This window comes from Pseudomonas sp. TWRC1-2, from assembly GCF_049896685.1.
Taxonomy (GTDB): Bacteria; Pseudomonadota; Gammaproteobacteria; order Pseudomonadales; family Pseudomonadaceae; genus Aquipseudomonas.
This window is the reverse complement of the sequence record NZ_JAFCUU010000004.1, coordinates 451,434-561,225: the sequence shown is the minus strand read 5'-3', so window position 1 is coordinate 561,225 and position 109,792 is coordinate 451,434. Positions and strand designations below refer to the sequence as shown.

At 61.1% G+C, this 109,792-nt stretch carries 109 protein-coding genes, 2 tRNA genes and 2 pseudogenes (2 of these 113 only partly in view); 57 read left to right on the top strand and 56 right to left on the bottom strand.

The genetic code is table 11. The features are described from left to right. Both ACP7B3_RS15220 and bglX read right to left on the bottom strand, forming a co-directional pair. Positions 1 to 1,710 carry the 5' portion of a S8 family serine peptidase gene (locus ACP7B3_RS15220; protein ID WP_426179471.1) on the bottom strand. It extends 1,332 nt beyond the left edge of the window, so only the first 1,710 of its 3,042 coding nucleotides appear in the window; the start codon lies at positions 1,708 to 1,710; its stop codon lies off the left edge, out of view. A gap of 163 nt (positions 1,711 to 1,873) precedes the next feature. Further along, the gene (gene bglX / locus ACP7B3_RS15215) at positions 1,874 to 4,165 is read right to left on the bottom strand and encodes a beta-glucosidase BglX (RefSeq protein ID WP_426179469.1); all 2,292 of its coding nucleotides are present in this window, start codon (positions 4,163 to 4,165) and stop codon (positions 1,874 to 1,876) included. A gap of 243 nt (positions 4,166 to 4,408) precedes the next feature. On the opposite strand from bglX, the gene ACP7B3_RS15210 reads away from it, so the two are divergent. The 4 genes from ACP7B3_RS15210 (at position 4,409) to ACP7B3_RS15195 (ending at position 7,856) form a co-directional block, all read left to right on the top strand. Continuing rightward, complete coding sequence (locus ACP7B3_RS15210) at positions 4,409 to 5,020, top strand: LemA family protein (RefSeq protein WP_106577060.1); 612 nt, start codon at positions 4,409 to 4,411, stop codon at positions 5,018 to 5,020. A gap of 18 nt (positions 5,021 to 5,038) precedes the next feature. Further along, positions 5,039 to 5,767: a TPM domain-containing protein gene (locus tag ACP7B3_RS15205; RefSeq protein ID WP_426179467.1), complete on the top strand. Its 729-nt coding sequence runs from the start codon at positions 5,039 to 5,041 to the stop codon at positions 5,765 to 5,767. A 31-nt stretch (positions 5,768 to 5,798) separates the two neighbouring features. Next, a complete protein-coding gene (locus tag ACP7B3_RS15200; RefSeq protein ID WP_426179465.1) occupies positions 5,799 to 6,416 on the top strand; it encodes a TPM domain-containing protein in 618 nt (205 codons plus the stop codon). A gap of 222 nt (positions 6,417 to 6,638) precedes the next feature. Then, positions 6,639 to 7,856 (top strand): class I SAM-dependent methyltransferase, encoded by a 1,218-nt coding sequence (locus ACP7B3_RS15195; protein ID WP_426179463.1) that lies wholly within the window; start codon positions 6,639 to 6,641, stop codon positions 7,854 to 7,856. 113 nt (positions 7,857 to 7,969) lie between these two features. On the opposite strand, the gene ACP7B3_RS15190 is transcribed toward ACP7B3_RS15195, so the two are convergent. The 6 genes from ACP7B3_RS15190 to ACP7B3_RS15165 all read right to left on the bottom strand — a co-directional run bounded on the left by ACP7B3_RS15190 (position 7,970) and on the right by ACP7B3_RS15165 (position 15,188). Beyond that, entirely contained in the window at positions 7,970 to 8,869 is a 900-nt protein-coding gene (locus ACP7B3_RS15190) for a DMT family transporter (protein WP_145162815.1), read from the bottom strand. A 263-nt stretch (positions 8,870 to 9,132) separates the two neighbouring features. Beyond that, complete coding sequence (locus ACP7B3_RS15185) at positions 9,133 to 11,691, bottom strand: TonB-dependent hemoglobin/transferrin/lactoferrin family receptor (RefSeq protein ID WP_426179461.1); 2,559 nt, start codon at positions 11,689 to 11,691, stop codon at positions 9,133 to 9,135. Between the two features lie 128 nt (positions 11,692 to 11,819). Next, positions 11,820 to 12,788 carry a FecR family protein gene (locus ACP7B3_RS15180; protein ID WP_426179459.1) on the bottom strand — a complete coding sequence of 323 codons (969 nt, stop codon included), beginning with the start codon at positions 12,786 to 12,788 and terminating at the stop codon, positions 11,820 to 11,822. Next, positions 12,785 to 13,324, bottom strand: a complete 540-nt coding sequence (locus tag ACP7B3_RS15175) for an RNA polymerase sigma factor (protein ID WP_242194145.1) — start codon at positions 13,322 to 13,324, stop codon at positions 12,785 to 12,787. The genes ACP7B3_RS15180 and ACP7B3_RS15175 overlap by 4 nt, the downstream gene beginning before the upstream one ends. A 181-nt stretch (positions 13,325 to 13,505) precedes the next feature. Next, positions 13,506 to 14,378 carry a dihydrodipicolinate synthase family protein gene (locus ACP7B3_RS15170; protein WP_426179457.1) on the bottom strand — a complete coding sequence of 291 codons (873 nt, stop codon included), beginning with the start codon at positions 14,376 to 14,378 and terminating at the stop codon, positions 13,506 to 13,508. Between the two features lie 27 nt (positions 14,379 to 14,405). Then, positions 14,406 to 15,188: an aldolase gene (locus ACP7B3_RS15165; protein WP_426179455.1), complete on the bottom strand. Its 783-nt coding sequence runs from the start codon at positions 15,186 to 15,188 to the stop codon at positions 14,406 to 14,408. Between the two features lie 160 nt (positions 15,189 to 15,348). On the opposite strand from ACP7B3_RS15165, the gene ACP7B3_RS15160 reads away from it, so the two are divergent. Further along, positions 15,349 to 15,876: a helix-turn-helix domain-containing protein gene (locus ACP7B3_RS15160; protein ID WP_242194137.1), complete on the top strand. Its 528-nt coding sequence runs from the start codon at positions 15,349 to 15,351 to the stop codon at positions 15,874 to 15,876. A gap of 140 nt (positions 15,877 to 16,016) precedes the next feature. On the opposite strand, the gene ACP7B3_RS15155 is transcribed toward ACP7B3_RS15160, so the two are convergent. Next, positions 16,017 to 17,033: a DUF4917 family protein gene (locus tag ACP7B3_RS15155; protein ID WP_426179452.1), complete on the bottom strand. Its 1,017-nt coding sequence runs from the start codon at positions 17,031 to 17,033 to the stop codon at positions 16,017 to 16,019. 123 nt (positions 17,034 to 17,156) lie between these two features. Here ACP7B3_RS15155 and yiaY point away from each other — a divergent pair, with 123 nt between their 5' ends. The 6 genes from yiaY to ACP7B3_RS15125 all read left to right on the top strand — a co-directional run bounded on the left by yiaY (position 17,157) and on the right by ACP7B3_RS15125 (position 23,724). Next, entirely contained in the window at positions 17,157 to 18,305 is a 1,149-nt protein-coding gene (yiaY, locus tag ACP7B3_RS15150; RefSeq protein WP_426179450.1) for an L-threonine dehydrogenase, read from the top strand. 92 nt (positions 18,306 to 18,397) lie between these two features. Further along, on the top strand, positions 18,398 to 19,072 hold the full coding sequence (locus ACP7B3_RS15145; RefSeq protein ID WP_145162831.1) for an NAD(P)H-binding protein: 675 nt from the start codon (positions 18,398 to 18,400) through the stop codon (positions 19,070 to 19,072). Further along, on the top strand, positions 19,072 to 19,983 hold the full coding sequence (locus ACP7B3_RS15140) for a LysR family transcriptional regulator (RefSeq protein WP_426179448.1): 912 nt from the start codon (positions 19,072 to 19,074) through the stop codon (positions 19,981 to 19,983). The genes ACP7B3_RS15145 and ACP7B3_RS15140 overlap by 1 nt, the downstream gene beginning before the upstream one ends. Before the next feature lie 218 nt (positions 19,984 to 20,201). Continuing rightward, positions 20,202 to 21,395: a CaiB/BaiF CoA transferase family protein gene (locus ACP7B3_RS15135; RefSeq protein ID WP_426179446.1), complete on the top strand. Its 1,194-nt coding sequence runs from the start codon at positions 20,202 to 20,204 to the stop codon at positions 21,393 to 21,395. Then, the gene (locus tag ACP7B3_RS15130) at positions 21,392 to 22,333 is read left to right on the top strand and encodes a hydroxymethylglutaryl-CoA lyase (protein ID WP_426179444.1); all 942 of its coding nucleotides are present in this window, start codon (positions 21,392 to 21,394) and stop codon (positions 22,331 to 22,333) included. The genes ACP7B3_RS15135 and ACP7B3_RS15130 overlap by 4 nt, the downstream gene beginning before the upstream one ends. A gap of 59 nt (positions 22,334 to 22,392) precedes the next feature. After that, positions 22,393 to 23,724, top strand: a complete 1,332-nt coding sequence (locus ACP7B3_RS15125) for an MFS transporter (protein ID WP_426179442.1) — start codon at positions 22,393 to 22,395, stop codon at positions 23,722 to 23,724. Here the strand turns inward: ACP7B3_RS15125 and ACP7B3_RS15120 are convergent, their stop codons facing one another. After that, entirely contained in the window at positions 23,725 to 24,213 is a 489-nt protein-coding gene (locus tag ACP7B3_RS15120) for a DMT family transporter (protein WP_242194130.1), read from the bottom strand. It lies immediately after the preceding gene. Between the two features lie 77 nt (positions 24,214 to 24,290). On the opposite strand from ACP7B3_RS15120, the gene ACP7B3_RS15115 reads away from it, so the two are divergent. The 4 genes from ACP7B3_RS15115 (at position 24,291) to ACP7B3_RS15100 (ending at position 26,976) form a co-directional block, all read left to right on the top strand. Further along, positions 24,291 to 25,196 (top strand): LysR family transcriptional regulator, encoded by a 906-nt coding sequence (locus ACP7B3_RS15115; protein ID WP_426179440.1) that lies wholly within the window; start codon positions 24,291 to 24,293, stop codon positions 25,194 to 25,196. Between the two features lie 27 nt (positions 25,197 to 25,223). Continuing rightward, complete coding sequence (gene fos / locus ACP7B3_RS15110) at positions 25,224 to 25,634, top strand: fosfomycin resistance glutathione transferase (protein WP_426179438.1); 411 nt, start codon at positions 25,224 to 25,226, stop codon at positions 25,632 to 25,634. A 53-nt stretch (positions 25,635 to 25,687) separates the two neighbouring features. Continuing rightward, positions 25,688 to 26,329, top strand: a complete 642-nt coding sequence (locus ACP7B3_RS15105) for a LysE family translocator (RefSeq protein ID WP_145162847.1) — start codon at positions 25,688 to 25,690, stop codon at positions 26,327 to 26,329. Between the two features lie 119 nt (positions 26,330 to 26,448). Then, positions 26,449 to 26,976: a DUF4142 domain-containing protein gene (locus ACP7B3_RS15100; protein ID WP_106577041.1), complete on the top strand. Its 528-nt coding sequence runs from the start codon at positions 26,449 to 26,451 to the stop codon at positions 26,974 to 26,976. A 54-nt stretch (positions 26,977 to 27,030) separates the two neighbouring features. On the opposite strand, the gene ACP7B3_RS15095 is transcribed toward ACP7B3_RS15100, so the two are convergent. From ACP7B3_RS15095 to ACP7B3_RS15085, 3 genes are all read right to left on the bottom strand, one after another. Beyond that, the gene (locus tag ACP7B3_RS15095; RefSeq protein ID WP_145162849.1) at positions 27,031 to 27,456 is read right to left on the bottom strand and encodes a low affinity iron permease family protein; all 426 of its coding nucleotides are present in this window, start codon (positions 27,454 to 27,456) and stop codon (positions 27,031 to 27,033) included. Between the two features lie 114 nt (positions 27,457 to 27,570). After that, entirely contained in the window at positions 27,571 to 28,071 is a 501-nt protein-coding gene (locus ACP7B3_RS15090; protein WP_145162851.1) for a methylated-DNA--[protein]-cysteine S-methyltransferase, read from the bottom strand. A 248-nt stretch (positions 28,072 to 28,319) separates the two neighbouring features. Continuing rightward, positions 28,320 to 29,213 carry a LysR family transcriptional regulator gene (locus ACP7B3_RS15085; protein ID WP_416364212.1) on the bottom strand — a complete coding sequence of 298 codons (894 nt, stop codon included), beginning with the start codon at positions 29,211 to 29,213 and terminating at the stop codon, positions 28,320 to 28,322. Positions 29,214 to 29,308: 95 nt separating this feature from the next. On the opposite strand from ACP7B3_RS15085, the gene ACP7B3_RS15080 reads away from it, so the two are divergent. Together ACP7B3_RS15080 and ACP7B3_RS15075 are read left to right on the top strand one after the other, a co-directional pair. Next, positions 29,309 to 30,472: an MFS transporter gene (locus tag ACP7B3_RS15080; protein ID WP_426179434.1), complete on the top strand. Its 1,164-nt coding sequence runs from the start codon at positions 29,309 to 29,311 to the stop codon at positions 30,470 to 30,472. Then, positions 30,469 to 31,662 carry an MFS transporter gene (locus tag ACP7B3_RS15075; protein ID WP_426179432.1) on the top strand — a complete coding sequence of 398 codons (1,194 nt, stop codon included), beginning with the start codon at positions 30,469 to 30,471 and terminating at the stop codon, positions 31,660 to 31,662. The genes ACP7B3_RS15080 and ACP7B3_RS15075 overlap by 4 nt, the downstream gene beginning before the upstream one ends. 15 nt (positions 31,663 to 31,677) lie before the next feature. Here ACP7B3_RS15075 and ACP7B3_RS15070 read toward each other — a convergent pair whose 3' ends face one another. The 7 genes from ACP7B3_RS15070 to ACP7B3_RS15040 all read right to left on the bottom strand — a co-directional run bounded on the left by ACP7B3_RS15070 (position 31,678) and on the right by ACP7B3_RS15040 (position 36,795). Next, positions 31,678 to 31,983, bottom strand: a complete 306-nt coding sequence (locus ACP7B3_RS15070) for a DUF6482 family protein (protein WP_200623599.1) — start codon at positions 31,981 to 31,983, stop codon at positions 31,678 to 31,680. Between the two features lie 24 nt (positions 31,984 to 32,007). Next, positions 32,008 to 32,532, bottom strand: coding sequence for a DUF3833 domain-containing protein (locus tag ACP7B3_RS15065; protein WP_426179430.1), 525 nt, complete (start codon positions 32,530 to 32,532; stop codon positions 32,008 to 32,010). Between the two features lie 189 nt (positions 32,533 to 32,721). After that, positions 32,722 to 32,795: transfer RNA gene (locus ACP7B3_RS15060), tRNA-Gly, on the bottom strand. Between the two features lie 199 nt (positions 32,796 to 32,994). Further along, positions 32,995 to 33,879 carry an alpha/beta fold hydrolase gene (locus ACP7B3_RS15055; RefSeq protein WP_145162862.1) on the bottom strand — a complete coding sequence of 295 codons (885 nt, stop codon included), beginning with the start codon at positions 33,877 to 33,879 and terminating at the stop codon, positions 32,995 to 32,997. Positions 33,880 to 34,183: 304 nt separating this feature from the next. Beyond that, the gene (locus ACP7B3_RS15050) at positions 34,184 to 34,876 is read right to left on the bottom strand and encodes a pseudouridine synthase (protein WP_426179427.1); all 693 of its coding nucleotides are present in this window, start codon (positions 34,874 to 34,876) and stop codon (positions 34,184 to 34,186) included. Beyond that, entirely contained in the window at positions 34,876 to 35,088 is a 213-nt protein-coding gene (locus tag ACP7B3_RS15045) for a cysteine-rich CWC family protein (RefSeq protein ID WP_145162866.1), read from the bottom strand. The genes ACP7B3_RS15050 and ACP7B3_RS15045 overlap by 1 nt, the downstream gene beginning before the upstream one ends. Before the next feature lie 84 nt (positions 35,089 to 35,172). Then, a complete protein-coding gene (locus ACP7B3_RS15040) occupies positions 35,173 to 36,795 on the bottom strand; it encodes a methyl-accepting chemotaxis protein (RefSeq protein ID WP_145162868.1) in 1,623 nt (540 codons plus the stop codon). Between the two features lie 262 nt (positions 36,796 to 37,057). Here ACP7B3_RS15040 and ACP7B3_RS15035 point away from each other — a divergent pair, with 262 nt between their 5' ends. Both ACP7B3_RS15035 and ACP7B3_RS15030 read left to right on the top strand, forming a co-directional pair. Continuing rightward, a complete protein-coding gene (locus tag ACP7B3_RS15035; protein WP_242194112.1) occupies positions 37,058 to 37,393 on the top strand; it encodes a hypothetical protein in 336 nt (111 codons plus the stop codon). Between the two features lie 149 nt (positions 37,394 to 37,542). Continuing rightward, complete coding sequence (locus tag ACP7B3_RS15030; RefSeq protein WP_426179424.1) at positions 37,543 to 37,983, top strand: DUF3757 domain-containing protein; 441 nt, start codon at positions 37,543 to 37,545, stop codon at positions 37,981 to 37,983. 7 nt (positions 37,984 to 37,990) lie between these two features. Here the strand turns inward: ACP7B3_RS15030 and ACP7B3_RS15025 are convergent, their stop codons facing one another. Next, positions 37,991 to 39,103: an enoyl-CoA hydratase/isomerase family protein gene (locus ACP7B3_RS15025; RefSeq protein WP_426179422.1), complete on the bottom strand. Its 1,113-nt coding sequence runs from the start codon at positions 39,101 to 39,103 to the stop codon at positions 37,991 to 37,993. Positions 39,104 to 39,239: 136 nt separating this feature from the next. Between ACP7B3_RS15025 and ung the strand changes: the two genes are divergently transcribed. After that, complete coding sequence (gene ung, locus ACP7B3_RS15020; protein ID WP_145162874.1) at positions 39,240 to 39,932, top strand: uracil-DNA glycosylase; 693 nt, start codon at positions 39,240 to 39,242, stop codon at positions 39,930 to 39,932. A gap of 126 nt (positions 39,933 to 40,058) precedes the next feature. Here ung and ACP7B3_RS15015 read toward each other — a convergent pair whose 3' ends face one another. The 5 genes from ACP7B3_RS15015 to ACP7B3_RS14995 are packed head-to-tail and all read right to left on the bottom strand — an operon-like array spanning position 40,059 to position 45,433. After that, a complete protein-coding gene (locus ACP7B3_RS15015) occupies positions 40,059 to 41,096 on the bottom strand; it encodes an AbrB family transcriptional regulator (protein ID WP_426179419.1) in 1,038 nt (345 codons plus the stop codon). Then, positions 41,089 to 42,603: a tripartite tricarboxylate transporter permease gene (locus tag ACP7B3_RS15010; protein WP_106577026.1), complete on the bottom strand. Its 1,515-nt coding sequence runs from the start codon at positions 42,601 to 42,603 to the stop codon at positions 41,089 to 41,091. Before ACP7B3_RS15010 ends, ACP7B3_RS15015 begins: the two co-directional genes overlap by 8 nt. Before the next feature lies 1 nt (position 42,604). Next, on the bottom strand, positions 42,605 to 43,063 hold the full coding sequence (locus ACP7B3_RS15005; protein WP_242194097.1) for a tripartite tricarboxylate transporter TctB family protein: 459 nt from the start codon (positions 43,061 to 43,063) through the stop codon (positions 42,605 to 42,607). Positions 43,064 to 43,123: 60 nt separating this feature from the next. Next, positions 43,124 to 44,107 carry a Bug family tripartite tricarboxylate transporter substrate binding protein gene (locus ACP7B3_RS15000; RefSeq protein ID WP_145162879.1) on the bottom strand — a complete coding sequence of 328 codons (984 nt, stop codon included), beginning with the start codon at positions 44,105 to 44,107 and terminating at the stop codon, positions 43,124 to 43,126. A 33-nt stretch (positions 44,108 to 44,140) separates the two neighbouring features. After that, complete coding sequence (locus tag ACP7B3_RS14995) at positions 44,141 to 45,433, bottom strand: OprD family porin (protein WP_426179416.1); 1,293 nt, start codon at positions 45,431 to 45,433, stop codon at positions 44,141 to 44,143. A gap of 235 nt (positions 45,434 to 45,668) precedes the next feature. On the opposite strand from ACP7B3_RS14995, the gene ACP7B3_RS14990 reads away from it, so the two are divergent. Beyond that, positions 45,669 to 46,340: a response regulator gene (locus ACP7B3_RS14990; RefSeq protein WP_083359659.1), complete on the top strand. Its 672-nt coding sequence runs from the start codon at positions 45,669 to 45,671 to the stop codon at positions 46,338 to 46,340. Further along, on the top strand, positions 46,333 to 47,718 hold the full coding sequence (locus tag ACP7B3_RS14985; protein ID WP_242194093.1) for a sensor histidine kinase: 1,386 nt from the start codon (positions 46,333 to 46,335) through the stop codon (positions 47,716 to 47,718). Before ACP7B3_RS14990 ends, ACP7B3_RS14985 begins: the two co-directional genes overlap by 8 nt. Here the strand turns inward: ACP7B3_RS14985 and ACP7B3_RS14980 are convergent, their stop codons facing one another. Continuing rightward, positions 47,719 to 48,540 carry an HDOD domain-containing protein gene (locus ACP7B3_RS14980; RefSeq protein WP_426179413.1) on the bottom strand — a complete coding sequence of 274 codons (822 nt, stop codon included), beginning with the start codon at positions 48,538 to 48,540 and terminating at the stop codon, positions 47,719 to 47,721. It lies immediately after the preceding gene. Between the two features lie 36 nt (positions 48,541 to 48,576). Further along, entirely contained in the window at positions 48,577 to 49,518 is a 942-nt protein-coding gene (locus ACP7B3_RS14975; RefSeq protein ID WP_242194089.1) for a YgfZ/GcvT domain-containing protein, read from the bottom strand. A 140-nt stretch (positions 49,519 to 49,658) separates the two neighbouring features. Here ACP7B3_RS14975 and ACP7B3_RS14970 point away from each other — a divergent pair, with 140 nt between their 5' ends. Beyond that, positions 49,659 to 49,913 carry a succinate dehydrogenase assembly factor 2 gene (locus ACP7B3_RS14970; protein ID WP_014717362.1) on the top strand — a complete coding sequence of 85 codons (255 nt, stop codon included), beginning with the start codon at positions 49,659 to 49,661 and terminating at the stop codon, positions 49,911 to 49,913. After that, a pseudogene (locus ACP7B3_RS14965) lies at positions 49,897 to 50,343 on the top strand (protein YgfX). Before ACP7B3_RS14970 ends, ACP7B3_RS14965 begins: the two are co-directional and overlap by 17 nt. Here the strand turns inward: ACP7B3_RS14965 and nadB are convergent. Then, on the bottom strand, positions 50,312 to 51,928 hold the full coding sequence (gene nadB, locus ACP7B3_RS14960; protein ID WP_426179411.1) for an L-aspartate oxidase: 1,617 nt from the start codon (positions 51,926 to 51,928) through the stop codon (positions 50,312 to 50,314). The pseudogene ACP7B3_RS14965 and the gene nadB overlap by 32 nt on opposite strands. Before the next feature lie 463 nt (positions 51,929 to 52,391). On the opposite strand from nadB, the gene rpoE reads away from it, so the two are divergent. From rpoE to ACP7B3_RS14940, 4 genes are all read left to right on the top strand, one after another. Next, positions 52,392 to 52,973: an RNA polymerase sigma factor RpoE gene (gene rpoE, locus ACP7B3_RS14955; protein WP_003172477.1), complete on the top strand. Its 582-nt coding sequence runs from the start codon at positions 52,392 to 52,394 to the stop codon at positions 52,971 to 52,973. Between the two features lie 32 nt (positions 52,974 to 53,005). Next, a complete protein-coding gene (locus ACP7B3_RS14950) occupies positions 53,006 to 53,593 on the top strand; it encodes a sigma-E factor negative regulatory protein (protein ID WP_003172479.1) in 588 nt (195 codons plus the stop codon). A gap of 16 nt (positions 53,594 to 53,609) precedes the next feature. Continuing rightward, the gene (locus tag ACP7B3_RS14945; protein WP_426179409.1) at positions 53,610 to 54,572 is read left to right on the top strand and encodes a MucB/RseB C-terminal domain-containing protein; all 963 of its coding nucleotides are present in this window, start codon (positions 53,610 to 53,612) and stop codon (positions 54,570 to 54,572) included. A gap of 234 nt (positions 54,573 to 54,806) precedes the next feature. Further along, on the top strand, positions 54,807 to 56,246 hold the full coding sequence (locus ACP7B3_RS14940; RefSeq protein WP_145162895.1) for a DegQ family serine endoprotease: 1,440 nt from the start codon (positions 54,807 to 54,809) through the stop codon (positions 56,244 to 56,246). A gap of 55 nt (positions 56,247 to 56,301) precedes the next feature. Here ACP7B3_RS14940 and ACP7B3_RS14935 read toward each other — a convergent pair whose 3' ends face one another. Beyond that, positions 56,302 to 57,735, bottom strand: coding sequence for a M48 family metalloprotease (locus ACP7B3_RS14935; protein ID WP_200623290.1), 1,434 nt, complete (start codon positions 57,733 to 57,735; stop codon positions 56,302 to 56,304). A 95-nt stretch (positions 57,736 to 57,830) separates the two neighbouring features. Between ACP7B3_RS14935 and ACP7B3_RS14930 the strand changes: the two genes are divergently transcribed. Beyond that, on the top strand, positions 57,831 to 58,070 hold the full coding sequence (locus tag ACP7B3_RS14930; RefSeq protein ID WP_010212198.1) for a sulfurtransferase TusA family protein: 240 nt from the start codon (positions 57,831 to 57,833) through the stop codon (positions 58,068 to 58,070). A gap of 31 nt (positions 58,071 to 58,101) precedes the next feature. Further along, positions 58,102 to 59,172 carry an AI-2E family transporter gene (locus ACP7B3_RS14925; RefSeq protein WP_145162899.1) on the top strand — a complete coding sequence of 357 codons (1,071 nt, stop codon included), beginning with the start codon at positions 58,102 to 58,104 and terminating at the stop codon, positions 59,170 to 59,172. A 36-nt stretch (positions 59,173 to 59,208) separates the two neighbouring features. Here the strand turns inward: ACP7B3_RS14925 and ACP7B3_RS14920 are convergent, their stop codons facing one another. Together ACP7B3_RS14920 and ACP7B3_RS14915 are read right to left on the bottom strand one after the other, a co-directional pair. Continuing rightward, positions 59,209 to 59,682 (bottom strand): peroxiredoxin, encoded by a 474-nt coding sequence (locus ACP7B3_RS14920; protein ID WP_145162901.1) that lies wholly within the window; start codon positions 59,680 to 59,682, stop codon positions 59,209 to 59,211. 14 nt (positions 59,683 to 59,696) lie between these two features. Next, on the bottom strand, positions 59,697 to 60,257 hold the full coding sequence (locus ACP7B3_RS14915) for a glycine cleavage system protein R (RefSeq protein WP_003172487.1): 561 nt from the start codon (positions 60,255 to 60,257) through the stop codon (positions 59,697 to 59,699). A 273-nt stretch (positions 60,258 to 60,530) separates the two neighbouring features. On the opposite strand from ACP7B3_RS14915, the gene dapA reads away from it, so the two are divergent. From dapA to ACP7B3_RS14875, 8 genes are all read left to right on the top strand, one after another. Next, on the top strand, positions 60,531 to 61,409 hold the full coding sequence (gene dapA / locus ACP7B3_RS14910; RefSeq protein ID WP_106577012.1) for a 4-hydroxy-tetrahydrodipicolinate synthase: 879 nt from the start codon (positions 60,531 to 60,533) through the stop codon (positions 61,407 to 61,409). Positions 61,410 to 61,426: 17 nt separating this feature from the next. Continuing rightward, complete coding sequence (gene bamC, locus ACP7B3_RS14905; protein WP_106577011.1) at positions 61,427 to 62,542, top strand: outer membrane protein assembly factor BamC; 1,116 nt, start codon at positions 61,427 to 61,429, stop codon at positions 62,540 to 62,542. Positions 62,543 to 62,546: 4 nt separating this feature from the next. Then, positions 62,547 to 63,305 (top strand): MBL fold metallo-hydrolase, encoded by a 759-nt coding sequence (locus ACP7B3_RS14900; protein ID WP_119738968.1) that lies wholly within the window; start codon positions 62,547 to 62,549, stop codon positions 63,303 to 63,305. A gap of 27 nt (positions 63,306 to 63,332) precedes the next feature. Continuing rightward, positions 63,333 to 64,046: a phosphoribosylaminoimidazolesuccinocarboxamide synthase gene (purC, locus tag ACP7B3_RS14895; RefSeq protein WP_016971341.1), complete on the top strand. Its 714-nt coding sequence runs from the start codon at positions 63,333 to 63,335 to the stop codon at positions 64,044 to 64,046. Positions 64,047 to 64,129: 83 nt separating this feature from the next. Further along, positions 64,130 to 64,219 (top strand) — tRNA-Ser (locus ACP7B3_RS14890). Positions 64,220 to 64,800: 581 nt separating this feature from the next. Beyond that, positions 64,801 to 65,286 (top strand): Hcp family type VI secretion system effector, encoded by a 486-nt coding sequence (locus ACP7B3_RS14885; RefSeq protein WP_124416683.1) that lies wholly within the window; start codon positions 64,801 to 64,803, stop codon positions 65,284 to 65,286. Positions 65,287 to 65,577: 291 nt separating this feature from the next. Continuing rightward, a complete protein-coding gene (locus ACP7B3_RS14880) occupies positions 65,578 to 66,015 on the top strand; it encodes a DUF4225 domain-containing protein (protein ID WP_426179404.1) in 438 nt (145 codons plus the stop codon). Then, the gene (locus ACP7B3_RS14875; protein WP_369300688.1) at positions 66,005 to 66,313 is read left to right on the top strand and encodes a hypothetical protein; all 309 of its coding nucleotides are present in this window, start codon (positions 66,005 to 66,007) and stop codon (positions 66,311 to 66,313) included. The genes ACP7B3_RS14880 and ACP7B3_RS14875 overlap by 11 nt, the downstream gene beginning before the upstream one ends. Before the next feature lie 287 nt (positions 66,314 to 66,600). Here the strand turns inward: ACP7B3_RS14875 and ACP7B3_RS14870 are convergent, their stop codons facing one another. Beyond that, positions 66,601 to 67,827, bottom strand: a complete 1,227-nt coding sequence (locus ACP7B3_RS14870) for an MFS transporter (RefSeq protein ID WP_416364194.1) — start codon at positions 67,825 to 67,827, stop codon at positions 66,601 to 66,603. 274 nt (positions 67,828 to 68,101) lie between these two features. Between ACP7B3_RS14870 and ACP7B3_RS14865 the strand changes: the two genes are divergently transcribed. Further along, the gene (locus tag ACP7B3_RS14865; protein WP_242194070.1) at positions 68,102 to 68,356 is read left to right on the top strand and encodes a hypothetical protein; all 255 of its coding nucleotides are present in this window, start codon (positions 68,102 to 68,104) and stop codon (positions 68,354 to 68,356) included. Between the two features lie 93 nt (positions 68,357 to 68,449). Here ACP7B3_RS14865 and ACP7B3_RS14860 read toward each other — a convergent pair whose 3' ends face one another. From ACP7B3_RS14860 to ACP7B3_RS14845, 4 genes and pseudogenes are all read right to left on the bottom strand, one after another. Next, positions 68,450 to 69,313: a methyl-accepting chemotaxis protein gene (locus ACP7B3_RS14860; RefSeq protein ID WP_410017206.1), complete on the bottom strand. Its 864-nt coding sequence runs from the start codon at positions 69,311 to 69,313 to the stop codon at positions 68,450 to 68,452. Beyond that, positions 69,305 to 70,060, bottom strand: a pseudogene (locus ACP7B3_RS14855) (MCP four helix bundle domain-containing protein); the annotation flags it as partial. The gene ACP7B3_RS14860 and the pseudogene ACP7B3_RS14855, both read right to left, overlap by 9 nt. 159 nt (positions 70,061 to 70,219) lie before the next feature. After that, positions 70,220 to 71,425, bottom strand: a complete 1,206-nt coding sequence (locus ACP7B3_RS14850; RefSeq protein ID WP_426179401.1) for an EAL domain-containing response regulator — start codon at positions 71,423 to 71,425, stop codon at positions 70,220 to 70,222. A 108-nt stretch (positions 71,426 to 71,533) separates the two neighbouring features. Further along, positions 71,534 to 75,145: a transporter substrate-binding domain-containing protein gene (locus tag ACP7B3_RS14845; RefSeq protein ID WP_426179399.1), complete on the bottom strand. Its 3,612-nt coding sequence runs from the start codon at positions 75,143 to 75,145 to the stop codon at positions 71,534 to 71,536. Between the two features lie 176 nt (positions 75,146 to 75,321). On the opposite strand from ACP7B3_RS14845, the gene ACP7B3_RS14840 reads away from it, so the two are divergent. The 5 genes from ACP7B3_RS14840 to ACP7B3_RS14820 all read left to right on the top strand — a co-directional run bounded on the left by ACP7B3_RS14840 (position 75,322) and on the right by ACP7B3_RS14820 (position 78,587). Continuing rightward, positions 75,322 to 75,948: a response regulator gene (locus ACP7B3_RS14840; RefSeq protein WP_426179397.1), complete on the top strand. Its 627-nt coding sequence runs from the start codon at positions 75,322 to 75,324 to the stop codon at positions 75,946 to 75,948. A 173-nt stretch (positions 75,949 to 76,121) separates the two neighbouring features. Further along, positions 76,122 to 76,679, top strand: coding sequence for a cytochrome b (locus ACP7B3_RS14835; protein ID WP_145162915.1), 558 nt, complete (start codon positions 76,122 to 76,124; stop codon positions 76,677 to 76,679). A gap of 34 nt (positions 76,680 to 76,713) precedes the next feature. Beyond that, entirely contained in the window at positions 76,714 to 77,265 is a 552-nt protein-coding gene (locus ACP7B3_RS14830; RefSeq protein ID WP_177410078.1) for a tetratricopeptide repeat protein, read from the top strand. A gap of 72 nt (positions 77,266 to 77,337) precedes the next feature. Next, on the top strand, positions 77,338 to 77,823 hold the full coding sequence (locus ACP7B3_RS14825; protein ID WP_242195037.1) for an RNA polymerase sigma factor: 486 nt from the start codon (positions 77,338 to 77,340) through the stop codon (positions 77,821 to 77,823). After that, positions 77,820 to 78,587 (top strand): anti-sigma factor family protein, encoded by a 768-nt coding sequence (locus ACP7B3_RS14820; protein ID WP_426179394.1) that lies wholly within the window; start codon positions 77,820 to 77,822, stop codon positions 78,585 to 78,587. The genes ACP7B3_RS14825 and ACP7B3_RS14820 overlap by 4 nt, the downstream gene beginning before the upstream one ends. Before the next feature lie 2 nt (positions 78,588 to 78,589). Here the strand turns inward: ACP7B3_RS14820 and ACP7B3_RS14815 are convergent, their stop codons facing one another. Further along, positions 78,590 to 79,549 (bottom strand): LysR family transcriptional regulator, encoded by a 960-nt coding sequence (locus ACP7B3_RS14815; protein WP_426179392.1) that lies wholly within the window; start codon positions 79,547 to 79,549, stop codon positions 78,590 to 78,592. A 157-nt stretch (positions 79,550 to 79,706) separates the two neighbouring features. Between ACP7B3_RS14815 and ACP7B3_RS14810 the strand changes: the two genes are divergently transcribed. The 4 genes from ACP7B3_RS14810 (at position 79,707) to ACP7B3_RS14795 (ending at position 83,585) form a co-directional block, all read left to right on the top strand. Continuing rightward, positions 79,707 to 81,026: an MFS transporter gene (locus ACP7B3_RS14810; RefSeq protein ID WP_426179390.1), complete on the top strand. Its 1,320-nt coding sequence runs from the start codon at positions 79,707 to 79,709 to the stop codon at positions 81,024 to 81,026. 13 nt (positions 81,027 to 81,039) lie between these two features. Next, positions 81,040 to 82,269, top strand: coding sequence for a Zn-dependent hydrolase (locus ACP7B3_RS14805; protein ID WP_426179388.1), 1,230 nt, complete (start codon positions 81,040 to 81,042; stop codon positions 82,267 to 82,269). Positions 82,270 to 82,356: 87 nt separating this feature from the next. After that, positions 82,357 to 83,379 (top strand): histone deacetylase family protein, encoded by a 1,023-nt coding sequence (locus ACP7B3_RS14800; RefSeq protein WP_426179386.1) that lies wholly within the window; start codon positions 82,357 to 82,359, stop codon positions 83,377 to 83,379. A 74-nt stretch (positions 83,380 to 83,453) separates the two neighbouring features. Further along, entirely contained in the window at positions 83,454 to 83,585 is a 132-nt protein-coding gene (locus ACP7B3_RS14795) for a hypothetical protein (RefSeq protein ID WP_256586935.1), read from the top strand. 34 nt (positions 83,586 to 83,619) lie between these two features. Here the strand turns inward: ACP7B3_RS14795 and ACP7B3_RS14790 are convergent, their stop codons facing one another. The 7 genes from ACP7B3_RS14790 to ACP7B3_RS14760 form a co-directional block, all read right to left on the bottom strand. Beyond that, entirely contained in the window at positions 83,620 to 84,507 is an 888-nt protein-coding gene (locus tag ACP7B3_RS14790; protein ID WP_426179384.1) for a hypothetical protein, read from the bottom strand. Between the two features lie 98 nt (positions 84,508 to 84,605). Beyond that, on the bottom strand, positions 84,606 to 86,540 hold the full coding sequence (locus ACP7B3_RS14785; protein WP_426179382.1) for a response regulator: 1,935 nt from the start codon (positions 86,538 to 86,540) through the stop codon (positions 84,606 to 84,608). Continuing rightward, entirely contained in the window at positions 86,530 to 87,393 is an 864-nt protein-coding gene (locus ACP7B3_RS14780) for a sensor histidine kinase (RefSeq protein WP_145162929.1), read from the bottom strand. Before ACP7B3_RS14780 ends, ACP7B3_RS14785 begins: the two co-directional genes overlap by 11 nt. Beyond that, entirely contained in the window at positions 87,386 to 88,393 is a 1,008-nt protein-coding gene (locus ACP7B3_RS14775) for an ATP-binding protein (RefSeq protein WP_242194042.1), read from the bottom strand. The genes ACP7B3_RS14780 and ACP7B3_RS14775 overlap by 8 nt, the downstream gene beginning before the upstream one ends. Continuing rightward, positions 88,384 to 88,788 (bottom strand): ATP-binding protein, encoded by a 405-nt coding sequence (locus ACP7B3_RS14770; protein ID WP_145162933.1) that lies wholly within the window; start codon positions 88,786 to 88,788, stop codon positions 88,384 to 88,386. Before ACP7B3_RS14770 ends, ACP7B3_RS14775 begins: the two co-directional genes overlap by 10 nt. Continuing rightward, positions 88,785 to 89,147: an STAS domain-containing protein gene (locus ACP7B3_RS14765; RefSeq protein WP_106576990.1), complete on the bottom strand. Its 363-nt coding sequence runs from the start codon at positions 89,145 to 89,147 to the stop codon at positions 88,785 to 88,787. Before ACP7B3_RS14765 ends, ACP7B3_RS14770 begins: the two co-directional genes overlap by 4 nt. A 2-nt stretch (positions 89,148 to 89,149) precedes the next feature. After that, positions 89,150 to 90,001: an STAS domain-containing protein gene (locus tag ACP7B3_RS14760; RefSeq protein WP_369300670.1), complete on the bottom strand. Its 852-nt coding sequence runs from the start codon at positions 89,999 to 90,001 to the stop codon at positions 89,150 to 89,152. Between the two features lie 425 nt (positions 90,002 to 90,426). On the opposite strand from ACP7B3_RS14760, the gene ACP7B3_RS14755 reads away from it, so the two are divergent. Continuing rightward, positions 90,427 to 91,329: a LysR family transcriptional regulator gene (locus ACP7B3_RS14755; protein ID WP_106577295.1), complete on the top strand. Its 903-nt coding sequence runs from the start codon at positions 90,427 to 90,429 to the stop codon at positions 91,327 to 91,329. Here ACP7B3_RS14755 and ACP7B3_RS14750 read toward each other — a convergent pair. The 4 genes from ACP7B3_RS14750 to ACP7B3_RS14735 form a co-directional block, all read right to left on the bottom strand. Beyond that, positions 91,321 to 92,079, bottom strand: a complete 759-nt coding sequence (locus tag ACP7B3_RS14750) for a substrate-binding domain-containing protein (protein WP_426179516.1) — start codon at positions 92,077 to 92,079, stop codon at positions 91,321 to 91,323. The two genes, ACP7B3_RS14755 and ACP7B3_RS14750, sit on opposite strands and share 9 nt — an antisense overlap. Further along, positions 92,079 to 93,383, bottom strand: a complete 1,305-nt coding sequence (locus ACP7B3_RS14745) for an MFS transporter (RefSeq protein ID WP_426179378.1) — start codon at positions 93,381 to 93,383, stop codon at positions 92,079 to 92,081. The genes ACP7B3_RS14750 and ACP7B3_RS14745 overlap by 1 nt, the downstream gene beginning before the upstream one ends. A gap of 470 nt (positions 93,384 to 93,853) precedes the next feature. Next, positions 93,854 to 94,246: a VOC family protein gene (locus tag ACP7B3_RS14740; protein WP_426179376.1), complete on the bottom strand. Its 393-nt coding sequence runs from the start codon at positions 94,244 to 94,246 to the stop codon at positions 93,854 to 93,856. 40 nt (positions 94,247 to 94,286) lie between these two features. After that, positions 94,287 to 94,466 (bottom strand): hypothetical protein, encoded by a 180-nt coding sequence (locus ACP7B3_RS14735; RefSeq protein WP_106576985.1) that lies wholly within the window; start codon positions 94,464 to 94,466, stop codon positions 94,287 to 94,289. Positions 94,467 to 94,595: 129 nt separating this feature from the next. Here ACP7B3_RS14735 and ACP7B3_RS14730 point away from each other — a divergent pair, with 129 nt between their 5' ends. The 3 genes from ACP7B3_RS14730 to ACP7B3_RS14720 all read left to right on the top strand — a co-directional run bounded on the left by ACP7B3_RS14730 (position 94,596) and on the right by ACP7B3_RS14720 (position 97,179). Continuing rightward, complete coding sequence (locus ACP7B3_RS14730; RefSeq protein WP_106576984.1) at positions 94,596 to 95,531, top strand: LysR substrate-binding domain-containing protein; 936 nt, start codon at positions 94,596 to 94,598, stop codon at positions 95,529 to 95,531. A 26-nt stretch (positions 95,532 to 95,557) separates the two neighbouring features. After that, positions 95,558 to 96,745 carry a low temperature requirement protein A gene (locus ACP7B3_RS14725; RefSeq protein ID WP_426179373.1) on the top strand — a complete coding sequence of 396 codons (1,188 nt, stop codon included), beginning with the start codon at positions 95,558 to 95,560 and terminating at the stop codon, positions 96,743 to 96,745. Between the two features lie 71 nt (positions 96,746 to 96,816). Next, positions 96,817 to 97,179 carry a 5-carboxymethyl-2-hydroxymuconate Delta-isomerase gene (locus ACP7B3_RS14720; RefSeq protein WP_145162947.1) on the top strand — a complete coding sequence of 121 codons (363 nt, stop codon included), beginning with the start codon at positions 96,817 to 96,819 and terminating at the stop codon, positions 97,177 to 97,179. A gap of 3 nt (positions 97,180 to 97,182) precedes the next feature. Here ACP7B3_RS14720 and ACP7B3_RS14715 read toward each other — a convergent pair whose 3' ends face one another. The 4 genes from ACP7B3_RS14715 to ACP7B3_RS14700 form a co-directional block, all read right to left on the bottom strand. Next, positions 97,183 to 98,118 (bottom strand): LysR family transcriptional regulator, encoded by a 936-nt coding sequence (locus ACP7B3_RS14715; protein WP_426179371.1) that lies wholly within the window; start codon positions 98,116 to 98,118, stop codon positions 97,183 to 97,185. A gap of 137 nt (positions 98,119 to 98,255) precedes the next feature. Further along, positions 98,256 to 99,443 carry a cyanate transporter gene (locus tag ACP7B3_RS14710; protein ID WP_426179369.1) on the bottom strand — a complete coding sequence of 396 codons (1,188 nt, stop codon included), beginning with the start codon at positions 99,441 to 99,443 and terminating at the stop codon, positions 98,256 to 98,258. A gap of 219 nt (positions 99,444 to 99,662) precedes the next feature. Further along, entirely contained in the window at positions 99,663 to 101,105 is a 1,443-nt protein-coding gene (locus ACP7B3_RS14705; protein ID WP_426179367.1) for an aldehyde dehydrogenase family protein, read from the bottom strand. Positions 101,106 to 101,116: 11 nt separating this feature from the next. After that, positions 101,117 to 102,727: a 5-guanidino-2-oxopentanoate decarboxylase gene (locus tag ACP7B3_RS14700; RefSeq protein WP_426179365.1), complete on the bottom strand. Its 1,611-nt coding sequence runs from the start codon at positions 102,725 to 102,727 to the stop codon at positions 101,117 to 101,119. A gap of 110 nt (positions 102,728 to 102,837) precedes the next feature. On the opposite strand from ACP7B3_RS14700, the gene ACP7B3_RS14695 reads away from it, so the two are divergent. After that, positions 102,838 to 103,710: a LysR substrate-binding domain-containing protein gene (locus tag ACP7B3_RS14695; RefSeq protein WP_426179363.1), complete on the top strand. Its 873-nt coding sequence runs from the start codon at positions 102,838 to 102,840 to the stop codon at positions 103,708 to 103,710. Between the two features lie 125 nt (positions 103,711 to 103,835). Here the strand turns inward: ACP7B3_RS14695 and ACP7B3_RS14690 are convergent, their stop codons facing one another. Then, the gene (locus ACP7B3_RS14690; RefSeq protein ID WP_145162959.1) at positions 103,836 to 104,450 is read right to left on the bottom strand and encodes an NAD(P)-dependent oxidoreductase; all 615 of its coding nucleotides are present in this window, start codon (positions 104,448 to 104,450) and stop codon (positions 103,836 to 103,838) included. 33 nt (positions 104,451 to 104,483) lie between these two features. Further along, positions 104,484 to 105,350 carry an MBL fold metallo-hydrolase gene (locus ACP7B3_RS14685; protein WP_426179360.1) on the bottom strand — a complete coding sequence of 289 codons (867 nt, stop codon included), beginning with the start codon at positions 105,348 to 105,350 and terminating at the stop codon, positions 104,484 to 104,486. A 104-nt stretch (positions 105,351 to 105,454) separates the two neighbouring features. Between ACP7B3_RS14685 and ACP7B3_RS14680 the strand changes: the two genes are divergently transcribed. Continuing rightward, positions 105,455 to 106,360: a LysR family transcriptional regulator gene (locus tag ACP7B3_RS14680; RefSeq protein WP_145162963.1), complete on the top strand. Its 906-nt coding sequence runs from the start codon at positions 105,455 to 105,457 to the stop codon at positions 106,358 to 106,360. Between the two features lie 99 nt (positions 106,361 to 106,459). After that, the gene (locus ACP7B3_RS14675; protein WP_164487913.1) at positions 106,460 to 106,636 is read left to right on the top strand and encodes a hypothetical protein; all 177 of its coding nucleotides are present in this window, start codon (positions 106,460 to 106,462) and stop codon (positions 106,634 to 106,636) included. On the opposite strand, the gene ACP7B3_RS14670 is transcribed toward ACP7B3_RS14675, so the two are convergent. Then, positions 106,629 to 107,513 (bottom strand): helix-turn-helix domain-containing protein, encoded by an 885-nt coding sequence (locus ACP7B3_RS14670; RefSeq protein ID WP_145162965.1) that lies wholly within the window; start codon positions 107,511 to 107,513, stop codon positions 106,629 to 106,631. The genes ACP7B3_RS14675 and ACP7B3_RS14670 overlap by 8 nt on opposite strands. A 180-nt stretch (positions 107,514 to 107,693) precedes the next feature. On the opposite strand from ACP7B3_RS14670, the gene pobA reads away from it, so the two are divergent. Together pobA and ACP7B3_RS14660 are read left to right on the top strand one after the other, a co-directional pair. After that, the gene (gene pobA, locus ACP7B3_RS14665; RefSeq protein WP_426179356.1) at positions 107,694 to 108,887 is read left to right on the top strand and encodes a 4-hydroxybenzoate 3-monooxygenase; all 1,194 of its coding nucleotides are present in this window, start codon (positions 107,694 to 107,696) and stop codon (positions 108,885 to 108,887) included. 66 nt (positions 108,888 to 108,953) lie between these two features. Next, positions 108,954 to 109,792: the 5' portion of an MDR family MFS transporter gene (locus tag ACP7B3_RS14660; protein WP_416364176.1), read on the top strand. 679 nt of this gene lie beyond the right edge of the window; 839 of the gene's 1,518 nt are visible here — the first part of the coding sequence; the start codon lies at positions 108,954 to 108,956; its stop codon lies beyond the right edge, outside the window.

The following is a 109,792-nucleotide window of genomic DNA, read 5'->3' as shown; positions in this document are numbered from 1 at the left end:
CAGCCCGGTCATCAGGGTTGAACCGGCGGCCTGTTGGTAGTTGCCCTCGACGGCCAGCAAACCATTCAGGCGCAGCAGACCGCCTTCGAGGTTAACGTCACCCTTGAGGTTATTGGTGGCGTCCAGCTCCAGAACACCCGCTTTGAGCGTGACGCCGGCAAAGCTGTTGTTGCCGCTCAGGCGCAGCCAGCCGATGCCGGTTTTTTCCAGGTGCCCCGGGCCGCTGATGTCGTTACGCCAGTCGTCCCAGGCGCCGCCTTGCCAGACCCTGGCGCCGCCGGCGGGGCGGTCCATGTTGACCACGGTGTCGACCCGCAGTTGGCCGGGGCCATCGATGGCTTTTTTCAGGTTCATCAGGCCCCAGCCATAGACGTCGTCTACGCCAGGCTCGCCCAGGTCGGTGGCGGTGGTCAGCAACACGTCGCGGATTTGCGGGTTGTCGAGGTAGGGGAAGCGTTCCATCAGCAGGGCCAGCCCGCCGGTCACGTGCGGTGCGGCGATGGAGGTGCCGGAGGCGGTGAGGTAGTTGAACGCGGGATTGTCGCCGGTCACCTTGAAACCATCGACTTCGCCGTCGGCGTCATGGTGGTTTTCGGTGGTGATCGAACCCGCCACCCAGGCTGAGGTGATATTCGTTCCGGGTGCTGCCAGGCACCAGTCTTTGCTGAAGCCGCAACGGTAGGAGCGATCGCTCAATGTCAGGCTTTGATCGAGGTTGACCACGGTCAGCCAATAGGGCTCCAGCGCCTTGATTGCGCGGGGCAGGCTCGAATGGACGCCGGTAAACGGTGCTGTTTGGGGCGAGGCGTTGGCCGTGTCGGTATTGCCCGCTGCCCATACCTGCAACATGCCGTATTTGATTGCACCCTCGGCTGTGGCCTTGAGCTCTTGATATTGATTTATCTCGGCCAGGAAGGCGTCGAGTTCTGCCTCACCCGCCAGGGGCATAGGTGTGCCCCAACTGTGATTGACCACGCGTACCTGCTGTTCGTGCAGTTGCGCGTAGGCCATGCTCACGGCCGCAGGCGTCACGTTGGTGACGCTGAAAGGGCTTAAACCCGGCCCGCCAAGGTAACTGTTACTGAATTTGCGCACGGCACTCATGTGGGCGCCGTAGGCCACGCCCTGGATGCCAGAGCCATCACGGTTGGCGACTATCCTGCCGGCAACGTGAGTGCCGTGAGCGTTGTACTGAGTGCTCACATTTTTCAGATAGTTATCAAGCTCTTCGCGGGTGATGTCGCCATTGGCAATGGCCTCCTCCAGGCCAAGCAAGGCTTCGGGAGGCAGTGAGTCGATGACGTTCACCGCTGAACGCTCACCCTCGCTGAAAAAGCAGCCATCGGCCAGCACCGTCTCACTCATGCAGCCAGGGTCGGCCAGGCGCACGCCGGAATGGGGCTTGCCGGCAAATTCAGGGTGGCGCACATCGGTTCCAGAATCGTAAACCCCCACCCGCACCCCTGTGCCGCTCAACCCCCTGGCGTAGGCGTCGTCGGCACCGATTGCACCCAGCCCCCAGTCTTTGTTGAACTCTGGACTGTGCCAGCTGGCTGCATCGTGCAAGCGACCTTGTTCGACGTAGCTGGTTGCTTGAACCGACAGGCTCGACAGGCATCCGAGCACACAGAGGGCGACAGCCGCTGGCTTGAATGGTGATTGAGCGGGCGCCTGTGTTGCGGGCGCTCGAACGGTTTTCGGGGGCGACATGGTCCACACACCTGCACAGTTATTTCGGGTCAATAGCGTGCGTGAGTAGGCCGGGAGCGTGATGTAGGACTTGGCTTGAAGCGGGGAGGGAACGCTGACTTTTTACTGACTGAGACGGGGAAGGGCGCAAGCCCCCTCTCACACGAAGAGGGGGCTGCACGTATTACAGCAACTCGAACGTCTGCTGCTGCACATCCTGGGAATCCAGCCCGATCTGCACATTGAACTGACCCGGTTCCGCGGCGAATTTGAGTTGGGTGTTGTAGAACTTCAGGTCTTCTTCGGTGATGGTGAAGTGCAGCGTGCGCTCTTCACCGGCCTTGAGCATGACCTTCTGGAAGTTTTTCAGCTCCTTCACCGGGCGGATCATCGAGCCGGCCACGTCCTGGATATACAGCTGCACCACGGTTTCGCCGTCAACCTTGCCGGTGTTTTTCAGCGTGACGCTGGCGTCGAGCTTGCCGGTCTTGTTCAGGGTCGTGGACGACAGCGCCATGTCGGACAGGCTGAACTTGGTGTAGCTCAGGCCATAGCCAAATGGGAACAGCGGCCCGGTGACGTCATCGAAGTATTGCGAGGTGTAGTTGCCCGGCTTGCCCGGCGTGAAGGGCCGGCCAATGCTCAGGTGGTTGTAGTAGGTCGGAATCTGCCCCACCGAACGTGGGAAGGTGATCGGCAGCTTGCCCGACGGGTTGTAGTCACCGAACAGTACGTCGGCAATCGCGTTGCCGCCTTCGGTGCCGGCGAACCAGGTTTCGAGGATCGCGTCGGCTTGTTGGTTCTCGTCGAGAATCGACAGTGGGCGGCCGTTCATCAGCACCAGCACCAACGGTTTGCCGGTGGCTTTGAGGGCCTTGATCAGGTCGCGCTGGCTTTGCGGGATGTTCAAATCGGTGCGGCTCGAGGATTCGTGGGACATGCCACGCGATTCACCTACGGCCGCCACCACCACGTCAGCGTCCTTCGCCGCTTTCACCGCTTCGTCGATCAGCACTTGGGCTGGGCGGGTGTCATCCACCACTTCCGGCGCATCGAAGTTGAGGAAGTTGAGGTAGTCGACCACGGCCTTGTCGTTGGTGATGTTGGCGCCACGCGCGTAGATCACTTTGCCTTTTTCGCCGATCACGGCATTGATGCCGTCGAGCAGGGTCACCGATTGTTCAGGCTTACCGGCGGCAGCCCAGCTGCCCATCATGTCGATAGGGGCCTTGGCCAGCGGGCCGACCAGCGCGATGGTCGCGGACTTTTTCAGCGGCAGGGTGTCGTTCTGGTTTTTCAGCAGCACCAGGCTGCGCCGCGCGATATCACGGGCGTCGGCGCGGTGCAGGCGGCTCTCGGCATAGGTGTCGGCCGGGTCGTCTTCGGCCTTGCCGATGCGCAGGTAAGGGTCTTTGAACAGGCCCATGTCGTACTTGGCACCGAGCACTTCGCGCACGGCGTTGTCGATGTCGCTCTGTTCGATTTCGCCGGACTTGAGCAGCCCGGGCAATTCCTTGCCATACAGCGAGTCGTTCATGCTCATGTCGATGCCGGCCTTGATCGCCAGCTTGGCCGCTTCACGCCCGTCCTTGGCCACGCCGTGCTTGATCAGCTCGAAGATCGCGCCGTGGTCACTGACGGCCAGGCCTTTGAAGCCCCAGTCTTTGCGCAGCAAGTCGTTCATCAGCCAGGTGTTGGCGGTGGCGGGCACGCCGTTGATCGAGTTCAACGCCACCATCACGCTGCCGGAACCGGCCTTGATTGCCGCGTGGTACGGCGGCAGGTAGTCCTGGTACATCTTGACCGGGCTCATGTCGACCACGTTGTAGTCGCGACCGCCTTCCACCGCGCCGTACAGGGCGAAGTGCTTGACGCTGGCCATGATGCTGTCGGCATTGGCGGGGCTGGTGCCCTGGAAGGCCTTGACCATGACCTCGGCAATGCGCGAGACCAGGTAGGTGTCTTCACCGAAGCCTTCGGAGGTACGGCCCCAGCGTGGGTCGCGGGAGATGTCGACCATCGGCGCAAAGGTGATGTCGAGGCTGTCGGCGGCGGCTTCCTGGGCGGCGATGCGCCCGGAGCGGCCGATGGCGTCCATGTCCCAGCTGGAGGCCAGGGCCAGGCTGATCGGGAAGATCGTGCGGTGGCCGTGGATCACGTCATAGGCGAAGAACATCGGGATCTTCAAGCGGCTGCGCATGGCCGCGTCCTGCATCGGACGGTTTTCCGGGCGGGTGATCGAGTTGAAGGTGCCGCCGATGCGGCCGGCGGCGATTTCCTTGCGGATCAGCTCGCGGGGCATTTCGGGGCCGATGCTGATCAGGCGCAATTGGCCGATCTTTTCATCCAGGGTCATCTGCTTGAGCAGGTCGCTGACAAAGGCGTCCTTGTCTTTAAGCGCAGCAGGCTTTGTTTCTGCCCAGACGGGGTGAGTGGCCAGAGTGGCAACAAGGCCGAGCAAACACAGCTTCTTCATGAATATCCTTTTTCGGCTACTGCACAGCGAAAATGCGCCGCTCTGCCAAAATGTGGGGAACATATGTTGTTGTTCGAGTGTTATTGCACTAAATGCACGACACTTGTGAACTCTTATTCGCGCTGGGCATCTTTTTAGCTGATTGGCTCAATGCAATCCAGTGGTGGCGGCGGATTATGCCCCAAGCGCGTGGTTTAAAGGGTTAGTCGTCATCTTCCATCAAGTTTGGGCAGGAGAAACACTATGCAAGCAGCACAAGGTTACCGCTGGGGCTTGAAAGCCGCCGCTTTGCTATTGATCAGCACAGTGCTGAGCGGTTGCGGCATCAACACTATTCCGACCCTGGATGAACAGGCCAAGGCGGCCTGGGGCCAGGTGCAGAACCAGTACCAGCGCCGCGCCGACCTGATCCCCAACCTGGTGGAAGTGGTCAAGGGCTACGCAGCCCATGAGCAAGATACCCTCACCGCCGTGATCGAAGCGCGGGCCAAGGCCACCTCGATTCAGGTGGATGCCAGCACCCTCGACAACCCGGAAAAACTCAAGCAGTTCCAGCAAGCCCAGGATGGTTTGAGCGGCGCCCTCAGCCGTTTGATGGTGGTGTCCGAGCGCTACCCGGACCTGAAAGCCAACCAGAACTTCCTGGCCCTGCAATCGCAACTTGAAGGCACAGAGAACCGCATTGCCGTGGCTCGCCGTGACTTTATCCAGGCCGTGCAGGCCTACAACACCGAAATCCGTACCTTCCCTGGCCGCCTGTGGCACAGCGTGATGTACAGCGACTTGCCGATCCGCGCCACGTTTGAAGCCACCAGCGCCGATGCCGATAAAGCGCCGCAAGTGAAGTTCAAATAAGGCTTCTCTGAGGTGTCGATGCGTTTATTACGGATAGGCTTGGCGCTGTGGTTGCTGGCCTGCGTGGGTGCCGCCCAGGCGGCATTGACGTTCCCGGCCTTGACCGGGCGGGTGGTGGACAGCGCCCAGATGATCGACCCGGCAGCCCGCGCGCAGATCACCCAGCAGTTGCAGACGCTGGAGCAAACCTCGGGCGACCAGATCGTGGTGGTCACCGTGCCCGACCTGCAAGGCGTGCCCATTGAAGACTACGGTTACCAATTGGGTCGCCAGTGGGGCATCGGGCAGAAGGGCAAGGACAATGGCGCGCTGTTGATCGTCGCCCGTGATGAGCACAAATTGCGCATCGAAGTCGGCTATGGCCTCGAAGGTGTGCTGACCGACGCGCAGTCGTGGGTGATCATCAACCAGGTGATCGCGCCCAAGTTCAAGGCCGGCAATTACAGCCAGGGCATCAGCGACGGTGTGGCGGCGATGGTGCAGGTGGTGGGTGGCGAGCCTCTGGCCGTGCCGGCGCATGTGGCGGATGCGAATTTCGCCAAGGATAATCCAGGGTTTTCCATCGGCCTGTTCATCCTGTTGATCGGTGTGTTGTGGCTGTGCAATCGGCTGGGGCTGCCCGTTGGCGCTATCCTGCTGGCGATTCTCAGCAGCAGTGGACGCGGCGGCGGTGGCGGGGGCGGCGGTGGTGGCTTCAGAGGCGGCGGCGGTGGTTTTGGCGGTGGCGGGGCCTCGGGTGGCTGGTAATGACAATAACTAGAAAGGGGCATCTACAACCATGGCACTACTGAGTGAACACGAGCAACGCCAGGTCGCTGAGGCGATCGCTCGGGTCGAAAAAACCACCGACGCCGAATTGGTCACCGTGCTGGCCGCGCGTGCCGATGATTACGCGTACATCCCGCTGCTCTGGGCCAGTCTGATCGCCCTGGTGGTGCCTGGCATCGTGCACTACCTGTCGGGCTACCTGACCATGTACACCTTGCTGCTGGCACAGTGGGCGACGTTTATCGTGTTGTGCCTGGTGTTTCGCTTGCCGAAAGTCACCACGCGTCTGATCCCGCGTTCAGTGCGGCATTGGCGCGCGTCCAACCTGGCGCGCCGCCAGTTTCTGGAGCAGAACCTGCACCACACGCTGGGCGGCACTGGGGTGCTGATTTTTGTCAGCGAGGCGGAGCGCTATGTGGAAATCCTGGTGGACGAGGGCATTTCCAAGCGCCTGGATGACGGCAGTTGGGACGCCATCGTCAAGGCGTTCACCCAGCAGGTGAAGCAGGGGCAGACGTTGGCCGGGTTTATTGCGTGCATCGAGGCCTGCGGCGAGTTGCTCAAGGTGCATGTGCCGGTGACGCAAACCCGTAATGAACTGCCCAACCGCCTGGTCGTACTCGAATAACCCAAACTCCACTGAAGCAAAAATGTGGGAGGGGGGTTGCCCCCGATTGTGGTGTATCAGCTCCAAATGAGTTGCTTGACACACTGTCATCGGGGGCAAGCCCCCTCCCACATTTGGAGCTGTGCAGGTTGGACGAGTCGACCGTTGATCAAATAACCCCGTGCCCTAAACCTTCATCCCCCCTAAAATGCCCGGCATTCCCAGCCCGAGGCGTTTTTGTTCATGTCCGTCACCGCTCAACCTGCCCGCCCTGCGCCGGATCATCACGCCCAGTTCATCGAACTGCTGAGCGCAAGCCTGGCGCAGAAAGCGTTTATCAAGCTGGTGCTGGCCAAGTACGTGGGTGAAGAAGCCGAGTTGCAACGGCTGATCATCAAGCCGGTCGAGGTCAAGGAGCAGGCCTGCCTGTCCTTCGTCTACCGCTACAAGACCCGCGATATCACCAAGAACTTGCCGCTGGCCGAGGGCGTGGCAGCGATTGCCGCGCTGCTGCCTACCTCGTTCAAGAATGCGCATTTGCTGGCGCTGACCGACGAAGCGCAGTTGGAATACAGCAAGAAGAACAAAAGCTCGCTGTTCAAAAGCAAGCCCCAGCAACTGCGTGAGGCGCCGTCCGCTGAGCACAACCGCGAGAAAAATCGCTTTCTTGACCTGAGCCGGCCATTCCTCGCTGACCTGGGCGTGACCGACGCCAAGCAGGCGCTGATCCCGTCGATGTCGCGCAAGTGGAAGCAGATCAACAAGTTCATCGAAGTGTTCAGCCATGCGCTGACCTCGTCGCCGCTGAAACTGGACCAGCCGGTGCGCGTCGCCGATTTCGGTTCGGGCAAGGGTTACCTGACCTTCGCCATCCACGATTACCTGCGCAACACCCTCAAGGCCGAGGGCGAAGTGACTGGCGTGGAACTGCGCGAAGACATGGTGACGTTGTGCAACAGCGCGGCCGCACGCCTGGAACACCCGGGGCTGGTGTTCAAGTGCGGTGACGTGCGCAGCGTGGCGCCGAGCGACCTGGACGTAATGATTGCGCTGCATGCCTGTGACATTGCCACCGATTACGCGATCCACACCGGTATTCGTTCGGGCGCGTCGATCATCATGTGCTCGCCGTGCTGCCACAAACAGATTCGCCTGCAGATCCAGAGCCCGGTGCTGCTCAAGCCGATGCTGCAATACGGCCTGCACCTGGGCCAACAAGCGGAAATGGTCACCGACAGCCTGCGTGCGCTGTACCTTGAGGCCTGCGGTTATGAGACCAAGGTGTTCGAGTTCATCTCGTTGGAACACACCAACAAGAACAAGATGATCCTGGCGATCAAGCGCAGCGAGCCGGTGGACAACGCGCAGTTGCTGGAGAAAATCCAGGCGCTGAAGGCGTTCTACCAGATCAGCGAACACTGCCTGGAAACCCTGCTGCGCGCGGATGGGTTCTTGAACTAAACACGGTCCCTGTGGGAGCCGGGCTTGCCCGCGATGGCGTCACCTCGGTTTTCTGATAGACCGAGTTGTCTGCATCGCAGGCAAGCCAGCTTCCACACAAGCCTGCTTTCTCATTAGATTGCGTTCACCTTGGCGGCAGGCGCTGGCTGCACCGCCGTCTTGCGCCCCAGCATCACCGTCACGATCACCCCGCAGGCAAACAGCCAGGTGATCGGCTCGATATGCTCACCAAAGAACAACGCCGAAAACGCGATGGTGAAGAAGATCTGCAGCAACTGGATCTGGCTGACCCGCGCAATGCCGCCCATGGCCAACCCGGCGTACCAAGCGAAGAACCCCAGGAACTGCGAGAACAGCGACACGTAACCAAACGCCCACCAGGCACGCGTGGAAATCGCCCCTTGATGCTGCGCCGCCAGGTACCACACCGGGCCGATCAACACCGGCGTCGACAGCACCAGCGCCCAGCAGATCACCTGCCAGCCGCCCATTTCCTTGGCCAGGCGGCCACCTTCGGCATACCCCAGGCCGCCCACGGCAATCGCGCCGAGCATCAGCAAATCACCGGCCTGGACACTGCCGGCACCGGTGATCAACGCGTAACTCAACACCAATGCACTGCCCAGCGCCGCACAGGCCCAGAAGGCTTTTGACGGCCGCTCATGGGACAGCCACGCCGCATACAGCGCCACGCACAGCGGCTGCAGGCCGTTGACCAGCGCGCCATGGGAGGCTGGCAAGGTTTGCATGGCCCAGGCTGATAGCACCGGGAAACCGAGGATCACGCCAGCTATCACCAGGCACAGCCCGCGCACCTGGCGCCAGGTGGGCCAGCGCTCGCGGCGCCACAGCAACAGCGCCGCCGCCGGAATCGCCGCGAACAAGGCGCGGCCCAGGCCGTTGAGCAACGGATGGACTTCCTGCACGACGATGCGGGTGAACGGCAAGGTGAGGCTGAAGATGATGACGCCCAGCAGGCCGAGGGCCATGCCGGTGTTTTCGCGCGAGCTCATGATGGGGACCCGAATCGAGAGGGCTTCAAGGGAAGCCCATCTAGCCACAACCCTCGCCGATTGCTGGCCTACAGCTGGGTGCGGATTTATCCGTACAGTTGCAAACGCTCGGGTTGGCAGTGCCGCCGCCTTCGCCGCCTCGACAGCGCCCACCGAAGATCGCGAGCAAATGGAGATCCATGTGGGAGCTGTCGAGCTTTAGCGAGGCTGCGAAGGGCTCGCCTCGGTCGTGCAGACTAACCCAGACACCCGCAGCGCCTACCTTAGAAGAACCGCGTAATGCTGATCTTCGCATCGCGCCCTTTGGTGTAGGCACGGTCGCCACTCAGGGCCGGGCGGAAGTCGTTGTTGAGCAGGTTGTCCACGGTGACATTCACCTCGGTGCCTTTCAGGTAAGCCTGTTGCGGTTTCCATTTGGCGAACAGTCCCTGGGTGTTGTAGGCCTTGTTACCGTACTGGTCGTAGAACAAGTCGCCCACGCTGCTGCCCGGCCCGCCGGAATATGTGTCGCTGGGCAAGCGGTCGGTGACGCCGATGAACTGGCCTATCCAGCCCACCTGGGCATCCCAGGCGGGAATATTGGTGCCCAGCACCAGCACCCATTTGGTCGGTGGAATGTCACGTGCCGCCACATCCGGCCCCCATGGGTTGGTGTAGGCGCCTTGGTGATCACCTTTGGCGTAGGCGAACGACACCGAGCCAAACAGGTAGGTGGAGTTATAGAACGATTCGAGTTCAAAGCCCTTGATGGTCAGGCCGCCGATGTTGCGGTAATTGGGCATCGCCCCGGCCGGGCAGGCGCTGGAAATCGTGCCGCCGTTGACGGCCTGGTTCTGGCAGCCGACGCCGGTGGACTTGAAGATTTCGTCTTCGACTTTGTTGTGGAACAGCGTGGTGCGCACTTGCAGGTTGTCGTCGTGGGCGATCAGGTTATCGAAGCTGACGACGCTGCCCACGGTGATCGATGTGATGCGCTCCGGGTCAAGGTCGACGCTGGTGGCAGTGCGGCTGCCCAGGCCTTGCACTTCATACTGCTCGTCGATGACCGGCGCGCGCCAGGTTTTGCTCCAGTTGGCGAACAACCCCAGGTTCGGCGTGACGTTCCAGAACAACGCCAGGCGTGGCGACCAGCCGGTGTAGGTGCGGTCGCTGTAATCGTGGCCGAACGACGGGTCCGGGTTGTTGTAGTACGGCGCATCGTTGGCTTCGCCGCGGTTGCGCACGTGGTCGTAGCGCAGGGACGGGGTGATGGTCACATCGCCCACGGTCACCGCATCCTGGACAAAGAAGCTCTGGGTATCGACCTTGCCGTGGGGCATGAAACCCGGCTGGAAATGCCCGTAGTTGTAGCGCGCCGTGTTGTAGGTGGTGCCCGGCATCCACATCTCGGTTTCGCGGATGTGCTTGCGGATCTGCCCACCCACGGTGACGGCATGCTGCAAGGGCCCGGTGTCAAACAGGCTGACGTTGCGGATGTCGAGGTTTTTGTCGGTGTAGGACGTGTCCATCTTGCGCCCGCCGGTGGCCAGCTGGAAAAACGCCGTGGCGTCGCGCTCGTCGGTCTGGTCGGTGTTGGACTGGGAATATTTGACGGTCAGGTCCACCAGCGGGTTGTCCACGGGCTGGTATTCATACTTGCCCGACCAGGTGGTGTCGACGGTGTCACGTTGGGCTAAAAAACGCTTCAACGCCCCTTCATAGCCGTAGCGATCGATGTTGGCCTGGGTCGGCGGCGTCGGGTAGCTGGCAGCAGAAAACGGTGTCCAGCGATTGCTGTGGGAACGCGAGTAGGAAAACCCGACGCTGTGTTCTTCGGTCAAGTGGGCGTTGACCTTGAACAACTTGCCGTCCACATCCTGGGCGCTGTTGGGCAGGCGCTGCGGGTTGACCGGGTATTCGTTGTTGTCGTTGGGCAGCTTGGCGGCGACTTTCATGTCGCCGCCGTCGCGCTGGGTCAGGTAGGCCAGCGCGTCGAAACGGCCGTCGTCGGTGCGGCCATACACGGCACCGCTGTAAACCTGTTCGTGGTCGTTGCTGGAGTAGCCGTACTTGAGCATCGCGCCGCTGTTGCGACCGTCCTGGAGCAGGTCCGGGGCATCTTTGGTGGTCATGTTGACCGTGCCGCCAAAGCCGCCGTTGCCGGTGAACGGTGAGTTGGGGCCTTTCTCCACCTCGATGCTCTTGATCAGCTCGGGCTCGATAAACACCGTGCCTTGCTGGTAGCGCTCAAAGCCGCTTTTGGTGGCGCCGTCGACGGTCATCGGCACATCTTCGGCATCGCCGAAACCACGGATGTTGATGGTCTGGCCACCGGGTTTGAGCGAACCGCCCTGGCTCACGCCGGGCAAGGTCTGCAACAGGCTGGGAATGTTATTGGACTGGTAGCGGTCGATGTCGGCCTGGCTGAGGGTGGAGCGGTTGACGGTGCTTGAGTCGACTTCGTTACCGGTGCCGATGACGCTGAGTGCGTCCAGCTGAATCGCGCTGCTCTGGGTGGTCTTGCCCTCGTCGGGGCGGACCACGTAGGTGGTGCCGACCTTGATCAGGGTGAACTCGCCGTTTTTGAGCAGGCTGCGAATCGCCACGTCGGGAGTGAAGTCGCCATTGAGCGCCGGCGCCTGCACGTTCTTGAGCAGTGTTTCATCGAACAGCAGCTGGATTTTCGCCTGCTGCGCCACTTGGCTCAGGGACGTGGCCAGCGACTGGGCGGGCAGTTGCAGCTTGAAAGACTCGGCCTGGGCATTGAGGCTGAACGCCAGGCAGGTGGCAATCAGCGTCGGTCGAACAAACAGGTGCGAAGCGTGGCAAGGCGCGCGAAACATGAAATCCCCCGGGGTGGCTAAATAGCCAAAAAGGTGTGCGTATCAAACACAGTCGGGAGGAAGACGGGGCAGGCCAAAAAAACCACACATGCGAATGCAAAATATTCTCAAGTGTGGCTGTGCCGGTCTTACTTGATGGGTTCGATTCTCACCACACCATCGGCCGAGGCCACGGTTTTCACCGGCAGCAGGGCAGGCAGTGCGTTGAGCAGGGCGTCCGGGTCATTCACATCCAGATTGCCCGAGACCTTCAGGTGTGCCACTGATTTGCTGACCTGCAGCGGTGCCTGCGGCCGATAGAGGCTCAGCTCGTCGATCAGGCTGGCGAGGTCGCGGTTGCGAAACGACAGGTGCCCGCTGCGCCAGTCCGCCACTTCTTCAGCACTCAGGGTTTGTTGTTGCACTGTGCCCTTGGCGTAGCTGTAGATAGCGCGTTGTTGAGCGCCGAGCACGCTCACCGGGCTTTTGCTGTCGGGCTCGAACGCCACCTGGCCATGGGCGACGCTGACCACCAGCTGCTGCTGGCTGCGCCGCACATCGAAACCGGTGCCGACCACCCGCACATTCGCCTCGCCGGCTTGCACGTACAGCGGCCGTTCCTCGTCGGCGGCGACGTCGATGTAGAGCTGACCCTTGTCCAGGTGAAGGATGCGTTGGTGGGCGCTGAAATCCACGCGCAGGCGTGTGTTGGCATTCACGTACAGGGTGCTGCCATCGGGCAGGTTCAGGGTGCGCATGCCTTTGGCATGCGCGGCAATCTGGCTGTGATAAAGCTCGCGCGGTGCGCCGATAGGTGTGGCCAGCACGGCGCACACCAGCGCGGCCGCCACTGCCAGGGCAGGGCGCCAGAGCGACGGCTTGCGCTTGGGCAACGGCACCGGTTTGTTCAATTGCTGCAACTGGGCGAGGTCGGCCCACAGTTGCTCGAACTCAGCATAGGCACGCGCATGGGCGGGTTCGGCCTGCCAGGCAGCAAAGGCCCTGCGGTCGGCGCGCCCCATGTGACTGCGGTTGCGGGCAAACCAGCTGGCGGCTTGGGCATCGATGGAGTCGCTCGCTTCGATGTCCAGCGCGTCAAGGTCGCTCAGGCGGTTCATTCTGGCTGCTCCGTGCCGGGTTCGTGTTGAAGGCGTCGCTTGCAATGCAGCAGGGCCAAGGCGATGTGCTTTTCCACCATGCTGGTCGAAATGCCCATGCGCTCGGCGATCTGCGCCTGGCTCAGGCCTTCGAAGCGGTGCAGCATAAGGGCTTCTCGCCTGCGGGGCGAGAGCTCGGCGAGGACTTCTTTCAACTGTTCCAGGCGTTGCAAGCGTTGCGCGGCGGCCATGGGGTCGTTTTGCTCGTCGGTGACCGGCTCGGCGTCCCTTGCGGCCGGGTCTGAGTGGACGCTCTGCCGTACCTTCTGTTTACGCCAGTGATCGCGCAGCAAATTGCGCGCCATCTGGAACAGAAACGCCCGTGGCTGCTCGACCTTGGCGCGGTCGCGGTAGTCCAGCCATTGGGTGAAGACATCCTGGGTCATGTCCGCCGCGTCGCTGGCGTTGTCCGTGCGTTTGCGCAGGAAATACAGAATGTCTGCATAAAACCCGCGAAAGGCATCGGCCGACAACGGGTCGGGCTTGGGACGAGACATGGATATCCTTCTTGACGAAGCACGACGTAGAAAAGCCGCGAATGATATCGAGAACTATTGTCATTTGTCTCTAGGTAACCGATGCACTCAGTCAAAATGTGGGAGCTGGCTTGCCTGCGATAGCGGTGGTGAAGTCACCCTCGCTATCGCAGGCAAGCCAGCTCCCACAGGGACCACGGTTCTAGCGCAACAGTGTCTTCAACTGCTCGATCCCCGCTTCACTCAGCGGGAACACCGGCAAGCGTGGATCACCCGCCTCCAAACCGGTCAACCGCAACCCGGCCTTGATCGTCGCCGGCAAACCGCCTTTGAGGATGAATTCCAGCAGCGGCAACTGGCGATAGAACAATTCCCGCGCCAGTGTCAGGTCATTGGCCAGCACCGCGTTATACAACTCCAGGTTGAGCTTCGGGATCAGGTTTGGCGCCGCCGTGCACCAACCCTTGGCGCCTGCCGCAAACGCTTCCAGGGCCAGCGGGTTGCAGCCGTTGTAAAACGGCACGTCACTGTGACGATGCAACTGGTGCATGCGCTGAATATCGCCGGTGCTTTCCTTGACCATGGTCACGTTCGCCACCTGCTCGACGATGCGCAGGATCAAGTCCACCGACATGTCCGTGCCGCTGGTGGCCGGGTTGTTGTAGAGCATGATCGGCACGCCGATGCTCTCGCCAATCGCGGCGTAGTGGGCAAGGATTTCCGCTTCGCTGAGCTTCCAGTACGAGGCCGGCAGCACCATCACCACATCGGCGCCATTGGCTTCGGCGTAACGCGCGCGACGCACGGCTTTGGCGGTGGTCAGGTCGGACACGCTGACGACCGTCGGTACGCGTCTGGCGATTTTTGCCAGGCTGTAGGCGCTGACCTCATCCCACTCCGCATCGCTCAAATACGCGCCTTCGCCGGTGCTGCCCAACGGCGCGATGGCGTGCACGCCGCTGTCGATCAACCGGTCGATGGAGCGGCCGAGGGCGTCGAGGTCAATGCGCTGGCCGTCGGCGCTGAACGGGGTGATGGTGTAACCGATGATGCCGTGAAGAGTGGGGTTGGACATAAAGAGTCTCCGCTTGAAAAAGGGCAATCAGTTCAGGCAATCGGCGTGTTGCCGCAGGTTCTGCCGGGCGTAGTAGTTGAACGCGGCGCCATGGCGCTTGGGCTTGGAGATCCAGTCATGCGCTTCGCGGCCAAGTTCCGGCAGGATCGGCTTGATCGTGCCTGCCGCCATCGCCAGCAGCTGCAACTTGGCCGCACGCTCGATCAACTGCGCGATCACGCAGGCTTCCTCGATACTCGCCCCGGTGGACAGCTGGCCGTGGTGCGAGAGCAAAATCGCACGCTTGTCGCCCAACGCAGCGGTGATGATCTCGCCTTCCTCATTGCCCACCGGCACACCCGGCCAGGCCTCCAAAAATGCGCAGTCTTCGTACAGCGGGCAGAGGTCCATGTGCGACACCTGCAGGGGCACTTCGAGCATCGACAGCGCGGCGATATGCGTAGGGTGCGTATGGATGATGCAGTTCACATCCGGCCGCCCACGGTACACCCAGGTGTGAAAACGGTTGGCCGGGTTGGGAATGCCGTGGCCTTCCAAAACCTCCAGGTCCTCATTGACCAGCAGCAAATTGCCGGCGGTTATCTCATCAAAACCCAGGCCCAATTGCTGCGTGTAATAGGTGCCAGGCGTTGGCCCGCGGGCGGTGATCTGCCCAGCCAGACCAGAGTCGTGACCGTGCTCGAACAGGATGCGGCACGTGAGCGCCAGCTTTTGCCGGTCGGTCCACGTATTATCCGCCAGGGTGTTTTGCATCTGCATCAGTGCTTGCTTGACCAGTTGGTCTTTGGGGAGTGCTAATGTCTTGGCCATATCGGTGTCCCTTGGGTGGTTCAATGGACGTCGGGTTTGCTGCTCTCCCGCTGCTCGCAAGGTCGTTGGGTGAACGCAAATGACACTAAAGATGCTATATGACACTTTGTGTCATTAGCAGGCGCAGCCTTGGCTTTTCTGCATGGATTAAACGCAGCACATGTCTATCCGTTTGAAATTATTGAGAAAAAAACTTGGCGTGACCCTTGAAGCCCTGGCCGAAAAATCCGGGATGACCAAGAGTTACCTGTCCAAGGTTGAGCGCGGACTCAACACGCCGTCGATCGCGGCCGCGTTGAAGCTGGCCAAGGCGCTGAACGTGAAGGTCGAAGAGCTGTTCAGCGAAGACAGCGTCAGCCTCGACAGCTACAGCCTGGTGCGCAGTCACGAGCGGCCCGACACCGCGCCAGGTTATGCGGTGCTGGCCCATCAGGTGAGTGAGCGCAGCTTGCTGCCGTTCATCATCTACCCGCCGGCGCAGTTCACTGACAAGACCTTCAAGGAGCATGTTGGGGAGGAGTTTTTGTTCGTGCATGAAGGCCAGGTCGAAGTGGATTTCATGAGCGAACGGGTGATTCTGGCGCGCGGCGATGCGCTGCATTTCAATGCGCAGAAACCCCACCGGATTCGCTCGGTGGGAGAGGTGCAGGCGCAGTTGTTGGTGGTGGTGCACAGCTCAGAAGAATGACCGTGTTTCCAGGTTGGATACAGTCAGTGTGGGAGCGGGCTTGCTCGCGAATGCGGTGTGTCAGCTCCACATAAGTTGACTGACACACCGCATTCGCGAGCAAGCCCGCTCCCACATTTTGATCTTCTTTGTTCGGGGGATCAGCGCTCGACCGGCACCGAGAGCGCCGAATTACCCAACGGATGCGTGCGCGCCGCAAAAAACTTCAACGTCACGCCGCTGCCCTCGAACAGCTCCGAATACCGGCGCTTCTGCTGGCGAATAAACCCATCGCTGCGCCCCGACACCGAGATCGCCAGCGTCGTCAGACTGGCCTGGCGCAACGCATCCACCAGGTGCTTATCCTGCGGCCCAAGGTCATGGCCGAAGATGCACAGCGCCCCTTCATGGGCGAGCAACTGCTCATAACAGAACGACAAGTAGTCCGAACTGCGGATGGTCTTGAGCTTCTCTTCCACCTTGCCTTCGCTGACAAACAGCGGCACGTCGTCCAGGGTCTTGATCGTGTTGTTGATGGCAAAACTGCTCAGCAACGTGCTGTCGGTGGACGGCAATTTACGCGCGGTGCCGTCGAGGTTGCGCACCAGGTGCAGGCCGCCGTGCAGGTACAGAATGCGCGTGGCATCGGTGCGGGTGTTACGCAGGTCGAAGCTTGAGTCGGCGCTGCGAAACAGGTCATCGATGCCCGGCGTGTGCAGGATGGCCCAGTAGTTGAGCAGGTCGTAATTGCTGGTGAAAACGGTGGCGTAGTTGGCCAGTTCCGCGTTGATCGTCGCCAGCGTGGACGGTTGCACCAGGCGCCACGGAATATGCACGGCGTGGATGGTATTGATCAGCGCTTCCTTGATCGCGTAGTAGCGATTACGCGGCGCCGCCGAGCTGACCGCCAGCGCCTTGTTGACCCGGCTGGTGGTTTTCAGTGCGCCCAGCGCTTGCTCGAAGCTGCGGGTTTGCAGGGCGTCGAACACACTCAGCTCGGATTGGCTGAGGGGTTTTTCTTCGACGGTGCGGGCGTTTTCAAACAGCGAGTCGTAGGCAAAGTCTTCCCAAATCACCCGGCTCGCGCCGTTGCCGATCAGAATCCCACTGAAGTCGACAGCGCTGCGCAGCGCGTTCCAGTCTTCAAGGTGGGCGTCAATATCCTGGAAATCCTTCATTGCGGCGGGTCTACTCGAAATCGGCTGGGTGGTGACTTTATCACGAGCTGGCGTTGATCCTGATCAAGATGCCGCGGCCAACTCAGGTGGATCCTGTAGGCATAACGCCTCTGAGGATTTGCCATGAGCAGCACCTTCTTCATTCCCGCCGTCAACATCATGGGCACCGACTGCCTCCACGAAGCCATGACTGCCATCCGCAATTACGGCTTTCGCAAAGCGCTGATCGTCACCGACACGGGCCTGGCCAAAGCGGGCGTGGCCAGCATGATCGCCGAGAAGCTGGCGATGCAGGACATCGAATCGGTGATCTACGATGGCGCCAAGCCCAACCCCAATGTGGAAAACGTCGAGAAAGGCCAGGCGCTGTTGCAGCACGGCCACTGCGATTTCGTGGTCTCCCTGGGCGGCGGTTCGCCCCATGACTGCGCCAAGGGCATTGCCTTGTGCGCCACCAATGGCGGGCATATCGGCGACTACGAAGGCGTTGATCAATCCAGCAAGCCGCAACTGCCGCTGGTGGCCATCAACACCACCGCCGGTACAGCCAGTGAGATGACGCGCTTTTGCATCATCACCGACGAAACCCGCCACGTGAAAATGGCCATCGTCGATCGCAACGTCACGCCGCTGCTGTCGGTCAACGACCCGACGCTGATGGTCGGCATGCCCAAGGGCCTGACCGCCGCCACCGGCATGGACGCGTTGACCCACGCCATCGAGGCCTACGTGTCGACCGCCGCCACACCGATCACCGACGCCTGCGCGATCAAGGCAATCGAACTGATCAGCGCCAACCTGCGCCTGGCGGTACGCGACGGCAGCGACAAGGTCGCGCGGGAAAACATGGCCTACGCGCAATTCCTCGCCGGGATGGCGTTCAACAATGCGTCCCTGGGGTTTGTGCACGCCATGGCCCACCAACTTGGCGGCCTTTACGACCTGCCCCATGGCGTGTGCAACGCGGTGTTGCTGCCCCACGTACAAAGCTTCAACGCCAGCGTCTGCGCCAAGCGCTTGAGCGACGTGGCGCGCGCCTTGGGCGCCGACATCAAGGGGATCACGCAGGAAGAGGGCGCCCAGGCCGCCATCGCCGCCATCCGTGCGTTGGCCCAGGAGGTTGAGATCCCGGCCGGCTTGCGCGAGCTGGGGGCCAAGCTGCAAGACATTCCGCTGCTGGCCACCAATGCGTTGAAGGACGCCTGTGGGCTGACCAACCCGCGGCGCGCCGATCAGCGCCAGATCGAGGAGATTTTCCGCAGCGCGTTCTAAAGAGGGCGGTCGCACGCGGCAAGCGATAAGCTACAGGCTCAACTGCATTCAACTTGAGCACGAAGCTTGCGGCTTGCCGCTGAGGTCCCCCCATGAGAGTTCTGTTATTCGGCGCCACCGGCATGGTCGGCCAGGGCGTGCTGCGCGAGTGCCTGCTGGCCGCAGATGTGCAGGAAGTCGTCGCCGTTGGCCGCACCCCCTTGACCCAGGAACACGGCAAGCTGCATCAGGTGCTGCACAGCGACATGCTGGATTTCCAGCCACTGGAAAACTTGCTGCAGGGGTTCGATGCGTGCTTCTTCTGCCTCGGCGTTTCGTCAGCGGGCATGAATGAAACCAGGTACACCCACCTCACCTATGACCTGACCCTGGTCGCCGCCAGTACCCTGGCGCGGCTCAACCCACAGATGACCTTTATCTACGTGTCCGGCGCCGGCACCGACAGCTCCGAAGCGGGCAAGTCGATGTGGGCGCGGGTCAAGGGCAAAACCGAAAACGCCTTGCTGCGCTTGCCGTTCAAGGCGGTGTACCTGTTTCGGCCGGGGGTGATCCAGCCGCTGCATGGCGTGCGCTCGAAAACGCCGTTGTACCAATCCTTTTATTCCGTGCTCGGGCCGCTGCTCACGTTTGTGCGCCGGCTCAAACCCGCCTGGGTAGTGAGCACCGAGACCGTCGGCCAGGCCATGTTGGCGGCCGTGCGCCATGGCGCGCCAAACGCGGTGGTGGAGCAGGCCGAGATCAATCGCCTGGCCGCCGAGCGCAGTTGATGTTGCACAAGAGCCTGGTGCGTCGCCTGGATCTGATCACCTTGCAGCTGTTCGTTGCGGTGTTTGAAGAGGGCACGTTGACTCGCGCGGCAGCCCGTGAAGCCATCGCGGTGTCGGCCGCGAGCAAGCGGCTGATGGAGCTGGAACAGGTGCTGGGCGTCAGCCTGTTTGTGCGCCGGGCCAAGGGCATGGACCTGACGGCGGCGGGCGAAACCCTGTTGCACCATGCGCGGCAGATGCTGTTCAACGTCGAAAAAATGGGCCTGGAACTGGGCGAGCACAGCCACGGCGTGCGCGGTTATGTGCGCATGCTGGCCAATCTGTCGGCGATCATTCAGTTTCTGCCGGAAGACTTGCGGGGCTTTTGCGCGCTGCACCCCGAGGTGAAAACCGACCTGGAAGAACGCCCCAGCAATGGCGTGGTACAGGGCGTGCTGGACGGCGTGGCCGACCTTGGGATCTGTTCCAGTGACGCTGACACCAAAGGCCTGCCCAGCGTGACCTATCGCCACGACAAACTGGTGGTACTGATGCCGGCGGCGCATCCGTTGGCCGCACGCGAAACCCTGGCGTTCGCCGAAACACTCGACAGCGATTACGTTGGCCTGCATGCCGCCAGCTCGATCAATATGCGCACCCACGCGGCCGCGCGCGAGGCCGGCAAGATGCTGCGCCTGCGCATCCACGTGCCAGGGTTTGATGCGATGTGCCGGATGGTTCAGGCGAACATGGGCATCGGCATCCTGCCGCAAAAAGCTTACGAGCTGTTCGGCCGCGCGTTGGGGTTGCACGCGGTGCCGCTCACGGATGCCTGGTCGGATCGCAGTTTGATTGTGGTGATACGGGACCAGGCGCAGCTGTCGCCGGTGAGTCGCCTGCTGTTTGAATACCTGCGCGGGACGCAAGCGTAATTCAGACACGCACGGCCTCACCGCGAGCGAGCCCGGCTCCCAAATGGAAACCCGCTCATCTGTGGGAGCCGGGCTTGCCCGCGAGAGCGATCTGATGGGCGCCGACAGGGCGTAGCCGTTCGCAATCCACGAACGCTGCTTGCCAACTGACGGTTGGATTTCTCCCACGGCTGTCCTCTAGCCTTGGCCTCACATTCCAAGAATAAGAGGCACACCCCATGACGGCTCCATTGAGCGGTATCAAGGTGATTGAGATCGGCACCCTGATTGCCGCGCCGTTCGCCGCCCGGCTGATGGCCGAGTTTGGCGCCGAGGTGATCAAGATCGAAGCCCTGGGTCAGGGCGACCCGCTTCGTAAATGGCGAAAGCTGCACGAAGGCACTTCGCTGTGGTGGTACCTGCAATCGCGCAACAAGAAGTCCCTGGCGTTGGACCTCAAGTCCCCGGAAGGCCTGGGTTTGATCAAGCAATTGCTCGGCGACGCCGACGTGCTGATCGAAAACCTGCGCCCCGGTGGCCTGGAAAAACTCGGCCTGGGCTGGGACGTGTTGCACGCCCTCAACCCCAAGCTGACCCTGGTGCGCATCTCTGGCTACGGCCAGACCGGCCCCTACCGCGACCGCCCGGGCTTCGGGGCCATCGGCGAGGCCATGGGCGGCATCCGCTACACCACCGGCAACCCGGATTCGCCACCGGCGCGGGTGGGCGTGAGCCTGGGCGACTCCCTCGCGTCACTGCACGGTGTGATCGGCGCGCTGATGTCGCTGCTGCGGGTCAAGACCGGGCAGGGCGACGGGCAGATTGTCGATGTGTCGTTGGCCGAAAGCGTGTTCAACCTCATGGAAAGCCTGGTGCCTGAATACGACATGCTCGGCCATGTGCGCGAGCGCAGCGGCGGCGCCTTGCCCGGCATCGCGCCGTCCAATACCTACCTGACCGCCGACGGTGCCTATGTGGTGATCGCCGGTAACAGTGACCCGATCTACAAGCGTTTGATGACCACCATCGGCCGCGCCGACCTCGCCGACGCGCCGGAGTTTGCCCATAACGATGGCCGCGCGGCGAAAAGTGCTTTGCTCGACGCGGCGATCACCCACTGGACCAGCAGCTTGCCCATCGACCAGGTGCTCAGCGCCCTGGAGGCTGCCGAGGTGCCGGCCGGGCGCATCTATTCGGTGGCCGATATCGTCAGCGACCCGCATTACCGGGCGCGCGACATGCTGCTCAATGCCGAACTGCCTGGCGGCGTGTCGGTAAAAATGCCCGGCATCGTGCCCAAGCTGTCCGAAACTCCCGGCGCGGTGAACTGGCAAGGCCCGACCCTGGGCCAGCACACCGACGACATCCTCGGCAGCCTCGGCCTGACCGATACCGATATCCAACGCCTGAAAACCTCTGGAGTGGTGCAATGATCACCGAGTATTGCGACCCGCTGATCGTGCAGGAAGTGTCCCCGCGCGATGGCCTGCAGATCGAGCCGACCTGGGTCGAGACAGCCGACAAAATCGCGTTGATCGACCAGCTGTCGCTGGCCGGGTTTTCGCGGATCGAAGCCGGTTCATTCGTCTCGCCCAAAGCCATTCCCGCATTGCGTGATGGCGAGCAAGTGTTCCAGGGCATCGCGCGCAAACCCGGGGTGATCTATGTGGCGCTGATCCCCAACCTCAAGGGCGCCCTGCGCGCCATCGAGTCCCGCGCCGATGAGTTGAACCTGGTGATGTCCGCCAGCCAGACCCACAACCTGGCAAATATGCGCATGCGTTGCGAGGCCTCGTTGGCGGCCTTTGAAGACATCGTCAGCGTTGCCGCCGACTACCCGGTACGCCTCAACGGCAGCATCGCCACCACCTTCGGTTGCCCGTTCGAAGGCACGATTGATGAAGACCGCGTGCTGCAAATCGTCGATGCCTATCGCGCGTTGGGCATCCAGGGCATCACCCTGGCCGACACCACCGGCATGGCCAACCCGCGCCAAGTTGAGCGCCTGGTCAAACGGGTATTGCAGCATGTGCCAGCCTGCGATCTGACCCTGCATTTTCACAACACCCGCGGCCTGGGCTTGTGCAATGTGCTGGCGGCTTACGAGGCCGGCGCGCGCCGATTTGATGCGGCCTTGGGCGGCCTTGGCGGCTGCCCGTTCGCGCCGGGGGCGTCGGGCAATATCTGTACCGAAGACCTGGTCAACCTGTGCGAGGAGGTTGGGATTACTACCGGGATCGACCTGCCGCACCTGCTGCAAATGTCCCGCCGACTGCCGGCGCTGCTTGGCCATGAGCTGCCCGGCCAGGTGGCCAAGGCCGGGCGCAATTGCGACCTGCATCCGCCGCCCGCTTACATCGCCACGCTGTAACACCGCACCAGACAACAAAAACAATCGGGCGCCGTTGAGCAGCCCGCTGGAGAGAAAGCATGAGCACTAATACGTTAGAGGCCGGCGCGCGCCCGGCCGCCGAGATCGATGCTGAAAAAGCCCTGGTCAGCAAGGTCGCCTGGCGCCTGATGCCGCTGATCATGGTGTGCTACCTGTTCGCGTTTTTTGACCGCATCAACATCAGCTTCGCCAAGTTCCAACTGCAAACCGACCTGAGCCTGAGCGACACCGCTTACGGCCTGGGTGCCGGGCTGTTTGTGGTCGGCTATGTGATCTTCGAAGTGCCGAGCAACATGATGCTGTACAAGGTCGGCGCGCGGCGCTGGATCGCGCGGATCATGATGTCGTGGGGCCTGGCCACGGCGGCCATGGTGTTTGTCACCGCCGAGTGGCAGTTCTACGGCCTGCGTTTCATCATCGGCGCCATGGAAGCTGGCTTCGCGCCGGGCGTGCTGTATTACCTGACCTTGTGGTTCCCGCAGCACTTTCGTGGGCGCATCACCTCGCTGCTGTTCCTGGCTTCGGCCTTCGCGGGGTTGGTCGGCGCGCCGTTCTCGGGGCTGGTGTTGGAACATCTGGACGGCGTGTTGCAAATGCGCGGCTGGCACTGGTTGTTTCTGCTCGGCGGCTTGCCCTGCATCTGCCTGGGATTTCTGGTGCTGACGTTGCTCAAAGACCGTATCGAAGACGCGCAGTGGCTGACGCCTGCAGAGAAGACCTTGCTGTCGAGCAAAATCGCCAGGCATGAGCCGAATCAGCACGGGGGTTCGCTGCTGTCGGCGATCCGCATTCCAGGCTTTTTGATGCTCGGCTTTATCTACTTCCTGATCCAGGTCGCGTCCTACGGGCTCAACTTCTGGGCACCGCAGTTGATCCGCAGCGCCGGCACCCAGAGCCCGGTGATGATCGGCCTGCTCACCGCGATTCCCTATGTGTGCGGCGCGATCAGCATGGTGGTGATCGGGCGGCTGTCGGACGCCACTGGCGAGCGGCGCAAGTTTGTCTGTGGCCTGGTGGTGTTGGGGGCGATTGGTTTTTTCAGCGCCGGTATTTTTGCCGATCACACCACGTTCCTGATCATCGCCCTGGGCATGCTGGGCGCGGGCATCATCGCCTCGATCCCGACCTTCTGGACCTTGCCGCCCAAACTGCTGGCGGGCGCGGGAGCCGGTGCGGCCGGCGGCATCGCGGTGATCAACACCCTCGGTCAGTTCGGCGGCATCGTCAGCCCGGTGATGGTGGGGCGGATCAAGGACCTCACCGGCAGCACCACCCCGGCGCTGTATGTGATCGGCATGTGCGCCCTGTTGGCCGCGGCATTGTTGTTGTGGGGCTTGCCACACAAGCTGCGTACGCTCGACAAGGCCTGATCAGCCTGTCGCTGCCAACGCTCGGGCAGGCGTGCTGCTGAACTGAATCAACACCACGCCGCCAATCAACAACAGCGCCCCCAACACGCGGGGCGTTGTCAGTTGGCGCTCCACCAGGCCGAACAGCCCGAAGTGATCGAGCAACAGTGAGGCAAGAATCTGCCCGGCCATGGCCAAGGCAATGAACCCCGACGCGCCGAGCTTGGGCAACAGCATCAGCGCCAGGGAAATAAAGCACACGCCAAATGCCCCACCGGCCCACATCCACAACGGCGCTTGAGTGATGAACGCCAGGCTCGGCAGCGGTAAACGCAGCGCCAGAATGACCGGCAGCAGCACGATAATACTCACCAACAGTGACGCCAGCGTGGCCCACAACGGGTGACCGAGCCCGCGCCCGAGGTTGGCGTTGATTGCGCTTTGAAACGGCACCACCGCCCCGGCGATCACCGCCAGCGCCAGCAAACCCAGCCAATGCAACGTCGTCATTTCGAATCTCCCAGAGGTTTTGCTGGACTCTAGGCTATTCGTCGCGCAAATTTAAATTCCAAATTCTTATGCTGAGCATGCAGCCGATGAATGATCTGCGTCGCGTCGACCTCAACTTGCTGGTGATTCTGGAAGCCTTGCTCAGCGAGCAACACGTCACCCGCGCCGCCGAGCGTCTGCACCTGAGCCAGCCGGCAGTCAGCCATGCATTGGCGCGTTTGCGGGATCTGCTGGGTGACCCCTTGCTGGTGCGCCAGGGCGGAACATTGGTGCCGACCGCGCGAGCCCTGGAGTTGGCGACGCCTTTGGCTGAAGCCCTGGCCCAGGTGCAAGCATTGCTGGCGCCGAACCGGTTTGACCCGGCGTCGGCCAAGCGCAGGTTTCGCGTGGCGATGTCGGACTACAGCGCGGCGATTTTCCTGCCGGCGCTGGTCCGCTTTCTGCGCCGTGAAGCCCCTGGCATCGACCTGCAAATCGTCCAGGCCAGCCGTGAAGGCATGGTAGACGCCGTGCTCAACGGCGACATCGACCTGGCCGCCGGGGTATTCCCCGATATGCCCGCCGAACTGCGCACCACGCCTTTGTTTGAGGAGCATTACAGCTGCCTGGTCGACCGCAACAGCCTGCCGCCCAGTGGCGTGCTTGACCTGCCCACCTATTTGTCGCGCCCGCACGTGCTGTTGGAAATGCGCGGCAGCGGCACGCCGGAAATCGAGCGGGCGTTGACGGCCATTCGTGAACGACGCCATGTGGCAATCAGCCTGCCGCATTGGGGCGTGGCGCCGCAGCTGATCCAGGGCACCGACCTGATTCTGACGGTGTCATCCAGGGGCTTGCTCAACATCGATCAACAGCATCTGCTGGCCGTGCCGCCACCGTTTCAAATCCCCTCGTTTGCCGTTGAACTGGCGTGGCATGCACGGCGGGGCGGCGATTCGGGGTTGCAGTGGCTGATTGGGCAGGTGCAAGGTGTGCTGTCCTAAGGCTATCGATCACAGGAAAAAACACTCATGCTCTCAGGCTTCAACCACCTGACCCTTGCCGTTACCGACCTGAACCGCAGCGTCAGCTTCTACCATGAGCTGCTGCAGCTTAAGCTCGACGCCACCTGGGACCAGGGCGCCTACCTCTCACTGCCCGGTTTGTGGCTGTGCCTGTCGCTCGATCCTTCACGTTCAACCACACCTGCGGCGGATTACACCCATTACGCGTTCACCGCCGCCGCCCACGAGTTCGCCGCGCTGGTGGCGCGCTTGCGAGACGCCAAGTTGCAGGAGTGGCGCGACAACCGCAGTGAAGGTGCCTCGTTCTACTTTCTCGACCCCGATGGGTACAAGCTCGAGGCGCATGTCGGCGACTTGGCTTCGCGCCTTCACGCCTGCCGCGCCAAGCCTTATGCAGGCATGCAGTTTTACCCGTAGCGCCAGAACGTGCAGAATCGCTGCACCTTCAATCGCCTGTCAGAGTCGCGTCCATGACCCCCTCCTTGCTGCTCGCCGTTCTTGCTTCGGGTTTTATCTATGGGATTACGCCTGGGCCGGGCGTCCTCGCGGTATTTGGTATCGGCGCGTCTCGTGGCCGTCGCGCCGGGGCGGGTTTTCTGTGCGGGCACTTGCTGGGTGATGTGGTGTGGTGCAGTACGGCGCTGGTCGCCATTGTGGGCGCGCGGGAAGTCGGCAGCAGTGCCTTTGATGTGCTGGGCGTGCTCAGCGGTGGGTACTTGTTCTGGCTTGGCTGGCGGGCGATTCGCACCCAGCGCCGCAGCAGCGATGCGCCTCAGGGCGCGGCGCGCCATCCGTTCTGGCACGGCATTCTGTTCGGCTTGACCAACCCCAAGGCCTACCCGGTGGCGGTTGCAACCTTTACGGCGCTGCTGTCCAGCCGTGCCGAGTTGCTGACATGGGCAATGCTGCCGTCGTTGATCTTGCTGAGTTTCATCGGCGGCCTGCTGGCTTACGCGATTCTGATCGGCGTGGTGGGCGCCCAGCGTGTGCGCACGGTGTACCAGCGGCATGAAATCCTGATCACCAGGCTGTGTGGCGTGATGTTTATCGGTTTCGCCATTAACGCCCTGGCGCACGCGTTGCCGGGCCTGTTCGCCAGCAAACCGGCCTGAGGCGACGACGACCGTTCGTCGCGCTGGCGAGTTTTTTCTAAACCTTTGCCGCCCTGAAAATTCGAATTCAGGGCGGGGCGTATTTCCCCGCCCCTATTTTTGCCCTGGAGGAACCTATCATGAGCCGCATGGCTATCCGGTTACGCACCGCCAGTTTCGCGATGCTGCTGGGCCTCGGCGCCAGCAATGCTTTCGCCCAGTCGCCTGCTGAGTTCATCGAGCAGGCTTCGGCCAAAGGGATGGCCGATATCGAAACCAGTCGCATGGCCCACGCCAGGACGTCGTCCCAGGAAATCAAGGACTACACCATCGAGGTCATCAACGAACGCACCCTGGCCAACCAGCATTTGGCGGCCATCGCCAAGAAGCTCGACTTGCCTGTGGCCCCGCGCGAGAAGATCGTCGACAAGGCCGAAACCCTGATGCCTGAACTCAAGGACGGCGACTCCTTCGACGCCGCCTACACCGCGCAGCAGGTCAAGGAAAACGAAGACGCCATCGCCCTGTTCAAGAAAGAAGGCGCGGCGTCGGATGTGCCTGAGATAAAAGCGCTGGTGGACGAGACGCTGCCCAAGCTCGAAGAGCGTCTGCAAAAAGCCCGTGCCCTGGCCTCGACTTACGGTAAAGGTCATCAAGGCGACGGTTGATTGCGTCACCTGAAATCAAAAACGGCGGTTGGATTATTTCCAACCGCCTTTTTTTCAGGCTTGATTCAAGTCGGTTTTGTTGGGGTGCGCATCGTCGACCCTTTCACCACAACTGGAGCTCAAGCTGACCGTGCCGGTGTCACCGATGCTGCGGTATTGCTTGCGCAGTTGTTCCAGTTCTTTGCGGTCCAGGCCATCCAGGCTCAACACGGCGTTCTGGGCATCCTTGGACACGCGCAGCAGTTCGTCGATCTTGATATGCAGGATGTCGTTGTCGCGGTTTTGTGTGTTCTGGATCAGGAAGACCATCAGGAAGGTGATGATGGTGGTCGAGGTGTTGATGATCAGCTGCCAGGTGTCGTTGTAGTGGAAATAGGGTCCGCTCAGGCTCCACAGGAAAATCAACGCGACGGCCGCATAGAACGTCCGGGCGCTGCCTGCCCAGCGGGACAAGGATTGAGAGACTGCGGAGAATTTCATGACCGTTTTTCCTTAAGGGGTGGGTGATGAAATTATGGACCGCAGCGGTTCTTTGAAATTTCTTTTTACAAAAGCGCCGGTGAACAAAGTTGTACGTTTTTGTCGCGGTTCGCCTCACAAGCCCAGTTCTGCCTGGCGTCCACCTTCCAGCGCGAGCAAATATTGTTTGGCGCCAAGCCCTCCGGCGAACCCGGTCAGCCCACCGGAGGCGCCTATTACCCGATGGCAGGGCGCAACGATCGAGATGGGGTTACGCCCGTTGGCGGCGCCCACCGCGCGCACGGCCTTGGGGTTGCCGATTTGCTCGGCGATCTGGCTGTAGCTGCGGGTTTCGCCGAACGGGATGGTCAGCAGCGCCTGCCAGACCTGCTGTTGAAAAGGCGTGCCGTTGAAGTCCAGTTCCAGCTCGAACTGGCTGCGTGCGCCGGCGAAATACTCGCGTAGCTGGCGAGCGGTTTCCATTAGCACCGGGCTGTCGTTGGCCTCGCGCAACTCGCCCAGGCGTACGCGGTTGGCGCGTTCTTGTTCCCAGAGGATCGCGTTGAGCTTGCCGTCGCGGGCCACCAGGGTGAGCTGGCCGACGGGGGAGGGCATGAGCGTGTATTCGTAGGGCATGAGCGGGCTCCTCGAAGGGCGGGTGTTAAAAGCCAGGACGCTACTGTAATGCCATCTGCCTGTTTGGAAACCGCGTTTCTTGCGATCAAATTCCTCTAGGGGCTGGCCGCTCCATTGGCGCCCGTTGGGCCAATGGAAATACCCGTTACCGAGAGATGAACATGCCGTCTGACGACGGTCGATGGTCGGTGTTGAATGAGCGCCTCGGCGTGTTGTTGCATCGAGGTCTTACGGTTTTTTCCAAGGCATTACCGGCTGTGTAACACCTGCGCAAGGATGGCGAGAAATGCATCAGCCAATACATTTTTCCTTTGCGCGGGCGTCAATACCAACAATTGCGCGCACGCATCCGCCTCCACCAGCGGCCGATACGTCACGCCCTTGTTCATCAGGCTTTGGGTGCAGGCGGGCACCAACGCGACGCCTTGTGCGGCGGCCACCAAGGCAATGATCGAGGTGATCTGCCGCCCGGTTGGCCCCGCGCGCAAAGGCTGGGCGTGGCGGCGGTAAAGGTGCTCGATGGATTGGTTCAGACCCGACCCGTAGTCGGCCGGGAACAGAATCAGCGGATACGCACTGAGTTGCGTCAAGCTGACCTGCGCCAGCTTGGCCAGCGGACTGTCGCTGGACACCGCGGCCACCAGCCGCTCTTCGCCCAACGACAACGCGTGAACGTCTGCTGTCTGCGGCAACAGCCGACTCAATCCGATATCCAGCCGGCCGTCTGCCACCTGCGCGCCGAGGCTGCCAGAGGCGCACTCCACCAAGGTCAACTGCACATCGGGCAAGCGCTGGGCGAAGGCCTGGATCGCTTGGCTGAACAGGTCCGACAACGCGATCGAGCTGACATACCCGAGTGCCAATTGGCCTGCAGTGCCCGCTGCCAGTTTGCCGGCGATGACCTGTGCCAATTCAACCTGCTCCAACACGCCGCGCGCGTAGGGCAAGAACGAACGACCCTGGGCGGTGAGAGAAACCGTGCGGCTGGTGCGATCAAACAGCTTGAACCCCAGCTCTGTCTCCAGCGCTGAAATCTGTCGGGTCAGCGGCGGTTGGGCGAGGTGCAGGCGCAGTGCCGCGCGGCCGAAGTGCAATTCTTCGGCGACCGTCAGAAAGTAACGCAGCTTGCGTAGGTCGAGCATCCTGATCCTTGGGTATTGATCGGTTCGAAATCGGTATTGGTTTAAGGCCCGACGGCCATTCTATAAAGGCGTTACAAAATAAAACGAGAGGTTTCATGAAACCGCGCCTGCATTGTGCCCGTCTAGCCCTGTTCCTGTGTGGCTGCGCGGCGTTTCTGAACCTCTACGCCACCCAGAGCATCCTCGCGACCTTTGCGGCGCAGTTTCATATCAGCGCCAAGGACGCGGGCTGGAGCATCACGGTCACCACCCTGGCGGTGGCGATCACCGCGCCCTTTGTCAGCCGCCTGACCGGGCGCTTCGAACAGCGCACGGTCATCGCTGTGGCCGCGCTGCTGCTGGCCGTTCCTGCGCTGATGACCGCCTACGCCAGCAGTTTTGCCGACGTGCTGGTGTGGCGGTTTGTGCAGGGCATGTTGATCCCGGTGGTGTTTGCCACCAGCGTGGCTTACATCGGCGACCGTTGGCGTGGCGCGACGGTGACCGAGGTCACCAGCCTGTATGTGGCGGGCACCGTACTGGGCGGGTTCGCCGGGCGTTTCGTCACCGGTGTGATGACGCAATACGTCGGCTGGCGCGAAGCGTTCGAACTGCTGGCGGTGTTGAGCCTGATGGTCGGTGGGTTTATTCAGTTCCTGTTGCCCGCCAATCGACTGCGCAGCGAACGGCCTGGAGCGGTTTCTTCAGGTGTTTTTCGCCGACCTTTGCTGTCGGCATACGGCGTAGGTTTTTGCGTGTTGTTCTCCCAGGTTGCGGCATTTACTTACGCAGGTTTGCACCTTGGCCTGCCACCGTTCAACTTGGGGCCTGCGGCGCTGGGCACGCTTTACATGGTGTTTTTGCTGGCGTTGATCGTGATTCCCATCGCCGGGCGCCTCAGCAAAGCCAGGCCTCACGCCGAACTGCTGGCGGTCGCCGCCGCGCTCGGTGTCGGTGGTTCGGCGCTGACCCTGGCGCCTTCGCTGTGGTGCATTGTGGTGGGCCTGGCGCTCAGTTCCACCGGCGTGTTCCTGGCCCAGGCCGCCGCCAATGCTTTCATCAGTGCCACCGCCGGTGAGAGCAAGTCTGGCGCCGTGGGGGTTTACCTGACGTGCTATTACCTGGGCGGCAGTTGCGGTGCCATCGTCCCGGCATTGATCTGGGAACGCTGGGGCTGGGCCGGCTGTGTGGCGCTGATAATCGGTTTTCAACTGCTGACCCTGCTGATCGCCCTGACGGGCTGGAAGCCCCTCAAACCTGAGCCGGTCCCTACACCATGAATGACACTGTTGCTGTGCCTGTGCGCGAAACCTCCAGCCGGCGCCGCGCGCTGATCGCCGGTTGCAGCGCTCACGCCGTACACGATGGCCTCACCGACGTTATCTACGTGTTGCTGCCGATCTGGCAGGCGCAGTTCGCCTTGTCCTACGCCCAGATCGGCCTGTTGCGTGGCGCCTACTCCGCAATGATGGCCGTGTTCCAACTGATGGCCAGCCGCGCCGCCCGACGCTGGGGCCGTTTGCCGTTGCTGGTGGGTGGCACTGCGCTTGCGGGTGTCGCTTATTTATTGGTGGGGCAAGCCACATCGCTGAGCCTGTTGCTGTTGGCGTTGCTGCTGGGCGGTTTGGGCGCCAGCACCCAACACCCCTTGGCCTCCTCGATGATCACCGACGCTTATGAGGACGGTGGTGGCGTCAAGCAGGCGCTGTCCCAGTACAACTTCAGCGGCGATATCGGCAAAACCCTGATTCCTGGGGTGGTGGGCCTGCTGCTTACCGTCGTCAGCTGGCGCGCCAGCGCCACCCTGCTGGGGCTGCTCGGTCTGGCGGCAGCGGGATTGCTGTGGTGGCTGGTGCCGGCTCAAGTTCGCGAGTCCGGTGCCACCGAAAAAGCCCGGCCGCCCGGTGGCACGGGCTCGGTCGCAGGCCTGCGTGCGCTGATCCTCACCGGTACGCTCGACAGCGCCGTGCGCATGGGCTTTCTCACGTTTCTGCCGTTTCTGCTGCAAGCCAAGGGCGCTGGCACGGCGGGCATTGGGCTGGCGCTGACGATGCTGTTCATTGGCGGCGCGTTCGGCAAATTGCTTTGCGGCTATCTGGGGGCGCGCATTGGCATGATGAAAACCGTCTGGTTGACCGAAACCAGCACCGCGCTGTTGATCGTCACAGCCGTGTACCTGCCGCTGAGTGGCTTGATGGTGATGTTGCCGCTGCTAGGCTTGGCGCTGAACGGCACGTCTTCTGTGCTCTACGGCGCCGTCCCGGACCTGGCGAGCGCGGGCAAACGCGAACAGGCCTTTGCGGTGTTCTACACCGGCACCATTGGCGGCGGAGCGCTGGCGCCGGTGGTGTTCGGCGGGGTCGGCGATGCGCTCGGTGTGCCGATGGCGGTGATGGTGCTGGCGGTGATGTTGCTGGTGACCTTGCCGTTGGCGTGGGTGGTGCAGCGTGGGATACGTGATGGGGTTTAACCGCACATTCCCTAACTAAAGGGGCGAGGCCAGCGTAAACGGTATACGCAACGCGCCGATCGGACCTTCGCGGACACCGCACATCTCATCGTGCACGCTGTGTTGCACCAGCACACACGGAAACGGCGGAACCCGCTGCAACAGGTCGCGCAAGTGCGTGGTGGAGCCGATGCGCATGGGCTTGGCGTCATCGTCCACCAGCGTCATTTCGACATGATCCAACCTGACCCGCGCGATGTAGAAGCCACCCTCCAGCGACAGCAGCTCCAACTCGCGTATCTCGCCTTTCTCGGCCAATTCAGTGAGCATTTTCAGGTTCATGGTTCACACTCGCGGTGGGTTGTTTCATTGGCGACGAAAGAACAGCGTGACCTGGCCCCATTCGACGCCGAGCTTGGTCATGCTGGAGCGGTTGATCAGCGTGTCTTCGTCCATCAAGTACATCCAGTCATCAAAACTGACCTCGTAGACCGAACCGTCCACCGGCAGGTTGAGCCGGTAGCGCCAACGCAGTGCGTTACCCGCCACTTCGCCGATCGCTTCGCCGACCACGTCACCCGCTCGACCGCGCCAGCGCCCCGGGCCATCCGGGGTCAGCGTCCATACGCGCTGCTGACGCGTGCCATCGCTGTACAGAAAGCGCTCGTCGAGAATCAGCGCGTTGCCCTCGCGCCGGCTGGCGATATTGACCTCAAAGCGCTTGGCCACTTCGCCCGAACGCTTCTGGAAAATCCCCCAGGCCTTGACGGGCTTGCTGAAGAAACGCTCCAAGTCCAATTGCGGTTTCTGGTCGGCGTAGTGGGCGACCTCGACGTTGCCGCAACTGCTCAAACTTAACGCCAGCAACAATGAAATCAGCAGACGTGTCATTGCCGGGCTCCGTGATCGTGCGCGGCGAAGCGCCAGCGCTTGGTATTTATACTTGTACAAAAATATTGATTTGTACAGGTTTGCGCGCGGCAGGTGACGAATGCACAGATCGCGCCCATAAAAAAACCGGCCACAAGGACCGGTTTTTTATGCACCTGCGTCGTAACTGACGTAGGCGCGAAATGTGAGTGGAGCGGGTAGAGGGAATCGAACCCTCGTCGGAAGCTTGGGAAGCTACTGTTCTACCATTAAACTATACCCGCTCAGAGCGGCTGACTTTGTACCAGATGTTCATCGGGATTTGAAGTTTTTCTTCGAAAAATGTGTGGGTTGCGTCGCTCAAGCTCATGCGGAAGCTGGCTTGCCCGCGATACATCACCTAGGTGTGACTGACACACAGGTGCCTGCATCGCGGGCAAGCCCGGCTCCCGCCCAAGCGGGCGTTTATGCAGTGCTTTCATTTCAAATCGCAAAGGCATGCTGTGTCTGGCCCTGGTGGTAGCGCAAACGACTGACCTGTCGCTGTGGTTTCAAAAAGCCCACCACCGCGTCCCGGCTGTCCCGACACGCCGCCTTGTGCTCCATATCCAGAAAATGCCCGGTCGCCTGAACAGTGCTGAAGCTGCTCTTGGCCACATGCTGGCCAAACAGCTTGGCATCCTCGGCACTGGTGTACTCGTCCCATTCGCCATTCAAAAACAGCACTGGAATGTCGATTTGCCGCGCTGCCTTGAGGTAGCACAGGCGGTCGCTGTTGAGCACGTGGCTGATGTGAAAATGCATCTGCCCGTATTCGTGCTCGGCCAGGCTGCTCACGTGTTTGTAGTTGAAGCGCTTGAACAGCGACGGCAGGTGTTTGCCGATAGTGCTGTTGACCAGGTGGCCGACGCGGTCGCGGTCGAGATTGCCGAGGTAGTCCACACCGCGTTCAAGGTAATCGCGCATCGGCGCGTTGATCACCGGGGAAAACGAACTGATCACAGCCTTTTCCACGCGACGCGGGCGCGCAGCGAGGGCGACCAGGGTGGCAGCGCCGCCCCAGGAAAATGACAGCACGTGTTCGGCGGCGAAGTGGTCGATGAGTTCCAGCAGAATCTGGCCTTCGACTTCTTTGGTCAGCATCTGCTCGTGGCGGTTGTGGATTTTGGAGCGGCCAGCGTAGGGCTGGTCGTACAAAACCACGTTGAACTGTGGGTACAGGCTTTTCACGGTTTGGGCGAAGGACGCCGTGGTGGCCATGGAGCCGTTGACCAGGATGATGGTCTTTTCAGCAGCATCCGCGCGATAGAACTCCGTGTAAACCCGATACTGACCCTGTATATCCAACACAGCGATTTCTGGCCTCATGTCGTAAGACTCCTGGCAAGCGGGTAGGGCGCGCAGATCACTCTGCACGAGCTTTATGACAGGTAGGCATACGCCTGGAAGAGGAGCACCCATGTCGGTCCGATGACGGCTGGCCGACGGCTGTTGTTAGGGCGGGCTGTTTGCCTGAAGGGCCCGTAGATCATGCGCGGGCGGGGCAAGGTGTTTCTTGGAGGTTATAGGCGACTCGCCAGTCATAATTTGGCTGACGTCTTGATTCAAGCACCACAGACGCCAGGTCGCAAGCCAACAAGCTGGTTTATTGCCAGCATCGGCCGAACGGTCGTCAGACCGCGAGGATTTCGTTTTCAGTCAGTGCCCGATATTCGCCCGGCGCCAGCGAGTCATCCAGCACCAATGGCCCCATCCGCTCACGGTGCAGGCTGATGACCTTGTTATCAAAGTGCCCGAACATGCGCTTGACCTGGTGATAGCGGCCTTCAATGATGCTCAGCCGCGCAGTCGTTGGCCCCAGCAGTGCCAGCTCGGCGGGCTGCGTGGTGAGGTCTTCAAACGCGAAATACACACCGGCTGCGAAGGTTGCCGCGTACGCCGGGGTGATGGCCTGTTCGGTTTCCACGCGATAAACCTTGGGCAGCTTGGTCTGCGGTTGGGTCAGGCGCCGTGACCATTGGCCGTCGTTGGTGATCAGCATCAGCCCGGTGGTGTTGAAATCCAGACGACCGGCAATGTGCAATTCATCTTTGTCCGGCTCATCGAGTAAGTCCAACACGGTCGGGTGCTGCGGGTCCGCCGTGGCGCTGACACACCCCTTGGGCTTGTGCAGCATGAAGTAGCGCGCCGGCTTGCCGGCTTGCAGCACGTCATTGTCGACACACACGCGGCTGAACTCACGCACCTCATGGTGCGGATCGCTGACCGCCACGCCATCGACAGTCACCCGTCGCTCAACCAGCAGCAAGCGCACTTGCTGGCGATTGAAGCGCGGCAGGTTACTGAGGAAACGATCAACCCGCATTACGTCGGCTCGACTCCGCGCAACTGCGCATCGACGTGGGCACATCGGGGGCACAGGCAGGCCTTGTTGCGCAACGCGTCGGGCAGGGCTTGCAGTACTGCCGGGTCGATGGTGACGCTGTAACACCAGCAGGCCTGGTCGACCGTACGTGGGTCAGCCAGGGCGCAGCCGTTGCGGGCGCCGCAGGCGGGGCAGAGTGATGGCGTGGTCATGGGCAGGTTCGGGCTGGATCGGACAAGTTTGCGTAGAGTCTCGGTGTGCGTTGTACGATACAGGGCCGACCCTGCCCAGGCTACTCAGAGCTGGAACTTGCTGACCAATACTTTAAACGAAGTGGCCAGGCGCGACAGGTCCTGGCTGGAGGCGTTGGTCTGATGGGCGCCGGCGGCCGTCTGGGTGGACAGGTCCTGGATGTTCAGCAGATTGCGGTCGACTTCGCGCGCCACCTGGGCCTGCTCCTCGGAGGCGGAGGCAATCACCAGGTTGCGTTCATTGATCTTCGCCACACTGGCGGTGATCCGTTGCAGCGCCTCGCCGGCATTCTGCGCCAGGGCCTGGGTGTCGGTGGCCCAGCTCAGGCTCTTGTTCATGGCTGCGACCGCATCGTCGGCACCGGTCTGCACTTCACCAATCATCTTCTCGATATCCACCGTGGACGTCTGCGTACGGTGGGCCAGCGCCCGCACTTCATCGGCGACCACTGCAAAACCACGCCCTTGCTCGCCCGCACGGGCGGCTTCAATGGCCGCGTTGAGGGCCAGCAGGTTGGTCTGGTCGGCGATGCCACGGATCACATCGATGACCTTGCCGATCTCTCGCACTTGGCTGGCGAGGTCTGCAACCGATTGGGTGGAGTCGTTGATCTCGACCACCATCGAACTCATACCGGACACTGCCTGTTCCACTTGCTGGCGGCCATCTTCGGCCTCGGAGGTGGCCTGGCGTGAGGCTTCAGAGGTCGAGACCGCGTTGCTGGCCACCTCGTCCACGGCTGCGGTCATCTGGTTGACGGCGGTGGCCGCTTGTTGGATCTCATCATTCTGGCGGGTCAGGCCACGGCTGCTTTCATCGGTGACCGCGCTCAGTTCTTCGGCTGCCGACGCGAGCTGATCGGAGGCGTTGGCGATTTCCAACAGGGTGCTTTTCAGGCCGCCCTGCATATCCGACAGCGCCATCAGCAATTGCCCGGCTTCGTCGGTGCGTTCGGTGACGATGGCCTGGGTCAGGTCACCCTTGGCAATGCGCTGTGCGCTTTCGACCGCCTGAGCGATGGGCCGGGTGATCAGGCGGGTGATCAACATGCCAACGATGATGGCAATGAGGAAGGCCAGCACTATGCCGCTGATCATCCACGTCAACGCGCTGTTGCGCAGCTCCTCGGCAGCGATCGCGCCTTCTTTGATCTGGCGGTTATTGGATTCGATCATCACGCGGATCAGCTCGCGCGCCTGGCGGAAGAGTTCATTGTTGGTGGTGTTGAGCAGGGTGCGGGCCTGATCGCCCTGGCCACTGTCGATCAGCGCCATGATGCGTTCGGAACTGCTGATGTAGGAGGGCCACATCTGGTCGAGTTTATCTCCGGCCGCCCGTTCGTCATCTTCCAGTGGGGTTGCGCGATAGGTGGCGTAGGACGCCTGGCTGCGCTTGAGTTCCTGGGCGATGTCCTGGCGCACACGGTCACGATCCTGGGGGGAAACGTCGCCTTTGCTGGCATCCATCAAGCGGTACAGGCCGCGGTTATGGGCGACCAGGCCGTTGAGGGTGGCGGCCGTGTTGCTCACGGACACCAGGTTATTGGAGAAGGTGAGCTCCAGTGCCGAAGAGAGGCGAACCACCCCTTTGATTCCCAGCAGGCCGACCCCTAGGGTGACCAGCGCACACAAGAGAAAGGAGAGCAGCAGTTTGGTTGAGATTTTCATGAGTCGAGTCCGGACGGGGTGGCGATGAGTGCATGCTAGGGCCTCCCTGGCGCCATGCGATGTCATAGTGATATTATGGTAATCAACAAAGTTGCGATCCAGATTAATTTACTGAATCGATACAGCCTGAGTAGATGTATCAAACCGTTACGAAAACGCACCAGATTCCGTTTTTGATGTCAGATGTTTCGTCATTCAGTGAAAGCTGAATGCCGCCCTCCCGCGTCGCTGGAGGTGCTCTTCCGCGGTCCAGGAGGCCGCCATGTATCGACGACTGCTGCTCAGCGCTTTACTCGGTCTGACCCTTTGCGCCTGTGTGCCTTATTACGATGGAGGTGCTACTTACTATCGTTCCGAGGTCTACACCGCGCCGGCACCGGCCTATTACTACGGTGGCCCTGCCTACTATCAATATGGGCGCAGCTACTATGCGCCGCCGCCACGTTACTATTCGGCGCCGCGCTATTACCAACCGGCCCCGCGTTATTATCCACGGCCCGCTTACCGGCCTTATCCAGGCCAGGGCTGGAATAATCGGTGGGGCAATGGCGGGCCGGGCCATGGTGGTGGACGCGGCGGCGGTGGCGGCCATCGTTGACAGGTAATGCCCCCAAGCGGCGCCCCAGGCGCCGCTTTTTTATGCCTGCCGTTCGTCGGCACTGTCATTTCTAACAGCTATCGCAAGCGTTTGATCTGCATTCCACTGCTGGGGACGCCGTTGTGCGTCTCTGAGGAGGCGGTGGGTTTATGGAATGCTCTTTGATCAAACGTGTGTGCTGGTTCTTATTGTTAGCGGGTGGCATCGCGCAAGCGAATGCGGAACAGGGCTGTCCCTACCCTTCATCGGTCAAGTACGTGAGCGGCTATTTTCAAGCGTCGGATAAACACTCTCATTGGCGAAGCCCGAAGGTCGACGCCGATGACTTCGCTGATCGGTTTATCGGTGCGCTCTTCACCCCCGGCCAGGGCAAGGATCGCGAGAACGGCTACCTGGACCGCTGCGTTTATCGGATGGGCAGCGGGCGAAGCCTGGCGTTGCGGTATGACATGCCGGGGGCCCTCAGCACGATGTCGCTGACAAAGTCCCTGCATTGGGAACTCGCCACCGATCCACTCGAACAAGATGTCTACATTTGTCAGGACAGCCAGCCGGACAATTGTGCCTTTACGGTCGGGCGCCAGAATTGATTGCCTGTCAGTAGTCGGACAAGTCCGCCAGCGGGTGCCTGCCTTCCCACACCTTGGTGAAGTGCGCCTGCACCACAGCCTCCGGCACCGTGTTGATCTCGGGCCAATGCCAATGGGGTTGTTGATCCTTGTTGATCAACCGTGCGCGTACGCCTTCGGCAAATTCCGGGTGACGGCAGCAATTGAGGCTCATGGTGTATTCCATCTGGAAGACCTCGGCCAATGACAAGTGCCGGGCGCGCTCGACCTGTTCCCACACCAGATGCGCAGTCAGCGGGCAGCCTTCGGCCAGCGTCTTGCCGGCACGGCTGAACAGCGGGTCGGCGTGGTCGCGCAACAGGTTCAAGGCGCGCCAGGCACAGCGCACATCGCCCACATCCAACCATTCATCGATCTGTGCGCGGCGGGGCAGCCACTGCGCCTCCGGTTGCTGGCTGACGGCTTCCTGGGCCAGTGCCTTGAGCAGGCTGTTGAGCTGCATCGGGGTCTGTTCCTGCCAGTTCAGTTGCAGCAGGCCTTCGATCAGTTCGTCTTGCTGGTCATCGCGCAGGAAACGGTCGGCCAGGCCCAGGTCCAGGGCATCGCGGCCGTTCATATGCGCGCCGGTGAGGCCCAGGAATAATCCCAGCTTGCCGGGCAAGCGTGACAGGAACCAGCTTGCGCCCACATCCGGGTACAGGCCGATGCTGATTTCGGGCATCGCCAAACGGCTGCTGGGGGTGACGATGCGTATTGCAGCGCTTTGCAGCAGGCCCATGCCGCCGCCCAGCACATAGCCGTGGCCCCAGCAGATCAGCGGTTTCGGGTACGTGTGCAGGCGATAGTCGAGGCGATATTCCGCCGCAAAAAAATCGGCGGCCAGTGCCGGCACAACGCCGGGCCGTTCACGGCAAGCCTGGGCCAGGCTGCGTACTTCACCGCCGGCGCAGAAGGCCTTTGGCCCGTTGCCGCGCAGCAGTACGCAGACGATATTCGGGTCTTTGGCCCAGGCATCCAGACGTTCGGTCAGGGCCAGGATCATCGGCAAGGAAAGCGCGTTGAGCGACTTTTCAGCGTCCAGGCTGGCGATGCCAAGGCGGGCGCCGTCGCTGCCGGTCAGCTCTTCGAAGTGCAGGTTCATCGTGACCTCAATCGAGAAAGTGAAGGATCAGTATGATCGGTCCAACGGAAAGTGCCGGTGGTGTGTCAGATCAATTGACAAGCGGGGCCTGCTTTCCTAGGGTTCGCCCATTCTTTCTCTACGCGACGAACACACCATGACCGAAGGCGACCGTATCAAACTCGAACCCAGCTGGAAACACGCCCTGCGGGATGAGTTCGAGCAGCCCTACATGGCCCAACTGCGCGAGTTCCTGCGCCAGGAACACGCTGCTGGCAAAGAGATTTACCCGCCAGGCCCGCTGATTTTCAATGCGCTCAATTCAACGCCTTTGGACAAGGTCAAAGTGGTGATTCTGGGCCAGGACCCGTACCACGGGCCCGGTCAGGCCCACGGGTTGTGCTTCTCGGTGCAACCGGGCGTGCCGACGCCGCCCTCGCTGGTCAATATTTACAAAGAACTCAAGCGCGACTTGAACATCGATATTCCCAACCACGGTTGCCTGCAAAGCTGGGCGGATCAAGGCGTGCTGATGCTCAACACCACCATGACCGTTGAGCGCGCCAATGCCAACGCCCATGCCGGCAAGGGTTGGCAGTTCTTCACGGATCGGATCATCGAAGTGGTCAGCGAACATCAGCCGCACCTGGTGTTCTTGCTGTGGGGCGCCCATGCGCAAAGCAAGCAGAAGCTGGTGGACGCGACCAAGCACCTGGTACTGACGTCGGTGCACCCGTCACCGTTGTCGGCGTATCGCGGGTTCTTGGGCTGCGGGCATTTCAGCCGTGCCAATAAATTTCTTGAGCAGAATGGCGAGACGCCGATTGAGTGGCGGTTGCCGCCGGCTTAAAGCCTGCCGCAATCCAATGTGGGAGCGAGCTTGCTCGCGAAGGCGGAGTGTCAGTCGCCAGATTTATTGACTGATCCACCGCATTCGCGAGCAAGCCCGCTCCCACATTTTGATTTGCGTCAGGGTTTAGGATTTTTCTGGCTGGCGGTTCCAGTACCGGAACAACGGCTCTGCCAGAAACAGCACGAACAACAAACGCATCACCTGCATCGCCGTTACCAATGGCACCGACAGCTGCAGGGTTTCGGCGGTGAGGCTCATTTCGGCGATGCCGCCGGGCATCATGCCCAGGGTGAGTGAGCGCAAATCCAGCTGTGTCAGCGCGCTCAAGCCCACGGCCGCCAGTGTTGCAAGCGCCATGGTCAAGGCCGTGCCGATCAAGGTGCGGCCCATGAACGACGGCGCCCGGCGAAAGAACTGACGGTTGAAATGGCAACCCAAGCCGCTGCCGATCAACCATTGGCCGATCTGGCTGCCGCCGTCGGGCAGGCCGTAGTGCAAATCCCACACAACGCTGGCAGTTGCGCTGACCAACAAGGGCCCAAACAGCCACGGGTTCGGCTGACGTAAACGCTGCCAGCCCCAGGCGACCAGGGCTCCTATCGCAAACAGCAGCGCCAGCCAGCTCCAACTCACCGGCGCCGGATGAAACTGCGGCGCGCCGCCTTCCAGCCAATACTTGAAGATCGCCGGCACGCACAGCACCACCACCAGCACCCGCAGACTCTGGCCCGCCGCGACACGGCTGAGCACCGCGCCATTGCGTGCGCCGAGGTTGACCATCTCACCGGAACCGCCCGGCATGCTGGAGAAGAACGCGGTGGCGCGGTCTTCACCGCTGCGGCGCATCAACCACACGCCGACAATGCTCGACAGGCTGGTGATCAGCGCGCCGAAGAAGATCAGGCCGAAGTGGCTCATGACTTGCTCGATCACCACCGGGGTGAAGTGCAGCCCGATGCCGATGCCCACCACCCATTGGCCGCATTTGCGCCCGCCGGGAATCTCCGCCAGCTGCCACGGCGTGAGGCAGCGCACCAGGATAATCGCCAGCAACGAGCCGACCATATAAGGCAAAGGCCAGCCGACGAGGCTGGCCAGGTAACCGCCGGCCAGGCCGACCAGCGGTGTTGCCCACCATTGCTTAAAGGTGACCTCAGACATCGGCCAGGGCGCGACGCTGCAGGGCACGTTTGCGGTAGATGCGCACCAGCGGGAAGGCCAGCATCAGCGCGGTCAGCACCCACACACCAAAGGTGATCGGGCTGGACCAGAGGATGTCCAGCGCGCCGTTGGAAATCGACAGCGCGCGGCGCAGGTTCTGCTCCATCAGGCCGCCGAGGATGAAGCCCAGCAGCACGGGCGACAACGGGAAGTCCAGCTTGCGCAGGATGTAGCCGAAGATGCCGATGCCGACCATCAGAAACAGGTCGAAGGTGGTGGCGTGAACCGCATACACACCAATCGCGGTGATGATGGCAATCACCGGCACCAGCGCCCAGTTCGGCACAGCAAGGATGCGCGTGAAGATGCGGATCATCGGGATGTTGAGGATCACCAGCATGATGTTGGCGATAAACAACGACGCGATCAGGCCCCAGACGATGTCAGGTTGCTGTTGGAACAGCAGCGGGCCCGGGGTGATGTTGTACAGCGACAACGCGCCGATCATCACAGCGGTGGTGCCCGAACCGGGTACGCCCAAGGTCAGCATCGGCACCAGCGCGCCGCAGGCGGAGGCGCCGATTGCGGTTTCCGGAGCGGCGAGGCCGCGCATGTCGCCCTGGCCGAATTTACCGCTGGCACCGGCCAGGCGTTTTTCGGTCATGTAGGCAACGGCCGAGGCGAGTGTCGCGCCGGCACCCGGCAAGACGCCCATGATGAACCCCAGCAAGCCGCAACGGATGTTAACCACGAAGACTGCAGACGCTTCCTTCAGGTTGAACATCATGCGTCCGGTGGCTTTTACCGCTTCCTGGCCGCGGTGGGTTTTTTCCAGCAGCAACAGGATCTCGCTGATGGAGAACAAACCCAGGACCAATACGACAAACTGAATGCCGTCGGTGAGGTGGATGTTGTCGCCGGTAAAACGGTACACGCCGCTGTTGGCGTCGATGCCGACCGCTGAGAGGAACAGGCCGATCAGCGCCGCCACGAACGTCTTCAGCGGTTTGTCTCCGGCCATGCCGCCGAGGCAGACAATTGCGAACACCATCAGTACGAAATATTCCGCCGGGCCGAAGGCAATCGCCCATTTGGCCAGCAGCGGCGCAAACAGCACCATGCCGCAGGTGGCAATGAACGCACCGATGAACGAACTCCACGCCGACAACGACAGTGCCACACCGGCCAGGCCTTTGCGGGCCATCGGGTAGCCGTCGAGGGTGGTCATTACGGTGGACGCTTCGCCGGGAATGTTCAGCAGGATCGAGCTGATACGGCCGCCGTATTCGCAACCCAGGTAGACGGCAGCGAGCAGGATCAGCGCCGACTCCGGCGGCAGACCCAGGGCAAACGCAATGGGGATCAACAGCGCCACGCCGTTGATCGGGCCCAGGCCCGGCAACAGGCCGACCACGGTGCCGATCAAGGTGCCGCACAGGGCAGTCACCAGGTTGTAAGGGGTCAGTGCAACGCCGAAGCCCTGGCCCAAGTAGCTGAACGTGTCCATATCAGTTCTCCAGAACTTCAAGCAGGCCGAGGGGCAGCGGTACATCCATGGCTTTGTCGAACAGCAGGTAAAGACCGATTGCCATCAAGGTGACGATCACCACGCTGGGTAACCAGCGGCCGCCATACAGGCGCGCCATCGGGATGCCGATCAGCATGCTGCTGAGGATGAAGCCCAGAGGCTCGAACGTGCCGGCAAACACGATCAACAGCGCCACGCAGATGCCGATCTTGATCAGCGTGTCGCGGTCCAGGGCCGGTTCTTCTTCGGTGTGCTTGGTGGGCTGTGGGCGAAACAGCATGTAGATCAGGCCCAGGCTCATCAGCCCGAGCATCAGCAGCGGGTAGGCGCGAGGCCCGACCGGCTCGTAGGAAAACGCCGCCTGATACGGCCACGCCATCAGCGCGAGGCCGGCGCAGACCAGCAGCATGACTGAGGCGAAAATGCGTTGTAAGAGCATGTGAAACTCCTGGGCCGCGCCGCCCGTCGAGGAGGGCGCGGCCGTGCAAAAGAGGGGCGATTACTGGATCAGGCCGAACTCTTTGGCCAGCACTTTGTAGTCAGCCACCTGTTTCTTCACGTAGGTGTCCAGCTCCGGGCCGGTCATGGCGAACGGGAACAGCTCGCGCTGGTCACGCAGTTTGGCGAATTCTTCGGAGGCCAGCAGTTTGTCGAACGCGTCTTTCCACCACGCGTAGTCGGCATCGCTGACTTTTGGCCCGAGGTAGAAGCCGCGTACCACCGGCCAGACGATGTCGTAGCCTTGCTCTTTGGCGGTCGGAATATTCTTCATTTCCGGCTCGTCCAGGCGCTTTTCGGCAAACACGGCGAGCAGGCGCATGTCGCCGCTGAGGATGTGCGGCATGGAGTCGGAGATGTCGGTACTGCCCACCTGGATATGACCGCCGAGCAGTGCGGTGGCGATTTCACCGCCGCCTTCGAGTGCCACATAACGCAGGTCGCGCGGGTTGATACCGGCAGCCTTGGCGATCAGTGCGGTTTGCATCCAGTCCTGGCTGCCGACGGTGCCGCCAGAGCCGATGACGACGCTGCCCGGATCTTTCTTCAGGGCTTTGACCAAATCGTCGAGGTTTTTGTAGGGCGAATCGGCTTTCACCGCGATGGCGCCGTAGCTGGTGCCGACGGCGGCGAGCCAGCGCACGGCGTTTTCATCAAAGCGACCGAACTTGCCTTGGGCCAGGTTCAGCAGCGAACCGCTGGACCACGCTACCAGCGTGCCAGCGTCCGCCGGGCGTTGAGCGACCACCGCGTTATAGGCCACCGCGCCCACGCCACCTGGCATGTAGGTGACGCGCATCGGCTTGCTCAGCAACTTTTCGTTGACCAGCGCGCTTTGCGCCAGTTTGCAGGTCAGGTCAAAGCCACCGCCGGGCGAGGCCGGGGCGATGCACTCCGGGCGCTTGGGTTCGTCGGCGGCCAGCAGTTGGCCGGCGAACAGCATGCAGCCGGCGGCGAGGGCCAATTTACGCAGTGAATAGGTCATGTTTATCTCCGTCGTTGTTGTTATGAGTTGCGACTACCAAAGCGCAATGCTGTAGCTCACCAGCACACGCACTTCGTCGGCATCACGTGCCGAATAGTTGGAGCGGTAGGTGGCGTTACGCAGGCGCAGGGCGACATCCTTGAGCGTGCCGCTTTGCACCACGTAGCGGATCTCGCTGTTGCGCTCCCACTCCTTGCCGGTCTCGCCGTTGCGAAGCCTGATGTTGTCACCCGACAGGTAACGGCTCATGAAACTCAGGCCGGGAATGCCCAGCTTGGCGAAGTCATAGTCGTAGCGCGCCTGCCAGGAGCGCTCTTGTGCGCCGGCAAAGTCGTTGATCTGCACGAAGTTGACCAGGTACGGGTCGCTGCCATCCACGTAGGGAAAGGCGCTGTCGCCGGACATGTGCTGGTAGCCGGCGCTGAGCTTATGGCCATTGAGGGCATAGCTGAACAGGCCGTTGAGGGATGTGTTGTCGATGTTGCCGCCGCGGGCGCTGCCGGTGTCATCACTGATGGCCAGACGCAGGTCGGCGCCGAAAGTGCCGGGGCCCACTGGGCGTGAGGCCACAAGGCCCAGGAAGTGCTGGCGGTACACGTCGTCGAGCTGGGCGAAGTGGTAGCTGCCGGTGATCTTGTCGGCAAACGTGTAGTCCACGCCGCCGAAGTTGAAGTGCTTGCCAGTGGCGCCGCTGACGAAGCGGCTGTTTTTGTTGTTGAGGGCGATGTCTTCGTAGCTGGTGTCGTCACGGTCCTTGGCCTTGTCCAGACGGCCGCCGGTGAACACCAGGTTCTTGAATTCTTTGGAGGTCAGCAGGCTGCCGTTGAAGGTCTGCGGCAGGATGCGCCCGTCGTTGGGCTTGAGGATCGGCAGTTCGGGGATCAGCGCGCCGATTTTCAGTTCGGTGGCGGAGATCTTCACTTTGCCGGTCAGGCCCAGCTTGGAGTATTCGTTGGCGGCGCGGCCGTCGTCGTGGGTCGGCAACAGGCCGGTGCCGGTGCGGTCGGGGCTGGAGTCGAGCTTGACTCCAAGCATGCCCAACGCATCCACGCCAAACCCGACAGTGCCATCGGTGTAGCCCGATTGCAGGTTGAGCATGAACCCCTGGGCCCATTCGTCACGCTTGGATTGCTGGGCACTGGTACCGTCGCGAAAGTCGCGGTTGAAGTACATATTGCGGGTTTCAAGGGTGGCGCTGCTGTCTTCGAAGAAGGCAGCCTGGCTCAATGGCGAAAAGCCGGCAAGGGCGGTGGCACTGGCAAGGGCGGTCTGGGCAAGGCGAGAAAAACGAACAGGCGGGCAAGCCTGTGGCTGTGTCGACAGCATCGTTGTGTACTCCGTTATTGTTCTTATTTTTGCGAAAACGCTTCGAGGCGTTTTTCTGGCACTACGGATCAGGTAGCTCGGCGGGCATAACCCACCGTGGCTGGATGCTAAAGGGCGAAGCTTTCACTAACCTTTCAGTTGCCTTTCAATGTTTTCGGGCTTCACAGGGCAGGCGGCGCCTGTAAACTGCCCCGCAAAGCGTGGCGTCGACCATGCCCGAATGAGGTGAAAATCCATGCGTGTCCTCCTGGTTGAAGACCATTTGCAACTCGCCGAAAGTGTCGCCCAGGCGCTCAAGAGCACGGGTTTGACTGTCGACGTGTTGCACGATGGCGTGGCCGCGGACCTGGCCTTGAACAGCGAGGAATATGCGGTGGTGATCCTCGACGTGGGGCTGCCGCGCATGGACGGTTTTGAAGTGTTGGCGCGTCTGCGCGCGCGTGGGAAAAATCTGCCTGTGTTGATGTTGACGGCGCGCAGTGATGTGAAAGACCGCGTGCACGGCCTGAACCTGGGCGCCGATGACTACCTCGCCAAGCCATTTGAGTTGACCGAGCTGGAAGCGCGGGTCAAAGCGCTGTTGCGCCGCAGCGTCTTGGGGGGTGAGCGCCAGCAAGCGTGCGGCGTGCTGGTCTACGACCTCGATACCCGGCGTTTCACCGTGGGTGGCGAACTGCTGACGTTGACTTCCCGCGAGCAAGCGGTGCTGGAAGCGCTGATCGCACGCCCTGGTCGGGTAATGAGCAAGGAGCAATTGGCGTCGCAGGTGTTCGGCCTGGATGAAGAGGCCAGCCCCGACGCCATCGAAATCTACGTGCACCGCCTGCGCAAGAAGCTCGACGGCCAGCCTATCGCCATCGTGACTTTCCGGGGCCTTGGCTACCTGCTGGAAGCCCGCGATGCATAAGCCCAGCAGCCTGCGCTGGCGCCTGCTGTGGAACCTGGCGCTGTTGCTGGTGGTGTTGATGCTTGCCAGCGGCATGAGCGCCTACTGGAATGGGCGCGAAGCCGCCGACACCGCTTACGACCGCACCTTGCTGGCGTCAGCGCGCACCATCGCCGCCGGCTTGACCCAGGTGGATGGCACCCTGAGCGCGAATGTGCCTTATGTGGCGCTGGACACCTTTGCTTACGACAGCGCCGGGCGTATTTACTATCAGGTCAATGACATTGATCGCAAGCTGATCTCCGGTTACGAAAACCTCCCCGGCCCGCCGCCGGGCACGCCGCGCACGGACGACTACCCGGCGCTGGCGCGGTTTTACAACGCCACCTACCAGGGCCAGCACGTACGCGTGGTGAGTTTGCTCAAGGCTGTCTCCGAACCGAACATGAATGGCATGGCCGAAATTCGCGTTGCAGAAACCGATGAAGCGCGCGAAAGCATGGCCCGTAGCCTGCTGGCCGACACCTTGCTGCGCCTTGGGATGTTGGCCGTCGGCGCATTGCTGCTGGTGTGGTTTGCCGTCAGCGCGGCGCTGCGTCCGCTGGAGCGCTTGCGCACTGCCGTGGAGGAGCGTCAGCCCGACGACTTGCGGCCATTGCCGTTGGTCGAAGTGCAGCATGAGTTCGGTCCCCTGGTGCGCTCCCTCAATCACTTCACCGAGCGCCTGCGCGGCCAGTTCGAGCGCCAGGCGCAGTTTATCGCCGACGCCGCCCACGAATTGCGCACCCCGCTGGCGGCACTGAAGGCGCGTTTGGAACTCGGCCTGCGCAGCGACGCCCCGGCGACGTGGCGCAGCACCCTGGAAACCGCCGCCCAAGGCACCGACCGCCTCACCCATTTGGCCAACCAACTGCTGTCGCTGGCACGCATTGAAAACGGCGCGCGGGCGATTGCCGAAGGCGGGGCGCAATTGCTCGACCTCAGCCAACTGGCGCGGGAATTGGGCATGGCCATGGCGCCGCTGGCGCATGCGCGCGGCGTTGCGCTGGCGTTGGAGGCGGATGAGCCGGTGTGGCTGCGGGGCGAGCCGACCTTGTTGAACGAGTTGCTGAGCAACCTGGTCGATAACGCCCTGGCCCACACACCGCCAGGAGGCAATGTGATTTTGCGGGTTACGGCGCCGGCGATCCTGGAGGTGGAAGATGATGGCCCGGGCATCCCGCTGGATGAGCGGGACCGGGTATTCGAGCGTTTCTACCGCCGCAGCCAACAGGGCATGGGCTCAGGTTTGGGGCTGGCAATTGTCGGTGAGATCTGCCGCGCACATTTAGCGCAGATCAGTCTGCATGACGGCGAGTTGGCGGGGTTGAAGGTGCGCGTGAGTTTTATCGCGGGTTGATCAGTAAAACATCGAGCGCGCTTCATCCAGTTCGGCACACAGGGCATTGCTGTAGGGGTCGACGCGTAGCTTCTGGATCGCCGGCAGGCTGGCAATCGATACATTCGCCAGCGGATGATCGGTGCCCCGGTGGCAGTACAGCACGGCGACTTGCACCAGGTCGATGTAGTCCAGGCTCGCGGAGTCGCGTTCCAGGTCCAGGTATTGCCCTGGCAGCTTCGCGAGCATCTCCGGAAAATCCCAGTCACCCAGCAGTTTGTCGCCCAACAGCGGGTGAATGCTCTCTATTACATGGTTGAGGCTGACCGGGTCGGAGAGCAGTTCGTAACGGTCTTCGGCATAGGCGAGGATCGGCAGCACGCCAATCTGATGCACCAGACCGCCGAGCGCTGCCTGGTCAGGTTTCAGCTGGCTGTGGCTGCGGCACAAGGCATAGCTCACACCTGCTACTTCCAGACTGCGGCGCCACACTTCGCGCATTTTCAAATCGACGACTTCGGAGCGGGCGTGGAAGATCTGCTCCATCACCAGGCCAATGGCCAGGTTGCTGCTGTAGTTGGTGCCCAGCCGGGTGATGGCGGTATGCAGGTCGGTGACTTCCTGGGTCGCGCGCATCAGCGGGCTGTTGACCACTTTGATCAGGCGTGCCGACAGGGCGGTGTCGCGAGCGATCACTTTGCTCAAGTGGCTGATGCTGATTTCCGGGTCTTCGGCGGCCTGACGTATGTTCAGGGCCACTTCCGGTAATGTCGGCAGAACCAGGTCATCGTTGTCGATGGCCGTCACTAAAGCCTGTTGGACTTTTTCCGCCAGCTTGTTCATTCATGTTCTCTAGGGTGCTGCAAAAAAGTGCGGCGATTAACGCTGGATCTCTTTATCGCGATCCAGTTGGTAAGGCAGATCGAGCAACTGCAAGCCCGGGCCTTCCAGGGTGCCTAAGTGCACATCGCCACTGTCGGCAGCTTCGGCCTGCAGCACGGCCAGAAGTTCCACGCATTGGTCAGCTTTTGCTGCAATCACCACCTCACCGATAGCACTGTTGTGGCTGGGCGCGAACAGCGGGGTGCCTGGCTCGGGCAATTCGGTTGCATCAAGACTCAGGCGATACAGGCGACGCTTGAGTTTGCCCAGGTATTGCATGCGCGCGACGATTTCCTGGCCGGTGTAGCAGCCTTTCTTGAAGCTGACGCCGCCGACGGCCTGCAGGTTGAGCATTTGCGGGATAAACAGTTCACGGGTCTGGGGCATGACCTGGCCGATGCCGGCGCGGATCTGGCCCAACAGCCATTGATTCAAGTCAGCAGGTTGCAGCTGTGTGGCCAGCTGAGCGCGCACGGCTTCGGCGTGTTCGACGGGCACCCAGAGTTCGCTGCGGCCAGGGGAAACGCGAATGGCGATCAATGTGTCGCTGCGCGTTACGCTGTCGGTTTCGGCAGGCAGCTCAAGGCCAAGGGAGGCGAGGGCCTGATCCGCGTTCGACAGGCCGAAACGCACCCAGGCGGCGCTTTCGTCGGTGAGTTTGGATTTGGAGAACACCGCGTATTTTTTCAAATCTGCCAGTTGCGGTTCGAGCAGTTCGCTGGCCATGGCCAGGAGCACGCCGTCGCCTTGCAGCAGGATGCGAAAGCTCGACTGCATACGGCCTTTTTGCGTGCAGCGAGCGCCGAGGCTCGCCTGGGTGTCACTCAGGTAATTGAGGTTGCAGGTCAGTTGCCCTTGCAGGAACTTGGCAGCGTCGGCGCCGCGGACGGCAAGCACGCCTTCGTGTGACAAGGGGCAGAAAAAAGCGGAGTCAGCCATGGGTCATCGCAGGTCAAAAAGTCATGGGTGCATCATAGAGGGGCGTCCGGCAAATGGATAGTTTCCGTATGGTGCGACCAAAGCCGACTGGTCCGGTGCTGTCGGGCCTGTATACTTGCGCTCTATTTGAGGAGCGCTCCATGGTCGAAGATGTAGAAATCAATCGCCTCTACTGGCACAGCCGTCGCGGCATGCTGGAGTTGGATGTGTTGCTGGTGCCTTTCACCAAAGAGGTGTATGCGACGCTCAATCAGGTGGACCGCGACCTCTACGTCAGGCTGCTGACTTGCGAAGATCAGGACATGTTCGGCTGGTTCATGGAGCGCGCCGAATCTGAAGATCCGGAGCTGCAGCGCATGGTTCGGATGATTCTGGATCGTGTCCAGCCCAAGTAATCACTTTGAATGCCGCTGGCAGGCCTCACGGCTATTGCTGGCGGCCTATCTGCTTGCCCAGCTGTTCGCGTTGGGCGCCTTGCTGCTTGGGGATCTACCGTTCTACGGCCTCGGCATTCTGTTGTGTCTGGCCCACGCCGTGTGGGTTTTGCCGCGTCATATCCTGTTAAACCACCGTTCGTCGATTCGTGGCCTGCGCCGCGATGAAGACGGCTGACAGCTATTTTGTGATGAGCGCGGCTGGCACCCTGTGCAACTGCGTCCCGACAGCCTGGCATTACCGTTGATCGTGGTGCTGCGCTATCGGGTGCAGGGAGAATGGCGGGTGCGTTCGATCTGCGTGCCCAGGGACGCGCAGGCTGCCGACGTGCATCGGCGCCTGCGGGTTCGCTTGAAGTTCAGCCGCCGTAGGTGGCTGGCACCAGAATAGTGTCGCGGGCATCGGGCAGCATCTGCGGGTAGTCGAGGGTGTAGTGCAGGCCGCGGCTCTCCTTGCGCTCCATGGCAGAGCGGATCATCAGTTCCGCCACCTGCGCCAGGTTGCGCAATTCGATCAGGTCACGGCTGACTTTATAGTTGCTGTAGAACTCGTCGATCTCGTCCAACAGCAACCGCACGCGGTGTTGAGCGCGTTGCAGGCGCTTGTTGGTGCGCACGATCCCCACGTAGTCCCACATGAAGCGGCGCAGCTCATCCCAGTTGTGGGCGATGATGACGTCTTCGTCCGAATCGGTAACCTGACTGGCGTCCCAGCGGGGCAGGGCGGCGGGTACCGGGATGCGGGGCAGTTGTTCGAGGATGTCGGCGGCAGCGGAGCGGGCGTAGACGAAGCATTCGAGCAGCGAGTTGCTGGCCATGCGGTTGGCGCCGTGCAGGCCGGTGAAGCTGGTTTCGCCGATCGCATACAGGCCAGGCACGTCGGTGCGGCCGTGTTGGTCGACCATGACACCGCCGCAGGTGTAATGCGCGGCCGGCACTACCGGGATCGGGCCTTTGGTGATGTCGATGTTGAACGCCAGGCAGCGCTCGTAGACGGTGGGGAAATGGGTCTTGATGAAGGCTTCGGGCTTGTGGCTGATGTCCAGGTAGACGCAGTCGATGCCCAGGCGCTTCATCTCGTGGTCGATGGCGCGGGCGACAATATCCCGCGGCGCGAGCTCAGCGCGAGGGTCGAAGCGTTGCATGAAGCGCTCGCCATTTGGCAGTTTCAGGTGCGCACCTTCACCGCGCAGGGCTTCGGTGATCAGGAAGCTCTTGGCCTGCGGGTGATACAGGCAGGTGGGGTGGAACTGGTTGAATTCCAGATTCGCGACGCGGCAGCCCGAACGCCACGCCATGGCAATGCCATCGCCGCAGGCACCGTCGGGGTTGCTGGTATAGAGATAAACCTTGGCCGCGCCGCCCGAGGCGAGAATGGTGAAGCGCGCGCCGTAGGTGTCGACTTCGCCGCTGGCGCGGTTGAGCACGTAGGCGCCGAGGCAGCGTTCGCCTGCCAGGCCCAGGCGCTTTTCGGTGATCAGGTCGACGGCTACCCGTTGTTCCAACAGCTCGATGTTGGGGCGTTGGCGGGCCTGGTCGAGGAGGGTTTTGAAAATGGCGGCGCCGGTGGCGTCCGCCGCATGGATGATGCGGCGGTGGCTGTGACCGCCTTCGCGGGTCAGGTGGAATTCAAATCCGCCGTCGTCGCTGCCGGCATGCTCGTCGCGGGTGAACGGCACGCCTTGGTCGATCAGCCATTGGATGGCTTCGCGGCTGTGCTCGACGGTGAAGCGTACGGCGTCTTCGTTGCACAGGCCGCCGCCGGCGTTAAGGGTGTCTTCGACGTGGGATTGCACGGTGTCAGTGTCGTCCAGAACTGCCGCGACGCCGCCCTGGGCCCAGAATGTCGAGCCGTTGGCCAGATCGCCTTTACTCAGGACCGCAATGCGCAAGTGGCTGGGGAGCGTCAGCGCCAGGCTCAAGCCGGCCGCGCCACTACCGATCACCAGGACATCGTGTTGAAACTGTTGGCTCATTAGCAGGATTCCGCAAAAAGCGATCCAAAGGGGTGGCGCGAACAGGACGCCTGGATCGGCGAATCAAAGGGTCACACGGGCCACTAGTATATAGAGGGGGGGAGCGGCACAATAGCCGGGCATTCGTGGCAATGTGAGATTACGGTGCGCAGCTTGGGTAAAATCGGCTGGTTATTGAGACGGGAACTTTTTGCATAAGCCCTGACTCAATAGCAGGTTGCCCGAAAGCTGGGAAAACGTTGAGTTTATTGGCCCGTCGGGAGCATTGGACGCGTCAGAAAACCGGCGACAAGATTATTCGCGCAGCCGGCAATGCCCGTGCTGCGTTTTTCGTGTGTGCCAAATCAGTGCGCGCCGGAAACTTGCTTGGAGGGGGAGAACTTTTGCGAAAAGTCCGAGTCTATGTTTGCAAGCCTGATCGTTTAGTTATGCAAGCCTCCTCCAAGTACAACGAGGAGTGTTCATGCTAACCCAGGAAGAGGATCAGCAGCTGGTCGAGCGCGTTCAACGCGGCGACAAGCGAGCATTTGATCTGCTAGTGCTGAAATACCAGCACAAAATTCTCGGGTTGATCGTGCGTTTTGTGCACGACACCCATGAAGCGCAGGACGTTGCACAGGAAGCCTTTATCAAGGCATACCGTGCACTTGGCAACTTCCGCGGTGATAGTGCGTTTTATACGTGGCTATACCGCATCGCCATTAACACGGCGAAGAACTATCTGGTGTCTCGCGGCCGCCGCCCACCAGACAGTGATGTAAGTTCAGAAGATGCAGAATTTTATGATGGTGATCACGGCCTCAAAGATCTCGAGTCGCCGGAGCGTGCATTGCTGCGCGACGAGATCGAAGGCACCGTTCATCGCACAATTCAGCAACTTCCAGAAGATTTACGTACGGCGTTAACTTTACGTGAATTCGATGGTCTGAGTTACGAAGACATTGCGAGCGTCATGCAGTGTCCGGTGGGGACTGTGAGGTCACGGATTTTCCGGGCCCGGGAAGCCATCGATAAAGCCTTGCAACCTTTGTTGCAGGAAAACTAAAGACAGCGGCGACAGCCAAGAGAGGAACCGCCATGAGTCGTGATGCCCTGCAGGAATCGCTGTCCGCAGTGATGGATAACGAAGCGGATGAACTGGAACTTCGTCGAGTGCTCAATGCATTTGATGATGCCGAAACCCGTGATACCTGGTCTCGTTACCAAGTCGCTCGGGCGGTGATGCACAAGGATCTTCTAATCCCTCGTCTGGATATTGCTGCGGCCGTTTCTGCTGCGCTGGCTGATGAAGCCGTTCCGGCAAAAGCTGCTCGTGGTCCATGGCGTAGCCTGGGTCGTTTGGCAGTAGCTGCTTCGGTAACTGTTGCCGTGCTGGCCGGTGTTCGCCTGTACAACCAGGACGAAATAGCCGGTGCCGAACTGGCCCAACAGACTCAGCAACCGGTCATGGCCGGTCCGCAAGTCAAAGGTCCAGCAGTGCTGGCCGGCTATAAGGAAAGCTCCGATACCACCGGCCCTATGGCTAACGGTGTACTTCAAGGGCAATCCGGCTGGCAGGATCAGCGTCTTCCAGGCTACCTGCGCCAACACGCACAGGAATCGGCTTTGAAAGGCACTGAAAGCGCTCTGCCATACGCTCGTGCAGCAAGTCTGGAAAACCGCTAAACCGTTAAGGAGCCCTATGCGCGCCATACCGCTCCTTACGCTTTTGCTCAGTGGTTGTTTTGCACTATCCGCCCATGCCGACGAAGCCCAAGACTGGCTGACTCGACTTGGGCGTGCAGAGCAGCAGCAAAGCTTCGAAGGTACGTTCGTCTACGAGCGTAACGGCAGTTTCTCTACCCACGATATCTGGCACCGTATTCAAGACGGGCATGTCCGTGAGCGGCTCTTGCAACTCGACGGATCAGCTCAGGAATTGGTGCGGGTAGACGGTCGAACCCAATGCGTCAGTGGCGCTCTGGTTGCCGGCCTGGGTAATTCGCCCGAAGTGCCATCGCGCGCCCTTGATCCGCAAAAACTCACTCAACTCTACGAATTGGCCGTCATTGGCAAATCTCGCGTAGCCGGTCGAAATGCGGTGATTATCTCGATCACGCCGCGAGATCAGTATCGGTATGGTTTCGAGTTGCACCTTGATCGTCAAACTGCGTTGCCGCTCAAATCCTTGTTACTTAATGAACAGGGACAATTGTTGGAGCGTTTCCAGTTCACTCGACTGAACACGTCGGTCGCGCTCTCTGACCGAGACTTGCAGCCCAGCGGTGATTGCGCACCTATCGCACTTGCCAATAGCAAGGCGCCTGAAATCCCCGCCACCCATGCGTGGCATTTGGATTGGCTGCCTCCGGGGTTTCAGCTCACCAGCAGTACTGCACGCAAAGATACCCAGACCAAGTCCACTGTCGATAGCCTGATGTATGACGATGGGCTGGCACGTTTTTCGGTGTTTCTTGAGTCGACCGATGGCGCCAGCGTGAGCGAAACCCGTACTCAGCTGGGCCCGACCGTTGCCGTATCGCGCCGCTTGAACACGGTAGAGGGTGAAGTGATGGTGACTGTTGTGGGCGAAATCCCCATCGGCACTGCCGAACGCATCGCGCTGTCGGTGCGCGGTGAAAAAACCACTGCTGCAAAGCCGTGAGTCGTTAATCCTATGTTCATCCTGACCTTTCAATGTGAGCCTGTGCTTGGTTGGAGGCTGGAAGCATGAAACTTCAGGATCAGTATTTTCACTTGCAAAAAATCCCCATGTTTTTTATAGGTCAGGGCTTGTCGGCCCTGGCCTTGTTTTGTTCGCGGAACAAAGATGTCGGTCGCACTTTTCGGCGTTTCTTGAACCCTGTCGCTCAACCCTGCTCGTCGTAACGGGAGCTGTATGTCGATACCACGTTTGAAGTCTTACCTATCCATAGTCGCCACGGTGCTGGTGCTGGGTCAGGCCGTGTCCGCGCAAGCGGCCGAATTGCCTGACTTCACCCAACTGGTGGAGCAGGCCTCGCCTGCCGTGGTGAACATCAGTACCACGCAAAAACTGCCGGATCGCAAAGTCTCGAACCAGCAGATGCCCGATCTGGAAGGCCTGCCGCCAATGCTGCGCGAGTTCTTCGAGCGTGGCATGCCGCAACAGCGTTCCCCGCGTGGCGGCGGCGGTGGCCAGCGTGAGGCACAGTCCTTGGGCTCGGGCTTCATCATCTCGCCTGACGGCTACATCCTCACCAACAACCACGTGATTGCCGACGCCGACGAGATTCTTGTGCGCCTGGCTGATCGCAGTGAGTTGAAAGCCAAGCTGATCGGCACCGACCCACGTTCCGACGTGGCCTTGCTGAAAATCGACGGCAAAGATTTGCCGGTACTGAAACTGGGTAAATCCCAGGACCTGAAAGCCGGCCAGTGGGTAGTAGCGATCGGTTCACCGTTCGGCTTTGACCATACCGTCACCCAGGGCATCGTCAGTGCCATTGGCCGCAGCTTGCCAAATGAAAACTACGTGCCATTCATCCAGACCGACGTGCCGATCAACCCGGGTAACTCCGGCGGTCCGCTGTTCAACCTGGCGGGCGAAGTGGTCGGGATCAACTCGCAGATTTATACCCGCTCCGGTGGCTTCATGGGGGTGTCCTTTGCTATTCCGATTGACGTGGCCATGGACGTTTCCAACCAGCTCAAGAGCGGTGGCAAGGTCAGCCGTGGCTGGTTGGGCGTAGTGATCCAGGAAGTGAACAAGGACCTGGCTGAGTCGTTCGGTCTCGATAAGCCGGCCGGTGCCTTGGTCGCCCAGATCCAGGACGACGGCCCGGCTGCCAAAGGTGGCCTGCAAGTCGGTGACGTGATCCTGAGCATGAATGGCCAACCGATCATTATGTCGGCAGACCTGCCGCACTTGGTCGGTGCACTCAAGGCCGGCAGCAAAGCCAAGCTGGAAGTGATTCGTGATGGCAAGCGCCAGACCGTTGAGCTGACCGTTGGTGCGATCCCGGAAGAGGGCGCCACCCTGGACGCTCTGGGCAACGCCAAACCGGGTGCCGAGCGCAGCAGCAATCGCCTGGGCATTGCCGTGGCTGAGCTGACTGATGAGCAGAAGAAAAGCTTCGACCTTAAAAGCGGCGTAGTGATCAAGGAAGTGCAGGACGGCCCTGCCTCTCTGATTGGCCTGCAGCCAGGTGACGTGATCACTCACCTGAACAATCAGGCCATCGACTCCACCAAGCAGTTCACCGACATCGCCAAGGCGCTGCCGAAGAACCGTTCGGTGTCGATGCGTGTCTTGCGTCAAGGGCGTGCGAGTTTCATTACCTTCAAGCTGGCCGAGTAACTTCCAGGCCAATAAAAAGCCCCGCGAAAGCGGGGCTTTTTTGTGGGCGATGTATTTAGCTCATCATCCCTTTTACCAAGCGTTCCTGCTCGATCAGCTCACGCTGGCGCGCGTCGATACGAGACGACAGCGGGAAGTTGTTGCCGGCCCGGCGCTTGGCAAAATCCAGTTGCTGAATGGCCTGCTGGAAGTCGCCTACCAATGCAAAGTACTCGGCGCGGGCTTGATGCAAGCCAATGATGTTGCCGGACAGGCCGCGTGTCTCGGCGACCTGGTACCAGACGTCGGGGTCATCGGGGCGGGATTTGAGCAACGCATCCAACGCTTTCTCCGCATCGGCGGTACGGTTCTGCTTAAGCAGCAAGTCCACGCGCACCTGGTTGAGCGGGTAGTTGCCGGGGTACTGGGTGAGCATCCGGTCAGTGCGTTGCTGGGCGTCCGGCAAGCGGTTGTTGGTGATGTCCAGCTCGATTTGCGCCAGGTTGTACGTGATGTCGTTGGGCGCCTTGGCCAGCAGCGGTGCCAGGGTTTCCCGCGCTTCCTTGAGTTGAGTGCCCTTGATCTGGGCGATGGCCAGGCCATAGCGCGCCACATCGTTTTTAGGGTTCTCGTCCAACTGCGCCTGAAAGCGTTTGGCCGCAAGGCCGGGCGTGTCCTCGTATTGCAACTGCACGCGCGCGCGAATCAGTTGATAGCGCAGACTGTCTTCCTTGCCGCCGGGTTTGGCTTGCTCGGCACGGTTACGGGTGTCGGCGATCCGTGATTCGGTAACCGGGTGAGTCAGCAGGAACTCCGGTGGCTTGGCGTCGAAGCGATATTGACGCATCAGTCGTTCGAACATGGTCGGCATGGAGCGCGGGTCGTAACCGGCTTTTTCCAGGTTAAGAATGCCGATACGGTCAGCCTCTTGTTCGTTCTGACGGGAGAACCGACGTTGCTCCTGGATGGCTGCCGCCTGGCTGCCGGCAATCGCGGCAATGCCGGCATCACCCGCGCCCGCTGCTGCAGCGATGATGCCGCCGAGCAAAGCGGCCATCATCGGGATCTGCATGCGCGACTGCGCTTCCACACCGCGGGCGAAGTGGCGCTGGGACAAGTGAGCCAATTCGTGGGCGAGTACCGAAGCATATTCGCCTTCGGTTTGCGCGTTGAGGAACAAACCGCCGTTGACCCCGACAATCCCACCGGGGGCGGCAAAGGCGTTGAGTTGTGGGCTGTTGATCAGGATGAACTCCAGGCGCCGGTCATTGACCTGACTGGTCTCCACCAGCTTGTACACACTGGTTTCCACGTAATCCTTGAGTTGTGGGTCATTGAGTTGCGAGACCTGGCCGCGCAGGTAGGCAAGCCAAGCACGGCCCAACTGGTATTCCTGTTGTGGCGAGACAATGGCAGAACTGGCGTCGCCAAGTGACGGCAGGTCGTCAGCGAAGCCCGGAGAGGCCAGCAGGCAGGCCAGCGTCAGCAGGGTAGGGCGCAAAAAAGTCATGCACAGAGCCTTTCGACAAAGAGCTTACTGTAGCCGGACACTGAGCTTCGGACCAGATATTCTAAGCACCCCAAACGCGTGCCCGGAGTAAAACCATGACCGACGCTGTAGCCTTTGATGCCGAACTCGATGCCAGCGGCCTCAATTGCCCGTTGCCGTTGCTTAAGGCCAAGCTGGAACTCAATCGATTGGCCAGCGGCGCAGTGCTCAAGGTGATTGCCACGGACGCAGGCTCCCAGCGTGATTTCCGCACGTTTGCCAAGTTGGCTGGCCACACCCTGTTGCATGAAGAAGATGCCGCCGGTGTATACCGCTATTGGTTGCGCAAGGCCTGAACCGTTTGCCCCTACCGCCCGAGGTTGATTGATGTTCAAAGTGTTACGAGACTGGATTCAGCGCTACTTCTCCGATGAAGAAGCCGTAGTGCTGGCGGTCCTGCTGTTCCTGGCCTTTACCGCCGTACTCACCTTGGGCGGCATGTTGGCACCGGTGCTGGCCGGGATGGTGTTGGCGTACCTGATGCAAGGCCTGGTCACCACGCTGGAGCGTATGCGTTTGCCGGGCGGGGTCGCGGTAGGGTTGGTGTTTGCGTTGTTCATGGGGTTGTTGGTGGTGTTCATCGTGGTGGTGCTGCCGTTGCTGTGGCATCAGATGATCACGTTATTCAACGAGTTGCCGGGCATGCTCGCCAAGTGGCAATCGCTGTTGCTGCTGTTGCCGGAACGCTATCCGCACCTGGTGTCGGACGAGCAGGTGCTGCAGGCCATCGAAGTGGCGCGCGGCGAGATCGGAAAGTTCGGGCAATGGGCGCTGACCTTTTCCCTGTCGAGCCTGCCGTTGCTGGTCAACATCATGATCTACCTGGTGCTGGTGCCGATCCTGGTGTTCTTCTTTCTCAAGGACCGCGCCATGATCGGCCGCTGGGTAAGCGGTTACCTGCCGCGTGAGCGGGCGCTGATTACCCGGGTGGCGGAAGAAATGAACCGGCAGATTGCCAATTACATCCGCGGCAAGGTCATTGAGATCGTCATCTGCGGGGGCGTCACCTACATCGCTTTCGTCGCGCTCGGCCTGAACTACGCGGCATTGCTGGCGTTGCTGGTGGGTGTGTCGGTGGTGGTGCCCTACGTCGGCGCGGTGGTGGTAACGGTGCCGGTGATGTTGATTGCGCTGTTCCAGTGGGGCTGGAGTGATCAGTTCATCTACCTGATGGCGGTGTACGGCATTATCCAGACCCTGGACGGAAACGTACTGGTGCCGTTGCTTTTCTCGGAGGCTGTCAACCTGCACCCGGTGGCGATCATCTGTGCGGTGTTGTTGTTTGGCGGGCTGTGGGGGTTTTGGGGTGTGTTCTTTGCGATTCCCCTGGCGACACTGTTCAAGGCCGTACTGGATGCGTGGCCGCGGCAAGAACCGGCGGTGGCGCCTTTGTTGTAACGATGGGGGCGAACACCCGGTGTTCGCCCCAACGATTCAAGCCTTGCTCAGCGCCTGCGCCGCCGCCAAAACGGCGTCCACATGCCCTGGCACTTTCACGCCACGCCATTCCTGACGCAGCACGCCGTCCTTGTCGATCAAAAAGGTGCTGCGATCAACGCCCAGGTATTCCTTGCCGTAAAGCTTCTTCAGTTTGATCACATCAAACAACTGGCAAACCGCCTCGTCCTTGTCGCTGATCAGCTCGAAGGGAAATTCCTGCTTGGCCTTGAAGTTTTCGTGGGACTTCACGCTGTCGCGCGACACGCCAAACACCTCGGTGTTGGCGGCCTTGAACGCTGCGTACTGGTCCCGAAAGCCCTGGCCTTCGGTGGTGCAGCCCGGCGTGCTGTCTTTCGGATAGAAGTAGATCACCACTTGCTTGCCCTTGAGGGCTGCGAGGCTGAAAGTCTGGCCGCTGGTGGCCTGGGCTTCGAAATCGGCCACGGGTTTATCGATGACTACCGGCATGGATAGATACTTCCTTACATTGGGTTCTGTGGGCGCCATGGCTCGATCAAGGCGTCGAGATTCAGGGCATCGGCGAAATCCAGGAACTGGTCACGCAACCAACTGATCTGCACGCCCGCCGGCAAGGTCACGGTAAACGTGGCGTTGAGCATGGTGCCGCCGGTCTGTGGCGCCTGATAGGTGTCGCAGGTCAGGTTCTCGAGCTCGACGTTGTGGTCGATAAAGAACTGGCACAGTTCGTTGACGATGTCCGAACGGTAAGCCGAGCTGACGTATGCCACATAAGGCAGAGCCTGCGGGCGGTTTTCCAGTGCGGCGCTGCGCACTACGTTGACGGTGAAGTCATGCTTCTTGGCCAGGCCCGGCAGGCCGGTTTCCAGACGCGCCAGGGCGTCCCAGGTGCCGGAAATCTGCAGCACCAGCGCGCTGCACTCGCCATGGCGCGTGAGGCGGGAGGTTACGACGGCGCAGCGGTTTTCATGGCTGGCGCGGCACAGGACGTTGGTCAGCTCCATGGGGTTGGCGCCGAGGGCACTGATAACAAGGAATTGTTCGCGAACTGTGGGGGTGGACATGCAGCCTTCCTAAAACGATGAGCGGTCGATACGGTCAGGGCTGTATCGATCAAAGGATGAAGGGTAGCGAAAACCGCCGCCAAGGGATAGGAGGTGGCGTTTTCATTGCGTGATCGGTCTGATTTCAGCGTGCTTCAAGGCACGCTTTGAGCCAATGATGGCATTGCCCATCGTTTAGTTGCCCCAGAACGCATCCTCAGGCGGTACTTCGCTTGTACAAGCATCTTGGCGCCAGTACCATTACGGCTCTCTTTTTCCGGCAGGAGCGGTTGCATGATTGCGGGCAGTATGGTGGCACTGGTCACACCCATGGATGCACAAGGTCATCTCGACTGGGATAGCCTGGGCAAACTGGTGGACTTCCACCTGCAAGAGGGCACCAACGCCATTGTGGCGGTCGGCACCACAGGTGAGTCGGCCACACTGGATGTGGAAGAACACATTCAGGTGATCGAATTCGTGGTCAAGCGCGTCGCGGGCCGTATCGCCGTGATCGCCGGTACGGGCGCCAACTCGACGCGTGAAGCGATCGAGCTGACCAAAAACGCCAAAAAAGCCGGCGCCGATGCCTGCTTGCTGGTGACCCCGTACTACAACAAGCCGACCCAGGAAGGCCTGTACCAGCACTTTCGCACCATTGCCGAAGCCGTTGATATCCCGCAGATCCTCTACAACGTACCCGGCCGCACTGCCTGCGACATGAAGGCCGAGACCGTGATCCGCCTGTCCACCGTGCCGAACATCATTGGCATCAAAGAAGCCACCGGTGACCTGCAGCGCGCCAAAGACATCCTGGCCGGCGTGAGCAGCGACTTCCTGGTGTATTCCGGTGACGACGCTACGGCTGTCGAGCTGATCCTGCTGGGGGGCAAAGGCAACATCTCGGTGACCGCCAACGTCGCCCCGCGCGCCATGAGCGAGCTGTGCGCCGCCGCCATCGCCGGTGATGCCGTGACCGCCCGCGCGATCCACGAGAAGCTGATGCCGCTCAACAAGACACTGTTTATTGAATCCAACCCTATTCCCGTGAAATGGGCGCTGTTTGAGATGGGCTTGATGCCGGACGGTATCCGTCTGCCGCTCACCCGGCTCAGCGAAGCCTGTCACGAACCGCTGCGACAGGCCCTGCGCCAGTCCGGCGTCCTGGTTTAATTGAGGAAGCACTACGCATGAAGCGATTGGCCGGACTTTCCGCACTTGCCTTGATTATCTCCAGCACCAGTGGCTGCGGTTGGATTTGGGGCCCGGATGGTTACTTCCGTGACCGCGGCAGCGATTACCTGGAAGCACAAGCAACCAAACCGATGCAACTGCCGCCGGACGTCAATGTCGCCAAGCGCCTTGACCCGTTGCTGCCTATCCCGCGAAACGTTGCCGACGACACCACCAAGGGTGAATACGTGGTGCCACGTCCACAGCCGATCTCGGCCGTGGCTGACGCCAGCGACTACAGCCTGCAGAAGAGCGGCGACAACCGCTGGATTATCGCGCAGCGCCCACCTGCCGAAGTCTGGCCGGTGGCTGTGCAGTTCTTCCAGGACAACGGTTTTCGCATTGACCAGCAACGCCCGCAGACCGGTGAATTCACCACTGCCTGGCAGCGCAGCAGCGAACTGTCCGCCAACATGGCCCAGCGCCTGCAGGCCGGCGGTGTAGCCGCCGACAGCGAAGCCCGTGTGCGTGTGCGCATCGAGCCGGGCGTGCAGCGCAACACCAGTGAAGTCTACGTGGTCAGCGCCGAGCGTCCTGCCGGCAGCACCGCCGCTGTCGATTTCACCCCACGTTCGGTCAACATGGGCGTGGACGCCGCGCTGGTCGACGAGATGCTGGCCAGCATGAGCCGTATCTCCGAGAAGGGCGGTTCGGTGTCGCTTCTCGCTGCGCGTGATTACGACACGCCTAACCGCGTCAGCCTCACCGAGGACGGCAGCGGCAACGTGGTGCTGAACCTGGGTGAAGACCTCGACCGCGCCTGGGCCAGTGTCGGCCGCGCGTTGGAGAAAGGCCCATGGCGCGTTGAAGACATCAACCGTAGCTTGGGTCTGTACTACATCAACGTGGCTGAAAAAGCCGAGAAGAAAGACGACGAGCCAGGTTTCTTCGGCAAACTGTTCGGCAGCAAGCCGACCAAGGAAGAAGTCGAAACCCGCGCCGAGCGCTACCAGATTCGTTTGAGCAAAGTGGGCGAAAGCGTGCAAGTCACCGTCGAGAAAAACATCAACACCGTTGCGCCGGCTGAAACAGCGCGCAAAGTGTTGGGCGTGATTCAGGACAACCTGGGCTGATCCAATGCGTTTTGCCGTTCTCGGCAGCGGTAGCCAAGGGAACGGCACGCTGGTCGCCCACGACGACACGTACGTGCTGGTGGATTGTGGTTTCTCGTTAAAAGAAACCGAGCGGCGCCTGCTGCGCCTGGGGGTTCACCCCGCGCAGCTGAGCGCGATTCTAGTGACCCACGAACATGCCGACCACGTGCATGGCGTGGGTTTGCTGTCTCGGCGCTACAATCTTCCGGTGTACCTGAGTCGCGGCACACAGCGCGGGATGCGCAAACCCATAGAACCTGCAGGTTTCCTGGCCGGTGGCGAACAGCTGCAGATTGGTGCGTTGAGCATCGATGTGATTGCCGTTGCGCATGACGCCCAAGAGCCTACGCAGTACGTATTCAGCGACGGGGAGCGACGTTTTGGCGTGCTCACCGACCTGGGTTCCTACTGTTCCAAGGTGCTGGACGGATACCGCAACCTCGATGCATTGATGATCGAGTCCAACCACTGTCGAGACTTGCTGGCGCGCGGTCATTATCCGTACTTCCTCAAGCAGCGAGTGGGCGGCGAGCTGGGACATTTGAATAACCACCAGGCGGCGTACCTGGTGTATGAGTTGGGCTGGCAAGACCTGCAGCACTTGGTCCTGGCCCACCTGAGCAGCAAGAACAACCTGCCGCAGCTGGCCCGGCAATGTTTTGTCGACACCCTCGGGTGCGACCCGGACTGGCTGCAACTGGCCGATCAAGATTCAGGGCTCGACTGGCGACACATCGCCTAGCCCACCATTTAGCAAGCGGAGCCCATCATGGAAAAACGTGAAGAACTCTACCGCGGCAAAGCCAAGTCGGTGTACAAGACCGACGACGCCAACCGCCTGATCCTGCTGTTTCGCAACGACACCTCGGCGTTCGACGGCAAGCGCATCGAACAGCTCGATCGCAAAGGCATGGTGAACAACAAGTTCAACGCCTTCATCATGCAGAAACTCGAAGCGGCCGGCATTCCGACCCAATTCGACAAGCTGCTGGGCGACAACGAATGCCTGGTCAAGAAGCTCGACATGATCCCGGTTGAATGCGTTGTGCGTAACTACGCCGCCGGCAGCCTGGTCAAGCGTCTGGGCGTGGAAGAGGGCCTCAAGCTCAACCCTTACACGTTTGAGCTGTTCCTGAAGGACGACGCCAAGGGCGACCCGTTCATCAACGAATCCCACGTCGTGGCATTCGGTTGGGGCACCGCTGAGCAACTGGCACGCATGAAAGAACTGTCGCTGAAGGTCAACGAGGTGTTGAGCAAACTGTTCGACGACGCTGGCCTGCTGCTGGTGGACTTCAAGCTGGAATTCGGCGTATTCCACGACGGCTCCATCGTCCTGGGCGACGAATTCAGCCCGGACGGCTGCCGCCTCTGGGACAAAGACACCAAGAAGAAGATGGACAAAGACCGCTTCCGCCAGGGCCTCGGTGACGTTATCGAAGCTTACGAAGAAGTCGCCAATCGTCTCGGCGTACCGCTTTAATCGACGCAAGCATCTGATAGCACGGAAAAAAATCGCTTTTGGGGTTTGCTTCCGCGAAACACACTGTTATGATGCGCGCCGTTGGAGAGATGCCAGAGTGGCCGAATGGGACGGATTCGAAATCCGTTGTACCTTCACCGGTACCTAGGGTTCGAATCCCTATCTCTCCGCCATTACATAGAAAAAGCCCCGTAGCTGAATAAGCTACGGGGCTTTTTTGCGTTGGCTGACAAATCTGCCGCAGGCTCAATCGCTCAGTTGCTTTCCGGTAAACCTGATCACGATCTGGTTTATCAACGGCCGCTCCAGCGACGGTGATTTTCTGATCAGTCACCTGAAAAATTAGCCTGGCTGCTGCGTCGCTTGAGCTGTAGCCCTCAGGCATTTCATGCAGGCGGTTAGCGTCAATCCGGAGATCTTCAGTACTTACGCGTGAGCGACTGACGAGCGGTATCGCCAAGTTTTTGCCATTCCTTCAATGGCTTGATCTTCCTCGGTCATCAGAACACCCGAGGACAACTGCCACCCAATCCTGTTTGAAAGCAGAGATAGGTAACTTCTTCATGGCGTGTAGTTACATCGTGAAAAGGCTAATCCCCGACCTACCGATGCGATCAACGCCATTTATGACGACGACAGTGCGCTGAAATCAGAAGTCTCAGATTTTTCTGAGAATCGGACGCGTCCTACACGTGCAGCCTTGATCGCTGTAATAGTCTACTCAGCCGAATGGTTGAGTACGAGAAGGTTACCCATGGCGAACACTGGTTATATGTCGATCACCGGTAAGGTTCAAGGATTGATTTCAGCGGGTTGTTCAAGTCAGGAATCGATAGGTAATAAGTGTCAGTCGGGCCATTTAGATGAAATCATGGTGCTCTCATACAGCCATAACATGGCCAATATTGGCAACGTGAACAAGCCGACGCATCGCCCAATTGTGCTCACAAAAAATGTTGATAAATCGTCACCCTTACTCGCTCAAGCGCTTTCAAGTAGAGAGGAGATTGAATGTACGATTAACTTTTATCGAATATCTTCCTTTGGACAGCAGCAAAAGTTTTACTCAATCTCCATTGAAGGCGGTGTTATCACAGACCTGACGCTGGATATGCCACACGTCATTTTACAAAACGATGCCGAACCACAGGAACATTTAGCGATTCGTTATCGGAGCATCACGTGGGCTCACCACCTTGCTGGCACAACAGGCTATAGCGCTTGGGGAGGCGATGAGTGAAACCGTTAACTGACAGAGTGGATGGCGACAGGTTCGGTAGTTGCGATTTTTGGCAGGTCAGTCGTGCTGGGAGCATTCTAGCTAACCAGGCGTGTACCGTAAGCGCACGGCATATCAAAGATGGAGTTCTGCGACTGCAGTTCAACCGTGAGGTAGCGTTTTTCGCGAGAAGCATCGTCCGCGATGTGGAGCAGGGTAAAAAGTCCTCAGTGCAGGGTATGAGGGGAGCTGGAAAGCGAACAAAAAAGCCTGATTGAGCAAGCACGGGATGTCGCACAAAAAGGTGTCGGGGTGATTGCCGGTGCACTGCAGTTCGCGACAGGGGCAGGCATTTGCTACGTGTCCTTCGGCACGCTATGCCTGGTCGCTGGAGCGCCGCTGATCGCGCACGGAGCGAACAACGTCTATGAGGGGGGACGAAATTTGTGGGAGGGCCGCTCGGACACTCAAGGGCCGTTACGCAAGGGATACCATGAAGTTGCCAAAGCAATGGGCGGTGGTGAGTTTGAAGGAAATATGGCGTACGGAGGCGCAGATTTATTGATGTCAGCATATGGTGCAGGTCGATTGGTGTTGAAGCCTGACTCCTGGCGTCTGTTTCGTTATGTTCGAGCCGATTACCAGCGTGGATACGTCGACGCAAGTAAAGCCGCCTTGGTACTCGATGCTGCAGCTGATATAAGCACCATAAATGTCTTATATAAAGAGTATAAAGAAAATGGGCGCTGACCAGATTCTTGTCACTACCATTTATTTTTTTATTTCTTTTTTAGGGTTTTTATTCTGGCGTTCAATCAGTAAGCATTATTCTGGTGATAACTTTACTGTTAAGTCGTTTTGGATATGCCTTGTTGGTGTTTTACTGTGGGGGGCGGCTCAGTCTAGTGTGGCGCGCCATGGCTCGTTATTATTTTTTTCTTCACCCTTGGAATTTCTGGAGCATAACGATTTGGTTCGATGGATTGCTTTCATTAGTTGGCTTCTTCAGGGGATATGTATTCCTAGCAAAACAATGCGCAACCCTTAGCTTGCATGCGTTCTGATCCAGCTTGTCTGAGCGACTGAGAAGGATTCGAGCCTATTGCCCGCAGCTATTCGCATCGAAACAACCCTTGCCAACAAGACCCGGACAACATCCACTCACCGGTGATCATGCACCTCGCTTAATTGAACGAGAACACCCAGGCGCTAGTGGAAGCTGTGTTGGAGCGCAATTCCCCGACAGGTACACCCACCCAATAATCCGCTACCTCAGAAACTAAAAAAGCCTGCTGAGCTCAACGCCCAGCAGGCTTTTCCGTCATTACTCCATGGTCAGCCGGGCTGCGCCACCAAGCTGTTGCTCACATTGCGCCCCAGTACCAACACCGTCACAAACCCACAGCCGACCAACGCCGTCGCCAAACTCAACAACACCGAGCTGCCCATCTGATCGACGATCCGCCCGCCAAAGAATGAACCCAAGGCAATGATCACTTGGAACAAGGCAACAAACAGGGGCATGCCGCGTTCGACATCCTTGGGTGCCACCACAAACATCCAGATACTGGCGCAGGCCGGGAAGGCGCCGAAGGCGAAACCCCACAGCCCGATCAACATCGCGGCGCCGGTCATGCCGGTGGCGAAGTAGGGGAACAGCGCGGTGCTGGTGCCGATCATCAGCGCGACCAGCAGCAAGGTGTAACGGACGCTGCGGTTGGCGGCGAAACCGGCAAAGACATTGCCCATCACCCCGGCCACACCATAAAGCAGCAGCAGTGAGCCAATCGTCGGGCCGTCAAAGCCGGAGCTGTTTTTGAAGAAGGGCGCCACATAGGTGTAAGCCGCAAAGTGCGCCAGCCCGATCAGCAACACGGCGATCAACCCGACCCGTGCTTGTGGGTTGATGAACAAGGCCGGCAGGTCGCGGACCTCAATGGCTTTTTCCGGGGTAAGGCGTGGCAGCAGGAGGACCTGCGCCAGCAACACCGGCACGCCGACCAGCGCGGTCACCAGAAAGGTCATGCGCCAGCCCATCAGGCCACTGAGCCAGGTGCCAACGGGAACGCCAAGTACGGTGGCCAGCGTCACTCCCATCATGATGATCGACGTGGCCTTCGCTACGCCCACACCCTTGGGTGCCAGGCGTCCGCTGAGGGCGATCGCTGTCGCCCAGAAGCCGCCGATGCTGATACCCAGCAGTACGCGGCCGAACAACAGCACACTGAAATCGCTGGCGTAGGCCACCACCGAGTTGGCGATGATCATGATCAGCGTCAGGCCGATCAGCAGGTAACGGCGGTCCATGGCGCCAATGCTGACAGACAGCAACGGCGCGGCGAGGGCGGCCATGATGCCGGGCAGGGTCACCATCAGGCCGGCGTGGCCGGCGCTGATGCCGAGGTCGCTGGCAACGTCGTTGAGTACGCCCACCGGCAGAAACTCACTGGTCACCAGGGCGAAGGCGCCCACGGCGACTGAGAGAATCGCCAGCCACTGCTGTTTGACACTCTGTTGATTATGTTCGGGAAGGCCGCTGGGGGCCGGGCTGGCGCTTGGCATGGTGTTGGGTTCCATAGGGACATGTCGCCTGAAGCAGGCGAGGGGAAGGGAGAGTGGAGGCGATTATAGGAAGCGGGTTGGGCAATCACACAGGCGAGCGTTTCGATAATAACCATCAGTGCAATCGATTAGACGCCTTACATCACGCTTGCGCCTTTCGTACCGGTTTCCCAAACGTTGCCTACAGGCAGCGCGTTGCGACCCGTTCTGCAACTCACTATCGTGGTCCAGCGATTTTCAGGTAGGAAATCCCACCCAGCAAAGGACCTGCATCATGAGCAAAAACACCAAGAAAACCTCCGGCAAGATGGCCACTTTGGCGGCGCAAACCCTCAATAATCCAATCGCCTCGGCCCTTGCCAAAAGCCTTGCCGCGTCGGCCTTGGCCCAGAGCGGTACAGACAAGCAGACGAGCGCCGAGATGGAGGAGAAAGCAGCGAAGGCGCTTCAGAGCGATAAATACAGCGACCAGACCAAATCCCTCGCTGCCTCGGTCCTCTCCCAGGCCAATAGAGAACGCGGAAGCTGAGTTAACAACGCCGCCAAGGCACAAGCCCTGTAGCTGAACACGCTACAGGGATTTTTCGTTTCCGGCGTTTTGTTCCAGCAGCTTGAGGCGGGCTTAAACCACGAACTTCGCAATCATTGTGTTCAGGTCAACCGCCAGGCGTGAAAGCTCCTGACTGGCGGCGGTGGTCTGGTTGGCTCCGGCGGCCGTCTGGGCCGACAGATCGCGGATATTCGTCAGGTTGCGATCCACCTCCCGGGCCACTTGCGCCTGCTCTTCGGAAGCGCTGGCGATGATCAGGTTGCCTTCGGTGATGCGCGTGATCGCATGGGTGATGCGCTCCAGCGACTCGCCCGCACAGTGGGCCACGGTCAGTGTCGAGCGCGCGCGTTCATTGCTGCTGTGCATCACCGATACCGCCTGGGTCGAACCCTTCTGCACCCCGCTGACCATCTGCTCGATTTCCTGGGTCGACTGCTGGGTTCGATGCGCCAGGGCCCGGACTTCGTCGGCCACCACGGCAAAACCGCGTCCGGCCTCGCCGGCGCGGGCGGCTTCAATGGCCGCGTTCAGCGCCAGCAAGTTGGTTTGTTCGGCAATGGCGCGGATCACGTCCAATACTTTGGTGATGTCTTGAACGCTGTCGGCCAGGCTCTGGATTTCTTCGGTCGCCGACGTCACTTCCTCGGCCAGCAAAGAAATCGATTCCACGGTGTCCATGACGTGGCTGCGACCGTTGCCTGCCATGGCATCACCGTCTCGGGAGGCGTCGGCAGTGCTGATGGCGTTGCGTGCGACCTCATCCACCGCAGCGGTCATCTGGTTGACCGCTGTGGCGGCCTGTTCGATTTCACCGTTCTGTTCGTGCAAGGCCCGTGTGGATTCCTCAGTGACCGCCGAGAGTTCTTCCGCCGCGGACGCCAGTTGATTGGACGAGTCGGTAATCTGGTGGATGGTTTCGCGAAGGTCCGACTGCATGGTTTCCAGCGCATGCAACAGCTGCCCAGGCTCGTCGTTGCCGTCCACCACAATCGACACAGTCAGGTCGCCCTTGGCCACTTGCTCGGCGATACGCACCGCCTGGTGCAACGGCAGCACGATGCTGCGGGTAAACAGCGTGGCCAGCAGTGCGGTGAGGAATGTCGCCAGTGCCATGGCGACGAATACCCATTTCACTGCGCCGTGGTACGTGGCGTCGGAGCTCGTGGCCGCGTCGTCGGCTTCCTGAATATTGATCGACAGCAGGTTCGCCAGCTCGGTCCCAAGCTTGTCGCCCAGGGCGATCAGTTCGCCATTGAGCAGCGCGATAGCCTGTGGGCGTTCGCCGTTGGCGGCCAGGGCCAATACCTGTTGCTGGACCTGCAGGTATTGTTCCTGGGCCGACTTGAAACGTTCGAACGTGACTCGCTCGGCGTCCACTGTGAGCTTGCTCGCGTACTGCGCGTTGTCGGCCTGAATCTGTTCGCGCAGCTGCGAAAAAGCCCGTTGGCTGGCCTTTACCTGCTCGGCGCTGTCCACCAGCATCACCCGGTAGGTCGCGGCGCGGATCTCGGACACGGCGGTTTGCAGGTCGCCCAAGGCGAGGATGCTGGGCAGCCAGTTTTTGTCGACTTCATCCGACTGGCGAGCCATGTCACGCATCTGGCTCAGAGAGAACAGGCCCAGCAATACCACGAGCAGCCCGACCAGGCCGAAGCCAAAGGCCGAACGCAACGCTATTTTCATCTTTCTTAAACTCATGAACTCCCCCGGTGACAGGAAAAAAGAGCGGTTGCAGCCTGCGGTTGTCCACGCGACAGCGCAGGAGGCACCGGCTGCACCCCTCTATTGGTTTGAATGTTTTCTAAGGCGCCAGTCAGCGGTGGTGACCGGCGTTGAGCGTCATCACAAGCGCCGCGTGATGGCGTTTCTGCCGATCAGCCATGGCAACAGGGTGTGTGCAGGCATTGGGCGAGCAAGCAGGTAGCCCTGGCCGGTTTCACAGCCCAGGGTTATCAGGATGTCGCGCTGTTCAACGGTTTCAATGCCTTCAATCACCACACCAATGTTCAGCTCGCGCGCCAGGGACAAGACGCTTGAGATCGCCGCACGGCTGCGCGGCTCCGAAGACAGGTCGCGAATAAATTCGGCCTGTATTTTTATTTCGTTGAACGGCAGGCTGCACAGGCGCTGCAATGACGAATAGCCGCCGCCGAAGTCGTCGATGGACAACCCGCAGCCCATCATGCGTAGGCGCACCATGTTTTCCAGGCTGATGGAGCCTGGGTCGAGTGTGCCGGTCTCGGTCATTTCAAACGACAGGCTGCAACCGGGCGCGTCGAAGCGCTTGAGCAGCAGGGCCACGTGCGCACTCATCTGCGGGTTGGCAAATTGGCTCGCGTTGACATTCACCGCGAAGGTGAGTGACACCTGCGAGGCCAGCGCTTCCTTGCGCAGCGTCAGGCATTGATCGATCTGGCGATACAGCAAACTGTCCATCAGGCCGTGCCGTTCCAGTACCGGAATAAATGACGCGGGCGCCAAGATGCCCCGCTCAGGATGATTCCAGCGTGCGAGCGCCTCCACGGAGGTGACCTGCAATGTCCTGATGTCGAATTTCGGTTGATAGAAGACCTCCAGCTCGCCGTTCTCCAGTGCGCTGAGCACCTGGTGTTCGTTGGTCTCACCGGCAATATGCAGCGGGCAGGCTGGGTGCGAGTCGTCGTCCAGGTACTTGCCCGCCAGTCTTTTCAACTCGTGCTCGTGCAGCGGTTTGCACAACTGGCCGAGTACCCGCAGACCGAGCAGTGTCGCCATATGACTGATGGCCTGGCGCAAGTCCAACGCGATGCTGCTGGTGATAACCACCGATTTCAGCGCGTGCCGTTGGCTTGCGCGGCGCAGGAAGGTAATGCCGTCCATGCCCTCCATGCAGATATCGCAGAACGCGATGTCTACCGGCCCGTTGCTTTCCAGCAACTGCAGCGCCTCCCAGCCGCCAGAGGCTTCAAGAATGCGGGTACAGCCCAGATGAGCGAGGAGCATCACGGCGTAACGGCGCTGTACTGGCTGGTCCTCCAGGATCAGGACGCGAAGGGTGGACAGTGGCATCTGAATAGCTCATCGAAATTCTCAGACGCTAGCTTGCCAAAAGGGGGTGGCCTTTTAATGGCGAAACCCCTTACGTCTTTGCAAGAAATTTCTTAAGCGGGTTGGCGCTTACGCCTGCGCGGGGTGCTCCTGCAGCAGCGCCAGCAGCTGCCGCATGCACGTTTGCACGGCGGCGGTCGAGGCAATCAGGTCGGCTCGCTCTGCGCCATTCGCGCAGTGGGCCTCAAGGTTTTCGCAGGTGAGGATCAGCTGTTCGTAGCGGATAAGCCTTGCCCCACCTTTGACCCGATGAGCCACGTGCGCCAAATGCTGTCGGTCGTCGCACGCCAGCAGCTCGGTGAGCTGTTGCAGGTCGGCGCGGGTGCTCGACAGCAGCTCTTCACGCACGGTTTGCAGCGCCGATAACTTGCCCGGAACCAGCGTTTTCAAATGGGCATCGAGTGAGGCGATGGTCAGCTCCGTGCTCGCCTCGCTGTCGAAGTATTCGGTTTGCAGTGGCTGCAGCCGTGCACTCAGTTGCTCCAGGCTGATGGGCTTGAACAGGCAGTCGTCCATGCCAGCCTCCAGGCAGCGCTGTTTTTCTTCGGCGACGGCGTTGGCGGTGAACCCCAGCAACAAGCAACCGGGTTCGCCTCTGGACTGCTCCGCCTGGCGAATCGCCTGGGCCAATTGATAGCCGTTCATGCCTGGCATGTCGCAGTCTGTCACCACCACATCGAACGGCTGCGCGTTCCACAAGGCCAAGGCCTGAACGCCGTCGCTGGCTTGCTGAACGTCGTGGCCCAAATAGGACAGTTGTTGTGACAGCACCAGGCGATTGGCGGCGTAGTCATCCACGATTAATACGCTCAGCGACAGGCCCGGCGTCATCTCCAGCGCCACGTCGGCCGGCGGCGAAGGAAGGTCTGCGGCAGGCAGATCGAGCTTGACCGTAACCTGCGTGCCTTTGCCGGGGGCGCTTGTTAACACCAGGCTGCCGCCCATCATCTCGATCAACGACCGGCTGATGACCAGCCCCAGGCCGGAGCCTTGCTGCTGAGTGCCGGCCTGGCTGAACGGCGCGAACAATTGCTGCTGATCGGCCGCGCAGATGCCCACGCCGGTGTCCACGATACTCACCGATAACTGCATCGGTTGATTGGCGTCAGCCGGTTGCGCGTGGGCGCTGATGCGCACTTCACCCACGGCGGTGAACTTGATCGCATTGCTCAACAGGTTGGCAATAATTTGTTTGAAGCGCAGGGCATCCATCAGCACATTGCGGTTGACCGCCGGATCAATCTCCAACGTCAGCGTGATGGCCTTTTCACGCGCCAGGCCGTCGAACACACGCGTCACCGCGTTCAACAACAGGTGCGGGTTTGCGCTCTCGAGCGTCAGGCTTTGCCGGCCGGATTCGATGCGGGCAATGTCCAGTACGTCGCCGATCAGCGCCAGTAATTCCTTGGCAGCGCCCGACGCTACATCGATGGCGGCGCAGTCGAAAATGCCGTGTTCAGACTTGCGCGCAGCCATTTCCAGCATGCCGAGCACGGCGTTCATCGGGGTGCGGATCTCGTGGCTGATGGTCGCCAGAAACGTGGTTTTGGCCCGGTTGGCGTTATCGGCTTCCTGCTTGGCGGCGTGCAGTTGTTCGACCAGGCGCTGGCGGTCACTGACGTCGACCCAGCCACCGATCAGGCCGTCGACACGGCCTTCGCTGCCGCGAAAAGGCAGGATCCAGTGATAGATGGTGAGCACTTCGCCGCTGCGCAGGACAATCTGCCGGTCACGCAGCAAGGGTTCGTCGGCGTCCATGACAGCGAGGTAGTCGCGGTGATATTCCAGGGCCTGCTCCTGGCTGGAGAGCAGGCTTTGCATCACGGTGGTGCCGAGCAACTGTCGCTCGTCCTCAACACCAAAAACCTCGCGATAAGCCTTGTTGCACATCAGCAACCGTGCCTGGCGATCCCTTACATAAGTAGGGTGGGGCATGCCGTTGATCAGCACTCGATCGAATTCAAGCCTGGCACTGAGTGCCCGCTCGGCAAGCTTGCGGCGCAGCACTTGGCGGCGCAGCAACACAATCCATACACACGCACTCAGCAGCAGCACGGCCGCCAGCGCGAAGCCCTGCAGGATTGCTGCCCGGTGTTTGCTCCAATAGCTGTCGTCGAGCACCACCGGGCTGCGCCAGCGATTGGTCAGTTCGTCCATTTCCTCAGGCGAGATGCTCAGCAGCGACTTGTTGAGGATCGAGAGCAATATCGGCGAGGAGTGATCCACCGCAAACGCCAACTGCGCAGCACGGGCGCCGACGGTTGCGCTGATCTTCAATTGGTCGGGGTAGTTTCGGGCAATCAGATAACGTGCGCTGACCAGGGTGCTGACACAGGCCTCGACACTGCCTTTGGCGAGCATTGAAAACGCATCGGCGAGGCTTTGCGCTTCGACAATCCGCACCTGCGGAAACTGCCGTTCAATCAGCTCCCGGCTGGCGTTGCCCTTGATGATCGCCAGGCGTTTGCCCGACAAATCCTGCAGGTTGTTCGAGCTGTCGGCATGGTTGCGCGTGACCAGCACAAACGGGGTGGACAGGTACGGCCGGCTGAAACTGACGCGTTGTTCGCGATCAAGGCTTGGGGTCAATGCCGCCAGCATGTCAGCCTCCCCGTGGTTGACACGGGTGATCATCGCATCCACCGAGCCGCCTTTTTGCGGGTCGAATTTCAACCCGGTCCTGAGGCTGATTTTGGCCATCACGTCGGCACTCAGGCCGCGGAAACGGTCGTGCTCATCAAAAAAGGTGAAAGGCAAAAAGTCTTCATTGACCACCACTTTCAGGCGCGGATGGTGCGCCAGCCAGCGTTGTTCCTCGACGCTGAATTGCACCTGATGAGTGCCCGAGATGCTCACGCCGCCAGCATTCCAACGGCGCGCAATGGCCATCTGTTCACTGGCGGGGATGGCTTGCAGCGCCGCATTGATCAGGTGCAGGAGTTCACTGTTCTGGCGAGTGGCGGCGAACGAGAAGTTATTGACTTCCATGCGCGAGAAATCCACCAGCTGCACGTTATTCAAGTAACTCTTGTTGATCAGGTAACTGGCGCTGACCGAGTCCCCCAGGTAAACGTCAGCCTTGGAAAAAGCCACTGCGCCTACCGCGTTGAGGATCGAGGGATACAGCTTGAACGTCGCGTGCGGATAGAACGCCTGAACCGTACTCAGCGGCAAATAGTGTTCGACCATGGCCACTGTTTTACCCGCCAGGGTGGGATCGACCAACGGCGAATCATGGGTGCGCGCCACCAGTGTCGGCTGGTCCAGGGTGTAGGGTTCGGACAGGCGAAGGTCCGGGTCTGCGCGTTCAAAATCGTTGGCTGACGCCAGCAGGTCGATCTCACCGCGTTTGAGCGCCTGGATAACCGCACTGCGGTTAGGGTAGCGCTGCACCTGGATTTGTACCGACAGCAGTTGGCCGATCAGCGCCAGGTAGTCCGCACTGATGCCCTCGAATTCGTTGCTGTGGTTGTTGATATCAAAGGGCGGATAGTCGGGCTCGGACGTGCCGACACGCAGCTGTTTTTGCGTACTCAGCCACGTCAGATCGGCGCGGCTCAAATGCGCTTGGCCCTCCTGCACGCTGGACCGGCCCAACACCGTTAACGTGACGGGCGAATCGGCCGCCCATGCCATGTGAGCACTCGCCCATAACACCAGCAGGGCTGCGAACAACTTCAAATCAAAGGTCCTTACTGCGTAGAAAAGAGGGCGCAACCGCGGCGTTTTATGCGCACAGCGCCAATGTCCACCCGCTGAGTGGCTCGTTCGGAATTGCGTAGTGGCACTAAAGCACTATGGTACATTGTCGGCATTATTGCCGACAAAGCCCGACTAATTCCCGAGGAAAGCTGCAGATGTATAAAGTCCTGGTGGTCGATGACCACCCTTTTATCAGGACCGCGCTGCGTACGCTCGTGAGTGAGGTAGGTTATGAAGTGGTGGGCGAGACCGACAATGGCGTCGACGCCATCAGCCAGGTCCGTCAACTGACCCCGGACCTGGTGTTGCTGGACATCACCATGCCGCGCCTGGACGGCATTGCGGTGATCGAAAGAATCCGCGCGCTTGAGTTGAACACCCGGATCATCGTCCTCACCTCGCTTTCCTCGGAGCACTACGCCACGCGTTGCATCAGCGCCGGGGCCTCGGGGTTCATCAGCAAGACCGATGAACTGAGCGTACTGGCCCAGGCCATGAAAACCGTGATGAAGGGCTATGTCTATTACCCGGAAACGGTGGTGGCGTTTTCGCGCAAACGCGCATTGGCAGTCGATGAGGCGCAGCTGATTGCCTCGCTGTCCAACCGTGAACTCTCGGTATTTCAGCAATTGTCCCGAGGCATGAGTAACAAGGACATTGCCCAGAATATTTTGCTCAGCAGCAAGACCGTGAGTTGCTATAAAGCGCGTTTGCTGGCCAAGCTCAATGTGAAATCGGTGGTGGACCTGGCGGACATTGCCAGGCGCAATAATCTGATTTAGCCGGCGATGCTCGTCAGCGGTGATGGCTATGCACCCCGCAAAACGCTGGCGCCGCGTCGTACCTGTTCATAGCCAAAACCCTCGCCACGTCCTCCTCGAATAAATTTTTCGCGCCTCACCGAATAACCTGCGCCGCTGCGGTGTTCACCTCACAGACCACCCAGGGAACGCCCATGAACCGCCATGCCGACCGCTACGACCGCCTGACCCGCACTTTGCACTGGCTCACCGCCGCCGTGGTGATCTTCATGTTTGCCAGTGCGCACATCTGGGAAAACCTCGAAAAGGGCACGCCGCTGCGCAAGGGCCTGCAATCGGTACATATCTCGCTCGGCATCGCCATGGCCCTGTTGATCGTCGTGCGGATTGTATGGCGCGTGTTCGGCGGCAATCGCCCGAAGGCCGACAGTCACCCAACGCTTAACCTGTTCGCAAAAATGGCGCATGGTTGCCTGTACCTGTTGTTGCTCGCGCAGATTGCCCTGGGCTTTATGTTTCGCTGGGCTCAAGGCGAACCCTTCAACTTTTTCGGACTGTTCGCGGTTCCTGCGCCTTTCGTGATCGATCACGAATGGCGCGGCACCCTTGGCGGCCTGCATAACAATGTGGCCTGGGCGATCATCCTGCTGGCGGGCCTGCATGCCGCGGCTGCGCTCTGGCATCACTATGTACTGGGCGACAGCACGCTGCGCCGCATGCTGCCGGGTTCACGCAATGTGTTTCAAAAGTGATGTTTCCTCCCTATCGCTACGGAGCATGACCGCCATGAAAAACCGTCACCCACACCCCGTCACTTACCGCACCGCGCTGTTTTACGGCGCGTGCCTGGCTGCCGCGTTACTCGCGGGCCAGGCCCACGCCTCCGGTGACGAGTCGGCACCGCCCAAGCCCAATTGCCCCAAAGGCCAGGTCTGGGACACCAAGACCGCAAAATGCGTGCTGCAAACCAGCAAAGCCACCTCGGATGCCGACCGCACCGATTACGCCTACCGCCTGGCCAAAGATGGGCGTTACGACGAGGCCCTGGCCTTGCTCGACACCCTGCAAAACCCGAACACCGCCAAGGCCCTCAACTACCGCGGTTACGCCACGCGCAAGCTTGGGCGTACCGATGAAGGCATCGGTTATTACCTGAAGTCGGTCGCGCTCGATCCCAACTACGCCCAGGTTCGCGAATACCTGGGTGAGGCTTACGTGATCAAGGGGCGCGTCGACCTGGCGCAGGAGCAGTTGGTGAAAATCAAAGCCCTGTGCAGCACCACCTGCGAAGAATACGAAGACCTGGCCGAAGCGATTGCCGCTGCGCCGCAGGCTTGAATCCACTGAGTGCGCGGGCAGGGGGCAGCCATTACCCACGAGGCTGAATTTCGTCGCGAGTTAGGCCTGCTGTTGCCGCGTTTGTGGCGATACGGGTGGGTGCTGTCGCGCCAAAAGCACCTGGCCGAAGATCTCGTGCAGGCCACCTGCGTCCGCGCGCTGGAGCGTGCCGGCCAGTTCGCGGCTGGCACGCGGCTGGACCGTTGGCTGCTGGCGATCATGCATTCCATCTGGCTCAACGAAGTGCGCTCGCAGCGGGTGCGTCAGGGCCAAGGTTTTGTTGATGCGGAGCAGGCGTTGTCCTTCGATGGCGAACGCCAGGCGCAGGAGCAGGTATTGGCCGCGCAGGTGATCAAACGCGTCAACGGCTTGCCCGAGGCGCAGCGCGAAACGGTGTTTCTGGCGTATGTCGAAGGGCTTTCCTACAAGGAAATTGCCGAGGTGCTGCGTATTCCCGTGGGCACCGTAATGAGCCGGCTGGCGGCCGCGCGTTTGAAGCTGGCCGAGACCGCCCCTGCAAAAAACCGGCAGGATCAAGCCAGCGGAGAACGGCGATGACGCACATAACCCCAGTGTCCGATGAACTGTTGGTGGCTTACCTGGATGGCGAGCTGGAGGCTGAACAGCATCGGCTTATCGCCGATCAGGTCAGCACTGACCCAGCACTTGCCGCACGCCTTCAGGCCTTGCAGTGCGCCGATTTACCCTTCAAGGCCGCGTTCGACGCGGTGCTGGACCAAGCCCCCAGCGAACGCCTGCAGGCCATGCTCAACGCGCTGCCCCCGGTACAGGCGCCCACCTTGAGTCGCCGGCGTTTGCTGGCTGTGGCGGCCGGGTTTGCCGTGGCCGGTGTAGTCGCCGACCGCGTGTTCATGAGCTGGCCACGGGCGGAGTCTGGCCAGGGCTGGCGCGCCTCGGTTGCCGAGTACATGGCCTTGTACACGCCGCAGACCCTGGAAAACCTCAGCGCCGACCCCGCGTTGCAGGCTGCCCAACTGCGTTCCGTGGGCGCACAACTGGGCCTGCCGTTAACCGCGCTCGCGGTAGACCTGCCCGGTGCCGAGTTTCGGCGTGCGCAGATCCTCGATTATGACGGCGTTCTGATCGGTCAACTGACCTACCTGGACCCGCGCCACGGGCCATTGGCCTTGTGCATTACGATTAGCAAAAGAGGCGCGCAGCCCGTCGCGACCGAGCAGCGCCGAGGCCTGAATGTGGTGTATTGGGCCAACCTGTCCCATGGGTTCATGCTGATCGGTAGAAACCCTGTCGACGATTTGCAGGCCATGGCTGGCAGCGTCGAGCGGGCGTTGGCGGGTTGAAATCAGTGACTGGCATCCTCAGCAGCACCCGCCAGCCGAGCCGAAAGACGCTCGATAAACACCGTCTCCGCCCGGCTCATCTTCTGCTCGCGATTCCACAGCAGATGAATGTCCACATCGGCGATCCCGTCATCCGGCGGTAGCCGCCACAGCAGCCCATGCTTCACATCGTCGGCCACCACATGAATCGGCAAACAGCCCAAGCCATAACCGGCAATCACCAGGCGCCGCACCTCTTCCAGGCTTGACGACGACGCCACGATGCGCCCGCTGAACCCTTGCTGGTCACGAAAGATCGTCAGCGGCGACAACATGCCGCCAATCTGATCGCTGGTAAAACTGACAAAATTCTCCGACTGCAAATCGCCTTCCGCCAAGCCGCTGCGCCCAAACAGCGGATGGTGACGCCCGCAAAAAAACGCATAGCGCTGGCGCAGGAACAGGTGCTGTTCCAGGCGTGGCTGTGGCCGGCGATTAAGGCTCAGGCCCAGGGTTGCGGTTTTTTCCAGCAGGGCGGCGACGATGTCCGAGCTGCGCATCACTTCAACCTCCAGGTCCACGCGCGGATGCTCACGGTGAAAGGCGGCGAGGAAGTCGTCGAAGGTCTCGGAGTTGATCCGGCTGATCATCAGCAAACGCACTTTGCCGAGCACTTCATCGCCGGGTTTTTGCAGCGCATTGCTCATCTGCGACACCTGACCATACATCTCGCCGGCGATGGTGAAGATCTGTTCACCCGCTTCGGTGAGCGCGAAGCGCGGGCCACGGCGGGCGATGAGTTGGCAGCCAAGCTGTTCTTCCAGGCGCTTGAGCGCCTGACTGATGGCCGGCTGGGTCAGGTGCAGGCGCGCAGCGGCGCGGCTGATGCTCAGTTCCTGGCCGATGACCCGGAAGGTGCGCAGCAGGTTCCAGTCCAGTCGATCGTTGAGCAGAGGGTGACTGTCGCGGCGAAAGTCGGGCATGGCGCAGCTCAATAATAATCAGGATTTATAATCGGAATAATAAATAGAAAATTGACTAATCATAGCCCCGCGACGATAAATCACCCTTACCAAGCGCCATCAGAGCGCGTGCGTTCGACATTCTCCTGCCAAAAAAATAACCAAAGGAGCCAGCCCCATGCAGCCTTCCGCTTCGCCGCAGCCGCGCCGTGCTGCGGCCGCCGCTTTTATCGGCACCATGATCGAGTGGTACGACTTTTACATTTACGCCACCGCCGCCGCGCTGGTGTTCGGCCAACTGTTTTTCCCTTCCGACGACAAACTGTTCAGCACCATGGCGGCGTTCGGCACGTTTGCCGTGGGCTTCTTCGCGCGGCCGTTGGGCGGCATTGTGTTCGGGCATATCGGTGACCGCATCGGCCGCAAGAAATCCCTGGTGATCACTTTGGTGATGATGGGCGTGGTCACCGTGTGCATCGGCCTGTTGCCGACCTACGCTCAAATTGGCGTTGCGGCGCCGGTATTGCTGGTGCTGCTGCGCGTGGTGCAAGGCATCGCCGTGGGCGGTGAGTGGGGCGGTGCGGTGTTGATGGCCGGCGAACATGCGCCGAAAGGTCGTCGAAACTTCTTTGCGTCCTTCGCTCAACTGGGCAGCCCGGCGGGTTTGATCCTGTCGCTGCTGGCATTCAGCGCGGTCACCCGGTTGCCGGAAGAGGACCTGCTCAGTTGGGGTTGGCGCCTGCCGTTTCTGGCCAGCGCCTTGCTGTTGATCGTCGGCCTGGCGATTCGCCTGGGGGTCAACGAGTCACCGGAATTCCTTGAAGACAAGGCCATTGCCGAAAAAGCGCGGGCGATCCAGAAAGACCAGGCGCCCGTGATCGAAGTGCTGAAAACCGCCTGGCGCCCGTTGCTGTTGTGCATCGGCGCCAACACCCTGGGCATTGCCGGCGTGTATTTCACCAACACCTTCATGATTGCCTACAGCACTCAGCAACTGGGCCTGCCGCGTTCGCTGATTCTGGAATGCCTGTTTGTCGTCGCCATCATCCAGTTCTGCATTCAGCCACTGGCTGCCTGGGTGGCCGAGAAGGTCGGAGCCACGCGTTTTCTGTGCGCCATGACCGTGCTGGCGATGGCCTCGCCTTATCCGATGTTCGTGCTGGTCAGCAGCGGGCAGGCGCCGTTGATCATCCTCGGCATCGCCCTGGCCGTGGTGTGCATGGCCTCGTTCTACGCGGTGATCGCCGGGTTTGTCAGCGGCCTGTTTGAAACCCGCGTGCGCTACACCGCGATCTCCCTGGCCTACCAGGTGTGCGGCGCGCTGGCCGGTGGCCTGACGCCGTTGATCGGTACGTGGCTGGCCCACGAATACCAGGGCCAATGGTGGCCCATGGCAGTGTTTTACAGCCTGATCGCTGCGGTCTCGCTGGTGTGCGTGCTGGCATTGTCGCGCCGCCACGCCACGGCTCACCGTCTTGAAATGGCCCACAGCGTTTAATGGAGTGTGCGTAATGTTAAAGATTAATGGCCAACGCCTGTGGGCGAGCCTGATGGCCATGGCCGAGATCGGTGCCACGGCGCGTGGCGGCAGTTGCCGTCTGGCCTTGAGTGCCGAGGACCAGGCGGGTCGTGAACTGTTCAGCCATTGGTGCAACGCCGCCGGGCTGACATTGAGCGTGGATGCGATCGGCAACCTGTTCGCCCGTCGCGCCGGTACCGACAAAGACGCCGCCCCGGTGATGATGGGCAGCCACCTCGACACGCAGCCGGAAGGCGGGCGGTTCGACGGGGTTTACGGCGTGCTGGCCGGCCTGGAAGTGATCCGCAGCCTTGACGATCACGGCATTCAAACCCGTAAGCCGCTGGAAATCGCGGTGTGGACGAATGAGGAGGGCGCCCGTTTTACCCCGGCCATGCTCGGTTCGGCGGTGTTCACCGGCAGCCTGGCACTCGACCAGGCGTTGGCCACCACCGATGGCGCCGGCATCAGCGTCGCCGAGGCGTTGCGCAGCACCGGCTACAACGGCGAACGGCCCTTGGGTGGCGCGGTGGACGCGTATTTTGAAGCCCATATCGAGCAGGGCCCGATCCTGGAGGACAACGCCAAGAGCATCGGCGTGGTGACCGGTGGCCAGGCGATCCGCTGGCTCGACGTGCGGGTCGAAGGCGTGGCCGCGCATGCCGGCACCACGCCAATGCCCCTGCGCAAGGACGCGCTGTATGGCGCAGCCAACATGATCCAGGCGCTGGAAAACCTCGCTGCTGATTTCGCCCCCGAAGGCCTGACCACGGTCGGCGAGTTGAGCATCAGCAAGTCGTCGCGCAACACCATTCCCGGCTTGCTGACCTTCACTGTCGACCTGCGTCATCACCGCGACGTCGACATTGAAGCCATGGAGCAACAGGTGCACGCGCGCCTGCATGCCATCGCCGAGAAACGCGGCCTGACGGTCAGCATCAGTGCGCACTGGATCAGCCCGGCAACGCCGTTCGATGCAGATTGTGTGGCGTGCGTGCAGGCGTCGGTGGATGCCTTGGGTTACAGCCAGCAGCGCATCGTCAGCGGCGCCGGCCACGATGCGATTCACCTGGCACGGTACTGCCCGACGGCGATGATCTTCATCCCGTGTGTCGGTGGGCTCAGCCATAACGAAGCTGAAGACGTACTGCCCGAAGATGTGCGCCAAGGCACCGATGTGTTGCTTAACGCCGTGTTGCAGCGCGCTGGCCAAGCTGATTAACGACTCAACGCTAACGCCTGGCCAGATTCGACTGCAGGCGCTGGTACGCCAGCGCCAAGAGGTTGGGTGTTTATACAGGAGCATCTCATGCGTACGTTTTTCCACCCCGAACAACTCTTGCACCACCCGCGCAGCTACTACTCCCGCGGCCAGATGCGCACGCCACAGGAAGTCCCCGAGCGTGCGCGCAACTTGCTGGTGGCCGCACAGACCTTGGGCTTCGATATCCAGCCGCCTGCTGACTACGGCCTTGAACCATTGCTTGGCGTGCACGGCGCGCCTTATTTGACGTTTTTGCAGGAAGCGCATTCACGCTGGAAGGAGATCCCCGAAGACTGGGGCGACGAAGTCATGTCGAATATCTTCGTGCGCGAACCCAACGCCCTGCGCGGCATCCTTGCCCAAGCTGCGCGTTACCTGGCGGATGGCAGTTGCCCGGTCGGCGAGTTGACCTGGCGTTCGGCGTATTGGTCGGCGCAAAGTGCTGTCGCCGCCGCCAAGCACATCCTTGACGGCGCGCCGGCGGCCTACGCGCTGTGTCGCCCGCCGGGGCACCATGCTCGTTACGATGCGGCGGGTGGTTTCTGCTACATCAACAATGCGGCGGTGGCCGCCCAGGTTCTGCGCGAAGGTTTTGCGCGCGTGGCCGTGCTGGACACCGACATGCACCACGGCCAAGGCATCCAGGAGATTTTCTACGACCGCGACGACGTGCTCTATGTGTCGATCCACGGCGACCCGACCAACTTCTACCCGGGCGTCGCAGGCTTTGCCGACGAGCGCGGCGTGGCTGGCGGTGCAGGCTTTAACCTCAACCTGCCCATGGCCCATGGCGCCAGCGAAGCGGTGTTCTTCGAAAAACTCGAGTTGGCCTTGGCGGCGGTGAAGCAGTTCTCGGCGGATGTGCTGGTGTTGTCCTTGGGGTTCGATATCTACGAACTCGACCCACAAAGCAAAGTGGCGGTGACGCGTGAAGGGTTTGCGCGCCTGGGCGAATGCATCCGGCAGTTGGGCTTACCCTGCGTGATTGTGCAGGAGGGTGGCTATCACCTGGAAACACTGGACAGCAATGCGCAGGCGTTTTTCAGCGGTCCCAAGGCGTGGGTGTAATGAGCAGGCGATAACTTCCGTGGATGCGTGATATCTTTGTGCCATCACGCATCGTGATCGTTACGGAGGGTCGCATGAAAAAGCTTTCGCTGGTTGGGTTGCTGGTGGTTTTGATGGTCACCCCGATGTTCGCGGCGGCGTGCCCCAAGGGCACGCATCCGGTGGGCGGCACGGGCTCGCACCACAAAGGCGGTACTTGCCAGTAGGCGTTGTTCGGTCTGTCGCGGGGCGGCGTCAGGGCTACTTGCCGTCGCTGGTCGCCGCCAGCGCGTTGTTCACCAGTTTGAGTACCCGGTTGCGCCCACCTTCGGCCACCAGGTAAGTGCCGTCTGCGGTTCGCACAATCGATTGCGGCGCCTTCAAAAACGACAGGATCGTGTGCTGGCGTCCCTGTTTGTCGATCAGCAACAAGCGTGCGCGGTGGGTGGAATCTTCATTGACCCACAGGCCTCGCTCATCGCACATCAAAAAGGTCGGCTGGTTAAGTTTGGCCAGCACCACCGGGTCACTGCCGTCGGCGCTCAGTTCGCGCACCCTGCCTTCTTTCTTTTTGGTGTAGAGCATGCGGCCATCCGTGCAGCGGATGATCGACTCCGCCTGGTCCAGGCCCTCGCGTATTACGCTTATGCTCTGGTCACTCCAGCGATAGCGCAGCAGGCGTCCTGCATGGCTGCGGTCTTCGATGGCATAGAGGTAGTCGCCGTCATCCCACAGGCCTTGCACGTTTTCGCCTTTGAACAATTCGGTGACCGCGCCGTCCTTGAGAAAGCTGACGGGGGCGTTGCCTGTTTCCTGGCTGAACACCCAGCCGCCTCGCGTGGCCAACATCCCGTCGGGTTTGGACAGGTTGCCGAGCACGACGTCACGCGTTCCATCCAGCCGGATGTGCACGATGCTGCCCAGCCCGTCCTTGAGTTCCTGGGTGACCATCAACGAGCCGTCAGCCATGGGCATCAACGACGCGGCCTTGGCCACATCGGTGTGCAAAACCTGATAACTCCACGAATCGGCGGCGCGCACCGGGTAAAAACTTTGCCAGGCAAAAAAGCCCAGGGTGGCGATGCACAGCAGGCCGAGCGCCCACGATGCGAGGCGCAGGGGCCGATAGTTCTTATTGGGTTGAGTCATTGTTCGGTGCCGGTAGCCGATTGCAAGGCCGGTCACGGTACCAAGCCTGTCACCGCACAGCATCCTGCAATTTAGCCTGGGCGGCCTGCGTGTCCCCCTTACTGGGTGCCTGGCAGGCCGTCCAGCCCGCGGCGGATCTTCTCCAGCAACTCATCGATATGGAACGGTTTGGAGATCAGGTCCATGCCTTCCCCCAGGAAGCTTTGGCGATTCGCCGCGTTTTCCGCATACCCGGTCATGAACAGAATCGGCAGCGTAGGACGCAGGCCTCGGGCGACATCGGCCAATTCACGCCCGGTCATGTAAGGCAGGCCCACGTCGGTAAGCAACAGGTCGATGCTGGTGTCCTGGTTCAGGGTGGCGATCGCTTCATCACCGTCGGCCGCCAGGCTGCAGCGGTAACCGGCGTCGACCAGCACCTCGGCGACGAAGCTGCGCACCGAAGGCATGTCCTCGACGATCAGCACGTGTTCGCCGCTGCTGAGCCCGGGCGCCGCGACGGGCTTGGTGGTTACGCTCGCCGGGCCCGAGGCAGCGGGCAGCATGATGGTGACCTCGGTGCCCTGGCGGGTGACGCTGCGGATCTGTGCGTCGCCGCCGGACTGGCGCGCAAAGCCGTAGATGGTCGACAGCCCAAGCCCCGTGCCCTGGCCCAGCGGCTTGGTGGTGAAGAAAGGGTCGAACACTTTGTCGATCACAGTGTGTTCGATGCCCACGCCGTTATCGCGCACGGAGAGCGCGATGTAGGCGCCGTTTTCCAGTTTCAGGTTGCCGTTGGAGTAGGCAGGGTAGGTGGTCACCCAGATATTGCCGCCCTTGGGCAGCGCATCGCGGGCATTGATGACCAGGTTCAGCACAGCGCTTTCCAGTTGGATCGGATCAACCAGCGCCACGGCCGGGTGGGTCGTCAGCTCGAGTTTGAGCGCGATATGTTCGCCGATCGTGCGCACCAGCAGCTCTTCCAGTGAGCGGATGTGCGCGTTGATATCCACCGGGCGCGTGTCCAGAGGCTGCTGGCGGGCAAACGCGAGCAGGCGGTTGGTCAGGCCGGCGGCGCTCAGGGCCGAGCTCAATGCGGCGTCGGCATAAGCCTTGACCTTCTCGGTATGCTGAGTGTCGAGGCGTTTTTTGATCAGCTCAAGGCTGGTAATAATCCCGGTCAGCAGGTTGTTGAAGTCGTGGGCGATGCCGCCGGTGAGTTTGCCCAGCGCGTCCATCTTCTGTGCCTGCAGCAACTGCGCCTCGGTGCGCGCCAGTTGCGTGGTGGCGTTGGTCAGCTCGGCCAGCTGATGGCGCTCGCGATGGCGATGCTCGGTGACGTCTTCGACAAACACCAGGCTCAGTTCGGCCCGGCGATAAGGCGAGATTTGCCACTCGGTTTCGCGCACCTGGCCGTCGACTTGCATTTGCAAGGTGCCTTTCCAGCGCTCTCCCGCGGCGAGACGCAGGCACAACTCCTGGATGACGGCGCGCTGATCGCTGGCGAAGCATTCGAGCAAGGCGTCAGGGTTCAGGTTGTCCTGGATCAGTTGGGCGAACGCGTGGTTGCATTCATGCACCTTCAACTGCGGGTCCATGACGGCTATCGGCGCGCTGATGTTGAAGAAGATTTCGCGAAAGCGCGCCTCGCTCTCGCGCAAGGCGTATTCGGTGTCACGCACGCGCAGCAAGGTGCGCAGGGTCGCCAGCAGCACGTCCGGGTCCACCGGGTGGATCAGGTAGGCATCGGCGCCGGCGTCCAGGCCGGTGATGATGTCGCCCGTCTCGATGGACGCAGCCGAGACATGCACCACCGGTAGCAGGGCGGTCGCCGGGTCGGCGCGCAGCGCGCGTACGATGTCGAAGCCACTCATGTCCGGCAGATTGACGTCGAGGATGAGCCCGTCGATCTTTTTGCTCGCGATCAGGTCCAGGCCCTCTTGGCCGGTGCCGGCTTCGAGTACACGGTAGTGATGGCTTTCCAGGCGTCGGCGCAGGGCATAGCGGGTGGCGGCGTTGTCGTCGACGATCAGCAGTTGGATGTCACGATTCATCGGCAGGCCCGCCCGCGATAGACAGAGGAATGATCACAAAGAACATCGACCCAACGCCGGGAGCGCTTTGCACCCCGACCCGGCCACCGAGCAACTCGGCAAAGCGCTTGCACAGCGAGAGCCCCAGGCCGGTGCCGCGCAGGCGTTTTTGCAGCGGTGAGTCGATCTGGGAAAAGTCTTCGAACAGGTTGTTGTGCAGCTCGGCAGGAATGCCCAGGCCAGTGTCCTGTACCGCAAAGCGGATCTCGTGCGCGCTTTCCATGCGTGCCGACACGCGCACCTCACCTTGCAAGGTGAACTTCAGGGCATTGGAGATAAAGTTGCGCAGGATCTGCGCCAGCTTCTTGTCATCGGTGTAGAGCTTGGGCAAGCCCGAGGGCTCTTCAAAGATGAGGTCCACCGACGAGGCGTCGACGATCGGGCGGAACATCCCGCGCAATGCCGAGAACAGGTCGAACATGTCAAACCAGGCAGGCGAGATGGTGATGCGCCCGGCCTCGATTTTGGCCAGGTCCAGCAGGTCGTCCACCATCTCCCGCAGCTCGCGCGCCGAGCTGCGGATAAAGCCTACCTGGGTCTGCTGCTCGGGGCTCAAAGGGCCGTCGAGTTCATCGGCAAGCAAGCTGGTGATGCTCAGGATCGAGCCCAGGGGCGTGCGAAATTCATGACTCATGTACGACAGGAAGCGGCTTTTCAGGTCTGATGCCTGACGCAACTGATCGGCCTGCATATCCAGTTCGGCATACAGTGCCAGCACACCCTGGTTGGTCTCATCCAACTCGGTACGCAAGGCGTCGGCTTCCTGGTGCAGGCGTCGCACTTGCTCAGTGAGCGAAGCAATGGTGTCAGCCATCAATGGCCTCCAGGGCAATCACGAAGACGGTAACGTCATCCCGGCCGCGACAGAAATCACGGTGAAGGATGGCGGCAATCAGGGCGGGGTGGCGGTGGCAAAGCCCGGGATAGTCCGCAAGGTTCCAGCGTGACTGCAGCCCGTCGCTGTAAAGGATCAGCAGTTGGCCGCTGACCTGAGCGTAGTCGAAGGGTTGCGCCTTGCGAAACTGCACGCCGACGATGCCTGGGTGGGACGCCAGCCCGCGCGACTTGCCGAAGCCAATCAGGCTGGCGCCGATATTGCCCACGCCGGTGAAACGCAGCCGGTCGGCCACGGCGTCGTATTGCGCCACGGCCACTGCGCCGCCCCGGGTGCCGTTCATGCCGATATGCATGTCGTTGAACAGTGTGGTCGAGTCCTGGAAGGGGTCTTGGGCGAACATCTCTTCACCCGCGCGCGCCGCGCGCTCGGCTTCGCTGCCATGGCCCAGGCCGTCGGCAACCATCACGCTGAACCGGCCCGCTTCGATTGCCAGGTGCCAGGCGTCGCCACACGCCGGATCGTTGTGCAAGGAATGCTGGCTGACGCCATAGCGGATATCCCGCGCGTTCGAGGTGCGAGGGTAGAGCCGCGCCAACATCGCGGTGCCCCGATGATCGGCATGCACATCAAAGACCTGGGCCACGCGTGAGATGGCGCCCATGCCGATGCCTTGCGTGCCGCCCGTGGAGAACCCATCCACCAGGCAGCTTTCCAGGTCGAAGCCCTGGCCACGGTCGACGGCGATCATTTCGACACCCTGGTTGCCCGTGGCGCGCAGGTGCAGCTCGCCATGGGTGGCATGCTTGAGGATGTTGCTGGCAAGTTCGGTCGCCACCAGGGCCACGCGCCCGGCGTCGGTTTCATCAAAACCCAGCAGCTCGGCAAGCTGCTGGGCACTGCGCCGGGCATAGCCGATTTGGCTGACATCTTCGATCAAAAGCACTTGGGTCAAGGCGCTGGGAATATTCAGGTCCATCGGGTGATCGTCACGCGTGTGCCCTTGCCGGGTGCGGTGTCCAGTTCAAACTCGTCCACCAGGCGCCTGGCGCCGGTCAGGCCCAGGCCCAGGCCGCTGCCGGAGGTCCAGCCGTCGGTCAGGGCCAGCTTGAGGTCGGGGATGCCGGGGCCTTCATCGCGAAAGGTCAGGCGCAGGCCGGGGCGATGGTCTCTTTCGACGACGCTCCAATCCATGTACCCGCCACCGCCGTAGACCACGGTGTTGCGCGCCAGCTCACTGACGGCCGTGACCAGCTTGGTCAGGTCGATCAGGCGCATGCCGCAGTCCTGGGCCAGCCTGCGTACTAATTGTCTGGCCAGCACAACGTCCTGTTCAATCAGCACGGGATGCGTGCCGCTGCTGGCTTGGCTCATAAGTGTTCTACCCGGTCACGCAGCAGTTTCATGCCGCGCTCGACGTTCAATGCGGTCGCCACGCCGGGCAGGGTCATGCCCAGTTCCACCAGGGTAATGGCCACCGCCGGTTGCATGCCCACCAGCACGGTCTGCGCATCCATGATGCGCGACAGGCCGGAAATGGTGCCGATCATGCGCCCGATAAACGAGTCCACCATGTCCAGCGCCGAAATGTCGATCAGCACGCCGCGCGCCGAGGTGCGGCTGATGCGTTCGGACAGGTCGTCCTGCAGCGTCATGGCCAGCTGGTCGTGCATGTCGACCTGAATGGTCACGAGCAAAAACTCGCCCATCTGCAAAATAGGGATGCGTTCCATGCTTAGACAGCCTTGCTGATGGTGACGCCCAGGCGTTTGAGCGCCAGCGCCAGGGCATCCGCCAGGTTGGCTTTGGTCACCACGCCTTGCAGGTCCAGACCCAGGTGCACGATGGTCTGGGCAATTTGTGGGCGCACGCCGCTGATGATGCAGTCGGCACCCATCAGGCGGATGGCGGTGACGGTTTTCAGCAAGTGCTGGGCCACCAGGGTGTCGACGGTCGGCACGCCGGTGATGTCGATAATGGCGATTTCCGAGCCGGTGTCGACGATGCGTTGCAGCAGCGACTCCATGACCACCTGGGTGCGTTGCGAGTCCAGGGTGCCAATCATCGGCAGGGCCAGCACGCCGTCCCACAGCTTCACCACGGGGGTGGACAACTCCAGCAATTCTTCCTGCTGGCGTTTGATGACCGACTCACGGGACTTCTGGAAGGTGCGGATGGTGTGCATGCCCAGCGAATCGAGCAGTTCGGACACTTCCCAGAGTTGCTCGGCCAGTTGCGCCGGTTGTTCGGCGTACTCACGTTGCAGCAAGGTGAACACTGGGCCTTTAAGGGCGAAAATGAAGCTGGCGGTTTGTTGCGAGTCCTGGCCGATCAAGGCGCGGCTGTGCGACAGCTTTTCCAGGAAGACCCGGGTCTCGGCCCAGTTTTCATGGCTTATCTGCTGTGAGCCGCCTTGCAGGAGCGCGTCGATCAGCAGATTAAGAAAGTCGCCAGCTTGCTGTTTGACGTCATCACCCTTGACGTTTCGCGTGGCTCCCGAAGCCTCGAGGCTCGTAATCCATTCGGTCAGCAGGGCAGGGCGTTGGGTTTGCAGCGCCTGGATTGTATGAGCTTGAAGAGTTGCCACGGGAGTCTCCTTGAACGGCTTTGGTTGTTCGCGTGCAATTTATACTAAGTTGGGTTGTTTTAAATTGTTTCGTGGATTTTTCGTGTTGAAATCCCACGGTATTGCTAACTTTCGGCGTTGGTATCCAAGCCAATCAGTTCCCGTCCTGGCGCAAGCGCGCGGCGTCGGCGCTGCCCTCGCTTGAACACTGTGTGTATCGACACCTGTCTCACGGGTTTTATCCACCGTACCTGCGAGTGGCGCCGATAAGGCGTCATACGCAGTGAAGGTAGCAGGTCGCTGCGGTGCGGGCGCACATAACGCGCTTATATCACTGGCTTCAGCGTTGTAGCCGGGTTATCAATTCAAACCCGTGCAGGCATACATGGCGCGTCACCACAGCCCATACGATAATGCCCCCCAAATCGACCACACTGGCCCATCCCGTGATCATCAACTTCGACCTCAACGACCTCCAGGCTTTCCGCGCCGTGGTAGACAAGGGCAGTTTTCGCGGCGCCGCCGAGGCCATCCGCATCTCGCAGCCGGCGCTGAGCCGGCGTATCGAAAAGCTTGAGTCCGCCCTCGAGGTGAAGTTGTTCGAACGCACCACGCGGCGCGTCAGCCTGACCATGGTCGGGCGGGCATTCCTGCCGCAAGTGGAGCGCATGCTCGACGACCTTGATGTCGCTTTGATGGGCATCAGTAATGTCGCGTCCACGCGCATGGGCAACGTGACCATTGCCTGTGTGCCGTCCACCGCTTACTACTTCATGCCCCACGTAATCTCCGAATTCCACAAGCTGTACCCCAAGATTCGCCTGCGCGTGCTGGACGCCAGCGCCGGCGAGGTGTGCAACGCGGTGGAAAGTGGCGAGGCGGATTTTGGCGTGAGTTTCAGTGGCAGCCTGGCCGACGAAGTGGAATTTGAACTGTTATTGCAGGAGCGCTACGTACTGGCCTGTCGGCGTGATCATCCGTTGGCCGAGCGCGAGAGCGTGACCTGGGCCGAGGCCTACGAGCACGACTACATCACCGTGGACAAAACCTCGGGCAACCGCTTCCTGCTTGACCAGGCGCTGCGTGGCGTGCGGGTGAAAAAACCGAGTATTTGCGAGACCCACCACGTGACCACGATGATCGGATTGGTGGAGGCGGGGCTGGGCGTGGCGATGGTGCCGTCGATTGCGATGCCGGCGGGCACGCACCCGATTCTGGTAAGCGTGCCGCTGGTAGAACCGCAGGTGATGCGCAATGTGGGCTTGATCAAGCGCCGCGGGCGGACGTTGCCACCGGCGGCGCTGGAATTGGAACGGTTGGTGCGGGAGATGCCGTTTCGGTCAGTGTGATACCGAGTCCAACCCGGTGGATTGCACCAGCGGTTGCGCCTCGGGCGAGGCCAAGTACTGCAACAGTGCCTTGGCCTGCGTCGGATGTTGTGCGTTGACCGGAATGCCCGCCGCAAAGCGCGTCACCGATTGCACGTCTTCCGGGATCTTGCCGACGTAAGTCACGCCCGGCACCGGCAGCAATTCCGCGACCTGCTGCAGACCCACTTCGTATTCACCCTTGGCGACCACCGAGGCCACCGGGATGCGCTCGATCATCTTGCCCTTGGCGGGCATGCCGAGCTTCTTGAACAGCTCCTTCTCGACATACACACCGCTGGCGCTGTCCGAATACGCCACGGACTTGGCCTGGCTGAGCACCGCTTTCAACTCGGCATCGGTGCCGATCGCCGGCTTGGCGGCGCCTTGCTTGACCACCAGGCCGATGCGTGAATCGGCCAGCTCCACCCGCGAGGCTTTGTCGACCTTGCCCTGCTTGATCAAGTCATCCAGGGCATAACCCACCATGATCACCACGTCGGCGTGTTCGCCACGGGCCAGGCGGTTGGGAATCGCTTCCGGCGCCTTGCCCATGGACGGACCAAGAATGGTGTCGAGGGTGTCGCCGCTTTGCTGGGCGTACTGCGGGCCCAGCAGTTTATAGGCGGCGGTGAAGCCCCCGGACGTCATCACCTTGAGTTCTTCGGCCTGGGCCGTCAGCGCCAAAGCGCCGAGGGCCAGGGCGGTCAGGGTTTTGCACAGCGCCTTCATCATACGGCCCCCTGCATCACCTGCCCGCGGGTATTGGCGCGGCGGTACAACGCGAGGGTCGAGCACAGCGCGCACAAGGCGGCAAACATCATCCAGTAGGCCGGCGAGGCCTTGTCTTCGGTGATGTGAATAAACCAGGTGGAGATCGCCGGCGTGAAGCCGCCAAAGATCGCTGTCGCCAGGCTATAGGCCAGCGAGAAGCCCGCCACGCGCACTTCCACCGGCATGATTTCGGTCAGCGCCGGGATCATCGCGCCGTTGTACATGCCGTACAGGAACGAGAACCACAGCAGGGTTTCCAGCATGTGGCCGAAGCTTGGTGCGTTGACCACAAACGACAGTGCCGGGTAGGCGGTGATCACGGTCAGCACAGTCATCGCCACCAGCACCGGCTTGCGGCCGAAACGGTCACTCAGGGTGCCGCCGATTGGCAGCCAGACAAAGTTCGACACGGCCACCAGCAAGGTCACCAACAGGGCGTCGGAGGTGCTCAGTTGCAACACGGTTTTGCCGAAGGTCGGGGCGTACACGGTGATCAGGTAGAACGCGGTGGTGGTCATCGCCACCATCAGCATGCCGCCGATCACCACGGTCCAGTTCTTCACCAGGGTCGCCAGCACTTCGCGCATGGTCGGGCGATGCTTGCGGTTGGCGAACTCTTCGGTTTCCTGCAGGTTACGCCGCAGTACGAAGATGAACGGGATGATGATGCAACCGATGGCGAACGGAATGCGCCAGCCCCAATCGGCAACCACGGCCGGTTGCATCCACACGTTCAGGCCGTAACCCAATGCGGCGGCCACCACGATGGAGATCTGTTGGCTGCCCGACTGCCAGCTGGTGTAGAAACCTTTGCGGCCCGGGGTGGCCATTTCGGACAGGTAAACCGACACGCCGCCCAGCTCCGCACCGGCAGAGAAGCCTTGCAGCAGGCGGCCCAACAGCACCAGCAATGGCGCCCACAGGCCGATGGTTTGGTAACCCGGCACCAACACGATCAACAGCGTGCCGCTGGCCATGATCGACAGGGTCACGATCAACCCTTTGCGGCGACCGACGTCATCGATATAGGCACCCAGAATAATCGCGCCCAACGGCCGCATCAGGAAGCCAGCACCGAACACTGCGAAGGTCATCATTAATGACGCAAACTCATTAGCGGCGGGGAAGAACGCGGCGGCGATGTAGGTGGCGTAGAAGCCGAACAGAAAGAAGTCGAACTGTTCGAGGAAGTTGCCCGAAGTAACGCGAAATACCGCACCTACTTTCGAGCGGGCAGAGTCGGGCCGGGAAGGGCTAGTCATGGTTTTGTGTCTCCAGCGTTCTTTTTAAAGTGCTTGTTTCGCTTAAGACCGCGGATAGTGGCTGACACATTTAGAAATGATAAGTGAGTAATTTGGATACATTGATGCGTCATGGCTATCAATCGCTGTGCGCGTCCAAAATCTCGCCACTGTTCTATGCTTGAAGCGGTGAGCGATTCTTACGGATGGGAGGTGGCAATGGTTGACAAACACGAGCACCGGGATGAGCACGAGCGTGAGCAACCTCGGCGGCAGCCTGAAGAGGAAAAGCCGCAGACCTGGAAGCATCCGGACGATGGTACGGAGCTTTCCGAGCGAGACCAGGAGCGGCCGCTCAAGCCCTGATTGAATGAGCGAACGCAGTCTAAAGGTGGGAGCGGGCTTGCTCGCGAAGGCACTGCGTCAGTAACCAACAGGCTCACTGATTCACCGCCTTCACTAACAAGCCCGCTCCCACATTAAACCTGTGTTCAGCCTACGATCGGCGTACACAATTCCACCAGCGTGCCATCCGGGCAACGCACATACGACACCACCTGGCCCCAAGGCTTGGTGGCGGGTGGCGCCAGCTCTGTCGCGCCGTGGGCCAGCGCTTTGGCATGGGCGACGAACACGTCTTCGGTCATAAACCCGACCTCCATCCCCAGCGGCCTTTTAGAGGCATGCGCCTGGACATGGCCACCGTCGAAATTCAATTCGCCCAACGCATGCGCTGCAAACGAGAGCGTGGTGTCGCCGGTTTCAAGCTCGCCGTAGGTGCCGGATTCATGCAGGAAACGGCGACTGAAGCCGAAGGCCTTCTCGAAAAACATCAGAGAGGCGGCAACGTCGGGTACATAGATGATGGTGTAGGCAAATTTCACGATCAGGCGGTCCTTGCTGAGAGTGGATGAATGCAACGGCTCATGAAAGCAGCACGGAGACGGGAACCCCCCACGCCAACACCACAAACGCGATCACGGTTGCCAGGCACAGGCCGACAAACACCCGCGTCAGCGTCCTCACCGTGGGGTTGGCGATCCCCTTGACTACCCAGAGACAAAACCCGGCCACCACAATGGCCAGGGCAATAATGAACAGCACGATGGTGTTCCTGCGGCCTTCAAGCGCTGATTTATAATCCCAAAGCCGCCGGATGAACAGTGTTCACATAGACGCAGCCCCGCGGGCTTTCTAAACTGCGGCTTGTCTTGGGGAAAGGGGCAGGTGCCGATGAATCGCAATGAATTACGCAAGGCCGACATCAACCTGATGGTGGTCTTCGAAGCACTGATGCTCGAGCGCAATGTCACGCGGGTGGCGGAGAAGCTGTTTCTCGGTCAGCCGACGATCAGTTCGGCCCTCAACCGTTTGCGCACCTTGTTCAATGATCCGCTGTTTATTCGCGTCGGCCACCGTATGGAACCCACCGCGCGCGCCGAGGAGATCATTCAGCACCTGTCGCCGGCCCTGGATTCACTCTCGTCGGCCCTGAGCCTGACCCACGATTTCGACCCCACCCAGAGCACCATGACCTTTCGCATCGGCTTGTCCGATGACGTCGAGTTCGGCCTGCTGCCGCCCTTGCTGCGAGCGTTGCGCCAGGAAGCGCCGTTGGTGGTGTTCGTGGTGCAGCACGTGGATTACTGGCGCATCCCTGACCTGCTGGCGTCCGGCGATATCACCGTCGGCATCACCCAGACCCGCGGCCTGCCGGCGAACGCCAAGCGTAAACTGCTGCGGCATATCCGCCCCTGCCTGCTGCGCGCCGACGCCTCGGATAAACCGCTGACCCTCGACGAATATTGCGCACGCCCTCATGTGCTGGTGTCCCACACCGCCAACGTGTCCGGGTTTGCCGATGAATGGCTGGCCGAAATTGGCCGCAAGCGCCATGTGGTGCTGTCGGTGCCGCAATACAGTGCGCTGCCGGCGCTGCTCGCCGGCACCGACATGATCGCCAGCTTGCCGGACTACACCGCCCAGGCCATGGCCGCTGGCGGCAACCTGTTCTGCGAACCGTTTCCGTTCGAAACCCCGACCCTGGACTTGTCCATGGTCTGGCTCAGCCACGTCGACACCGACCCGGCGGAACGCTGGATGCGCTCGCGGCTGGAGGCGTTCATGAGCGAGCGCGACATGCTGCCGGTGCTGGCGACAAAATCTTGAGATAACCCCTCCAGGGAGTGCCAACGATGATTCCATCCCGTTCCTTGCTGCGTGGGCGCGGCAGTCGTGACAGCGGCAAAGTCGGCATGGTCGAGCTGTTTTTCGACTTGGTGTTCGTGTTCGCCGTGACCCAATTGTCCCACTCGCTGTTGGCGCACCTGACCCTGGGCGGGGCGGTGCAGGTGGCGCTGATGATGGTTGCGGTGTGGTGGGTGTGGATCTTCACGTCGTGGATCACCAACTGGCTCGATCCGGAAAAAATCCCGATCCGCCTCGGCCTGTTCGGGTTGATGGTGGCCGGTCTGCTGCTGTCTTCCTCGATCCCCAAGGCTTTTACCGACCGAGGTGTGCTGTTTGCCGGCGCCTACGTATTCATGCAGGTAGGACGCACGCTGTTTGCGTTGTGGGCAGTGCGCGGCGAATCGCTGAACATGATTCGCAATTTCCAGCGAATCCTGGCGTGGATGCTGTGTTCCGGCGTGTTCTGGATCACCGGCAGCCTGCTCGAAGGCCAACAACGGCTGGCCTTCTGGGCGCTGGCGCTGTTGATCGAACTGATATCGCCGTCGGTGTATTTCTGGGTACCGGGCCTGGGGCGTTCGACCCTGGCGGACTGGAACGTCGAAGGCAACCACATGGCCGAACGCTGCGGCCTGTTTGTGATCATTGCCCTTGGCGAATCGTTGCTGGTGACCGGCGCCACCTTTGCCCAATTGCCCTGGAGCGTGGAAGGCCTGGGCGCATTCCTGGTGGCGGTGGTGGGCAGCATTGCGCTGTGGTGGATCTATTTCGACAGCGGCGCCGAGCGCGCCCATCACCGCATTGCCAGCTCTGCCGACCCGGGCCGCCAGGCGCGAGTTGCCTATACCTACCTGCACGTGTTGATTGTCGCCGGCATCATTGTCAGCGCGGTGGCCGACGAACTGGTGCTGGTGCATCCGGGCCATGCCAGCCAGGCTGGCGTGGTGGCGATAATCGCCGGCCCATGGTTGTTTCTAGTGGGCAGCGCGTTGTTCAAGTGGGTAATGAGTGACCGGTCATTGCCACCGCTGTCGCACCTCGGCGGGTTGTTGATGTTGCTGGTGGTGTTGCCGCTTGGGTTGCAGCAGGTGTTTTCGGCCTTGGTGCTGGGCGCGCTGACCACGGCGGTGTTGGTGATCGTGGCCGTTTGGGAAAACCGCGCGCTGCCCAGCCTGAACGAAGTTTCACACTGAAAGCGTTCTGATTCGGTTCGGCTGCGTGCTATATGTATGGCCCTTTTTCCTACAACTATTCGGAGCTTTTCATGCCGCACCTGCACCTGGAATACACCGCCAATCTGACCGGCCTGGCCGTCGAGAAAACCCTGTTGCGGCTCAACAATGTGCTGATGGCGTCCGGGCAGTTCGGTTCCGAGTTCGATATCAAAAGCCGCGCCGTCAAGGTTGAGACGTTCCAGGTCGGCACCTCACTCAACCCGCGCGGGTTTATTGCGCTGAAGCTGTCACTGCTCAGCGGGCGCTCGCCGCAGGTCAAGAAGCAGTTGTCGGAAAGCCTGTTGGCGGCGTTGCAGGACCAGGGCGAATGGCCGGCGGATATTCAGGTTCAACTCAGCGTCCTGCTGGTCGACATGGATCGCGATTCCTACAGCAAAGTCGCGATTGGCTGAGGGCTACAACAACCCCTGATCGGCGCATACCTTCACCACCTGCTCACGAAACCAGGTATTGGCGCTGTCCTGGCCGCTGGTTTCGTTCCACTGCATGTCCAGGGTGAACCCCGGCAGCCCGTTGGGCGCCTCGCAATGGCCGAACACGCTGGCGGGCGCCAAGAGCTTTTGCACACGGCGCGGCAGGGTGACGATGAAGTCGGTGCCGGTGATCATCTTCAACGCAGCGCTGTAACTGTTGGCCCTGGCGACCACTTGGCGCTTGTGGGCCTGGCGTGCCAGCCAGCCGTCGATCATGTTGGTGTGGGAGCTCCAGGGCGTGGGAAACACGTGGCGGCGCTCGACGAAGGATTGCAGGCTGAACCCCGGCTCGCGCGGGGTCGCGCGTTTATCGAACACACACACCAAGTCATCTTCCAGCAGCATCTGGACCTTGAAGTCTTTGTGGGCGCGGTGAAAGTTGGGGCCGAAACAAATCACCAGGTCGAGGCGACCTTCGCGCAAGTCCTCGGCGGGAATCTCGGTTTCCAGCTTTTGCACATTGACGATCACTGGCAGGTCGGCACGGTCGAAGTTCTTCAACAGGCGCGGCAGGATCAGTTGCTCAAAGTACTCCGGCGCGCACACATTGAAGGTCACGGCCTTCTGCGTCGGGTCGAAGGTCTGGCCACCGGCGTGGCACAGGTTGATGCTCTCGAGGATCTTCTGCACATGCCCGTACATGGTCGTGGCTTTGTACGTAGGCCGCATGCCTGCCCGCGTGTTGATAAACAGCTCATCCTCAAAACTGGTGCGCAGTTTCTTCAGGCTGTAACTCACAGTGGACTGGCTGACGAACAGCGTTTCAGACACCTCGGTAACGCTGCTCTGGTCGTAGACGGCGATGAACACCATCAAGTCCTGCATATCGAGCTTTCTGAGCAAATTACTGTTTAGCATCCGTTCCATCCGGTAAGCCTTGGCACTGAGGCAGCGCGCGACAAGGGCAAAAGCTTAACGGAACGGTCGTGCCAATAGAAAGCTCTGTAGGGCGTTTCTATGTTTGGTGTGGGACAAAAAATGTTGGCAATACGACGTCAGCGGATATGTCGCGCGTAATGCTTTGGATTGAACCGCGTGACGATCAGCAGCATCACCCCTATCACGGCGGTCAATGACCACCAGGCCCATTCGAAGCTGCCGAGTTGGTCGCGGATCATCCCGGCAATAAGTGGCGACAGGCCAGCAATCAGGTAGCCGATGCCTTGCACGAACGCGGTCAGGCCACCGGCGCGGCGCGGGTTGTCCAAGTGGTCGAGGGACAGGATCAGGCTCATCGGAAACAGACCGCCAATGCCCAGGCCCAGCAGGCAAGGCCACAGCAGGCTCAGGTATTGAGGGCTGAGAATAAGGCCGCAGAAACCGCAGATGATCAGCACCAGCAACACCGCGACTACCCCGCGTTTATCCTGACGGCGGTTGGCGATGGCCGGGGTGATCAGGCCGGACACGACTTCCATGGCGGTCAAGAACCCCAGCAGCAAGCCGGCATGTTGTTCGCTCCAGCCTTGCTCCACGTAGTAGGGCGCCAGCCACGCCAGCACACAGGTGTAGGAGGCGGTGCCGAGGCCGAAGAAGATCGCCAGCAACCACGCGCGACGATTGCCGAAAAACGATTCCTGCGCGCCGGCGGCGGCCTGGGGCAGTGGCGGCATTGCCGAACGCTGGGCGTACCAGAACACCAGCGCCAATAGGGCGAGCGCCGCCCAGATGGCCAGGCCGATGCGCCAGCTGCCGGTCTGCATCTGCACCAACGGCGCGAACGAAGCGGCCAGTGCCGCGCCCCCCATGATGGCGGTGACGTACAGGCCCATGAACAGCGAGACGTTGGCGCTGAAGCGTGTCTTGATCAGCGCCGGCATCAATGCCTGGATCATCGCGATACCGACGCCGGCAGCGATGGCGCTGACGATCAAGCCTGGCGCCGAATCCAGAAACAGTCGCGACAGCGTGGCCAAGCCAATCACCAGCAGCGACAGCACAATGCTGCGGTGCTCGCCAACGCGTTTACCCAGGCCCATGCCAAAGAACATCGCCAGGCCCATGGCCATAACCGGCAGCATGGTCAGCAGGGCGGCGCTGCTGAAGCTCAACGGTACATCGCCGCGAATCGATGACAACAGCGGACCGACGGCGGCCATCGACGGGCGCAGGTTCAGGGCGACCAGTACGACGCTGATCATCAGCCAGACGGCGGTGGTGGGCGTTGCGCGAACGTTTTCCATGGGTGGACCTTGAAGAGACAAGGGCGAATCAGGCCACGCAAGGGGGAGGGGAGCAAATCAGAAAATCGTTGGGGCTATCTAAAAATTGCAGGTGACTGGCACACAGCGATTCAAAATGTGGGAGCGGGCTTGCTCGCGAATGCGGTGTGTCATTCGCAGATTCATTGCCTGATGCGCCGCTTTCGCGAGCAAGCCCGCTCCCACAAGGGATCTGCGTCGCTAGAGAGCGCGGATCACATGCTTGATCTCCTGAAACGCCGCCAAGCCCCAAGGCCCCAACTCGCGGCCGATGCTGCTCTGCTTGTAACCACCCCATGCCGTTTGCGGGAAGATCACCTGCGGGGCGTTGATCCACACAAGCCCGGCCTGCAAGGCATTGGCCACGCGTTCGGCGGTGTCGACATCGGCGCTCACCACACTGGCGACCAGGCCGAAATCGCTGTCATTGGCCAGGGCAATGGCTTCCTCGGCAGTGGTAAAACGTCGTACACACAGCACCGGTCCGAAGATCTCTTCGTTCCACAACGCGCTGTTCAACGGCACATCGGTAAACACGGTCGGGCGAATGAAATAGCCCTTTGCCAGTTCGGCCGGTCGTTCACCGCCGCACAGCAAACGCGCGCCGTCTGCGATGCCACGCTGAATATGCCCCAGCACCCGCTGATACTGGGCACGGTTGATCAACGCGCCCATTTCCACCTCATCGGCAAATGGGTCTGCCACGCGAATCCCGTCGGCCCGCGTCTGCAAACGCTGCAGGAATGCGTCCGCCAAGCTGTCAGCCACCAGCACGCGGCTGGTGGCCGAACACATCTGCCCGGCGTTGAAAAAACCACCACCACAGGCCAGCTCCACCGCCAGGTCGAGGTCGGCATCCGCGAGCACCAGCAACGAGGATTTACCGCCCAGCTCAAGGCTTACACCCTTGATGGTTTCTGCCGCGCGTTGCATCACTTGCACGCCGACGGCGTTACTGCCGGTGAAGGACATCTTCGCCACGCGGCGGTCTGCGGCCAGCGGTGCGCCAACCGCCAGGCCCGTGCCGCAGACCAGGTTGAACACACCCGCCGGCAGCCCTGCCTGGGCAATAATCTTCGCCAGTTGCAACTCGGCCAACGGCGTGACTTCCGATGGCTTGAGCACCACGCAACATCCGGCCGCCAGGGCCGGGGCGAGTTTCCAGGCGGTGGTCACCATCGGGAAGTTCCACGGCACAATCAGCCCGACCACACCACAGGGCTCACGGCGCAGGCGTGCGCTGAAGTCCTCGCCGGGCAGTGCCACCGGGCGGTCTTGCGCGGCGTCCATGTCGTCGCACATGTCGGCGTAGTAGTCGAAGGTGGCGATCACATCGTCCACATCAATGCCGGCCTCAAACAGCGGCTTGCCATTGTTGCTCGACTGCAACTGCATCAGCTGCTCGCGCTGGGCGCTCACGCCTTGGGCGATCTTGCGCAGCACGGCGGCGCGGTCCCGGCCGGTGCTTTTCGACCAGTCGATGAAGGCCGCGCTGGCCGCCTCTACCGCTTGGGCCACGGTGCTCGCATCGCCCACGCTGACGTGGGCCAGGCTGGCTTCGGTGGCAGGGTTAATCACCTCGATGACGTCATGGCCTGCACGCCATTCGCCCGCAATAAACACACCGTTCAATACTGCGCTCATACCGCGACCTCCTACATCCACAGCCTCTGGTCGATTTCGATCAGCGTCGGCCCCTGGCGATCAGCGGCGGCGCGCAATGCCGTGCGCAGCTGCGCGATACCCTGAATGCTCTCGGCGGCGCAGCCCAAGGCTTTGGCCACACCGATAAAGTCCGGGGTGTAGATGTCCACACCAACCGGCTCGATGGCGCGGTTGAGCATGTACTTCTTGATCTCCTCGTAACCCTGGTTATTCCACAGCAGCACGATGACCGGCACGCGCGCCTCGACCGCGCTGGCCAGTTCCGGCAGGCTGAATTGCAGGCCGCCGTCGCCGATCAGGCACACCACCGGTTGCCCGTCGCCGCGTCCCAGCCAGGCGCCAATCGCTGCCGGCAGGGCGTAGCCCAAGGTGCCGTAGCCGGTGGAGGAATTGAACCAGCGGCGTGGGTGGTCGAGGTTCAGGGTCAGGTTGCCGCTGTACACCGGTTGGGTGGAGTCGCCCACCAGCACGGCGCCGGGCAGTTCCGCCAGCACGGTGTTGAGAAACAGGGTTTGCGCGCGGGTGGCGGCGTCCCAGGTGGGCGTCAATTCAGCCCACAGGCGCGCGACGCGTGGGCTGCCCCAGTCAGGGTCGCGCTCGCCCAATACCTGGCTGTCCAGCGCGGCCAACAACGCTTCGGCTGCGATCTGCGCATCGGCCACCAGTGCGACCTGAGGCGGGTAATTGCGCACGGTCTGGTCGGGGTCGATGTCGATGCGCAGCAGCGCGCCGGGGATCTCGAACCCCCCGGCGAAGGTCACGTCGTAATCGGTTTCCGCCAGTTCGGTGCCGATGGCCAGCACCACATCGGCTTCGGCGACCAGGGCGCGGGTGGCGACCAGCGTCTGGGTCGAGCCGATCAGCAACGGGTGCGCTGCCGGCAGCATGCCTTTGGCGTTGATGGTCAGGGCCACCGGTGCTCCGAGCCGTTCGGCCAGGCGGGTCAATTCGGGGGCCGCCTCGATGGCGCCGCCGCCGGCGAGAATCAGCGGGCGTTTTGCTGCCGCCAGTAACTGGCTCATCTGCTTCACTGCCGCCGGCGCGGCACCGGCGCGCGCCACGCTGACCGGCTCGCTGCCGAGCAGGGCATCGGCGTTTTCGACCAGCACATCCAGCGGAATTTCAATGTGCACCGGGCGCGGTCGCCCGGCCTGGAACAGCGCAAACGCGCGCGCCAGCACGCCAGGCAACTCCGCCGCCGACATCAAAGTGTGCGAGAACGCCGCCACGCCCGCGATCATCGCGCTCTGGTTCGGCAGCTCATGCAGTTTGCCGCGCCCGCCACCCAATTGGCTGCGCGATTGCACACTGGAAATCACCAGCATCGGGATCGAGTCGGCATAGGCCTGGCCCATGGCGGTGGTGATGTTGGTCATGCCGGGGCCGGTGATGATGAAACACACGCCAGGTTTACCGCGGGTGCGCGCATAGCCGTCGGCCATGAAGCCTGCGCCCTGTTCGTGGCGCGGGGTGACGTGGCGGATGCTCGAGCGCGCCAGGCCACGGTACAACTCCACGGTGTGCACGCCGGGAATGCCGAACACCTGGTCTACGCCGTAGCGTTCCAGGAGGTTGACCAATACTTCGCCGCAGGTCGCCATACATGTCGCTCTTGTTGTTGATTCGAGGCGCTATTGGAGCGGCAGGCCGGTAGCGCCAACAATCGATAAAAAGTCATACTAGCCATGTCCCCACGTCATGGCTGCGCCCAATGAAACGCTTGCCACCGCTGCCCGCGCTGCACACCTTCTGGGTCACGGCCCAGTGCTGCAACTTCACCCGCGCCGCCGAGCAACTGCACATCACCCAAGGTGCGGTGAGCCGGCAGATTGCCGGGCTCGAAAGCCATTTGGGCTACGCCTTGTTCCAGCGCCAGGCGCGGGGCTTGAGCCTGACCGAAGAGGGTCGCGAGTGGTCGCTGCGGGCGCAGCAAGTGTTTGGCTTGATCGGCGACGCGGTGGAGCAGATCGGCAGCCGCCGCCAGACCCTGCAACTCAAGGCCTCCACCTGCGTGATGCGCTGGCTGCTGCCGCGCCTGATGCAGTGGCAAAAGGAACGCCCGGACGTGCCGGTGGAACTCACCACCACCGTGGCCTACACCGTGGACTTTCGCCGCGAGCAATTCGACGCGGCGGTGATCTATGCGCCCATCGCCGAGCAATCGGCGCAGGCGCGGCATTTATTCGATGAACAACTCACCCCGGTCTGCGCGCCGGCGTTGCTCGCCAGCCTGCACACGCCGGCTGATTTGCAGCGCCAGGTGCTGCTGCACCCCACGCGGGACGAGCGCGATTGGGCGTTGTGGCTGAAGGCTGCGAACACGCGCTTGAGCAACCTGGCCCAGGGGCATCATTTTGAAACGCTGGACCTGGCAATGACGGTGGCGTCCCAGGGCTCGGGAGTGGCGATTGGCGACAGTGCGTTGATTGGCGAGGATGTGAAGGCGGGGCGGCTGGCGACACCGTTTGAACTGCGCGTGCCGACCGGGATGGGGTATTACCTGGTGTACCCGCCGGGCACTGAGCCTTCGGCCGGGCTTGAAGCACTGATGGATTGGCTGGTGAGCCAAGCCCAACCGATGTAATACCGCAGACTTAAAAGTGGGAGCGGGCTTGTGTGGGAGCTGGCTTGCCTGCGATGCAGGCACCTCGGTGTGTCAGTCATGCCGCGGTGATGCTATCGCAGGCAAGCCAGCTCCCACAGGGGGCGTCAGTAGCCGACGGTGAAACGCTGGCGCGAGTGCTTCGGCGTTTCTACTTCATCGATCAACGCGATGGCGTAGTCGGCAAAGCTGATCCAGCTGCGCCCTTGCGCGCTCACCAGCAAATCATCCTGGCCCACGCGGAATGTTCCGGTGCGCTCGGTCTCAACGAACTCCGCCGACGGCGACAGGAAGGTCCAGTCCAGCTCTTTTTCCTGGCGCAGCGCATCAAGAAATTCAGCGCCGGCGCTGGCCTCGGCCTTGTACTCCGCCGGGAAGCCAGGGCTGTCGATGACTCGGCTGCCATCCGGCAACAACAACGAACCTGCACCGCCGACCACCAGCAGGCGTTTCACGCCGGCGTTCTTCACCGGGCCGATCACCGCACTGGCCGGCAGTGTGGCGAAGTGCGCCGCACTGATCACCACGTCGCTGCCGCTGACCGCCTGTTGCAGGGCGTTGGCATCCAGGGCGTCGACCTGTTTGACGGTGACGCCCGGGCGTGCGGTCAGCGTGCCGGTATTACGCGCAAGGGCGGTGACGGTATGCCCACGACGCAGCGCTTCTTCCAACAGTTGGCTACCGGCGCGGCCGGTGGCACCAATGATTGCGATCTTGCTCATGACGCTCTCCAGTACGTTAAGGTTTAAAACCATTCACCACTTCATTTCGCCCTTGGCGACTTTGGCACCGAGGTCCAGGCTGCTCTCATCTTCAAGTTTCGGGTAACGCTTTTTCATGGCCGCGATCAGCGCAGTCGAATCCTTGGCCTTGGCGGTTTCCTCATCGAACGCTTTGATATAGCCCGCGGTGAATGCCACGGACTGCACAGTGGGTGTACCCAGGTAGTGACCCGGAATCACGGTGCGCGGTTTCAGGTCTTCGATGCGTTGCAAGGTTGCCAGCCAGTCAGCGTGGGACTGGGCGGTTTGCGTATCGGCCATCCACACGTGGGTGTTCTCGAACACCACAACGCCGCCCACCACGGCCTTGATCGATGGAATCCACACGAACGTGCGGTCCGGCTGCGGGCCGTCCAGGCCGACCACTTCCAGCGTCTTGCCTTCCAGGCTCAGGCTATGGCCTTGGAGCACCTGCGGGATGATGGCTTTGGCCGGTTTGTCGGCACCCAGCTTAGGGCCCCAGAACGCGAGTTTCTGCTCGGCGGTGGCCTTGATATGGTCGACCACCGGCTGGGTGGCTACCACCTTGGCGGCGGGGAATGCCTGCGTCAGCACTTCAAGGCCGAAGTAGTAATCCGGGTCGCCGTCACTGACGTAGATGGTGGTCAGGCGCTTGCCGCTGGCGCGAATCTTTGTCACCAGTTGCTCGGCTTGGGCATTGCCGAATTGCGCGTTCACGAGGATGACGTCGTGCTCGCCGCTGACCAGTACCGAACTGACGGGCATCATCGCCGAGGTACCAGGGTTATAAGCATCCAGCGTCAGATCGGCTGCCGCGGCATGGGCGGCGAATGCCAGGGCGGCCATGGCCGTGGCCAATCGTTTAAGCGTCGAGATCATGTGCAGCTCCAGCAGCAGGTAAGTGATGCACAGAGCTTAGTTGCACCAAACGTCACAAAAAATGCCATGCTTGAACATAGTTTGTTTCTGAAAGCGTGCAAATCATGGATCGTCTTCAAGCAATGCGGGTGTTTGTCACGGTCGTTGACCTGGGTAGCCAGTCGGCGGCGGCAGATCAGCTGGACCTGTCGCGGCCGGTCGTTTCACGTTATCTGGCAGAGCTTGAGGATTGGATGGGCGCGCGGCTGATGCATCGCACCACGCGCAAGCTCAGCCTCACCGCGGCGGGTAGCGAAATGCTGCCTCGAGCGCGGCAGTTGCTGGAGTTGTGCAACGACATGCAGGCCGCCGTCAGCGAGCCGGACGAAGCGCCGCGCGGCCAGCTACGGCTGAGTGTCAGCAGCTCGTTCGGCCAGGCGCAATTGGCGGACGCCGTGGCCGAGTTCGTCAAGCGCAACCCGTTGGTCAGTATCGATCTGCAGATGCTCGACCGTACGGTGAACCTGGTGGATGAGCGTATCGACCTGGCCATTCGCACCAGTTTTGAGCTGGACCCCAACCTGATCGCTCGCAAGCTGACGCTCTGCCGTTCGGTCATTTGCGCGTCCCCGGCCTACCTGCTGGAGCACCCGCGTCCGCAGCACGTGCACGACCTGGCGAAGCACAACTGCCTGACGCACACTTACTTCGGCAAAAGCCTGTGGCACTTCACCGAAAACGCAGAGCCGGTGTCGGTGGCGGTACAGGGCAATATCAGCGCTAACGAGGCGACCGCCCTGTTACGGGTGACATTGGCGGGGGCAGGGGTGGCGCGGCTCCCCAGTTATCAGGCGGGGGATTACATCCGCAGCGGCGAACTGATCCGTTTGCTGCCCGAGGCGGAGCCCCAGCAAATGAATGTTTACGCGGTGTACGCCTCGCGCAAGCACATGCCGTTGGCGCTGCGCAGCCTGCTGGATTTTCTGGTGCTGCGCTTTCCTGAGGAACCGGTGTGGGATGTCGGCCTTTGAACCCGACATAAAGATCTTGAATGGCGTCCAATAATGGCAACTCTTGCTGGCTGACCTATGCTTTAAACAGCACCGAGTCGATCAGTTCAGAGGTGTGCCATGACTCTAAAAATCAGAAAGTACCTGATGATTTTCATCCTGTGCGCCCTGGCTACCGCGCTGTACGGCACGGCTGCCTATCGGGTTGAACAGACCCGCATGCAGCCGACCTTTGCGGTCAGTTGCCATCAGGACATGTGCCTGCCGCGTACCGGCAGTTTCAGCGCGCTCAGGTAGGCTGTTCGGCCTTCAACTGCTCGCGGAACGCTTTGGGCGAGAACCCGACCCGGCGCCGAAACAGTCGCGAGAAGTTGGTCGGGTCGGAAAACCCCAGCACCTCCGACATCTCATTGATGGTCATGCTGGTGTAGGTCAGCAGGCGCTTGGCTTCCAGCAACTGGCGGTCATGCATGATCTGCAGCGCAGGTTGCCCACCCAATTCCCGACACGTGCCGTTCAGGTGTGAAACCGAGATGCCCAGCTTGTGGGCCAGGTCTTCGATCTTGGGGTGCTCGCGGTAATGCTGTTCGACCAGTTGGGTAAACCGCCGGAAATATTCACGCCCTCGCGGTGCCCGCGCGTGGCGACGCTGGATGGCCTGGCGGCTGATCCACACCAGCAGCACGCTGACCAAAGCGTGCATCATCATGTCGCGCGCCGGTTGCTCATCGGCGTATTCGTCCTGCAGGCGCGCAAACAGGCTGTTGAGGTAGTCGCTGTCCTTGCCGGCCGGGTAGTTGCCCAGGGCTTGCAAGCCGTCCACCGTCGAGCCCAGCTGCGTCTGCAAATGGCTGACCAGCGGCGCTGACAGCGTGACGATGAACCCTTCAACATCTTCGGCAAACCGAAACCCATGCACACACAAGGGCGGCAGCACCTGCAAGGTCGCCTCGTCGAGCGTGGTGCGCTGGCCTTCGATTTCCAGTTGCGCCTGGCCTTTATGCACGTACAGCAACTGGCACAGGTCCGCGTGCCGGTGGGGCTGGATTTCCCACTGGTATTCCCGACTGCGCCGGGAAATGGTTTCACAGTGCAACAAATCGGGCGTCGGCCATTGCTGGCTTTCCCCGTAAAGCTTGAAGACCGGAATCGCGGTACTGGCAGTTTTGGTCATGGTTTCAATCCGATACTCAGGATAGTGGTTCGGTAATCGCCCCGATTGGCAAAAAGCGCAGGCTTTGTCTCAGTTTTCACCTTCTTATGGCGGTCACTCAAGTGAAAAATGTCAGCAACAAGATCAATGACAACTCTTTCACCTCATCCGTTCGGGTGAGCCTTGCGGACCCTAAAAATAATGAAAACGCTGAAAACCCAAGTCGCCATTATCGGCGCCGGTCCCTCCGGACTGTTGCTCGGTCAACTGTTGCACAACGCGGGTATCCAGACGCTGGTGCTAGAGCGCCAGCGGGCCGATTACGTGCAAGGCCGCATCCGTGCCGGGGTGCTGGAGCAAGGCATGGTCGACCTGCTGCGCGAAGCCGGTGTCAGCCAGCGCATGGACGCCGAAGGCCTGGTGCATGACGGTTTCGAGCTGGCGCTCAATGGCCAGCTCAGCCATATCGACCTCAAGGGCTTGACCGGCGGCCGGTCGGTGATGATCTACGGCCAGACCGAAGTGACCCGCGACCTGATGCAAGCGCGTGAAGCCGCCGGCGCCCTCACGCTGTACGAAGCGCACAACGTGCAGCCCCATGACCTTAAAAGTGATCGACCGTGGCTGACCTTCGAGCATCAGGGCGAAGCCTTTCGTGTGGAGTGCGACTACATTGCCGGCTGTGATGGTTTCCACGGCGTGGCGCGCCAATCCATTCCGGCTGATTCGTTAAAGGTTTTCGAGCGCGTCTACCCCTTTGGTTGGCTGGGCGTCCTTGCCGACACGCCTCCGGTGCATGCCGAACTGGTCTACGCCAAGCACCCGCGCGGCTTTGCGCTGTGCAGCATGCGTTCGCCGACCCGCAGCCGTTATTACCTGCAAGTGCCGGCTGAAACGGCGCTGGATGAATGGTCGGATGAGCGTTTCTGGGAGGAGCTGAAAACCCGCCTGCCCAGCGCCCTGGCCGCACAGTTGGTGACCGGGCCGTCGATCGAAAAAAGTATCGCGCCGCTGCGCAGCTTTGTGGTGGAACCGATGCAATACGGGCGCCTGTTCCTGCTCGGGGATGCGGCGCATATCGTGCCGCCAACCGGGGCCAAGGGGTTGAACCTGGCGGCCAGTGACGTGAATACGCTGTTTCGCATCCTGCTCAAGGTGTATCGCGAGGGGCGCGTGGACTTATTGCCGCAGTACTCGGCAATCTGCCTGCGCCGGGTGTGGAAGGCCGAGCGGTTTTCCTGGTGGATGACCTCCATGCTGCACCAGTTTGCGGACGCGGATGGCTTCAGCCAGCGCATCGCCGAGAGTGAGCTGGCGTATTTCGTCGATTCGCAGGCCGGGCGCACAACCATTGCAGAAAATTACGTCGGGCTTGCTTACGAAGCTATCGAGTAGCCTGCTATCGTATCGAGCATTCCCGCGGGCCCTTTCTGCCCGTGGGCCTTGCTCGAAGGTTCTGCCGTGACCAACCTCAACCAGCCCACCCAACCCGTTCCCGCCGTGCGCAGTGTGCTTGCCGCCTTGATGATGGCGATCTTCCTCGGCGCACTGGACCAGACCATCGTCGCCGTGTCCATGCCGGCCATCTCCGCGCAGTTCCATGACGTCAACCTGCTGGCCTGGGTAATCTCCGGCTACATGGTGGCGATGACGGTGGCGGTGCCGATTTACGGCAAGCTCGGTGACTTGTACGGGCGTCGCCCGATGATGCTGATCGGCATGGGCGTGTTCACCCTGGCGTCGCTGTTTTGCGCCATGGCGCAAAACATGGAGCAACTGGTGCTGGCGCGCATTCTGCAGGGCATCGGCGCCGGCGGGATGATCTCGGTGAGCCAGGCGATCATTGGTGACATCATTCCACCGCGCGAGCGCGGGCGTTATCAGGGTTATTTCAGCAGCATGTACGCGGTGGCCAGTGTGGCCGGGCCGGTGCTGGGCGGGTACATGACCGAGTATCTGTCCTGGCGTTGGGTGTTTCTGATCAACCTGCCGCTGGGCGCTGGCGCCTGGTACGTGGCGCATCGCACGCTGGTCGGGTTGCCGGTGCCGCAGCGCAAGCCGATCATCGATTATGTCGGCACCTTGCTGATGATCATCGGCCTCACGGCCTTGCTGCTGGGCATCACCGAGATCGGCCAGGGCCATCATTGGCGCGACCAGCAAGTGCTCGGGCTGCTGGTGTGTGCGGGCGTGGCGCTGACGGTGTTTGTCTGGCATGAACGCCGCGCGCGCGAGCCTTTGCTGCCGATGCACCTGTTTGCCAATCGCAGCGCCGTGTTGTGCTGGTGCACGATTTTTTT

Excerpts from the sequence above, each read along its gene's own strand:
- ACP7B3_RS14780 (WP_145162929.1), bottom strand. The coding sequence starts at position 87,393 with ATGGCTGACACCATTGCTTCGCTCACTGAGCAAGTGCGACGCCTGCAC.
- ACP7B3_RS14915 (WP_003172487.1), bottom strand. The coding sequence starts at position 60,257 with ATGTCCACCCCCACAGTTCGCGAACAATTCCTTGTTATCAGTGCCCTC.
- ACP7B3_RS14860 (WP_410017206.1), bottom strand. The coding sequence starts at position 69,313 with ATGCAGTCGGACCTTCGCGAAACCATCCACCAGATTACCGACTCGTCC.
- ACP7B3_RS14865 (WP_242194070.1), top strand. The coding sequence starts at position 68,102 with ATGAGCAAAAACACCAAGAAAACCTCCGGCAAGATGGCCACTTTGGCG.
- ACP7B3_RS14985 (WP_242194093.1), top strand. The coding sequence starts at position 46,333 with ATGCATAAGCCCAGCAGCCTGCGCTGGCGCCTGCTGTGGAACCTGGCG.
- ACP7B3_RS14975 (WP_242194089.1), bottom strand. The coding sequence starts at position 49,518 with ATGGCTGACTCCGCTTTTTTCTGCCCCTTGTCACACGAAGGCGTGCTT.
- ACP7B3_RS14925 (WP_145162899.1), top strand. The coding sequence starts at position 58,102 with ATGTTCAAAGTGTTACGAGACTGGATTCAGCGCTACTTCTCCGATGAA.
- ACP7B3_RS15180 (WP_426179459.1), bottom strand. The coding sequence starts at position 12,788 with ATGAACCGCCTGAGCGACCTTGACGCGCTGGACATCGAAGCGAGCGAC.
- ACP7B3_RS15065 (WP_426179430.1), bottom strand. The coding sequence starts at position 32,532 with ATGACACGTCTGCTGATTTCATTGTTGCTGGCGTTAAGTTTGAGCAGT.
- ACP7B3_RS14785 (WP_426179382.1), bottom strand. The coding sequence starts at position 86,540 with ATGAATCGTGACATCCAACTGCTGATCGTCGACGACAACGCCGCCACC.
- ACP7B3_RS14870 (WP_416364194.1), bottom strand. The coding sequence starts at position 67,827 with ATGCCAAGCGCCAGCCCGGCCCCCAGCGGCCTTCCCGAACATAATCAA.
- ACP7B3_RS14935 (WP_200623290.1), bottom strand. The coding sequence starts at position 57,735 with ATGACTTTTTTGCGCCCTACCCTGCTGACGCTGGCCTGCCTGCTGGCC.
- ACP7B3_RS14675 (WP_164487913.1), top strand. The coding sequence starts at position 106,460 with ATGACTCTAAAAATCAGAAAGTACCTGATGATTTTCATCCTGTGCGCC.
- ACP7B3_RS14710 (WP_426179369.1), bottom strand. The coding sequence starts at position 99,443 with ATGGAAAACGTTCGCGCAACGCCCACCACCGCCGTCTGGCTGATGATC.
- ACP7B3_RS15205 (WP_426179467.1), top strand. The coding sequence starts at position 5,039 with ATGCGTTTATTACGGATAGGCTTGGCGCTGTGGTTGCTGGCCTGCGTG.
- ACP7B3_RS15190 (WP_145162815.1), bottom strand. The coding sequence starts at position 8,869 with ATGAGCTCGCGCGAAAACACCGGCATGGCCCTCGGCCTGCTGGGCGTC.
- purC (WP_016971341.1), top strand. The coding sequence starts at position 63,333 with ATGGAAAAACGTGAAGAACTCTACCGCGGCAAAGCCAAGTCGGTGTAC.
- ACP7B3_RS14720 (WP_145162947.1), top strand. The coding sequence starts at position 96,817 with ATGCCGCACCTGCACCTGGAATACACCGCCAATCTGACCGGCCTGGCC.
- ACP7B3_RS15175 (WP_242194145.1), bottom strand. The coding sequence starts at position 13,324 with ATGTCTCGTCCCAAGCCCGACCCGTTGTCGGCCGATGCCTTTCGCGGG.
- ACP7B3_RS15045 (WP_145162866.1), bottom strand. The coding sequence starts at position 35,088 with ATGACCACGCCATCACTCTGCCCCGCCTGCGGCGCCCGCAACGGCTGC.
- ACP7B3_RS14940 (WP_145162895.1), top strand. The coding sequence starts at position 54,807 with ATGTCGATACCACGTTTGAAGTCTTACCTATCCATAGTCGCCACGGTG.
- ACP7B3_RS14900 (WP_119738968.1), top strand. The coding sequence starts at position 62,547 with ATGCGTTTTGCCGTTCTCGGCAGCGGTAGCCAAGGGAACGGCACGCTG.
- ACP7B3_RS15100 (WP_106577041.1), top strand. The coding sequence starts at position 26,449 with ATGAGCCGCATGGCTATCCGGTTACGCACCGCCAGTTTCGCGATGCTG.
- ACP7B3_RS15085 (WP_416364212.1), bottom strand. The coding sequence starts at position 29,213 with ATGCTCGACCTACGCAAGCTGCGTTACTTTCTGACGGTCGCCGAAGAA.
- ACP7B3_RS15080 (WP_426179434.1), top strand. The coding sequence starts at position 29,309 with ATGAAACCGCGCCTGCATTGTGCCCGTCTAGCCCTGTTCCTGTGTGGC.
- ACP7B3_RS14970 (WP_014717362.1), top strand. The coding sequence starts at position 49,659 with ATGGTCGAAGATGTAGAAATCAATCGCCTCTACTGGCACAGCCGTCGC.
- ACP7B3_RS15140 (WP_426179448.1), top strand. The coding sequence starts at position 19,072 with ATGTTGCACAAGAGCCTGGTGCGTCGCCTGGATCTGATCACCTTGCAG.
- ACP7B3_RS15195 (WP_426179463.1), top strand. The coding sequence starts at position 6,639 with ATGTCCGTCACCGCTCAACCTGCCCGCCCTGCGCCGGATCATCACGCC.
- ACP7B3_RS15115 (WP_426179440.1), top strand. The coding sequence starts at position 24,291 with ATGCAGCCGATGAATGATCTGCGTCGCGTCGACCTCAACTTGCTGGTG.
- ACP7B3_RS14875 (WP_369300688.1), top strand. The coding sequence starts at position 66,005 with ATGGGCGCTGACCAGATTCTTGTCACTACCATTTATTTTTTTATTTCT.
- ACP7B3_RS14745 (WP_426179378.1), bottom strand. The coding sequence starts at position 93,383 with ATGACTAGCCCTTCCCGGCCCGACTCTGCCCGCTCGAAAGTAGGTGCG.
- ACP7B3_RS15040 (WP_145162868.1), bottom strand. The coding sequence starts at position 36,795 with ATGAAAATCTCAACCAAACTGCTGCTCTCCTTTCTCTTGTGTGCGCTG.
- ACP7B3_RS15050 (WP_426179427.1), bottom strand. The coding sequence starts at position 34,876 with ATGCGGGTTGATCGTTTCCTCAGTAACCTGCCGCGCTTCAATCGCCAG.
- ACP7B3_RS14810 (WP_426179390.1), top strand. The coding sequence starts at position 79,707 with ATGCAGCCTTCCGCTTCGCCGCAGCCGCGCCGTGCTGCGGCCGCCGCT.
- ACP7B3_RS14840 (WP_426179397.1), top strand. The coding sequence starts at position 75,322 with ATGTATAAAGTCCTGGTGGTCGATGACCACCCTTTTATCAGGACCGCG.
- ACP7B3_RS15125 (WP_426179442.1), top strand. The coding sequence starts at position 22,393 with ATGAGCACTAATACGTTAGAGGCCGGCGCGCGCCCGGCCGCCGAGATC.
- yiaY (WP_426179450.1), top strand. The coding sequence starts at position 17,157 with ATGAGCAGCACCTTCTTCATTCCCGCCGTCAACATCATGGGCACCGAC.
- ACP7B3_RS14850 (WP_426179401.1), bottom strand. The coding sequence starts at position 71,425 with ATGCCACTGTCCACCCTTCGCGTCCTGATCCTGGAGGACCAGCCAGTA.
- ACP7B3_RS15120 (WP_242194130.1), bottom strand. The coding sequence starts at position 24,213 with ATGACGACGTTGCATTGGCTGGGTTTGCTGGCGCTGGCGGTGATCGCC.
- ACP7B3_RS14820 (WP_426179394.1), top strand. The coding sequence starts at position 77,820 with ATGACGCACATAACCCCAGTGTCCGATGAACTGTTGGTGGCTTACCTG.
- ACP7B3_RS15200 (WP_426179465.1), top strand. The coding sequence starts at position 5,799 with ATGGCACTACTGAGTGAACACGAGCAACGCCAGGTCGCTGAGGCGATC.
- ACP7B3_RS14685 (WP_426179360.1), bottom strand. The coding sequence starts at position 105,350 with ATGATCTCGACGCTTAAACGATTGGCCACGGCCATGGCCGCCCTGGCA.
- ACP7B3_RS14795 (WP_256586935.1), top strand. The coding sequence starts at position 83,454 with ATGAAAAAGCTTTCGCTGGTTGGGTTGCTGGTGGTTTTGATGGTCACC.
- ACP7B3_RS15025 (WP_426179422.1), bottom strand. The coding sequence starts at position 39,103 with ATGAACCTGCACTTCGAAGAGCTGACCGGCAGCGACGGCGCCCGCCTT.
- ACP7B3_RS15210 (WP_106577060.1), top strand. The coding sequence starts at position 4,409 with ATGCAAGCAGCACAAGGTTACCGCTGGGGCTTGAAAGCCGCCGCTTTG.
- ACP7B3_RS15135 (WP_426179446.1), top strand. The coding sequence starts at position 20,202 with ATGACGGCTCCATTGAGCGGTATCAAGGTGATTGAGATCGGCACCCTG.
- ACP7B3_RS14670 (WP_145162965.1), bottom strand. The coding sequence starts at position 107,513 with ATGACCAAAACTGCCAGTACCGCGATTCCGGTCTTCAAGCTTTACGGG.
- ACP7B3_RS15000 (WP_145162879.1), bottom strand. The coding sequence starts at position 44,107 with ATGACCTATTCACTGCGTAAATTGGCCCTCGCCGCCGGCTGCATGCTG.
- ACP7B3_RS14715 (WP_426179371.1), bottom strand. The coding sequence starts at position 98,118 with ATGCTAAACAGTAATTTGCTCAGAAAGCTCGATATGCAGGACTTGATG.
- ACP7B3_RS15015 (WP_426179419.1), bottom strand. The coding sequence starts at position 41,096 with ATGTCTGAGGTCACCTTTAAGCAATGGTGGGCAACACCGCTGGTCGGC.
- ACP7B3_RS14830 (WP_177410078.1), top strand. The coding sequence starts at position 76,714 with ATGAAAAACCGTCACCCACACCCCGTCACTTACCGCACCGCGCTGTTT.
- ACP7B3_RS15030 (WP_426179424.1), top strand. The coding sequence starts at position 37,543 with ATGGAATGCTCTTTGATCAAACGTGTGTGCTGGTTCTTATTGTTAGCG.
- ACP7B3_RS15035 (WP_242194112.1), top strand. The coding sequence starts at position 37,058 with ATGTATCGACGACTGCTGCTCAGCGCTTTACTCGGTCTGACCCTTTGC.
- ACP7B3_RS14790 (WP_426179384.1), bottom strand. The coding sequence starts at position 84,507 with ATGACTCAACCCAATAAGAACTATCGGCCCCTGCGCCTCGCATCGTGG.
- dapA (WP_106577012.1), top strand. The coding sequence starts at position 60,531 with ATGATTGCGGGCAGTATGGTGGCACTGGTCACACCCATGGATGCACAA.
- ACP7B3_RS15090 (WP_145162851.1), bottom strand. The coding sequence starts at position 28,071 with ATGCCCTACGAATACACGCTCATGCCCTCCCCCGTCGGCCAGCTCACC.
- ACP7B3_RS15170 (WP_426179457.1), bottom strand. The coding sequence starts at position 14,378 with ATGTCCAACCCCACTCTTCACGGCATCATCGGTTACACCATCACCCCG.
- ACP7B3_RS14950 (WP_003172479.1), top strand. The coding sequence starts at position 53,006 with ATGAGTCGTGATGCCCTGCAGGAATCGCTGTCCGCAGTGATGGATAAC.
- ACP7B3_RS14725 (WP_426179373.1), top strand. The coding sequence starts at position 95,558 with ATGATTCCATCCCGTTCCTTGCTGCGTGGGCGCGGCAGTCGTGACAGC.
- ACP7B3_RS15105 (WP_145162847.1), top strand. The coding sequence starts at position 25,688 with ATGACCCCCTCCTTGCTGCTCGCCGTTCTTGCTTCGGGTTTTATCTAT.
- ACP7B3_RS14730 (WP_106576984.1), top strand. The coding sequence starts at position 94,596 with ATGAATCGCAATGAATTACGCAAGGCCGACATCAACCTGATGGTGGTC.
- ACP7B3_RS14920 (WP_145162901.1), bottom strand. The coding sequence starts at position 59,682 with ATGCCGGTAGTCATCGATAAACCCGTGGCCGATTTCGAAGCCCAGGCC.
- ACP7B3_RS14980 (WP_426179413.1), bottom strand. The coding sequence starts at position 48,540 with ATGAACAAGCTGGCGGAAAAAGTCCAACAGGCTTTAGTGACGGCCATC.
- ACP7B3_RS15145 (WP_145162831.1), top strand. The coding sequence starts at position 18,398 with ATGAGAGTTCTGTTATTCGGCGCCACCGGCATGGTCGGCCAGGGCGTG.
- ACP7B3_RS14765 (WP_106576990.1), bottom strand. The coding sequence starts at position 89,147 with ATGGAACGCATCCCTATTTTGCAGATGGGCGAGTTTTTGCTCGTGACC.
- ACP7B3_RS15185 (WP_426179461.1), bottom strand. The coding sequence starts at position 11,691 with ATGTTTCGCGCGCCTTGCCACGCTTCGCACCTGTTTGTTCGACCGACG.
- rpoE (WP_003172477.1), top strand. The coding sequence starts at position 52,392 with ATGCTAACCCAGGAAGAGGATCAGCAGCTGGTCGAGCGCGTTCAACGC.
- ACP7B3_RS15010 (WP_106577026.1), bottom strand. The coding sequence starts at position 42,603 with ATGGACACGTTCAGCTACTTGGGCCAGGGCTTCGGCGTTGCACTGACC.
- ACP7B3_RS14770 (WP_145162933.1), bottom strand. The coding sequence starts at position 88,788 with ATGAGCCAAGCCAGCAGCGGCACGCATCCCGTGCTGATTGAACAGGAC.
- ACP7B3_RS14700 (WP_426179365.1), bottom strand. The coding sequence starts at position 102,727 with ATGGCGACCTGCGGCGAAGTATTGGTCAACCTCCTGGAACGCTACGGC.
- ACP7B3_RS14705 (WP_426179367.1), bottom strand. The coding sequence starts at position 101,105 with ATGAGCGCAGTATTGAACGGTGTGTTTATTGCGGGCGAATGGCGTGCA.
- ACP7B3_RS14930 (WP_010212198.1), top strand. The coding sequence starts at position 57,831 with ATGACCGACGCTGTAGCCTTTGATGCCGAACTCGATGCCAGCGGCCTC.
- ACP7B3_RS14695 (WP_426179363.1), top strand. The coding sequence starts at position 102,838 with ATGAAACGCTTGCCACCGCTGCCCGCGCTGCACACCTTCTGGGTCACG.
- ACP7B3_RS14805 (WP_426179388.1), top strand. The coding sequence starts at position 81,040 with ATGTTAAAGATTAATGGCCAACGCCTGTGGGCGAGCCTGATGGCCATG.
- bglX (WP_426179469.1), bottom strand. The coding sequence starts at position 4,165 with ATGAAGAAGCTGTGTTTGCTCGGCCTTGTTGCCACTCTGGCCACTCAC.
- bamC (WP_106577011.1), top strand. The coding sequence starts at position 61,427 with ATGAAGCGATTGGCCGGACTTTCCGCACTTGCCTTGATTATCTCCAGC.
- ACP7B3_RS14800 (WP_426179386.1), top strand. The coding sequence starts at position 82,357 with ATGCGTACGTTTTTCCACCCCGAACAACTCTTGCACCACCCGCGCAGC.
- ACP7B3_RS14990 (WP_083359659.1), top strand. The coding sequence starts at position 45,669 with ATGCGTGTCCTCCTGGTTGAAGACCATTTGCAACTCGCCGAAAGTGTC.
- ACP7B3_RS14775 (WP_242194042.1), bottom strand. The coding sequence starts at position 88,393 with ATGGACCTGAATATTCCCAGCGCCTTGACCCAAGTGCTTTTGATCGAA.
- nadB (WP_426179411.1), bottom strand. The coding sequence starts at position 51,928 with ATGAGCCAACAGTTTCAACACGATGTCCTGGTGATCGGTAGTGGCGCG.
- ung (WP_145162874.1), top strand. The coding sequence starts at position 39,240 with ATGACCGAAGGCGACCGTATCAAACTCGAACCCAGCTGGAAACACGCC.
- ACP7B3_RS14945 (WP_426179409.1), top strand. The coding sequence starts at position 53,610 with ATGCGCGCCATACCGCTCCTTACGCTTTTGCTCAGTGGTTGTTTTGCA.
- pobA (WP_426179356.1), top strand. The coding sequence starts at position 107,694 with ATGAAAACGCTGAAAACCCAAGTCGCCATTATCGGCGCCGGTCCCTCC.
- ACP7B3_RS14815 (WP_426179392.1), bottom strand. The coding sequence starts at position 79,549 with ATGCCCGACTTTCGCCGCGACAGTCACCCTCTGCTCAACGATCGACTG.
- ACP7B3_RS14750 (WP_426179516.1), bottom strand. The coding sequence starts at position 92,079 with ATGAAGGCGCTGTGCAAAACCCTGACCGCCCTGGCCCTCGGCGCTTTG.
- ACP7B3_RS15075 (WP_426179432.1), top strand. The coding sequence starts at position 30,469 with ATGAATGACACTGTTGCTGTGCCTGTGCGCGAAACCTCCAGCCGGCGC.
- ACP7B3_RS15155 (WP_426179452.1), bottom strand. The coding sequence starts at position 17,033 with ATGAAGGATTTCCAGGATATTGACGCCCACCTTGAAGACTGGAACGCG.
- ACP7B3_RS15005 (WP_242194097.1), bottom strand. The coding sequence starts at position 43,063 with ATGCTCTTACAACGCATTTTCGCCTCAGTCATGCTGCTGGTCTGCGCC.
- ACP7B3_RS15130 (WP_426179444.1), top strand. The coding sequence starts at position 21,392 with ATGATCACCGAGTATTGCGACCCGCTGATCGTGCAGGAAGTGTCCCCG.
- ACP7B3_RS15160 (WP_242194137.1), top strand. The coding sequence starts at position 15,349 with ATGTCTATCCGTTTGAAATTATTGAGAAAAAAACTTGGCGTGACCCTT.
- ACP7B3_RS15095 (WP_145162849.1), bottom strand. The coding sequence starts at position 27,456 with ATGAAATTCTCCGCAGTCTCTCAATCCTTGTCCCGCTGGGCAGGCAGC.
- ACP7B3_RS14680 (WP_145162963.1), top strand. The coding sequence starts at position 105,455 with ATGGATCGTCTTCAAGCAATGCGGGTGTTTGTCACGGTCGTTGACCTG.
- ACP7B3_RS14835 (WP_145162915.1), top strand. The coding sequence starts at position 76,122 with ATGAACCGCCATGCCGACCGCTACGACCGCCTGACCCGCACTTTGCAC.
- ACP7B3_RS14995 (WP_426179416.1), bottom strand. The coding sequence starts at position 45,433 with ATGCTGTCGACACAGCCACAGGCTTGCCCGCCTGTTCGTTTTTCTCGC.
- ACP7B3_RS15055 (WP_145162862.1), bottom strand. The coding sequence starts at position 33,879 with ATGAGGCCAGAAATCGCTGTGTTGGATATACAGGGTCAGTATCGGGTT.
- ACP7B3_RS14690 (WP_145162959.1), bottom strand. The coding sequence starts at position 104,450 with ATGAGCAAGATCGCAATCATTGGTGCCACCGGCCGCGCCGGTAGCCAA.
- ACP7B3_RS14885 (WP_124416683.1), top strand. The coding sequence starts at position 64,801 with ATGGCGAACACTGGTTATATGTCGATCACCGGTAAGGTTCAAGGATTG.
- fos (WP_426179438.1), top strand. The coding sequence starts at position 25,224 with ATGCTCTCAGGCTTCAACCACCTGACCCTTGCCGTTACCGACCTGAAC.
- ACP7B3_RS15165 (WP_426179455.1), bottom strand. The coding sequence starts at position 15,188 with ATGGCCAAGACATTAGCACTCCCCAAAGACCAACTGGTCAAGCAAGCA.
- ACP7B3_RS15070 (WP_200623599.1), bottom strand. The coding sequence starts at position 31,983 with ATGAACCTGAAAATGCTCACTGAATTGGCCGAGAAAGGCGAGATACGC.